This is a genomic window from Serratia sp. Nf2, assembly GCF_003028435.1.
Lineage (GTDB): Bacteria > Pseudomonadota > Gammaproteobacteria > Enterobacterales > Enterobacteriaceae > Serratia > Serratia marcescens_L.
The window spans coordinates 567,337-682,679 of the sequence record NZ_PYTW01000001.1; the positions used below are offsets into that span (position 1 = coordinate 567,337).

Sequence of the window (115,343 nt, forward strand, 5' to 3'; positions counted from 1 at the left end):
GCGCCAGCGCATTGGCCAAACCGCTGGCGACCCGTTCAGTGCCGCCCTTGCCCGCCATATTTTCGATAACGATGATTACCTTGCGTGGTTGCATATCATCTCCTGAATCCCTGGCGCACATTGCGCAGCAGCCGGCCGCCAACCGAGAACAACCCCAGTCGCGCCAGACAATCGCCATACCATTTGATCACCTTGAACTTGCCGCTCAGGCTGTGCCGCACGATGCGCGACGAGTAATAATTGAACGCCTGGGCATTTTCCGAATACAGCGAGGCCAGCAGGTGCTTGCAGGCGAATCCGCTGATATGGCGATCGCTGGGGCTGAGGAAGGTATTGATAAAGCGGTCGCTGGCCTCCAGATTAAGCTTCGCCGTCATGCGTCCGTAGCGCCCCACGTCGAGAAACACCCCGCCGCCGGCGTCATGCGCCACTTGCGCGCCCAAATTGGTGGCGTTGACCAGAAAGCCCCAATCCTGATGCTTGTTGAGAAACTCGGGAAATAAAAAGCGTCGATCGCTTTTTTTACGCATGCTGATGGTGGATGACCGAATATCGCCCATTTCCAGAAAAAGAAAATCCTCGCCGGAAGAACCGGATTTGTAGTGGAAGTTGAAGTCGCGTACCGAATCGCCGCTCACCTCTGCATAGTTGCCGAAGATAATATCAATATGGCGATCTTCATGCTTCTTCATGCGGCGAATAATATAGTTGGTCGTGAAATAATCATCCGAATCGAGAAAAAACACGATCTCCGATTGCGCTAACTTGGTACCTAAGTTGCGCGATACCGCCGCATTGCTCTTCTGTTTTTTCTCATGCAGCATCACGTTGCTATTAGTTGCCGCTATCTGGCGAATATATTTGATGTCATCCTCGTCAGAGCAATCATCAACCAAAATCACCTGATAGTCGAACCCTTGGCAAGCGTTGAAAATCCGCTTCAGCGTTTTCGGCAGGTAGCGCGCACTATTATAAATAGGGATCACGATCGAGAAATCCATTTCTTAACCCTCCAAATTAGAATTTATCATTTCTTTTCCACGGCAAAGCAACAATAATGACACGTTAAATACCGGGACCAAAAAATAGGTTTCCGTAAAGGTTGTCAGCAGGAAAACAACCACCACCCAGCGCATGAATCGACTCAGCCTGCGCATATTGCCCAACAAGTGAAAATAACAAAAAAGCATGACGACAGAAGCGATGCCACCGGCCGAATAAAACATGGCGATGAAGAAGAAATCGACTGGCTTATAAGGCTCTATATTCATGCCGAACAGCGGATTGGGTAGCCCCACCGCCTGAAACATCTGCCAGGAGAACCAGATCCGCCCGGTCAACGCCTGGTTCAAGAGGACGTCCAGCGCCGGATTACTCCCCCAGCGTATAACGCTGGCGAATTGAAAGCCGACAATGACCAACGTCAGCACGATGCAGACTTTTCTGTTGGGCGCGACACGCAGCAGCGGCGCCAGCCAAAACAGCAGCAACATCAACAACGCCAGCATAAAACAGGTGCGTGAATAGGAATACATCAGCACCGGGAGAATGATCGCCGATACTGCCAACGAAGCGATATTTTTCATTCCACGCGTTAATTTCGCATGGTCGATCAGGCACAGCAGTGTGGCGAACAGGGCAAAAGAATAATACGCCAGGGTATTCGGATTATCGAACCCCAGCGTTAATCGGTTACCGTAACGTTCATCAAGGTAAACAAACCCCTCGGTATAAAAGATATAAGGAATAACCACCAGCAACCCTGCCACCACAAAGGCGATGGCAAACATTTCAGCACCACGCCCCATTTCGATGCGACGAAATAAAATTATCACCGCCGTGCTGAATACCGCACCAAACAGATAATCACCATGCCCGGTGGCAATATTAAGAAGAAACAGCAGAACCAAAAAACCCGCAACCGCTTTTTCCGCCAGCGTAGCGATAAAAAATGCATAGCCGACATAGAGCAACATCAGGCCATTAAGCCCCAGCACGGCTTTATTAATCAGCTCGCTGTTGAACGATCCCGAGGTCAGGAACGTTTTCACGAAAAACATCAGCAAGAAGGTCAATACGATTGATTGATTGACTAAATCTCGAGACTGATGATAACCCGCATTGGCATGCATTTGAAAATTGGAGGCGACTCTTAGCATAAGCGTTTACTCAGTAAAATAACTGCCCCATTCCTGCTCAATGTTTTTCGGCTTCAGCTTGCTTAACCCCGCGCCAGGCGTAAACGTCAGCTCACCGAAATACACCTTCTCGCCGACCTGGTAGAAATCCACACGGACATAAGAGAACTGCTGCGCGGTCTGGCGAGCCAAACGTATCATTTCATCCAGCCGCGTAGGGCGCGGCATCGGTTCGTCGGCATTCGGCAAGCTGATACGGATTTCAGTGCGGTTCCAGTCGATATCAAAAATATCGCGCCGATGGGTGCCGAAACGCTGGTAATCCACCTGGATGAACATACGAATTTCATGATTGTCGTTGAAACAATGAAACTTGATATCATTCGGCACCTGTTCGCCATCCAGCAACATGCGCTCCACCATGATGCAGGGTTCGATATCCAGATAATGCTTTTCGCGACTCTGCTCGTAAAAGTTGCTGCGCATCCACGCGTTGCTGAGATCGTACAACTCCGCGTAGCTAACCTGCCGCTTGTCGAATACCAACCGGTTATAACCGCTGCCGTGGTTGGCCTTCAGCACAAAGGCATTGGGCAATTGCCTGAACATCTCGTAACTGAGTTCAGTGCCATGCGCATACAGCTCCACCAGATACTCCTCGCCCCACAGACCGGCGATAAATTCACGGACTTTGAACTTGTCCGACAAGGTGGTGTAGATGCTGCGCGGATAAATTTTGCGGCGCATGATCTTTTCGCTGAAGCCGGTCGGTTTTGACAGGTGCGGCAGCTTCTTGAAATAGAGCGCGTATTTAACCTGATGGTGCCAGGCATCGGGCAGGCGCTTGGAAATGTTTTTAACCAGGATGTTTAACATGCTCTCTCCTTAATTTGCTGACAAGACGCGGCAAGCAGTAAAAACAGGTCAGCTGCAGTCGGGTAATTTTTCCGCCACGGAATAAACTGTTCAGCACGAAGAACGAAATGAATTCCGCCAGCAGCGTAGATACCGCCGCACCGATCAGGCCGTAGCGCGGGATCAGCAGCAGATTCATCACCACGTTCGCCACAGCCACCAACGGCATCTTGATGGCGATAAAGCGATAGCCGGCGAACAGCACGATGCTGCGGTACGAAACCGTCCCCATGACCGAGAACAGCGAGGTCAACGTACAAATAGCCAGGATGCTGGCGGCCGGTTGGAAAGCGGCACCGTACAGCAGCGCAATGGCCGGGTGGGCAAACCACCACAGGCCCAGCAACACCGGCAACGACAGGCCCAGAACCACCAGATAAAGCACCCGGATACGGTACTCCTGCTCCAACGGATCGCGACAGCTGGCAATGCCCGGCATCAACGAAGTGATCAGCGCCATCGGCACGAAAACCCAGCCTTGGCTGAGGGTGGTGGCGGCACTGAACCAGCCTACCGCCTGCTCGCCGATCAGATTGCCCAGCATGATTTGATCGATGCGGGTATAGATCACTATCGACAGGCTGGAGATGGCCAACGGCAGGCCCACCTTGAGCAAATAACGGCCGTAGCGCCCGGCCTGGCGCGGCGTAACCCGCGGCGAGGCCGCAGCTTCCCCACGGAATAACCAGAGGCGCGCCAGGTAAGGTACGGCGCTGCTGAGGATGTAGGGTACCGCGAACCACACCAGCGGCAGCGCGGCGCTCACCAGCGCCAGCCGTAGCCCGATCGACAGCAGCAGCGCCAGGTTGTTGATCAGCGTATTGCGTTTCGACTGCAGGCGGGCATCGTAATAAATTTTGTACACGTCCTGAATCGAGAAATAGGCGCTGATAAGCAGCAACAGCGTCATCAGTTGGCTGGCGGGCGATTGGCTGAAATAGCTCCATATCAGTATCGGCAGTGCCACCACCAGGAACAGCCGACGACGCAGGCGTATTGACGCCAGCATCAGGCGAATGCCGCTCGGCTGTCGGCGGGCGACGCGGTTGAAAATGATGCTGTCGGCGCCCAACTGCACCAGTGGCACCACGATGGCGATCGTCGCCAACAGATAGTTGAGCGTGCCAAACTGCGCGGGCCCCAGATAGCGCGCAACGTAAATGGAGACGAAGATGCCGGACAGGCTGAGCGAAACGCGTTCGAGCATCAGCCACAGGGCATTGGTGATAATGGCCTTCACCCGCTTATTCCCCTGCCTGCGGGCGATCTTCCCGGTGGCTTGGATAGGCGAAGTTGTAGTAGCTCATGTCGGTTGCCGCCTTCTTCACCATGCCGTTGAGGATCACGCCCTTGATCGTCACCCCATTCTGTTCGAAACGGCGCATGCTGGTTTCGATCTGCTTGACGGTATTGACCTCAAAACGCACCACCAGCAGCGAGGTGCCCGCGTGGTTGCCGACGATCGCCGCGTCCGTCACCGCCAGAATCGGCGGCGTATCGATCAGCACCAGATCGTAGTTTTGCCCGGCCCAGCGCAGAAAATCGGCGAAACGGCGGTGCATCAGCAGTTCGGACGGGTTCGGCGGCACCTGGCCGCGCGGCACGAAGTCCAGATTGGCGATGGCGGTTTTCCGCACCGCCTGTTCCGTCATCACGTTGCCCACCAGCAGATCGGACAGGCCCTGATGCCCATCATCCGCCAGCCAGCGGTGCAGGAAACCTTTGCGCATATCGGCGTCGATCAACAGCACCCGCTGCCCGGCCTGTGCCACCACCACCGCCAGGTTGGTGCTGGTAAAGCTCTTGCCGCTTTCCGGGCTGGCACCGGAGACCATCAGAATGTTGTTTTTGGCCTCCATCATGGCGAAATGCAGGCTGGTGCGCAGGCTGCGGATCGCTTCCACCGACAGATCCGTCGGTTCGGCCACCGCCAGGATCGGCAAACGCCGGCCGCCGGATTTGGGCAGCAAATGACGCTGCTCGCGGTTGCGCTTCACCTGCCACGGCGACAGCGGCACGGTGGCGTAAACGTTGATGCCCCGCTTCTCCAGGGTATCGATATCATTGATGCCGCGATGGAAAGCCGCGCGCAGCAGCACCACCGAGGCGGCGCCCGCCGCGCCCAGCAACAGCGCCAACAGCACGATCAACCCCTTTTGCGGCTTAATCGGCCTGATAGCGGTTTCCGCCTCGTCGATGATGCGCACATTGCCTACCGTGCCGGCCTTGCTGATGCTCAGCTCCTGCTGCTTATTCATCAGCTGCATGTAAACCTGCTGATCCACCTGCACGTCGCGGGTAAGGCGCAGGATCTCCTGCTGCATTTTCGGCAGCGTCTGCACCTGTTTACCCAGACGCGCCTTTTCCACCTCCAGCGTGGCGCGCTTTTCCAGCAGCGCCCGGTAGGCCGGGTGCGCGCGGGTGTAGAGTTTGGAGATTTCCGCTTCCTTGAAGGTCAGCTCGTTGAGCTGGGCTTCGAGCTGCACTTGGGTATCCAGCACCGATTTGGCTTCAAGCGACAGATCTACCGAGTCGTTTTGCTGGCGGAACTGATTGAGTTGGGTTTCGGCGTTATTCAACGCGGTTTGCGTTTGCGGCAACTGCTCTTGCAAGAACGCCAGCATGCGCTGCGCCTCTTCCGTTTTGCGATCCACATTCTGCTGCAGGTAGTTGTCGGTGATGCTTTTCAGCACCGCCTCGGCGCGCTGCGGATCTTCGCTCGGCAGCGTAAAGGTTATGATGCCGCTGTCCTTGCCACCCGGTGTCACATCCAGGTATTTACGCAGATCGTCCACCGCTTCTTGACGCGCGACTTTGACCACGGTAAAGCTGGCGCCAGGCGCCGCGTCCAGCGCCGAGACGGCCATGTTCCATCCGCCTTGTGCCACCGGCTGCCCGACCACGCCGCTGAACAGTTTGTCGCCGTCATGGCTCAATTCGTAATGCTGCCCCTCGTGCACCGTCAGCGTCAGCGCTTCGCCCTCCATTTCCGGCGGCGTCGTCAGCGTAGTGATGTCCAGCACTGGCGGCTTTTCGCCGCTCAGCCGGGCAAAGCCTTTGCCGAAGACCGGGAAATAGTCCGGGCTGACGCGCACCGTCAAGCCGAGGGCGTCCACCGTTTTGCCGAGCACGTAGCGTGACTTGGCCAGCGTCACCTCATCCTGCGTCGCCGAATTTTGCCCCATCGAGCTGTCCAGCGTTTCACGCAGCAGCGACTCGCCAGACAGCTGCTTCTCCACCTGCACCACCGCCGTGGCTTGATACACCGGGGTCGCCAACAGGGCATAGGCGACGCCCAGCACGCCGGCCAAACCGGTCACGACGGCGATCCGCCAACGGTTATCCCACAGCGGCCCGATCAGACGCTCCCACTCCAGCTTTTCATCTTGTTCGGCCACCATCACGGACAGCGCATTGTTTTTCATCTTCTGTTCCTTATTCACCCTGCGGAGTTACCAATTGCGCACGCGCAAGGTCGCCTCGCTGAGATCGTTAAAACTGCTGATGGTCGGCACCAGCTGACCGATCAAACGGTTCCAGCGCGCGACCGGCGCCGCAGTGACGTACACGACGTCGTACGGCTGCAGTTGAAATTCTGCGCCCATCGCCAGCGCGCTGGCGTCGGAGAGATCGAACTGATACAGCGTCGCCAGCCGCTGCGGCGTTTTACCGCCGCTCGGCCGGATCACGAACACCCCGGTCGCATCCGCCACCGTCTGGCTGATCCCTTCGGACGATCCGAGGGCTTCGGTCAGGGTCATGCCGCTGCGATCCATCTTCAGCGTCGCTTGCTTGCCCACCTCGCCCATCACGAACACTTTCAGTTCGTCATTGCGCGGGATGTAGAGGATGTCGCCCGGCTGCAGCAGCGCGTTCTGGCTGATGTCGCCGCGCTGCATCAGCGCCTGCAGCGAGATAGCCCGCTCTTTGCCCTGATGGGTCAGCACCACGTTGCGCCAGTCGGCATTGTCCGTCAGGCCGCCGGCGGCGTTGATCGCGTCCAGAATGGTCAACGGCACGTTGGTGATCGCCTGCTGGCCGGAGGTTTTCACTTCGCCGGTCACGTAAGCCTTCTGCGAACGGAAAGCGGCGATGCTGACGTCCACCTGCGGGCTTTCCACGTACTGCGCGAGACGGCCGGCGATCAGGCTGCGCACTTCGGTGACGGTCTTGCCCACCACCGCCACTCGCCCGATATAGGGATAGAAGATCGTGCCATCCGCATGCACCCAGTTACCGGTGTCGCTGGCGCTGCGGTACTGGCCGGCCGGCGTGGTCAACTCGGGGTGGTCCCAGACGGTGACATTCAACACGTCGCCGACGCCGATGCGGTATTGATAGCTCTGCAACCGCTGATCCAGCGCCGGATTCGGTCGGGCGACCGGTTCTACGCGCCGCATTTTCTGCAGCAGCATCGGCGACATACGGTAGACCTGTACCTGGTCATTCAAATCGAAGTCGTCGTCCTGCTGCACGACGATGGCTTTTCCGCTGGTCGGTAAATGTGAGCCGGGGACCACCGTACACCCGCTCAACAGCGCGGAGGTGAAGGCCAACGGCATCAAAAGAGGCAAATGAAAATTCATGGAAGTACCGTGATAAACGGGCTGCCGCCGCAGCCCGTGGGGGGATTAACGGCCGACGGTCGGATTATCGCTGAACACCGTCGCCTGACGCGGTTCGCGCAACATGACGAAATAACCGCAAAAACAGAACAAAAAGGCCACCAGCATCTGGCTTTCCCGCAGCTGCAACACTTCACTGCAAATGCCGATGCAGGCCAGCGTTACCGCCAGCATGGTGCTCATCGCCAGTGCCTGACGCGCATTGAGCCCGCGACGCATCAGAATATGGTGCAAATGATCGCGGCCCGCTTTGAAGGGGCTTTGGCGGCGCAACAGGCGGCGCACCATCACGGTCACCATGTCCATCAGCGGAATGGCGATCAGCCACAGCGCGGTGACCGGGCGCATTACCGCCTGCTGCCCCTGCGTCGCCAGCAACACCAGCCACAGCACGCTGAAGCCGATCACCATGCTGCCGGCGTCGCCCATAAAGATCTTGTTACGCGCGCCGAACAGGCTCAGGTTGAACAGCAGATAAGCCGCCAGCGCGACGATCATGCCCAGACACCACAGCGCCAGGTCTTCCCGGCCGCCCAACCCGAACACGATGGCCAACGCGACGAAGGTAACGCAGGACAAGGCGCCCAGTTGCCCGTCGATGCCATCCACCATGTTGTAGGCGTTGATCGCTCCCCATACCGCCAGCGGCGTGAGTAACAACGCGCCATAACCGAGCATCACTTCCTGATGCCCCCAAACATAGCCCAATGAGGAAAGCTGCATCCCTGCCGCCAGCATCATCGCCAGCGCGATCCCTCCCTGCACCATGACGCGCGGCGCCACGGGCAGATCAAAGCGGTCATCCAGCACGCCCAACACCACCAGCGCCGTGATGCACAGCAGATAGACGGTGCTGTCGGGCAGCCAGGCGGGTTGCCACAGCGTCATCAGCATCAGCGTCAGGTACACGGCGATGCCGCCGACCAGCGGAATATGTCCCAGATGTTGCTTGCGCGCATTGGGCTTATCCACTAATCCCACCGTCAAGGCGGCCCGGCGGGCAATAAGGACCCACGCGACCGCCAGTACAAATATCACGCTCAGTTGATATAACATCGTTCCTCCAGCGAATAAGCACGCTACCGCCCTTGAGTTACAGCTCCCAATGCGCTATTAACAAAAACAAAATTGATCCTGCCAGGATATAAGTCAGCATGAATTAATCCTGAAAAATACAGACTTATCCGCTTGTCGGCGGAAATAATTAAATAACGTCAGCGTGCGGTTAAGTTATCTATCAGAAAACTCATGTTTAATGGTTCTTTCGATTGCCGAATCAAGGTCAACCGGCGCCACGAAATTATTTTGCACATTACTTTTAAATTGCGTTCTGGCGCAGAATTTCTGCACCCTGACGCGACTGATTGGGAATTTCTTGCGACTTATTTTACTCACGACATCCAATGCGGTTGCACCGCATATGCCTACGGCATAGGGAATGCGAATCGTCTTATTTTCCCTCCCCAATGAAGAGGAAATAACGTCGACCAGTTGATTCATCGTAAAGTCCGGTTTATCGACGTAGTTGCTGACCTGATAACTTGACTGTTGATCCAACGCATGTTCCAGGCGCGCGGCAATATTTTCAACGTAAGCCATCGACTTCATATTATTTCCGCTGCCAATCATCACGAAACGTCCGCTGGCGATCTGGCGGAACAGGTTATACACGTTGCCACGGTTGCCTTCGCCGAACACCACCGTCGGGCGGATGATGGTCAATTTATTTTCGGCGTCGGCCTTGCGCCAGGCTTCATAGACGTATTCCGCCTCGAGCTTGGACTTGCCGTAATGGTTGAAAGGCTCGAAACGTCCTTCTTCGCCGGTTTCCTGCTTGACGAACCCATAAACGGCAACCGACGACGTGAAAATGACTTGGTGGATATTCAATGCGGAGGCGGTCATGCAGACATGGCGTGCGCCTTCGACATTGACCTGGTAATAGAGCGAAATGGGATCGACGTTGTCCTGATGCTCCGCCGCCAGATTAATGATGGCGTCGCAGCCCGCCAGCGGTTCTTGCAAGGTCTGGGGTTGCGTCACGTCGCCATACTGATAGAGCGCCGGAAAATGTGCGCTGGGTTGCTTATCCACGATGACCAACGTCAGATCATCGCGCGCACTGAGACGTTTCGCCAGGCGTGTTCCGATAAAACCGGAACCCCCGATAATAGCTACTTTACGCTTATCCATAATTTGTCACTCAGCAGGTTCTCATTATTCCTGTCACCGCGATGGAAACAGGACGCTAATATGCGTTAGGTAATGAGTTCCAGACTGGACAAATCGAACCTGGCTTTCAAATAACAAATAATGAAATAAAAGATTTCATCAAATGTAAAATTATCGCTAAAGATAAAACCTCATTCAGCACTAATTTTTAACATCGTAAGCAACTTGATATTGCAAGGTTTTATTCGGCAATATGAGATTAATCCGACCTTTGCCCGGCGTCGAAGAGGTCTCATATTTTACCGGCAATTTAAGCTGCCCTTGCTTAGGGTCGACACATTCGATGGTCGCCTGCTCCATGCTCTCGCCCTGGTACAGGCAGAACAGGGTTTGCGGGCTGTTGGTATGAGGATTATTCAGCGTCAGCGTCAACACCACGCGCGTGTTGTTCTGAATGTCATTGATCACTGGCGGACGAGTTTGGTTGCCGAGCACATATGAAAAATGTGAAATAACCAGCAATGAAGCGAATACCGTCAGGTATTTCACTACGCGACTGGCGGGCATGCTGAAAAAGCGACGCACCGTCGTCGGCTTTTTTTCACGAGTGGGTTCATGGGATGACTCTAGCGTAGCAACAGGCGCAGCAACCAGCGTCGATTTACGCGGCTTATCTATTTTTTCATCGTTTGTTTCAGAAGACTCACTTTCACTTTCAGAAAGTTCCGCTTGAATATCAACGCTAATATCTTCACCGCCATTTAATATATCATCATCAGCGTAGTCTTCATCCTCGGATATAAAGTGAAAAGCCGCTTGATTTTCCACCTTGTAACCCAAGCGAGGAATGGTTCTGATAAGCGTATGTTCCGTGTCGCTAATTTTTTGGCGAATAGATTTAATTGTTTGATTTATCGTTGAATCTGAGCAGTAAGTTCCTTTCCAGATATTTTCTATAATTTCCGTTCGGGTAACCAGTTCTGGTGATCTGGCGACAAGCAGCGAAAGAATTTGATACTCCTTCCAACGCAGACGAAATTTCTCCCCGGCAGGAGTCAGAACATCGAGATTCCTAATCTTTATTCTTTTATCAAGATTCACTTTTAATTTCCTTAGCGTGCCTGTCCTGCACACTTTGTATAGAAATATCAAAAAATGTTCAAGAAATTAAATGTAAACTCAACAGGTTGCATTCATCGGATATTGGCCTTTATAAAAATTTTCTGATTTCATTTTTTACATTAGGCCTTATTAAGGATGTTCCGTTTATCCAAATGACTCTTTTTCCCTGTTGGCAACATGGATTTCTTTCATGGCTACCGTAAAGCTCAAATGACCACCTCATTGATTTAAAAAGAAAAAATTAGCGGCATCGTTCAATTGTTAATCGAATGAAATTGTGAAATTTCATTCTTATCCGTGAATTCATTGTGTTTTTCCACCTAATCTGATTGTCAGATAGACTACAAAAAGCCGAAAAAAACAGAATGAGAGTTATCTGATTTAACCCCGTGACACATTCCACTCGGTGTGTGCAGCATCTAAGACAAAAGCCTATTACTGATTTTATAACAATCGCACTAATTATGCCTTCCCCTCCCGAAAATTTCATTTAATCTTCGGAAAGACATTAGCGCCTTAATGTAAGAATACTCTCAATAAAACGGAAAAAGCGTGCAAATAATATAATCCGTTTTGGCGAAAATATTCCCACATTGAGAGATAGTGCTATAAAAAAAGAAAAAAACGGCAAGCGGAGATGAGAATTTTACCTAAAGACAGAAAATTTCACTGAGGAAGCAAGGAGAGATGACTCGGAATGAGCGAAATATCCCTCCCCTGTCGGGAGGGATTGAGAAAGCAGTGTGATACTCAGGCCTTTTTCTTGCGGCCATACACCGCCCAGGTGATGACCACACACAGGATATAAAACACCAGGAATACTTTCATTGCCCCCGCCGGCGAACCGGTCAGCGCCAGCGAGGTACCGAATGCCTGGGGAATAAAGAAGCCGCCGGCAGCGCCGATCGCCGAGATAAAGCCCAATGCGGCGGCGGAGTCCGTCACCGCTTCACGCTGCGCGCTCTCATCACTGCCGCCGGCCGCTTTCACGCGATCGACCGTGATTTTACGGAAAATGACGGCGATCATTTGGAAAGTCGACCCGCTGCCCAGCCCCGCCGTGAGGAACAACACCATAAAGATGCCGTAGAAGGCGATGAAAGAACCGCCCTCACCCGCCGTCGGTAAGGTCAGGAACAACAACGCGGCGAACACGGCCATCACCACAAAGTTGATCAACGTCACCCGCACGCCGCCGAAACGGTCAGACAGCGCGCCGCCGACCGGCCGTGCCAGCGCACCGAGGAACGGCCCGAAGAATGCGTAATGCAGGATCACGATGTCCGGAAATTGCGTCTTCGACAGCATGGCGAAACCGGCGGAGAAACCGATGAAAGAACCGAAGGTCGCGAGATACAGCAAACTCAGCATCCACAAATGCCCACGCTTGAGCACCGGCAGCTGCTGGCGCAGCGATGCCTTGGCCGCCGCCAGATCGTTCATGCCGAACCAGGCCGCGAGGGTGGCAACCAGCAGGAACGGCACCCAGATCCAGGCGGCGTTTTCCAGCCACAGCTGCCCCCCCTCTGCCTGATTTTGCGCCGTGCCGCCAAACAGGCCGAACAGGCTGAAAGAAATCGCCAGCGGCGCGACCAGCTGCATAACGCTGACGCCCAGATTTCCCAACCCGCCGTTGAGCCCCAACGCACCGCCCTGGCGCGCTTTCGGGAAGAAGAAGCTGATGTTGGCCATGCTGGAGGCAAAGTTGGCGCCGGCGAAACCGCACAGCAGAGAAATGATGACGAACACGCTGTACGGCGTGCTGCTGTCCTGCACCGCAAACCCTAGCCACAGGCACGGCACCAGCAGGAAGCAGGTGCTGATGGCGGTCCAGCGGCGGCCACCAAACAGCGGGATCACGAATGAATACGGCACGCGTAAAATAGCGCCCGACACCGACGGCAACGCCGTCAGGAGGAACAGCTGGTCGGTGGTGAAGTTGAAGCCCACCTTGTTCAGGTTGACCGCGACGGCGCTGAACAGCATCCAGACGCAGAAGGCCAGCAGCAGGCAGGGAATGGAAATCCACAGGTTGCGGGTGGCGATGCGATGGCCACGCTGCTGCCAAAAGGCGCTGTCTTCAGGACGCCAGTCCTGAATCAGCGCACTGGTTTTCTTTGATGAAGGCGTTGCAAGTTGCGACATAAAAACCTCAGACACGGGGGATCATTCCGCACACCCTAGGGGGCGGCCCCGGCGGCAAAGTTGATGTATATCAACCCGAATGCAAGTAGTTGGCGGCGCAAATAGCGCCCTCATCCCCTTAGGGGTACACCACAATTAAAAATTAAATACATTTAAATCAACGGACTAAAAATAAAATCCGCATCACTTTTATCGTCCTGCCCCCCCGTCGGAAACTAATGGGTACTTCATTCGAGGTATGGGGTTATGCTCAGGGATAATCAAAAATACAGCTGAATCGTTACTTGTTTATCCCGTCGCCGCCTTCGCCCCTGAGCTTCAGCGGCGCCAAACACCAGGAATCCGTGCTTATGAAACGCCTGTTGGCCCCGCTTTCGATCGTGAATCAGGTCGCCCTGTTGATGTTGCTGTCGGGCATTCTGGGCGTGGCCGGCATGGGGATTTCCGCCTGGATGTCGCAAAGCATTCAGGGCAACGCGCACGCCATCAACAAGGCCGGCTCGCTGCGTATGCAAAGCTACCGTCTGCTGGCGCAGGTGCCGCTGGATGAACGGCATGAAGCGTTGATCCGCGAACTGGAACGCGACGAAAACAGCCCCGATCTGCAGCGTTCGGTGGAACAGGAAGGGTTGACGCAACCTTTCGTCGCCCTGCGCGACTATTGGCAACAGACTCTGCAACCGCGCCTGCGCAGCGCGCAACGCCCGGCCGACGCCGCGCCACAGGTGGCGCACTTCGTGCAACTGCTGGATAAGCTGGTCTCGGATATCGACAGGCAAACCGAGCGCCGCCTGCTGATGGTGACGCTGGTGCAGGCCGGCTTCATCGCGCTGACCCTGCTGCTGCTGATCGGCACCACCTGCTACCTGCGCCGCCGGTTGCTGCATCCGTGGCGACAGCTGGTGGAGATGGCGTTGGCGGTGGGCCGCGGCGACTTTAGCCGGCGCTTCGCGCAGCGCGGCCACCAGGATGAAATGGCGTCGCTCGGCGGCGCGTTGAACACCATGTCCGACGAACTGTCGGCCACCTACAGCGGGCTGGAGCAGCGCGTGGCCGAGAAAACCGCCGACCTGCAGCAGAAAAATCAGGTGCTGAGCTTCCTCTATCGCGCCAGCCGCCTGCTGCACGCCAGCGAGCCGCTGTGCAGCCGCCTGACGCCGCTGCTCAACCAACTGCAAACCCTGACGCCGCTGCGCGCCATTCAGGTGCGGCTGTATGAAAACGACAGCCGGGAACCGCTGCTGCAGCTGAGCGGCAACCAGCCGTTGCGGCCGGAGCATTGCCATAATCCGGTGTGCAGCGCCTGTCTGAACGACAGCGACCGACAGCATCCCGACAATCCGTCGCTGAGCTGGAGCCTGAGCGACAAGCTTGGCGACTACGGCGTGATCGTGGCGCAGCATGCGCCGCAACAGCCGCTGAACGATGAGCACCGCCAGCTGATCAACACCCTGGTGGAGCAGCTGACCAGCGTGCTGGCCATCGAGCGTCAGGTCGACCACCAGCAGCAGCTGATGCTGATGGAAGAACGGGCGGCGATAGCCCGCGAGCTGCACGACTCCATCGCCCAATCGCTTTCCTGCCTGAAAATGCAAATCGCCTGCCTGCAGATGCAGGGCGAAACGCTCTCCTCCGCTAGCCAGGCGCTGGTCCAGCAGATGCGCGAAGAGCTGAACGGCGCTTATCGCCAGCTGCGCGAGCTGCTGACCACCTTCCGCCTGCAGCTGACCGAACCGGGCCTGCTGGCGGCACTGCAATCGACGGTAGCGGAGTTCAATCCCAAACTGGGCCTGAACATCAGCCTCGATTACCAGTTGGGGCCACGCACGGTGCCGGCCTACCAGGCCATTCACCTGCTGCAGATCGCCCGCGAGGCGCTCAGCAATATCCTTAAGCACGCCGCCGCCAGCGAGGTGAGCATTCAGGTCATCAATAAACGGGGCGAAGTGACCCTGAGCGTATGCGACAACGGACGCGGCCTGCCGGCCGAGACGTCTCGCCCCGATCATTACGGCTTGATCATCATGCGCGATCGCGCCAAGAGCCTGCACGGCCGCTGCGACATTTTACCGCGCAGCGGCGGCGGCACCGAGGTGCGGGTCAGCTTCACGCCGGATAACCACGCCATCGACTAACGGAGACACCATGACGACAGAAACCGCCGCCACAATCTTACTGATCGACGACCACCCGATGCTGCGCAACGGCGTAAAACAGCTGATTGGCATGGACGCTCGCCTGCAGGTCATCGCCGAAGCCAGCAACGGTGAACAAGGGGTCACGCTCGCGGAGCAGCACGATCCGGATCTGATCCTGCTCGACCTGAACATGCCCGGCATCAACGGGCTGGAAACGCTGGATCGCCTGCGCCAAACCGACCTGTCGGGGCGCGTCGTGGTGTTCAGCGTGTCCAACCATGAAGACGACGTCGTCAGCGCACTCAAACGCGGCGCCGACGGCTATCTGTTGAAAGACATGGAGCCGGAGGATCTGCTGAAGGCGCTGCATCAGGCGGCGGCCGGGCAGATGGTGCTGAGCGAAACGCTGACGCCGATCCTCGCCGCCAGCCTGCGGGAAAACCGCCCCAGCGCCGATCGCGATATTCAGCAACTGACGCCGCGCGAACGGGATATCCTGAAGCTGATCGCCCAAGGGCTGCCGAACAAGTTGATCGCCCGCCGCCTGACCATCACCGAAAGCACCGTCAAGGTACACGTCAAACACCTGCTGAAAAAGATGAAGCTAAAATCCCGCGTCGAGGCCGCCGTATGGGTACTGCAGGGTAAAAACGGTTAATCGCCGTCGTACAGCGGCCCGGTTTGCGCCGGGATCGGCGGCGGCGTCAGGGTTTTGATCGGCGGCAGGCCCGCATCATCACCGGCGGTCGCCGTCAGCGGCGGCGCCACTTTCAGCTCTATCCAGTTGGACGTCACGCGCTGCTGTTTATCGTCTTCCAGCGTGACCGATAGCCGGTAGCTGTTGGCGGCACCTGGCGCGTCGTCCCACGGCGGCACGATCGCCGTCCAGCCCTGCGGATCGTTGGCGTTATGCGGCGGCGTCAGGCTCAGCGCCTGCGTATCCCCCTGCCAACTGACGTGAGCGATACCGTTCAACGCCTTGATTTCCAGCACCAGCGGCACGGTTTCCCCTGCCTGCAGGCTCCACGGCGGCGTGGCCAGGAACACCTGCAGCGTCTTGCGCTGACGGAACTCCAGCACCGGTACGTTCTTGCGTTCGATAGGATCGTAGCGGCTGCCGCGCAGCGACTTGGCTTGCGCTACATACTCCGGCGAAATCTGCTTCACCAGCGGCACCCCGAGCCGATAGCTCAGCGCCAGTTCGACCTGATCCTGACTCTGCCCGCCCGCGCCAATCTTATGCAGCGCCTTCATCGTCACCAGCGGCACCGGCGTGTAATTGAGCCCCAGCTGCATCGCGCGCGGATCGTTTTGTTTTTTGCCGCTGCCGAACAGATCGACATTATCGCCCAGATACTGCTCATAGCTGAGCGAACCGCCGATCTGGCGATAAAACGGCAGGTAGCCTTGCGTCGTGATGTCGTAACCGCGCGCCGGACGGCTGAAAAATACCCCATCGCCGGGCTGTTGCGACAGCGCCGACAGCGGGTAGTAATAGTTGGTGGAGAAACGCAGGTAATCACCCCAGGCTTCCGCACCGACGCTGCCTCGATTGCGCTGCCGAGCGAAATCGCTGTCGAGCGCCGTGTTGTACCCCAGCAGCCAGTCGCCGGCGATCCAGCGTTGCCCCAGCGCAAAATTGCCGAGCGCCCCGGCGCTTTGCTGCAGCCAGCCGATCTGGCTGTAGGTCAGCAATCCGTCGACGTCGTACAACGGACTGAATAACTGCCCGTTACTGCCGGTAAAGTCACCCTCCCCGGTCATTTTCAGCGATAGCCGCGCGGTGCCCAGCGGCGACAACAGTTCCTGCGCCTGCTGTTGCAGCGTGTCGGTCGCCTGGCCCAACAAATAATCCTCGGCGCGGCTGCGCATCTGCTGACGTGAAACGTTGTTCAACTCTTTTTCACCCAGCTGTTTGGCCATCTCGGCCCACTGCTTCTCGCGCGCGGCATCGTCGGGCGCACCGCCCAGCTCCGGCAAGTTCTCGGCCGGATCTGCGGCTTGCTGCTGAGAAACGATAACGGCGTCCGGCGCCGGCGGGGATTCGGCGCGCACGGGCGCTGCACCGGCCAGCCACATCAGCGGCCCGGCCAGCCACACCGTTTGGCGACGGCGCCAAAATCGTTTTTGAGTCTTGATAAATTCAGCCTGAATCACGCCTTTCATGACACCGTTGGCTTTTCTCCCTCCTGGATCTCGCCAACCCACTGCTTTGCTATCGCCTTTCCCGCGACAGTTCTGAAAAACCTTACGTCCCGCCCTGGCGGGGACGCCTCTTTCTTAAAGCCTAACGGCTTGACGAGCAGAAACAATAGGATAAACCCCAATCAGCCTGAGTGACGTCGTCACTTACGCCATTTACCGATCCCTTCCGGCCGCCAGGTGAATTCACATCTTTTTAGCACCGATTTTGCCGATAAAAAGCACGGCAACCTGCTGCTGCGCGCCACCGCGCATGGCAGTGTATCACTCTGCAACACGTAAAGTGGCGATGCGTACGACTGCGCATTCCTCACAACCCACCGCATTTCACCCCGATGAAATACGCATTTTGCCGTTATTTTAACCCTCTGTTTCACAACTGACGGAGCCTTGATGTTTCTTTCCTCACTCTGGCACGCGCTGTTTTTCACCGCGCTGATTTCGGCAGGTGTGGTCGCCTTCGCGCTCATCACCCGGTTGGAGCGAACGGCGGCCGTGCGCGCCAGCCCGCCGAGATTGCGCCGTCGCAGCCTGCTGCTGACGGCCCTGGGTTTGGCGTTGGCGGCGCTGCCCTTTGACCTGCCGACAGCACATCGGCTGTGGTTACCGCCGGCCGCGGCGCTGCTGATCGCCCTGGCCTGGCTAGACTGGCGCCACCGGTGGCTGCCGGACCGGCTAACCCAGCCGCTGCTGTGGGGCGGGCTGCTGTGCAATCTTGACGCTCGCTGGGCGCCGCTGGACGACGCAGTTATCGGCGCTGCGGCCGGTTACGGGGCGCTGTGGCTACTCAACGCGCTTTATCGTCAGGTGCGGCGGCGTGACGGCATCGGCCAGGGCGATTTCAAACTGCTGGCGGCGCTGGGCGCCTGGCTCGGTTGGACGCTGTTGCCGCTGTTGGTCTGTCTGGCGGCAGCGTTCGGGTTAGGCATGGCATTGGCGCGCGGCCTGCGCCAGCGCCGCGGCTGGCGAGCGCCGCAACCTTTCGGTATCGCCCTGGCGGCGGCCGGCTGGCTGCTGCTGTTGACAGACGCCGGCCAGAATGCGCAGACGTTGTTCGGTTAGGTCTTCAGCGTCTCGATCAGCCGATTGAGCAACCCGGCTACTTCTGCCGTGCTGGCCGTTGCCGGATTGGCCAGTGGCTGGATCACCGCGAGTCTGGTCGTGGATAACACCTCATCGCTGCGAATTTCCAACGCATCGGAGGGGGGCGCGCTCAACGAAGCGCCGTCCGGCCGCCAGTAGCTGCCGCGCGTAGTCTGCACCTGATAACTGCCAAAACCGAAATCTTTCTCGACGCGGTAATATATTTCGCAGCTCAACGGCCCGGTGCGCCGCAACATAAAGGCGCTTTTCGCGCTATAGCTGCCTTTATTGACGACAAAGGCGGTCGCCTGCGAAGACAGATCGAACGTGATATATAAATCGCACGCCAGCACCTTGGTGCTTACGCCCTGTTGAAGCGTAATGTGCGTTGTGGGTTGCCGATCCGGCGCGGTCAGGGTGCCTAAAAAAGTCCACGATGGCTGCTTCGAGATGTTGCGCGGCAAATGATTGCTGGTGGAATAAGGGGCAATTCCTCGCTCGCCCAGGCTGTACATCGCTTCGACACCGCTTAAAAACGACGTAACGTCGACGGTGCTTTTGCCGGCCACCGGGACGCCGCCGTTATAGACGTTACTGAAGGTTACCTCGGTATTGTTGTTGCAGGTGGCAATCGCCACCGGGAAAGGCGTCTTGGAACCGCTGTAAAGATTCAACTGACCGATATCCCAACGGGATTCGTTGATAAATCGGCACAGCGCACCTCCGCTTTCCACATTCTGCGCGTCCTGGATATTGATATTGCCTATCGTGCCCTGGGCAAAGTTGGTGGACAACACGCTGACATTGGCGGCGCGCTGCGTGTTGCGGTTCTCGCAGCCCAACGAATTGATCGTGCCGTTAAAATCTTTGAAATAGTAGATATCGCCGATGCAGTCATCCGCGGCCAATGAGCCGACCGTAGAGTAGAACCCTGAAATTCTGAACGCAGTGCCTTTGGCGCGAGCGGCGTAGAGCCCGTCGATAAAATTGGTGGTGCCGGACTTGTTCATCCACAGCACCCCATCGCCCGGGCGATTGGCGTTAGCTTCCATCTGCACGTTCACCAGCCAGTTAATGAACATGTCGCCCGAGACAAACAGCGAATAACCGCCAACCTTGGTGTAGATGTCACGGATATCAAACTTCGTCATATTGAGATCGCTGAACCACACGCCGTGGGTATCGTCTGCGCCGGTATCATCCCGCAACGTCAAGCCATGCAGCGTCAGATTGGCGAAGCCTTTCACCACGATCACCGCTTTCTTGGTTTCGCCTTGTTCATTGGTATAGCTGCTGTCCGCGGTCTTGACGATTTTGGTCGCCCGCCCCAATCCGACCACCCGCAAACCGATGCCGCCGTAGATGTCCGTTGTCGTCTGAATCAGTACGTGCCCGGCGACCGTATACACCCGTTTGCCCAGGGACAACGTACCGCCGGCTTGCAGCGCCGCCGCCGCCGCTTTGTTGATCGCCGGCCCCCAGTTGCTTCCGTCGCTGTCCTGATAAAACTGTTCCGGCGTCACAACCTCACCGGTGGCGAGCAAAGTTGCGGCGCGCTCCACTGAAGCGTTTCCGTGATTGTCCATAATATCTCCTGACGTGATGTGTCCGCATCATTGCGAACGACCGCGCTGAAAGGCGTAAACAACACCGCCTTTCAGCGCCAATCTATCACCGTCACATGAGCACGTTATGAAATTTCATTTTATTTCACCTTGATACAACATCTCGCGCTTCGTGGTTGCAACAGCATGCGATTTCACACGCTGTCGGCCTTTGGCGCGCCAGAAACCCCGGCCAGGCGCGGGGCGCTGCCGCTACTTACTCACCCGGTCCAGATACAGCATGCTGTTGGCGATATCCAGCCGGGCGCCTTCAACGTTGTCGCGCAATGCCACCAGCGTTTGCCCCTGCAGCGCGACCACATAGGGCGAACTGGCCTGCAGTTCCCGTTGCAACGTGACGTAACGAGCGCTGCGCGCGGCGCTGTTGCCCTCTGCGGCCGCGGCACGCGTTTCCGCGCTGATGGCGGGAATGCCCCACTGGGTGCGCCAGGCCAGGGTTTTCGGCCCACCAGGCACGTTGTAGGCAAAGGCGCTGGCGTTGGTGTTCGGATCCAGGTAGTCGGCGCCCCAGTAGGTGAAGATCGCCTGAAAATCGCGGCCGCGCATCTTGCCCCACAGATCGCTTTCCACCACCGGATGGATATCCAACCGCAGCCCGGCCTGCGCAAAGCTGGCCTGCAACGCCTGCGCGATATCGGTGTACGGCGGCTGGTTGATGACGATAAGATCGATGCGCGTACCTTCAGCAATGCCGGCCTCGCGCAGGATCTGTTTGGCTTTGTCCACGTCGAGCTTAAACGGCCGATCGTCGAGCGCACCGTCCAATCCCTCCGGCAAGAAGGCCTGATGCACGCGATATTGCCCTTTCAGCAACTGCTCGGCGATGCTCTGATAATCCACCAGCCAACGCGCCGCCTGCCACAGCGCCGGATTGCCCAACGCCGGGTTGTCTTTGCTGCCGGTGTTGAAACCGAGGTAATAGATTCGGGGCGCATCGGCCTGCTCGATGCGCACACCAGACGCGTTGCGCAGCGAGTCGAACTGATCGGCGCCCAGATCGTAGGCCACGTCGGCATCCCCTTTCAGCAACAGCAAGCGGCGGGTACCGGCGTCGCTGACGTTCTTGAACAACACCGTTTTCAGCCGGGCCGGCGACGGCGCATAGTCGTTGCGGCCAAACAGCAGCGCCTCGTGCGGCACATAGTTGTTTACCCGATACGGACCGCCGCCGGCGGAATGGCTGCGCAGCCAGGCATTGCCGTAGTCCCCCTGCTGTGCGTGCTCGTTCAGCAGCTTCTCATCCACGATCGAGGCCACGTTCGCCGTCAGCAGCCGCAGCGCCAGCTCGCTGCCGATGTTGGCGGGCCAACGAAGTTGCACCTGGTTATCCCCCACCTTCTTCAACTGCTTCTCAACGTTATCCGGCGTCCAGCCAAACTCACCGAGAATAAACGACGGCGCCTTGTTCAGCTTCACCGCGCGAACCAGCGAGAAAATGACGTCTTCGGGCCGTAGCGGATTGCCGGAAGCGAAGCGTTGCTGCGCTTTCAGGGTAAAGGTCAGGCTGCGGCCATCGGCGCCCGCTTGCCAACTGCCTGCGGCGTCCGGCGCCAGCTTTTGCGGCGCGGCGCGATCCGGCGCCACCAGGCGCTGATAGAGGTTGACCAGGTTGGCCGAGCTGACGGTTTCAAAGCTCTCCGCCGGATCGAGGCTGATAATGCCCTCCAGCGAACTGACCACCACCAAGGTATCCTGCGGGGTAGCGGCCTGCGCACCGGAAGCGGCCGCCAGCGCGCCATATAATAAGGTTGGGATTAACCGTTTCATCGCTACACTCTCCACAATCACGCGGTTGCGCTGTTTGTCGAGTGTAGGGGGTAAGAATTAACGGAAGAACGACGATAAATTGCTTTATTTATTACCAAGATGGATATGCCCGCCGCGTTGGCGGGCATAGGGTCAAACGATGATGCGGCCGTGCGCCATCGCCACCGAACGATCGCACATGTGGTCAATCACGTCCGCATCGTGGCTGACCAGCACCATAGTCAGATCGCCCGCCTGTTTCAGCTCGTTGAGCAGGTTGAGGATCTCCGCCTGCACCGACATGTCCAACGCCGAAGTCGGTTCATCCAGCAACAGCAGCTTCGGCCGCAGCAACAATGCGCGCACGATCGCCACGCGCTGCCGCTGGCCGCCCGACAGCTGATGCGGGTAGCGATCCAGCAGGCGCGGATCCAACCCCACCTGGCGAAAGCCCGCGCTGATTTTACGTTCGATGTCGCTTTCCTTCAGCAGTTTGAGCGGCTCCGACAGCGTACGCAACAGCCGGTGTTTCGGGTGTAGCGAAGCATAGGGATCTTGAAACACCATTTGCACCTCGCGCCGCAGTTCGCCGGTAAACGCCAGCCCCGGCTGCAGCCGCCGCCCCAGCAACTCAAAGCCACCCTGCCAGCTGCCATTCAGCCCGGCCAGCACCCACAGCAACGAGGACTTGCCGCAGCCGGAAGGCCCCACCAGCCCGAAACACTCGCCCGGTTCGATGCGCAGGTTAACCTCATGCACCACGGTGCGCAGTTCATAACCCTGGCGGTGACTGACGCTCAGGTTTTTCAGTGCAATCACGCTCATTTCAAGGTCTCCAACAGCGCGCGATCCAGCACCGGCAACGGTTTGCCGCGCGTCTCGCGGCTCGGCCGGCACGCCCACAGCGTGCGGGTATAAGGGTGCGTGGCCTGCGCCAGCGCTGCCGCCGGCAGTTGATCCAACAGCTCGCCTTTGTACATCACCAGTACCCGCTCGCAGTGACGCGCCACCTGCTGCAAATCGTGGCTGATCAGGATCAGGCCCATATTGCGTTGCGCCACCAGGTTGTCTATCAGCTGCAGCACCTGATCGCGCATCTGGTGATCCAGTGCCGAAGTCGGTTCGTCGGCAATCAGCAACTGCGGATCGTTGATCAATGCAATGGCCAGCATCACCCGTTGCCCCATGCCGCCGGAGAGCTGATGCGGATAGCGGCGGCACAGCGCCGCCGGCTCGGGCAAGCCCACCGCCGCCAACATTTCCAGCACTTTTTCACGCCGCTCGGCGCGACTCAGCTTGGCATGCAGCACCAGCGGCTCCTCCACCTGACGGCCGATAGGCTGATTGGGATTCAGCGCATGCTTGGGATCTTGCATCACCATCGCCACCCGGTCGCCGCGCAGCCGGCTCCACTGGCGCTCGCTCAGGCGCGTTAAGTCTTCATCGCCCAGCGTCAGGCGCTGCGCCTGCAGCTGCAACGGCGGCGGCAATAGCCCCATCAGCGCACGCGCGGTCAACGATTTGCCGGAGCCGGACTCACCGACCAGCGCCAGCCGCTCCCGCCCCATGCTGAACGAAATATTCTTCACCAGCGCCACCGGCTGTGGCCCTGGCACGCCGATCGCCAGCCGTTCGATGGTCAATAAGGTGTTATCAGTGCCCATGACGAGGATCCATTTTGTCGCGCAGGCCATCGCCCAGCAGGTTAAACGCCAGGCTGGCGAACAGGATCGCCCCGCCCGGCGCGGCGGCGACCCACCATTGGTCGAAAATGACTTTACTGCCTTCGGCCACCATCGAGCCCCATTCGGCGGTCGGCGGCGCGACGCCCATGCCGAGGAACCCCAGACCAGCGGCGGACAGGATGATGCCGCCCAGACTCAGCGCCGCGCGCACCACCGCGCTCGGCAGGCATAAAGGCAAAATGTGGCCGACCATCAGCCGCAGCCCGTTGATGCCCTGCATACGCGCCGCCGCCAGGTAGTCGCTGCGGCGCAGCGCCAGGGTTTCGGCCCGCGCCTGGCGGGCAAAGGCCGGCCAACTGGTCAATGCCAGCGCCAGCGCGCCGTTCATCAGCCCTGGCCCCATGACCGCCACGAACGCCAGCGCGATCACCAGGCTCGGCAGCGACAGGAAAATGTCGGTCAGGCGCATCAAAATGCGCTCTACCCAGCCGCCGAGATAACCGGCGCCAATGCCGACCAGCAGACCGATGGGAATGGTCAACACCAGAATCAGCGACACCAGAATCAGCGTCGGCCGCGCGCCGTAAATCACGCGGGAGAGCAAATCGCGGCCAAAGCCATCGGTGCCCAGCCAATGTACGGCGGAAGGCGGCAATAACCGCAGCTCGATATGCTGCAGATTGGGATCGAAAGGCGCCAGCCACGGGGCCAGCAGCGCGGTGACGATCAGAATCGCCACCAGCGCCGCGCCCAGCGTCAGCGTGGTCAGGCGCCGACCGCGGCGGTAACCGACGGCCGGTTCGCTTTGCGGTTCGTGTTCAGAGAGATATTGGCTCATCGGGTTCGCGGATCCACTAAATAGGTCAAGGCATCGGCCAGCGCATTCAACAGCACGAAACAGCTGCCGATCAGCAGCGTGGCGCCGAGGATCGCCGGCGTGTCGGCGGCAAACAGCGCCGAGGTCAGGTAACGCCCGACGCCGGGCCAGGCGAACACCGTTTCGGTCAATACCGCCCCCTCCAGCAGGCTGGCGTAGGAGAGAGACAGCACGGTGATCAGCGTGCCCAGCACGTTGGGAAACACATGGCGCAGCAGAATGCGCAGGCGTCCGGCGCCCTTGGAACGCGCCAGCGTCACGTATTCCTTGTTGCACTCTTCCAGCATCGCCGCCCGCAGCAGCCGGGTGATGCCCGCCATCGACAGCAACGCCAACGCCACCACCGGTAGCCACAGGTGGCTGATGGCGTTGTAGAACATCTCGCGATCGCCGGACAGCCAGCTGTCGATCAACACGAAACCGCTGCGCGGCTCCATGCTGTACAAGTAGATGTCGTCAAGCCGCCCCGGCCCCGACGACCAGTGCAGCGTGGCGTAGAACAGCAGCAGCCCGAGCAGGCTCAGCCAGAAAATCGGCACCGAATAACCGATCAGCGACAGCAGACGCGCCGCGTTATCCAGCCAACTGCCCGGTTTGAGCACCGCCAGAAACGCCAGCGTAATGCCGCCGAGGGCGCCGAGGATAATGGCGCAGGTGGCCAGCTCCACCGTCGCCGGGAAGGTACGCAGCAGATCGCTCAACACCGGCTGGGCGGTGATGCGCGAAATGCCCAAATCGCCATGCGCCAGGTGCACCAGGTAACGCCAAAACTGCACCGGCAACGGTTGATCCAACCCCAGCTCGTGCCGCACCTGCGCATAGGTGGCTTCACTGGCGTGATCGCCCGCCACCTGCAGCGCCGGATCGATCGGCGCCAGGTGCGACAGCATGAAGGTGAACAGCAGCAGGCCAAGCAACGTCAGCGCCAGCGACAGCGCGCCACCGAGCAGCCGCCCGCCCCAGCGCCAATACCGCCGGGCAGCCCCGGCGCTGGCGGACACTTCAGCGGCCATTACTTGCTGACCTTGCTGTAGAACACCATGTCAGGGTTGATGCCCTGCACATAGCCCTTGAGGTTGTCACGCACCGCAATCAGGCTGCGCGCCTGCAGGCCGATGACGAACGGCGAGCTTTGCTGCACCTGTTTTTGCAGCTGCTGGTAGTCGGCCACCCGTTTGGCGGTGTCGTTTTCCGCAGTGGCGGCCAGCGTCAGCTTGCTCAGCGCCGGGATCTGCCAGTTGGCGCGCCAGGCCAGCGTCTTGCTGCCGTCTTCCGGGTTGTAGGCGAAGGCTGCTGCGTTGGTGTTAGGGTCAAAGTAATCCGGCCCCCAGGAAGTCAGCGTCGCATCGTAGTTAAGCGCTTTCACCTTGGTAGAGACCTGCGAACTGATGCCCGGCACCAGTTCGACCTTCACGCCGCCCTGGGCAAAGCTGGCCTGCAGCGCCTGGGCGATATCCAGGTACGGCGGCTGGTTGTTGACGTCCAGACGGAAACTGACGTTGCTGAGCCCCGCTTTGGCCAGTATTTCTTTGGCTTTCTGTGGATTGAAGCTGTACGGCTGATCCTTGAGCGCGCCCAGATAACCGTCCGGCAGGAATGCCTGATGGCTCTGGAACTGCCCTTTCAGCAGATCGTCGGCGATGCCTTTGTAATCGAACAGCCAGCGCGCCGCCTCCCAGAACGCCGGATTGCCGAGCGCCGGCGACGCCTTGGCGTTGAACTGCAGGAAATAAAGTGAGGCGTAAGGAATGGCCAACGGTTTGACGCCCGGCTTGCCCTTCAGGGCCGCCATCTGGTCTGCCCCCAGATTGCGCGCGATATCGGCATCGCCCTGTTCGATCAGCAAGCGGCGCGCGGCCGGATCGGGCACGTTTTTGATCAGGATGGTTTTCAGCGTCGGCGCCCCTTCCGGCGAACCGGGGTTGGCGTCCAGCACCACCACTTCGTGCGGCACATAGGTGCGGATTTTATAAGGGCCGCTGCCGGCGGAGTGGCTGTTCAACCATTGGTGCCCCAGATCGTCGCCCTGCTGGTGCGCCAGCGCCTCTTTGGCGTCGACGATCGACGATACCGGCGCCGACAGCAGGCTGAGCACGAAGGCCGGGCTGACGTTTTCACTCCAGCTGATTTTCACCTGGTGGTCATCCACCTTGCTCAGGTGTTGCTCCACATTCTTCGCGTTCCAGCCCAGCTGCGTCAGGATAAACGACGGTTCCAGATTCAGTTTCACCACCCGCGAAAGCGAGAAGATCACGTCTTCCGGCCGCAGTGGATTGCCACTGGCGAATTTGGCATCCGGGCGCAGGCTGAAAGTCAGGCTGCGATTGTCGGCGCCGGCCTGCCAGCTGCTGGCCAGGGTCGGCTTGAGATCGATAGGGTTGTGCGGATCGGACTGGATCAGACGTTGATACAGGCTGTTGAACGACTGCACCGTGGTTAACTCAAATCCCTGGGCCGGGTCAAAGCTGACCACGTCATCGATAGACTGCGCGATCACCAGCGTGTTGGCCGGCGTCGCCGCCTGCGCGTTAACGCCGGCCGCCACGGCCAAAAACAGTAAAGAAGGAACGAGCGCTTTCATCTGAAACTCTCCAAGCGGATGGAATTTATAATAATTTCGCGAGTGTATGCGAGCACGATCGGCAGCTGAAGGTACTTAAATCACTATAGATATTCTTTTTATGTATATAGATGGGATTTTGATTATTAGGGGGGACGATGCAGAATGCGCGGCAGGCGTTGCCTGCCGCTTATCGATTAAATCTGGTAGTCAATCACCGCATCCAGCTGCGACGAGAAGACCTTGTCCTTGATTTCGGTCAGCGACAGCGTCGGGTTGCACAGCTGGATAAAGCGCCAGGCATAGTTGCGCTGCAGCTGGCTGCGTTTCAGCCCCAACCATACCGTATTGGGTTCAAACAGGTGCTCGGCGTTGAGGCTCACCAACCCGCGATCGCGCTCTTTTTCATACGACATGTCCGCCAGCACGCCCACGCCCAATCCCAGTTCGACGTAGGTTTTAATTACGTCGGAATCCTGCGCGCTGAGCGCGATGTCCGGCGTCAGGCCCGCCGCTTTGAACGCCGCATCCAGCTTCGCGCGCCCGGTAATGCCCTGGCGATAAGTGATCAGCGGCAAGGTGCTGAGCATCTCCAGCGTCACCTGCGGCTGGCGCGTCAACTCGTGCCCTTCCGGCACCAAAATGGTGTGATGCCAGCGATAGTAAGGGAACGCCGCCAGCGATTCGTCGCTCATCAGCCGTTCGCTGGCGATACCGATATCGGCTTCGCCGGCGGCCAGCATCGAGACGATCTCCTCCGGGCTGCCCTGATTGAGCACCACCCGCACCCGCGGGTAAAGCGCGCGAAACTCTTTGATGACCCCCGGCAGGCTGTAGCGCGCCTGGGTGTGCGTCGTCGCGATATGCAGCTGCCCCGAATCGTTGCTGCTGAAGACGTCCGCCAGGCGACGGATGTTGTTGGCGTCGTTGAGAATGCGTTCCGCCACCACCAGCAGCTCTTTGCCGGGTTCGGTCATGCCCAGCAGCCGCTTACCGCGGCGAATGAATATTTCAATGCCCAGCTCTTCTTCCAGCTCGCGAATATGCCGACTGACGCCGGACTGCGAAGTAAATAAGGTATTGGCGACCTCGGTCAGGTTGTAGTTGCAGCGCGCCGATTCGCGAATAATTTTTAATTGTTGAAAGTTCATCCCCGTCTCCCTGTTTCTTGCGGTAGCGTCGCCCTATTGATACGGAGTCCCACGGGGCTGAACAAATAAGAAATAACCTTTAGTTATGCAATTTAATACTAAGTGAATTATTTATCGTGACTCTCGGGGTGGGAAGACGGAGGAAAATGATGAATGGCTTTAAAAATAACGAGATAAATAACCATACAAAAAAGAAGCCTTAAATAATCATGCAGTATAAAGTTATTAAATAGAGGTATTAGATATATGAAAAAGGGCTCAACATGCTGAGCCCTTTACTGCCTGCCACATTACCAACGCCTCAGGCCGTGGCCTCGGCTCCGAAAGCGCCGGGGCGGTTCTGCTGCAACCATTGCTGTACATAGCGCACCAGATCGCCAATGCAATCATCCTGCATGCCGTGGTGCTTCAGCTCGTTATCCAGCGCAAACAGGTATTGCGCGTTGGTGCCCAGCGGGCCGCTGGCGCTGGCGATCAAGGGCGCGATCACCTGGTGGCTGGTGTCTGCTTCAAACAGCGGATGCTGCGCGTTCATCACGAACACCAGCGCCGTAACGGTCTCTCCGCCATCCAACTGCAGTTCACACCAGGTCGGTACATAGCAATCGGTGATCATCTCGCGCTTCCACAGCAGCTCCAGCTCTTCGCGCAGCTTGCCTTCCGGCAGACGAAACGCCAATCCGGTGGTCTGGCCGCCCTCTTTCAGCGCCAGCATGCGCCCCGGCTGATGCAGCGTGCCACGCCCGGCGGTCAAACGCATGCAGAACGCCCGATGCCAGCCCTGCAGCATGGCAGGCCGCACTTCTTCCGATTCGAAAACCGGATTCCACATCAGCGAACCGTAACCAAACACCCATACCGGGCTGTGATTCGGCCTACGCGATAACGTGCACTCCAACGAGGCTGCGCGCTGCTCAGGCGTCAGCAACAGCGATTCCTCAATAGCGCCAAAGGCGGTTTTGCAATCCGCTTTTTGCAGAAAATCTCGCGTTAACACTGTTACAACCTCCCGGGAATACGATTTCTCGTCCTCCCTCGCCACTACTGAACCTTTGCAATTTTATTTTTTGGTGCGGAATTTTATTAATTCAATAACCGCGCCGATTAATAATGACCATATTCTTTTCCCACCGCGCAATCAAGTTGCAAAGCGGCGTTAACGTGGAAAAGTATTTGTACTGAGCAGCAATAATATTAATTGCCGAGGTCAGCATAACGTCTGTGCGATTTTAGCAGGCCATAAAGGCGTTACTTTTTGTGCCAACGCTCATCGTCGCCCTTGCGATAGCTTTGCTTGACCGCCGCCCAGGCCACCTTGTGCGCCGTCTCCTCCCGGCTGTCGTCACCGCGTCGGTCTTCAGGATCCCGGTATTGTTGCCAGGCGCTGTTGAACGCCTCTTTATAGATCGCCTGCGCATGGGCCGGCAGCACATGCTTCACATTGTCCGGCAAGTCGTTCGTGTCTTGATAGGGCATCACGTCCTCCCGTGCGTATTCCGTGAACCTTAAGCCTAGCTCACACGCAGTTGCGCCTCAATGAGCAAACAATTCTCATTATCAAACGGCATGATATACTCACCGCCAAACGAACTATAAGGAGATCCCCGTGACTACCGAAGCCCCTCGCTCACGCGCCCCCTACCTGATCGCCGTCAGCGCCGTACAGGACATTACGCCGCACCTGCGCCGCATCACCTTTACCGCGCCCGATCTGCGCTACTACCCGGCCAACGCCGCCGCTGCGCACATCAAGGTCTTTTTGCCGCTCGCCGGCCAAACCCAGCCGGATCTGCCGACGCTGACCGAAAACGGTCCGCGCTGGGCCGCGGACGCCGTGCGCCCGATCGTACGCACCTATTCCATTCGCGCGGTGCGCCCGGAACAGGCGGAAGTGGACATCGAATTCGCGATTCACGATCACCAGGGACCGGCGGTCGATTTTGCGCGCCAGGCGAAAGCCGGCGATAAAATCGGCATCAGCAACCCGGGCGGCCCCAAACCGATGCTGCCGGCGGCCGATTTCTACTGCCTGGCGGGCGATCCTTCCTCGCTACCTGCGTTGGCCGCGCTGCTGGAAAACCTGCCGCCGCACAGCGCCGGACGCGCTTTCGTCCGCGTCGACAGCACCGCTGACGTGATTGACTTGAAAAAACCCGCCGATGTTGAAGTCAATTGGATCGTCGGCAGCACGGAGAAAACCGAGGAACTGATCGCTCAGTTCCGCGCGCAGTCCCTGCCGCAGGGCGAAGCGCACTTCTGGCTCGCCGGTGAAGATCGCCTGGTGGTGGGGTTGCGTCGATACCTGCGCCGTGAACGCCAATGCGATCGCAATCGCCTTTATGCCGTACCTTACTGGCGTGAAGGGCTAAATGAAGAGGGTTACCACAATAAACGGCATGAAATCATGGATAACATTGATGACTGACGGTCTCATTTTCCTTGATTAACCAAGTGGTAAATGAGTAAACACGACTTTTCTCAAATCTAACGTTAAAAATTGGCGTTACTGCGTAAAAGTAAGTAAATAAAACCGCACCCCGTGCGGTTTTTTTGTTACCCTGATCACATAAAGCAAGCAATTGCTTTCTCAGATAAAAACAACATCACACCGGCGCCGTGGGTGTATCCTAATATAAAATACCTACTGGAAACGCAGAGTTGCCGCATCACGGCGACCGGCGCTGACGGGCTACGCTGTTTGAGAAGGAGTGCCACCCTCATGAAGTCGCAACACGATCCTGGCCGATCCACCAAGTCTCGCCATACCGAATACTCGCTGATCTTCCCCATCGCCGCGCTGGTGGTGTTGAATCTGTGGAGCAGCACCACTCACTTTCCGCTGATCGTCGGCATCAACATTCTCGCGCTGGTGGGGATCCTCAGCAGCGCCTTCAGCGTGGTGCGCCACGCCGACGTGCTCGCCCACCGGTTGGGCGAACCCTACGGCTCGCTGATCCTCAGCCTGTCGGTGGTGATCCTCGAGGTCAGCCTGATCTCGGCGCTGATGGCCACCGGCGACGCCGCACCGGCGCTGATGCGCGACACGCTGTACTCCATCATCATGATCGTTTCCGCCGGCCTGGTCGGGTTCGCGCTGCTGCTCGGCGGGCGCAAGTTCGCCACCCAGTACGTCAACCTGGGCGGCATCAAACAGTATCTGATGGCGATTTTCCCGCTGGCGGTGATCGTGCTGGTGTTCCCGAGCGCGCTGCCGGGCGGCAACTTCAGCACCGGGCAAGCGCTGTTGGTCGCGCTGATCTCCGCCGCCATGTATGGCGTGTTCCTGGTGATCCAGACCAAAACTCACCAGAGTCTGTTCGTGTACGAGCATGAAGACGACGATGGCGACCCGCATCACGGCAAGCCCTCTTCCCACAGCAGTGCCTGGCATGCCGCCTGGCTCGTCGTACACCTGATCGCGGTTATCGCCGTCACCAAGTTCAACGCCAATCCGCTGGAAGGCCTGCTGACCAAGATGAACGCGCCGGCGCAGTTCACCGGTTTCCTGGTGGCGCTGCTGATCCTGTCGCCTGAAGGCCTGGGGGCGCTGCGCGCCGTGTTGAACAACCAGGTGCAACGCGCCATGAACCTGTTCTTCGGCTCGGTGCTGGCGACCATCTCCCTGACGGTACCGGCGGTCACCATCATCGCCACCCTGACCGGGCAAACGCTGATCTTCGGCCTGCAGACGCCGCATATCGTGGTGATGCTGACGGTGCTGCTGCTGTGCCAGCTGTCGTTCTCGACCGGCCGTACCAACGTGCTGAACGGCACCGCCCACCTGGCGCTGTTCGCCGCCTACATGATGACTATCTTCGCCTGATCAAAAAGGGGCGCACACCGTGCGCCCCTGTCTTCGTTTATACCGAGAAGAATATCGCCGCGGCGATCCCCCCGAACAAAATCCACTTGATGATGTAATAGCCGGTGCGGTTCCAGGCCTTCAGGCGTTTCCCCACCCGGCGTATCGCATAGATGTATTTGAACATCTTGTTGACGCCGCCGGTGCGATCGCCCTCTTCGTTCGGCGCGGTGGCGGCGCTCATCAGATTACGCCCCAGCCAGTGGTTAACCGCCTGCGCCCAGCGATAACGCATCGGCCGTTCGATGTCGCAGAACAGGATCAGACGGTTCTGCCCACTCTGGTTTTCCGCGTAGTGCAGATAGGTTTCATCGAACATCACGCCTTCCCCATCGCGCCAGCTGTAGCGCTCGCCGTCCACTTCAATAAAGCAGCGGTCATCGTTGGGGGTCATCAGCCCCAGGTGATAACGCAGCGAACCGGCGTAAGGATCGCGGTGGCGCGGCAAACGGCTGCCGTCCGGCAGTTCGGCGAACATCGCCGCCTTGACCGAAGGCAGGCGGCGCAGCAGTTCCGTGGTCTGCGGGCACAGGGTCATGGCCGAAGGATGACTGTCCTCATACCATTTCAGGTAAAAGCGCTTCCAACCGGTCTTGAAAAACGAGTTGAAACCGGCGTCGTTGAATTGATCGGACGCCTTGATCTGCTGGATCTCCATCAGCTTCTGTCCTTCGTCGCGGATGGTCTCCCAGTTATCTCTCAACACCGCCAGCTCAGGAAACTGCTCCGGCCTCAGATACGGCGTGGTCGGCACACGGGAAAACAGATACATGAAAACGTTCAACGGTGCGGTAAAGGTGGAATGGTCAGACAGCTGCCGCCACACGTTGTAGCGCACCCGTCCGCGGTAATGCACATAGACGACGCATAAAATAAGCAAAATCAGAATGATGTATTTCATGTTTGAATCGCATCAAAGAACCTACACGCTATGCGCCGCGCGGCGCACACCCCAGATAATGTCCTTTTGGCGCCGCAGGCAAATTGCGCGCCAATCTGGAACCCATTAATCATTAACGCTAACTCAACGAAAATCTATACAAAAAACCACAATAATTTACACAAAGGTTAAACGAGAGGGGAAATTGCGGAGATAAAAAAGGCCGCAGAAGCGGCCTTTCCATTAGCGGATAGGTTAACTGTAAGCGTTGAGCGTGCGCTGGCACAAAGCGGAACGCACGCAGTCCTGTTTTTCAAAGCGGATAACGCCGATCATCTCGTCCTCTTCGAAGCGCTCCAGCGCGTCGCTGAGACCGGATTTCACGCCGCGTGGCAAGTCGCACTGGGTCACGTCGCCGTTAACGATAACCGTCACGTTTTCGCCCAGGCGGGTCAGGAACATTTTCATTTGGCTGGCGGTCACGTTCTGGGCTTCATCCAGGATAACGACCGCATTTTCGAAGGTGCGTCCGCGCATATAAGCGAACGGCGCAATTTCTACCTTACCGATTTCCGGGCGCAGGCAGTACTGCATAAAGGAAGAGCCTAAACGACGTACCAGAATGTCATACACCGGGCGGAAATAAGGGGCGAACTTCTCGGAGATATCCCCCGGCAAGAAACCGAGGTCTTCGTCCGCCTGCAAAACAGGACGGGTAACGATAATCCGATCCACCTCTTTATGGATCAGCGCCTCCGCCGCCTTGGCGGCGCTGATGAATGTTTTGCCACAGCCGGCTTCGCCGGTGGCGAAGATCAGCTGCTTATTCTCTATGGCTGATAAGTAATGACCCTGAGCTTCGGTTCTAGCCTCGATGGGTGAGCTATCGCGCTTGTCTCGCGCCATGCCGATAGACTCGACTCCCCCCATTTGCACCAGCGAGGTCACAGACTCTTCTTCCAGCTGGCGATGACTACGAGCGTCACGACGAATAACGCGTTTCGCTTCACGACGTGCTTTGATCACTGCTTTCTGTCTACCCATAGTGGCACCTTACAGTTTGTTTCACCTACCGCAACGGCCAGGCCGCGCGATTATGTTTCACACACGTATTAGGTTTTGGCCTCCTCCGAGCCAATAAGAGCCAAGGGACAACGTGAATCGACGGCAACGCTTAAGCGCCGTTTTTTCACGGGACAACGCGGACTGCATCAATAAACGTGGAGTAAAAAGTGATGAGATTCGGTAGCGATAAGGGTGCGGAGTTGCCGGTAAAAGAGAGTCGGAGAGAGAACCCTCGTTACAACGAGAAATCAGGGGAGATGTGTTATTTTTTCTTTCCAGCCCAGCCAAGGACTTTACCATTAGCGATCCCCGCAGTGATATTTACAGCTTCAAGCTGTGCACCGTGTGAAAACTACCGCCAGATGATTACAGTATAATGACATTCAATCCTGTCGCGTTACTAAAATGTAAAAAAATTTTATATCTTTTGTTTTCAGTTAGCGCAAAAACACTATATCACGCTCGTCACGTCATTCCATAAAAATTTTATTCCTATAAATATCAATAAATTAAAATTAAAAACCGTGAATGACACTTTGGTTTCCCGATTAAAATTTGCACAACCCAAAGTCGGCGGGCCGTTCAGATTTTTTAATCTGCAGGCGAAGGATTGAATTGAACTCCGTCGCTTAATGCCCCGCGCAATAGGCAAGCCAAAGTAAAACGAGGCGGAAGATCCCGCCTCGTCATTGCGCACTCAGGCCTTGAGCAGGCCGCTGGCCAGATAGTCGCCGCCCTCTTTCACGCCCGGCAATACGAAGAAATATCCGCCGCCGATCGGCTTGATGTATTCTTCCAGCGCTTCGCCGTTGAGCCTTTTTTGCACCGTCAGGAAGCCTTTTTCCAGATCGGCCTGATAGCAGACGAACAACAGCCCCATTTCCAGCTGCCCGGCATTGGAAACGCCAAGGGAATAGCTATAGCCCCGCCGCAGCATCAGGTTGCTTTGGCTTTCCGGCGTGCGGGGGTTAGCCAACCGGATGTGCGCGTCCATCGGTATCACCTTGCCGTCGGGATCGTTCGCGTAGTTCGGCTCGTCATGTTCATGCTTCATGCCTAACGGCGCGCCGCTGTGCTTTTCGCGACCGAAAATAGTTTCCTGCTCCTGCAGCGGCGTGCGATCCCAAAACTCCACGCGGAAGCGAATAATGCGCGCCGCCTGGTAGCTGCCGCCGGCCGTCCACGCAGGTTCACCCACGTTGTCACCGACCCACACCACTTTATCCATCAGCGGTTTGTCGTCGGTTTTCGGGTTGGCGGTGCCGTCTTTGAAGCCCAGCAGATTAATCGGCGTCTCTTTGCCTTTGCTGCGTGCCGCATGCGCGGAGATAAACCCTTCCCGCTTCCAGCGCACGCTGAGCAGATCCGGCGAGTGCTTGATGATATCGCGCAGCGCATGGAGAGCGGTTTCATTGGTGTTGGCGCAAATCTGCAGCAACAGGTCGCCGTGGCACAGCGCGGCGTCCAACGCATCGTTGGGGAAGCGGGTCATTTTCTGCAACCGCAGCGGCTTTTGCGCCTGCAGGCCAAAGCGTTCGTCGAACAGCGATGCGCCGACTGAGACGGTGATGGTCAGGTTGTCCGGGTAAATCTCCGGCCCCATGATGCCGGAATCGAGCGGCGGTAGCTTGGCATCCACCTCCGGCGCCTTGCCGCCGTGGGTCAGGAAGGCGATGCGATCGGTCAACAGCCGGAACAGCCGCTCCAGCTCCGCTTTATTGGTCGCCAGCACGTCGAACGCCACCAGCATCATCGCCGCCTGTTGCGGCGTCAGCACCCCGGCCTGATGGCGGCCATAAAACGGCTGTTTCTGCCAGCGCTCATCCTGCGGCGTCGCCAACGGCTCCGCTGTGTTGCCCGCCGCCTGCGCCAGGCGGCTGCCGCCCAGCGCCAGTGCGCCCAGCCCCAGCCCCTGCAGCAAACGGCGCCGCGAAGGCGATGCCGCCCCCTGCGATTGCGGATGCGGCCCGCTGTGCGGGCCTGCCTTGTTGCTCATAACCGTATGCCTCAGTCCAGGCCCAACACGCCGCGCAGTTGGGAAAGGTCTTCCGCCAGCGTGGTGATCGGCCCTTTCAACGCGTTGCGGTCGGCATCGCTCAGCTTCTCATAGGACTCATAGCCCTCTTTGGTTTGGTACTTCGCCAAAATGGTGTCCACGGTTTTGAAGTTAGCGTCAATCTTGTCCAGCAGCGGCTTGTTGGCTTTGACCAGCAGCGGGCGCAGCAGATTGACGATCTTCTGCGCGCCGTCGACGTTAGCCTGGAAATCCCACAGGTCAGTGCGGCTGTAACGGTCTTCTTCACCGCTGATCTTGCTGGCCGCCACTTCTTCGATTAACCCGGCGGCGCCGCCCACCACTTTGCTCGGCGGGAAGGTCAGTTCACCCACGCGTTTTTGCAGTTCAACGGTGTCGTGATACAGACGATCGGCATATTTGCCCATGTCCTTGGTCGAGTTGTCGGCAAACAGCGCCTTCTCCAGACGGTGGAAACCGGTGAAGTTCGGATCCGCCGATTTCTTCTCGTAGTCGTCTTCACGGGCGTCGATGCTGCCGTCCAGATCGGAGAACAGCTCGGCGATCGGCTCGATGCGCTCATAGTGCTGGCGGGTCGGCGCGTACAGCTTGCGCGCTTGCTCCACGTTGCCGGCCTTCACCGCGTCGGTGAACAGCTTGGTCTGTTTCACCAGCCCATCGACTTCTTTAGTGACGTAGACTTTGTACTCGGCAATCGGGCCAACCAGATCCAGCGCGCTCGGTTTGCCGTCGGTAGCGCCGTTGGCCGCCGCGGTGACGGTCAGTTTGCCTTTCGGATTGCTCAGCAGCCCGCAGGTCATGTCATATTCGCCCGCTTCCAGCGTGGCGGTCATTTTCTGGGTAAAGCCCGGCGCGATGTTCTCGCGCTCTTCCACCACCATCACCCCTTTCAGGATTTCCCATTCGACGTTTTTCTGGCTGGTGTTGTGCACCACAAACTGCGTCTTGCCGGCCGGCACCGTCAGCTGCATCGGTTCACACTGCTTGTCGTTGACCGTGACCTTGACCTGCGGCACGTCCGCCGCCAACGCGTCGATGCTCAGCGCAAACGCCGGGATAGCCAGTAATGCTGCGTGCAACGCCTTGCGGCGAAATAACGGAGTAGACATACGAGATTCCCTATTAAACATTAATGATTGATTTTACGTTGCGCCGGGGCCGCTGCCGGCTCCGCGCGCTGCGGCAGGAAAAAGAAAATCAGCGCCGGGATCAGATACAGGAAGTAGACCGCCACTTCGCTGACCGTCGGGGCTTCCTGATAACCGAGAATACCTTCCAGCAGGGTGCCGAACAGCGAATGGGTCGACAGGGTGCTGCTGAAATCGAAGGCGATAGCCTGGAAGTGGTTCCACAGACCGGCTTCGTGGAAGGCGCGGATCGCCCCGGCGGCCAGGCCGGCGGCGACGAACAGAATGAACAGGCTGGTCCATTTGAAGAACTTGGCCAGGTGCAGCTTCACCCCGCCCCAGTAAATCATCATGCCCAGCACGATGGCGGCCACCAGGCCGAGCACCGCGCCGATCGGCGCCGCGGCGCCCACGTCTTGCTGAAACGCCGCCAGCAGGAAGAACACCGACTCCAGCCCTTCGCGCGCTACGGCGAAGAACACCATCGCCACCAGCGCCCAACCCTGCCCTTTACCGGCGTTGAGCGCGTGATCGATCGCGCCTTCCAAATGCACCTTGACCGATTTGGACACCTTACGCATCCAAAACACCATATAGGTGAGGATCAGTACCGCCACCACCGCGACGATGCCTTCGAACAGCTCCTGCTGTTTCTGCGGGAACTCGCCGGTGGTCTCATTGATGAAGATGCCGAGCGCCAGACACAGCGCCGCGGCGACAATCACGCCGATCCACACCGCACCGAGCCATTGGCTGCGCTGCGTGCGTTTCAGGTAGCTGGCGATCAGGCTGACGATCAGCGCAGCCTCCAGCCCCTCGCGGAACATGATAAGAAAGGGAACGAACATAAATAATCACCCCTGAAAAGACCGCGGCGGCAGAGAAAACTGACTCGAAATGAGCGGCGGCAACTCTGTAAAGAAACGTAAAATACAACGAGAGTGATTATCATTCTGCCAAGAAGAAATACAAGAGGCGCAAGCGTGATTTTTTCTAATCAAATGTCGCCAGGTGTTACAGCCGGATGACGGTGGTAAACAGGCAAAAAGAAGGGGCGCTCTGCGCGCCCCTTGCTGACTGACATCGAACGGCGTTATACCGTTTTGTACTCGGCTTCCGCCTGATCGAAACGCTCGGTCATGGTGGAGGAAGGCTGGCGGCCCATCAGGCTCACTACCACGATCGCGAGGCAGCCCAGGATGAAGCCTGGGATGATTTCATACAGGCCCAGCCATTCGTACTGTTTCCAGACGATCACCGTCACCGCACCGACCAGCATGCCGGCCAGCGCGCCGTTGCGGGTCATGCGCGACCACAGCACCGAGATCAGCACAACCGGGCCGAAGGCGGCGCCGAAACCGGCCCAGGCATAGCTCACCAGGCCCAGCACGCGGTTTTCCGGGTTGGCCGCCAGCGCAATGGCGATCAGCGCCACCACCAGCACCATCACGCGGCCGACCCACACCAGCTCACGCTGGCTGGCGCCTTTGCGCAGGAACGCCTTGTACAGGTCTTCGGTGATCGCGCTGGAGCACACCAGCAGCTGGCAGCTCAGGGTACTCATGACCGCCGCCAGAATCGCCGACAGCAGCACGCCCGCCACCCATGGGTTGAACAGCAACATCGCCAGTTCGATGAACACGCGTTCGCCGTTCTGCGACACGTTACCGGCTTGATCCGGGTTATTGGCGAAGTAAGCGATGCCGAAGAAACCGACGGCGATGGTGCCGGCCAGGCACAGGATCATCCAGGTCATGCTGATGCGACGCGCGCTGCGGATGGTGCGGTGGGAATCCGCCGCCATGAAACGCGCCAGGATGTGCGGCTGGCCGAAGTAGCCCAGGCCCCAACCCAGCAGCGACAGGATGGCGACGAAGTTCAGCCCCTTAAGCATGTCGAGGTTGGCCGGGTTCTGCGCCTGGATCACCAGCATCGAGGTATCGATGCCGCCGACGGCGAAAATCACGATCACCGGCGTCAGGATCAGCGCGAAAATCATCAGGCTGGCCTGCACGGTGTCGGTCCAGCTCACCGCCAGGAAACCACCGATAAAGGTATAGAGGATGGTCGCCGCGGCACCGGCCCACAGGGCGGTTTCGTAGCTCATGCCGAAGGTGCTTTCGAACAGGCGTGCGCCGGCTACGATACCCGAGGCGCAGTAAATGGTGAAGAACACCAGGATGACGATGGCCGAGATCACCCGCAGCAGCTTGCTGTTGTCTTCAAAGCGGCTGGTGAAATAGTCCGGCAGCGTCAGGGCGTTGTTGTTGGCTTCGGTATGAACGCGCAGCCTTCCTGCCACCAGTTTCCAGTTCAGGTAAGCGCCGATGGTCAGGCCGATGGCGATCCAGCTTTCGGAAATGCCGGAGAGGAAGATGGCGCCCGGCAGGCCCATCAGCAACCAGCCGCTCATGTCGGAAGCGCCGGCGGACAGCGCGGTCACCACGCTGCCCAAACTGCGGCCGCCGAGAATATAGTCATCAAAGTTGTTGGTTGCCCGGTAGGCAAGCAGGCCGATCAGCACCATCCCGAAAATGTACACCAGGAAGGTCACCAGCATAGGTGTGCTCATTGTCATTTAATTCTCCACTTTCATTATTATTCGCGTTTCGCTCCGGCCAAGCCGGCGCCGGTAAACCCACGCGCAATGCATTTTACTGGCCGCCGCGCCGGAACGTGGCGCAGCCTGCGAGCAAGTGCAGGTAAAATAGTTTCTGCCCGTAATTGTTGACCGTCGGTTATCCTAGATGAGCCTTTCATCAACCAACAAGATATTTAACAACAAAGTTACACAAAGTTTACCCTGCGTCACATTTACCGGGCCCGAAGGTTGCACTCACGACAAGTAAAATGAGTTGCACCCTCTTATTACCCTTATATACCGCAAGGTATAACGCCTGCGGCATCATAACCCCCGCCGCATTCGCTCAATAACGCAACATTCGTGCCAACTGCCGATGTTAAAAAATCGATGAAACTCACACTTCGCTCATCAGCCTGATTTAACAAGGTTGCACAAAGTTGCAACATGCAGGATATTGTCTGCATTCTTGACACCACACATCTCACGAACCTATCCCAACAGGCTTTCCGGCCTGCTGTTTGTCTAGCCTGATGGGATAGGTTCTAAACACAGGAGTTGGATTGGCATGGGCACTACCACAATGGGCGTGAAACTCGACGAGGCAACACGCGACCGGATCAAGAGCGCCGCACAGCGTATCGATCGCACGCCGCACTGGCTCATCAAGCAGGCCATCTTTAATTACCTCGAGCGTCTCGAGAGCGGTTCCGATATTCCTGAAATTCCCGCGCTGGCCGCTGCGGGCCAGCCTGAAGCGGACGACATTATGCCGCAAGCGCAGGAAGAGTCACACCAGCCATTCCTCGATTTCGCCGAACAAATTCTGCCGCAGTCGGTCACCCGCGCCGCCATCACCGCCGCCTATCGTCGCCCGGAGACCGAAGCGGTGCCGATGTTGCTCGAACAGGCGCGATTACCCGCCGATCTTGCTCAGGCCACTCACAAAATGGCCTATGGCATCGCCGAGAAGTTGCGTAACCAAAAAAGTGCAAACGGCCGCGCCGGCATGGTGCAAGGCCTGCTGCAAGAGTTCTCCCTCTCTTCGCAAGAAGGCGTGGCGCTGATGTGCCTGGCGGAAGCGCTACTGCGCATTCCGGACAAACCGACCCGCGATGCCCTGATCCGCGACAAGATCAGCAACGGCAACTGGCACTCGCACCTCGGGCGCAGCCCGTCGCTGTTCGTCAACGCCGCGACCTGGGGCCTGCTGTTCACCGGCAAACTGGTGTCCACGCATAACGAAGCCAATCTGTCCCGTTCGCTGAACCGCATTATCGGCAAGAGCGGCGAACCGCTGATCCGCAAAGGCGTGGACATGGCGATGCGCCTGATGGGCGAACAGTTCGTAACCGGTGAAACCATCGCCGAAGCGCTGGCCAACGCGCGCAAGCTCGAAGAAAAAGGCTTCCGCTACTCCTACGACATGCTGGGCGAAGCCGCCCTGACCGAAGCCGACGCGCAGGCCTACCTGGTTTCCTACCAGCAGGCGATCCACGCCATCGGCAAAGCTTCCAACGGCCGCGGCATCTATGAAGGCCCCGGCATTTCCATCAAGCTGTCCGCCCTGCACCCGCGCTACAGCCGCGCGCAGTACGAACGCGTCATGGAAGAACTCTACCCGCGCCTGCTGTCGCTGACCCTGCAGGCACGCCAGTACGATATCGGCATCAACATCGACGCCGAAGAGGCCGACCGCCTGGAGATCTCGCTCGATCTGCTGGAGAAACTGTGCTTCGAGCCGCAGTTGGCCGGCTGGAACGGCATCGGCTTCGTGATCCAGGCCTACCAAAAACGCTGTCCGTTCGCCATCGACGCCGTGATCGACATGGCGCAACGCAGCCGCCGTCGCCTGATGATCCGTCTGGTGAAGGGCGCCTACTGGGACAGCGAAATCAAACGCGCCCAGATGGACGGCCTGGAAGGCTACCCGGTCTACACCCGCAAGGTCTATACCGACGTTTCCTACCTGGCCTGCGCCCGCAAGCTGCTGTCGGTGCCGAACCTGATTTATCCGCAGTTCGCGACCCACAACGCCCATACCCTGAGCGCCATCTATCACCTGGCCGGCAACAACTACTACCCTGGCCAGTATGAGTTCCAGTGCCTGCACGGCATGGGTGAGCCGCTGTATGAGCAGGTGGTGGGTAAAGTGGCCGACGGCAAACTGAACCGCCCTTGCCGCATCTATGCGCCGGTCGGCACCCATGAAACGCTGCTGGCTTACCTGGTGCGCCGCCTGCTGGAAAACGGCGCCAACACCTCGTTCGTCAACCGCATCGCCGACGCCACCCTGCCGCTCGACGAGCTGGTGGCCGATCCGGTCAGCGCCGTGGAAGCGCTGGCGGCCAGCGAAGGTCAGATTGGCCTGCCGCACCCGCGCATTCCGCTGCCGCGCGAGCTGTACGGCGAGAAGCGCACCAACTCCAGCGGTCTGGATCTGTCCAACGAACAGCGTCTGGCCTCGCTCTCCAGCGCCCTGCTCACCAGCGCCAGCCATCCGTGGCGCGCGGACCCTATCATCGACGCCGAATTGGATCAGGGCGTAGAGCAACCGGTGATCAACCCGGCCGAGCCGGGCGATGTGGTCGGCTACGTGCGTGAAGCCACCGAAGACGAAGTCAGCCGTGCGCTCGACGCCGCCGCGGCCGCCGGCCCAATCTGGTTCGCGACACCGCCGACGGAGCGCGCCGCGATCCTCGAACGCGCCGCCGAGCTGATGGAAAGCCAGCTGCAAAGCCTGCTGGGCATTCTGGTGCGCGAAGCGGGTAAAACCTTCAACAACGCCATCGCCGAAGTGCGTGAAGCGGTCGATTTCCTGCACTACTACGCCGGCCAGGTACGCGACGATTTCGCCAACGACAGCCACCGCCCGCTGGGCCCAGTGGTCTGTATCAGCCCGTGGAACTTCCCGCTGGCGATCTTCACCGGCCAAATCGCCGCCGCGCTGGCGGCGGGCAACAGCGTGCTGGCCAAACCGGCCGAGCAAACGCCGCTGGTGGCCGCGCAGGCGGTGCGTATCCTGCTGGAAGCCGGCATTCCGCAAGGCGTGCTGCAGCTGCTGCCGGGCCAGGGTGAAACCGTCGGCTCAACGCTGGTCAACGACGCCCGCGTACGCGGCGTGATGTTTACCGGCTCCACCGACGTCGCCGGTATTCTGCAGCGCAGCATCGCCGGTCGTCTGGATCCGCAGGGCCGCCCGACGCCGCTGATCGCCGAAACCGGCGGCCTGAACGCCATGATCGTCGACTCTTCCGCCCTGACCGAACAGGTCGTGACCGACGTGGTGGCCTCCGCCTTCGACAGCGCCGGCCAGCGCTGCTCCGCGCTGCGTATCCTGTGCATTCAGGAAGACGTGGCCGAACACACGCTGCAAATGCTGCGCGGCGCGATGGCCGAATGCCGCATGGGCAATCCGGAGCGCCTGTCTACCGACGTGGGCCCGGTGATCGACGCCGAAGCCAAAACCGGCATCGAACGCCACATCCAGGCGATGCGCGCCAAAGGCCGCAAGGTGTACCAGGCCGCCAAAGGCAGCGCGCAGGATGAGAAGGAGTGGGCGCGTGGCACCTTCATCAAGCCGACGCTGATCGAACTCGACAGCTTCGACGAGCTGCAAAAAGAGATCTTCGGCCCGGTGCTGCACGTGGTGCGCTTCCAGCGCAACAATCTGGACGCGCTGGTCGATCAGATCAACGCCGCCGGTTATGGCCTGACGCTGGGTATTCATACCCGTATCGATGAAACCATCGCCCGGGTGACCGAACGCGCCAAGGTCGGCAACCTGTACGTCAACCGCAATATGGTCGGCGCGGTGGTCGGCGTGCAGCCGTTCGGCGGCGAAGGCCTGTCGGGCACCGGCCCGAAAGCCGGTGGCCCGCTGTACCTGTACCGTCTGCTGGCCAACCGTCCGGACGACGCACTGCAGCGTACGCTGCACCGTCAGGACGAAGAGCGCCCGATGGAAGCCACCGCGCGGCCGCAACTGCTGGGCGCACTGCAATCGCTGGAGAAATGGGCGGTCACCAGCCAACAAGGCGAACTGGCGGCATTGGCGCAGCGCTATGCGGAACTGGGCCAGGGCGGCACCGTACGTCCGCTGCCGGGCCCGACCGGCGAGCGCAATACCTATGCCCTGCTGCCGCGTGAACGCGTGCTGTGCCTGGCGGATAACGAAGCCGACGCGCTGATCCAACTGGCCGCCGTGCTGGCGGTTGGCAGCTGCGTGCTGTGGCCGGAAGCGGAACTGCAGCGCAATCTGTTCCGCCGCTTGCCGAACGATGTGCAGGCGCGCATTGCCTTCAGCAAAGACTGGCAGCAGGACAAGGTCGAGTTCGACGCCGCCATCTATCACGGCGATGCCGACCAGCTGCGTACCCTGTGCGAACAGATCGCGCAGCGCGGCGGCGCCATCGTCTCGGTGCAGGGCTTCGCTCACGGTGAAACCAACATCCTGTTGGAACGCCTGCTGATCGAGCGTTCGCTGAGCGTCAACACCGCCGCCGCTGGCGGTAACGCCAGCCTGATGACCATCGGTTAACGCATCGTCAAGGCGGCCATGCATTGCCGCCTGATTGGCTCACCGCGACGCAAACCCTGCACTTGTGCAGGGTTTTTTATTGCCCGCAGCCCGGTCAGCCGTTAGCGTCTTGTTATCCTGGCATGAGGATGTGGCGCCTCTATGGGCGATAACAACAGGGTGAGCTCAGAACGGATTAATCTGCTTGCAAGCCGCGGCAGAACGCTACGAGTCGCATTGACTCTCGGGTTCGGCAATATCAGGGATACGGTAGCCGCAGCGGGTTTCTCGCCGCCGCCGCGCGAAACGCATTGTTGAAAACGGAGTGGATGCGGACGGGGGAAGCTCCCCCGTCGCCTTATTGATTCAGGAATTTGTCGAGGAATTGCTGGGTACGCTGGTGCTGCGGGTTGGCGAACAGCGCTTTGGCCGGGCCTTGTTCAACGATGCGGCCGTGGTCCATAAAGATAACCCGGTCGGCCACGTCGCGGGCAAAGCTCATCTCATGGGTGACGATCACCATGGTGCGTTTCTCTTCCGCCAGTGAGCGCATGGTATTGAGCACTTCCCCCACCAGCTCGGGATCGAGCGCCGACGTCGGCTCATCGAACAGAATCACCTCCGGCTGCATCGCCAGCGCGCGCGCAATAGCCACCCGCTGCTGTTGGCCGCCGGACAGCCGGCGTGGATAAGCCTGCTCTTTGCCGCTCAGGCCCACCTTGGCCAGCAACGCGCGGGCGCGCTGTTCCGCGCTGGCCTTCGCCTCGCCCTTGACGACCACCGGCCCTTCGATGATGTTTTCCAACACCGAACGGTGCGGGAACAGGTTAAAGTTCTGGAATACGAAACCGACCTGCTGACGCAGCGCCCGCACCTGATTTTTCTGTTTGCTCAGTGGCTTGCTGCCGTCGATCAGGATATCGCCGACGCGAATGGTGCCGGAATCCGGCTCCTCCAGCAGGTTAATGCAGCGCAATAAGGTGGTTTTCCCCGAGCCGCTCGGCCCGATGATCGCCACCACTTCGCCGGCGTCCACCGCCAGATCGATCCCATGCAGCACCGTCTGACCCTTGAACTGCTTGGTCAATTGCTTAACTTCGATGGCACTCATGCGTTACTCCTGATCCTGGCGATTAACGTGGGCTTCCAGACGGTTTTGCAGTGCGGAAAGCAGGGTCGCCATCACCCAGTAAATCAGCGATGCCGCCAGGTACATGGTAAACACTTCCAGCGTGCGCGAGGTGATCAGCTGCGCCTGGCGGAACAGTTCCGGCACCTGAATGGTGGCGGCCAGCGAGGTGTCTTTCACCAGGCCGATGAAGCTGTTGCCCAGCGGCGGCAAGGCGGTGCGCGCCGCCTGCGGCAGGATCACCCGGCGCAGGGTTTGCCAGCGGGTCATCCCGATGCTGGCGGCGGCTTCCCACTGGCCTTTGTCGATCGACGAAATCGCCGCGCGCAGCGTTTCCGAGGTGTAGGCGGCGGTATTGAGCGACAGGCCAATCAGCGCCGCCGGGAAAGGATCGAACTCGATGCCGAACTGCGGCAGACCGTAATAGATCATAAACAGCTGGGCGATCAACGGCGTGCCGCGGAACAGCGACACGTAAATGCGCGACAGCCACGCCAGCGGCCACAGCGGCGAAAGGCGCATCAGCGCCAGCAGAAAACCGAGCAGCAACCCCAGCGCCATGCCGCCCAAGCTAAGCTGAAGCGTCAGTATTGCGCCCTTCAATAAAAATGGCGCTGAATCCAGCGCCAGTTGAATACTTTCGTGCATTATTTAGTTACGTCCGCGCCAAACCATTTCTCGGAGATCTTCGCCATCGTGCCGTCTTTTTGCATCTCGGCGATCGCCTGGTCAATCGCGGCCAGCAGCTCTGGGTTGTTCTTGCGCAGCGCCACGCCGGACTCCTGACGAGAGAATGCCGGGCCGGCTACCGCCAGCGTATCGCCGGTTTTCTTCACCAGATCCAGCGCCGCCAGGCGATCCACCAGAATGGCGTTGATACGGCCAACGCGCAGATCCTGATACTTGGTCGGGTCGTCGTCGTAGGTACGCACGTCCACGCCCTGCACATTCTCACGCAGCCATTGCTCATAGTTGGTGCCCAGGCCAACGCCGACCTTCTTGCCCTTCAGATCTTCCGGCTTGGTGATGGTGCCTTCGTTGCCTTTTTTCACCAGCGCCTGAATCCCGGAAACGGTGTAAGGGGTGGAGAAATCATATTTCTTCTTGCGCTCATCGGAGAGCGTCACCTGATTGATGACCACGTCGATACGCTTCGAATCCAGCGAAGCCAGCATGCCGTCCCATTTGGTCGGGTTCAGCTTGGCTTTCACGCCCAGATGTTCCGCCAGTGCGTTGGCGAAATCCACTTCGAAACCGGTCAGCTTGCCGTCTTCCCCCTGGAAGCTGAACGGCGGATAGGTGCCTTCCAGCCCGACGATCAGCGTGCCGCGTTGTTTCACCTGCTGCAGCAGATTGTCGGCGGCGTAGGTTTGAGTCGTCACACCGGCGGCCAACGCAATACCCACCACGCCCAACAGCCATTGACGACGAACTTTCGCAAACATCATAAACACCCCTGTGTGTTATTTATCTTTTTTGATATCAGCACTTTAACAGTGCGACCGCCCGCATAAAGGAATATAACCTTATAAATATAGTTCAAAATGGAATAACAAGCGGTATTTACACCTGCGGATGATAGGCGAACAGCGCCGGCGCACCGCCGGTGTGAACGAACAGAATAGGCCCTTCATCGCGGAAGCGCCGCTGGGCGATGCCGTCGATCAAACCGGCCATCGCTTTGCCGGTGTATACCGGATCCAGCAACACGCCTTCTTGCTGCGCCAGCAGTTGCACCGCCGCCATGCCCTCTTCGTTCGGCATGCCGTACTGCGGCGCGAAATAATCATCCCATAGCGCGATCGGCGCCAGTTCGTCGATATTCAGCGAACAGGCCAGGGCTTTTTGGATCTGCTCCACCTTCGGCAGCTGATCGATCACGGTGCGCGAGACCGTCACGCCGATCAGTTCAGTCTCCGGCAACAGCTGCTGCAGCCCCACCGCCAGCCCCGCGTGGGTGCCGGCGCTGCCGGACGCCACCACCACCGAACTGAACGCCACGTTGCTGCGTTGGCTTTGCTCGGCGATTTCCAATGCGCACTGCACATATCCCAGCGCGCCCAGGGCATTGGAGCCACCCACCGGCACCACGTAAGGCCGGAAGCCCTGAGCCTCGAGGCGCGTCGCCAGTTCCGCCAGCTGCTGCTGCGGATCGTGCAGCGCTTCGCACATCACCACCTCGGCGTTGAACAGGCCGAGCAACAGGCGGTTGCCGTTGGTCAGGTAGTTTTCCGCACGGGTGTCGATAGGGTTTTCCAGCAGCGCGACGCAGTGCAGGCCCAGTTTCGCCGCCACCGCCGCCGTCTGGCGCACGTGGTTGGATTGAATGGCGCCGGCGGTGACCAGCGTATCGGCGCCTTGGCGCAGCGCATCGGCGGCCAGAAACTCAAGCTTTCTCAGCTTGTTGCCGCCCATAGCCATAGGGGTGACATCGTCACGTTTAAGGTAAATATCGCGGCCGAGGTAATCGGAGAGACGGGACAGCTTTTCCAGCGGTGTGGCGGTGCCAACCAGGTCCAGACGCGGAAATTGCGCCAGTTGTTGTTGCAGGTTCACTTCTTCCCCCCAGGGAATCGAATATCGACATCAGATAAGCGATAGATTTATCAGATGTGAACTGAATAATCATCCTTTATCACGGGGGAAACAGCGGGCCCCGGCCCAACGGCCGGGGAAAGTCTCAGTAGCTGCGCTGCCAGGCGAGGTACTGATCGTATTTGCGCAGCGCTATGCGGTAGTTGTTGTGCGCCGCGCTAGGCAGATCGTCGATGATACGCTGGTGACTGGCGCAGTTGGCGAACTTGTCCGCTGGGTAGTTGCGCGCCACCAACATTTCGTCCAGCCGGCGCAGCCGCACCACATACTCGCGGATGGTGCTGTGGCTCATCTCGGTCTGTTCGAACAGATACTGTTTGAACGCCATAATATCGAAATAGCTCGGGTGGCTGTTGCAGGAAATCTCGCTGCAAAAGCGGCACAGCGCGGTCAGCTCATGCTGCACGTTTTGCCAGACCGCATCGTCGATCGGCTGATCCATGCGCGCGATGGCTTCTTTATTGATAATTTTGCCGCGAAACACCAGCGCCATGCGGTCCAATAACTTACCGCACTGGGAGCAATGGGTCTGGCTGTGCTTGTAGTCTTTCAGGTAACGGCTAAGCGGCCGTTTCTTCAACAGTATTCCTGGCATAAGGGGCAGTCCCGTTGTCGCATGAGTCATCGAGTTGAGGGGGCGGCGGGCCGCCGTCAGGTATCGTTCGCCAGCCGCGCGCGCAGCCGTTTGATCGCCTGACTGTGCAGTTGGCTGACGCGGGATTCCCCGACGTCCAGCACGGCGCCGATCTCTTTGAGATTCAACTCTTCCTGGTAATACAGCGTCAGCACCATTTTTTCGCGCTCCGGCAACGCCTCGATGGCGTCGATCACCCGCTGGCGCAGGCTGCCTTCCAACAGGTGATGCAGCGGGTTGGCCTCTTCATGCCCTTCCAGCATCGGTTCCGCGTTCTCGCCATGCTCCTCGCGCCATTCGTCGTAGGAGAAAAGCTGGCTGTTATTGGTGTCCAACAGAATTTGACGGTACTCATCCAGCGAGATATTCAGCGTCTGCGCCACTTCCGTCTCGCTCGCCGGGCGGCCGTAACGCTGTTCCAGTTGCCGCATCACCTGCGCGACCTCGCGCGCGTGGCGCCGCACGCTGCGCGGCACCCAGTCGCGGCTGCGCAGCTCGTCGAGCATCGCGCCGCGAATGCGCTGCACCGCATAGGTGGTAAAGGCGGTTCCCTGTAGGGCGTCATAACGCTCAACGGCGTTCAATAGCCCGATTCCCCCGGCCTGCAGCAAGTCGTCAAGCTCCACGCTGGCGGGCAGCCTGACCTGCAGGCGCAGCGCCTCGTGGCGCACTAACGGGACGTAGCGCAGCCAGAGAGAATTTTTGTCCATCACGCCTTCGGCGGTATACAGATCGCTCACTATGTCTTAAACCTGCGGATAAGAGAGTCAGCGCTATTATGCGTAGGGGGCGGAATGCCAATCGGCTGAACAGTCGCACAAAACGGGCTTTATTTGCGCCATGTAATAACCGCGCGGTGCGCGAGCATAAAAAAACCCCGCCGAGGCGGGGTTTCTTTGCGACAGTTAATCGGGAGAGACGATTAACGCAGCAGGGACAGAACGTTCTGAGTAGACTGGTTAGCCTGTGCCAGAACAGAGGTGCCAGCCTGTTGCAGGATGTTGGCACGGCTCATGTTGGACACTTCGGTCGCGTAGTCAGCATCCTGGATACGGGACTGAGAAGCGGACAGGTTGTTAACGGTGCTGTTCAGGTTGTTGATAACAGAATCGAAACGGTTCTGTACCGCACCCAGGGAAGAACGCAGGCCGTCAACCTGAGACAGCGCTTTGTCCAGGGTAGCCAGAGGATCTGCCATCTTAACGTCAGTAGTGCCTTCGGTGATTTTTGCTTTACCTGTTGTACCATCTTCAGCAATGGTTGCTTCTTTGTAAGTTTTAACACCTTTATCGGTAGTTTCTACGTAGAAGGTATCTTTGCCAGTAGCATCTTTACCAGAGAACAGTTTCTTACCTGTAGCCATTGCGTCAACAGTCAGATCTTTACCGCCTACGTTCACAGTACCGGTAACTTCTGCACCCAGTTTAGGACCTTTATTGGTCACGTCGAAGCCATCCAGACCCAGTTTAGTGGAGTCGATTTTCTGCAGGTCGATATCGATGGTTTCACCATCGTTAGCGCCAACCTGAATGGTCAGTTTCTGATCGCTGCTCAGCACTTTCACGCCGTTGAAGTCAGTCTGCTCGGAGATACGGTTGATTTCCGACATGCGCTGAGTGATTTCGTCCTGGATGGATTTCAGGTCGCTGGAGGAGTTGGAACCGTTCTGCGCCTGTACGGTCAGACGACGGATGTTCTGCAGGTTGTCGTTAACTTCGTTCAGTGCGCCTTCAGTGGTCTGCGCCAGGGAGATACCGTCGTTGGCGTTGCGGGAAGCCTGAGTCAGGCCTTTGATGTTCGCGGTGAAACGGTTGGAGATCGCCTGACCCGCAGCATCGTCTTTCGCGCTGTTGATACGCAGACCGGAAGACAGACGCTCAATCGCAGTGCCCAGAGAAGACTGAGATTTGTTCAGGTTGTTCTGCGCCATCAGCGACAGGCTGTTAGTGTTGATTACTTGTGCCATTGTTTGCTTTCCTTACGAGTCAGTTGCGTTCTTCGCAACACAGTTAAAAAGGTTCGGGCTTATTTGCCCACGGCGTCAACCACCGTCCCCTCAGGTATCGGCCCTCCCCTACCAACCTTTAGCAATTTTTTAAAATTTTTTGCGCTTTCGGCAATGGCGGAAATAACGCGTTTTTTCCCTCTTCTATTGCGCCATCGGTTTTTTGTTTTTTTCGGTAAACTTTTTCATCACTGGGCCGATAACGCGTAAAGCGAATAAAGTCATAATCAAGGAGAATTACTCATGGCAACGATCAGTTCATTAGGTCTCGGCTCAGGACTCGACCTCAACGGCTTGCTGGATAAGCTGACCAAAGCGGAACAGCAGCGCCTGACCCCTTACACCACCAAACAGTCGAGCTATAACGCGCAGCTGACCGGTTACGGCACCCTGAAAGGCGCACTGGAAAAGTTCGACAACCTCAGCAAAGAGATGGCGAAAGAAGACTTTTTCAAGGCGACGACCGCCACCGAACACGACGCTTTCAAGATCACCACCAACGCCAAAGCGGTGCCGGGTAACTACGTGGTGGAAGTGAAGCAGCTGGCGCAGGCGCAAACCCTGACCACTCAGGCGAAAGTCAGCGACCAGGGCGCCAAGTTAGGCACCGAAAGCGCCACCGACCGCGCTCTGACCATCACCGCCGGCAACCCGCCGAAAGCCACCAAAATCCCGCTCAGCGACGATCAAACCTCGCTGCTGGAGCTGCGCGACGCCATTAACGGCGCCAAGGCCGGCGTTACCGCCAGCATCATGCGCGTCGGCGACAACGACTATCAGCTGGCGATCAGCTCCTCCACCACCGGCGAGAACAACAAGATTTCCCTCCAGGTCGACAATGACGACAAACTGGGCGATATCCTGAACTACAACGCCACCCGCGGCACCACCACCGCCATGAAGCAGACGGTTGAGCCGCAAGATGCGCTGTTGAAAGTGAACGGCACGGATATCAAGCGCAGCACCAACTCGATCAGCGATGCCCTGCAGGGCGTTACCATCGATCTGAAAACCAAAACCAAAGACACCGAGCCACAAAACCTGGTGATCAGTACCAACACCGCCGGCACCACCGACAAGATCAAAGAATGGGTCGACAGCTATAACTCACTGCTGGACACCTTCAACGCATTGTCCAAGTACACCCCGGTGAAAACCGGCGAAGCGCCAAACCCGAGCAACGGTCCGCTGCTCGGCGACAACACCCTGCGCGGCGTTCAGTCGTCGATCAAAAGCGCCCTCAGTGCCGCGCAAGACAACCCGGATTTGAAAGGCTTGGGCAACCTCGGTATCTCCACCAACACCAAGACCGGCAAACTGGAAATCGACAGCACCAAGCTGAAGAAAGCGATGGATGAAAAACCGGATCAGGTCAGTAACTTCTTCGTCGGCAACGGCAAAGACACCGGCATGGCCACCGAGATCCACAACGAGATCCAAAGCTACATCAAATCCGGCGGCATCATCGAGAACTCGACCAAAAGCATCAACACCAACCTCGATCGCCTGAACAGCCAGATCACCACGGTCACCGCCAGCATTCAGAACACCATCGATCGTTATAAACAACAGTTCGTTCAGCTGGATACCATGATGTCGAAAATGAACGGCACCAGTAACTATTTGGCTCAACAGTTCAAGTAACCCTTTAACAAGGTAAAGAAAACAGCATGTATAACCGTAGCGGCACTCAGGCCTATGCGCAGGTCAGTCTGGAAAGCGGCGCCATGAGCGCCAGCCCGCACCAGTTAATCGTGATGTTGTTCGACGGGGCGCTCAGCGCCCTGCTTCGCGCACGCATCCTGATGAACCAGGGCGATATCGCCGGCAAAGGTATGGCGCTGTCCAAAGCCATCAATATCATCGATAACGGCCTGAAAAGCGGCCTCGACCCTCAGCAGGGCGGCGAGATCGCCGAAAACCTGGCGGCGCTGTACGACTATATGAAGCGGCGTCTGATGCAGGCCAACCTGCACAACGACGAAGCGGCGATCGCCGAAGTGGTCAAACTGCTGGAAAACATCGCCGACGCCTGGCGCCAGATCGGCCCCAACTACCAACCTTCGCAGGACGCCGTGTAATGGAACGTCAACAGCAGCTGTTAGCCGCTTATCAACAAATTTACAGCCTGAGCAGCCAGATGATCGCGCTGGCGCAAACCGGGCGCTGGGAAGAGCTCGTCGAGCTCGAGTTCGCTTACGTGACGGCGGTGGAAAAAACCGCAGCCTTTACCGGGCAAGCCGGCCCTTCCATGGCGTTGCAGGAGATGTTGCGCAATAAGCTGCAACAGATCCTCGACAACGAAACCGAGCTCAAACGCCTGTTACAGCAGCGCATGGATGAGCTGAAAATGCTGATCGAACAGTCCACGCGCCAGAACGTGGTCAACAATACCTACGGTCAGTTTCATGACCGTGCGCTGTTACTGGGGGAACCGCAGGTCCGATAAGATCGACAATACTGACGAAAATGGATTAAATAGCACTATGCGCTATTACTCTCGGGTTACGTTAGGATATTAATCTATGGCATTTGAATTATTCAGTTTATGGGTAATTGGTAAAATGCGCGCTTCGAGCCTGGCTCTCACTTTAATGGATAAACATTATCCCGACACGGACGTTTTCTGTTCAGCAGGAAATTGATTTTTGATAGATACAACACGCCGCTGTGTTTCACGGCCCATGGAAAAATGTTGCTCCAACGCGGATCAAAGCGTAAAGATATTCTCAGATAATGGCTGCGAAATGAATATCGATGGAACGTACAATTAATCTCTGTCCAGGAATTGGCGCCTCAGCGCACATCATTCAGCATACTGAATTATTATTCCCTTCAGTCTATTTTGAGCAACCACACCTGTATCTGATACAACAAGGCCATAAGCGCGTACGCTGGCAACAACACGAGGTGGTGGCTCATGCCGGCGAACTGTTGATTATCGATGGGGGGCAAACGGTGGATATTATTAACGGCCCCTCCGAAGAGGGGGTGTTCAGCTGCCAGTTGCTGACCTGCGACCCATTGCTGCTCACTATTCAGCCTCCAGTCGAGGAAGCGCCGGCGCCGATGCCGTTTGATGCCGTTCTGGCGCTGCGCAGCCTGCCCTGCGCTTTGAAACACAGTTTTGAGACCACCAGCCTGGCGCTGGCGCTCCGGCAGCGTTTTCCCACCATCATCGTGCGGCACAAAATGCTGGAAATTCTGCTGTGGCTGGCCCAATTCGGCATTCGCTTCATCCACAACGAAGCCAAGGACCTGACGCAGCGCGTGCGTCGCTGCCTGGCAACCGATCCACACAGCATTTGGACGGCCGCCAAAGTGGCGGAAAGCCTGTCGATGAGCGAAGTGATGCTGCGCCGCAAACTCTCGATGGAAAATACCGCGTTGCGCAACCTGATGATCGACGTGCGCATGAGCAGTGCGTTGGCCCTGCTGCAGTCGACCGACTGGCCGATCTCCGCCATCGCGCAACATGTCGGCTATGAAAGCGCATCACGTTTCGCCGAACGTTTTCGCAAACGCTTCGGTTTCGCCCCTACCGCTATTCGCGGTCATCAAAGGATTATGGAACCTGGCCCCGTGGGAACCGAAACGATAGCCGCCGGAGAAACATAACTGGACGCGCAACAAAATGGCTTTATTTGGCACAGGTCCCTAACCGTTGTCACAACGCTGAGATAGGCTACGCAACGTCAAATCGTCGAAGAGCAAATTAAACGATGCGTAATGAAAAGCGATTATTTTCTCTGGCAACAATGTTGTTGGGGCTGTGGCTGTTAGCATTGCCGTATGAAGAAGACATGATGCGCTTACTTGCCGCACAATAAAATGGCCAGGCTTTTATCGCCTGGTCAGACTTCAATCCAGTTTAACCAGAATGCCAATTAATACGACGAGTACCGTCAGCATTAAAATACTGATCAGGCGCCATCTGGATTCGCTTTTCGTGCTCATTGACCTGCCTCGAATAATAACCCTACTAATCAGGCCATAATAAACGGCCACCTGCGCAGTCAATGAGCCTGACAGCGCCGTTTTCGTCCCTCTATTCGGAACATTAGCGCCCATTTCCTGTTGATTGTGGCACCAGCCATTACCGGTGCGATACCGCCGGCGCCACAAGCGCCAATTTCCCCGGCAGCTCCGCCACCAATTTGTCCACCGCCAGCCGTACCTTAAGCGGCTGGTAAGGCATATACGGCCATACCACATTCACCGGAAAACTGGGGCTGGACTCACCACGCATGAGCTCCACCAACGCCCCCGCCACCAGCCGATCGCGTACCAGCCACTCCGGCAGCCAGGCAATACCGGCGCCGGCGGAAACGGCATCGACGATCCCCTGCATATCGTCCATCATCATCTTGGCCGGTGGCCTGAACGGCCGAAGCTCGCCGTTTTCGCCGCGAAGTTGCCAGGGCAACACGGCGCCGGCGTGCAGATACCCCACCGCCTGATGTCGGCTTAAGGCGTCTACCGTGCGCGGTTCGCCGCAGCGCTGCAGATAATCGGGCGAAGCGCACAGGAGCATGCCGTGTTCACCCAGACGCCGGGCAACCAGACTGCCGCTGTCCGCCAGCTCGCCGATGCGTACCGCCAGATCGAACCCCTCGTCGACCAGATCGATCCTGCGGTCGCTGAACGAGATTTCCAACGCCAGCAACGGATGCTCATTCGCCAGCGCCGTCAGCAAGGGGGCGATGCACAGGTGGCCGAACAACACCGGCACTGAGACCCTGAGCCGGCCGCTGACCTGCATCTTGCCGCTGTCCAGCTGATTTTCCGCCGCCTGAATGTTCGCCAACGCCTGCCGACAGTGCTCGTAGTACAGCACCCCTTCATCCGTCAGGCTCAGGCTGCGCGTAGTGCGCATAAACAACATCACGCCGAGCCGCGCCTCGAGCCGCGACACGATTTTGCTGACCGCAGAGCGCGTCAGATGCAGTTTTTCTGCGGCGGCGGCAAAACTGCCGCCTTCCGCCACGGCGACAAAAGCCGGCAGCGCGCTGAGATCGCTTTTCATTTTACCGTTTCCAAATTGGAATCAATTAAGTGAAAACCTATCACCACTGGTGAACATCAAGCAATGATAACCTGCAGTCATTCCGGAATTCCCGGTGAAAACTACAGATGACCGTCAGAGGACAACCGTATGAAAAAAATACTGGTGCTCAAATCCAGCATTATGGGAAACGACTCGCAGACCAATAACCTGATTGATCGCTATCTGGTGGAACGTCGGGCCAACGGGCACGAAGACCAGATCATCGAGCACGATCTGACGGCGTTGGACCTGCCGGTATTGGAAGGCGAGCTGTTCAGTGCGCTGCGCGGCGCGGAAAACACCAGCCCACGCGCCAAAGCGGCGCTGGCGCTTTCCGATCGGCTGATTGCCGAACTGAAAGGGAGCGATCTGCTGCTGATCGGGGCGCCGATGTACAACCTCAACGTCCCGACCCAGCTGAAAAACTGGTTCGATCTGGTGGCCCGCGCCCGGGTAACGTTCAACTATACCGCCACCTACCCGGTCGGATTGGTCGACGGCGTCAATGCGCTGGTATTCAGTTCACGCGGCGGCGTACACGCCGGCCAGCCGACCGACGCCGTGACGCCCTATCTGCGGTCGGTGCTGGGGCTGATGGGGATCGGCAACGTGCAATTTATCTATGCCGAAGGGCTGGATATGAAACCGCACGGCCTCGCGCAGGGGCTGGCGAACGCCCACCAGCGGATTGCGGAATTGGCGGACTGAGGCAAACGCACGGCAGCATTGATTTGTTATAACATAACAAATATGATAACCGCGTTGACGTCACCCAGAACGGGCGTCGACGCACCTACATCACATAAAGTTTTATCGCACTTTGAGCCAGCTATTTCGATAGCTGGTTTTTTTTGTTCATCGGCTGGGGTCTCGGCGTCAGTATTGCCGGGCGACGCGTTTCATTTCTCGCTCACCGGGTGACTGCGTTTTCACGGACAGCGGCGCGACAAACGCTTTCCATTCCTTGCCGGCTTCCTGATGAGCCGCGTTTTTTTGGGCCGATGAATCATCATCGTTTTGCCCGGCGCATCCTGACAGCGCCATGATGCCCAGAGCAAGACACAGCGATTTGCACATCATCCTATCCTGATAAATAACCGTCGCTATAGGGTAACAGCGCCGGCCCAAATGTCACTGCAAAATGAGCGGCATGCTCATCACACCGGCATATTCATGATGTCCTGGTAGGCCGCCACCAGCTTGTTGCGCACCTGCACGCCCAGCTGCAGCGAGACCGACGATTTCTGCAGATCGACCATCACATCGTTCAGGCTGATGCCCGGCGCGCCCAGTTCAAAATCCTGCGCCTGTTTGCGCGCCGTTTGCTGGGTCTCGCTGATCTTGCCGAGCGCCGCGGTCAGTTCGCTGGCGAAGCTGACGCCCTGCGGCGCCGCATTTTGCCCCATCTTGCCGGCCTGAACCGCCATGGTCTGCATCTGCTGCAGTACCCCTTCAATGCCCTGAATCGCCATCTGATCCTCAATCATCTCGTCTCGCCGGGTGACGTTTCACCCTGCACTTCTCCAATGATGCACACCCTAGCACAGCGTTTTCAGACCTAAAGCGGCTAATTAACTGCAAAAAACCCGGCTTATCGGGCAATCGGAATCGTCTGATAAGGCGAATAATGGCCTGCCCAGAAATGGGAGCGCCGCTATTTAGAAGATATGTGTATCAGGGAGTCTGTTTTGTCACACAACGCTAACCATACCGTTCATCAGCCTGGCAGGGAGCTGCTCAGCGGCCCATACGGGATCGTGAGCGCCATTGAAGGACGAGACCTAAAATGAGTGCTTCGATAACCGCCGGCGAAAGCCGCGACAACGGCCTGCAGGCCATCTGGAATCGTCTGCGCGCCAACCCGAAAATTCCGTTGCTGGTCGCCGCTTCCGCCGCGATCGCGATCGTCGTCGCGCTGCTGTTGTGGGTGAAAAGCCCCGACTACCGCGTGCTGTACAGCAATCTGAACGACCGCGACGGTGGCGCCATCGTCACTCAACTGACGCAGATGAACATCCCTTACCGCTTTGCCGAAAATGGCGCGGCGCTGCTGATCCCGGCGGAAAAAGTGCATGAAACCCGTCTGCGTCTGGCGCAGCAAGGGCTGCCGAAGGGTGGCGCCGTCGGCTTCGAACTGCTGGATCAGGAAAAATTCGGCATCAGCCAGTTCAGCGAGCAGATCAACTACCAGCGCGCCCTTGAAGGCGAGCTGTCGCGCACTATCGAATCGCTGGGGCCGGTGCAAAACGCCCGCGTTCACCTGGCGCTGCCTAAACCTTCGCTGTTCGTGCGCGAACAGAAATCCCCTTCCGCGTCGGTGACGCTGACCCTGCAACCCGGCCGTGCGCTGGACGATGGCCAGATCAACGCCATCGTTTATATGGTGTCGAGCAGCGTCGCCGGCCTGCCGCCGGGCAACGTGACCGTGGTCGATCAGGCCGGTCGCCTGCTGACGCAGTCCGACGGCACCGGGCGCGATCTCAACGCCTCGCAGCTGAAATACGCCAACGAAGTGGAAAACGGCTTCCAGCGCCGCATCGAAGCGATCCTCGCCCCGGTGGTCGGCAGCGCCAACGTGCGTGCGCAGGTCACGGCGCAGATTGACTTCGCCACTCGCGAACAAACCGATGAACAGTACCAACCGAACCAACAGCCGGACAAAGCCGCTATCCGCTCTCAGCAAACCAGCCTGAGCGAGCAGATCGGCGGGCCACCGGTAGGCGGCGTGCCGGGCGCACTGTCCAACCAACCAAGCGCGCCTGCCACGGCGCCGATTGAGACCGCCAAGCCGGCCACCGCGGCAGGCAACAATGCCAACGCCACCGCGCAAAACGCCGCGACCACCCGCAGCGCGGCGGCCAACGGCGTACCGCAAAATACCCGTCGCGACGCGACCACCAACTACGAGCTCGACCGCACCATTCGCCATACCCAGCAAAAAGCCGGCACCGTGCAGCGTTTGTCGGTCGCCGTGGTGGTCAACTATCTGGGCACCGATAAAGACGGCAAACCGCAGCCGATGAGCAAAGAGCAGCTGGCGCAGATCGAAGCGCTGGTGCGTGAAGCGATGGGCTACTCCAGCAGCCGTGGCGATACCCTGAACGTGGTCAACACGCCGTTTACCGACAGTCAGGTGACCGGTGGCGAACTGCCGTTCTGGCAAAGCCAGTCGTTTATCGATCGCCTGATCGACGCGGGCCGCTATCTGCTGGTGCTGCTGGTGGCCTGGTTGCTGTGGCGCAAACTGGTGCGGCCGCAGCTGCAACAGCGCCAGGCGGCGCAACAGGCCGCCGTCGCCGCCGCCAACGCCCCTGCCGCCAAAGCGGTCGACAGCAGCAAACCGAGCAACGAGGAGCTGGCGCAGCGTCGTAAATCGCAGCAGCGCGTCAGCGCAGAAGTCCAGAGCCAGCGGATCCGCGATCTGGCTGACAAAGACCCACGCGTGGTCGCTCTGGTAATCCGCCAATGGATGAGTAACGAGATATGAGCCTGACCGGAACCGACAAAAGCGCCATCCTGCTGATGACGCTGGGTGAAGATCGTGCGGCGGAGGTGTTCAAGCACCTCTCCTCGCGCGAAGTACAGCTGCTGAGCGGCACCATGGCCGGCATGAGCCAGGTTTCGCACAAACAGCTCGGCGAAGTACTGACCGAGTTTGAAGACGACGCCGAGCAATACGCGGCGCTGAGCGTCAACGCCAGCGACTATCTGCGCTCGGTGCTGGTCAAGGCGCTGGGCGAAGAGCGCGCCGCCAGCCTGCTGGAAGACATTCTCGAATCGCGCGAGACCACCACCGGCATGGAAACGCTCAACTTTATGGAGCCGCAGAGCGCCGCCGATCTGATCCGCGACGAACACCCGCAGATCATCGCCACCATCCTGGTGCACCTCAAACGCGGCCAGGCGGCGGATATCCTGGCCCTGTTCGACGAACGCCTGCGCAACGACGTGATGCTGCGTATCGCCACCTTCGGCGGCGTGCAGCCGGCGGCGTTGGCGGAGCTGACCGAAGTGCTGAACAACCTGCTCGACGGCCAGAACCTCAAACGCAGCAAAATGGGCGGGGTGCGTACTGCCGCCGAGATCATCAACCTGATGAAAACCCAGCAGGAAGAGGCGGTCATCGACGCGATGCGCGAATACGACGGCGAGCTGGCGCAGAAGATCATCGACGAGATGTTCCTGTTCGAAAACCTGGTGGAAGTCGACGATCGCAGTATCCAACGCCTGCTGCAGGAAGTGGAAGGCGAGTCGCTGCTGATCGCGTTGAAAGGCGCCGAGCAGCCGCTGCGCGAGAAGTTCCTCAAGAACATGTCGCAACGCGCCGCCGACATCCTGCGCGACGATCTGGCCAACCGTGGGCCGGTGCGCATGTCGCAGGTGGAGAACGAGCAGAAAGCCATCCTGCTGGTGGTGAGACGCCTGGCGGAAAGCGGCGAAATGATCATCGGCGGCGGCGAGGACACCTATGTCTGATCGCATTAACACCCTGCCCTGGCAGCCCTGGTCGCTCAACGATTTGGGCGAACAGAAACCGGCGTTCGAACTGCCGCAGTTGCCGGATCTCGAACTTGACGATCCGTCGCCGGACGCACAGGCCGAATTGCAGCAGCAGTTGGCGACGCTGCGCCTGCAGGCGGAGCAACAGGGCCAGCAACTGGGCTATGCCGACGGCCAGCAAAAAGGCTATGAGGCCGGTTTCCAGTCCGGACTGGAGGAAGGCCGCCAGCAAGGGCTGCTGGAAGCACAGCAGCAGCAGCAGCCGCTGACTGCCCACTGGCAGCAGCTGGTCACCGAATTCCAGCACACGCTGGATGCGCTCGACAGCGTGATCGCCTCCCGACTGATGCAGCTGGCGCTGACCGCCGCCAAGCAGGTGCTGGGCCAACCGCCGGTGTGCGACGGCACCGCCCTGCTGGCGCAGATCCAACAGCTGATCCAGCAGGAGCCGATGTTCAACGGCAAGCCGCAGCTGCGGGTGCACCCGGACGACTACCCACGCGTCGAGCAACAGTTGGGGGTCACCCTCAGCCTGCACGGCTGGCGTCTGCTGGCGGACGGCGAACTGCATCCGGGCGGCTGCAAGGTCAGCGCCGAGGAAGGCGATCTCGACGCCAGCCTGGCAACGCGCTGGCATGAACTGTGCCGCCTGGCAGCACCGGGAGAAGTCTGATGACCGCGCGTCTCGGCCGCTGGCTGAGCTCTCTGGATACGCTGGAAAAGCGCATCGCCCGCGCGCCGACGGTGCGCCGCTACGGTCGCCTGACCCGCGCCACCGGACTGGTGCTGGAGGCCACCGGACTGCAGCTGCCGCTCGGCGCGACCTGCCTCATCGAACGGCACGACGCCGGTGAGGTGCAGGAAGTGGAAAGCGAAGTGGTCGGCTTCAACGGCCAGCGGCTGTTCCTGATGCCGCTGGAAGAAGTGGAAGGCATCGTGCCGGGCGCACGGGTTTACGCCCGCATCGCGCCGGAAGGCCAAAGCGCCGGCAAACAGCTGCCGCTCGGCCCGGCGCTGTTGGGACGGGTGCTGGACGGCAGCGCCAAACCGCTCGACGGTCTGCCTTCACCGGAAACCGGTTACCGGGCGCCGCTGATCACCGCGCCGTTCAACCCCTTGCAGCGCACGCCGATCGAGCAGGTGTTGGACGTGGGGGTGCGCACCATCAACGGCCTGCTGACCGTCGGTCGCGGCCAGCGCATGGGCCTGTTCGCCGGTTCCGGCGTCGGCAAGAGCGTGCTGCTCGGCATGATGGCCCGCTATACCCAGGCAGATGTGATCGTCGTTGGCCTGATCGGCGAGCGTGGCCGCGAGGTCAAAGACTTTATCGAGAACATTCTCGGCGCCGAAGGCCGGGCGCGATCGGTGGTGATCGCCGCGCCGGCCGACGTGTCGCCGCTGCTGCGCATGCAGGGAGCGGCCTACGCCACCCGCATCGCCGAAGATTTCCGCGATCGCGGGCAGCATGTGTTGCTGATCATGGACTCCCTCACCCGCTACGCCATGGCGCAGCGTGAGATCGCCCTGGCCATCGGCGAGCCGCCGGCGACCAAAGGCTATCCGCCGTCGGTCTTCGCCAAGCTGCCTGCGCTGGTGGAACGCGCAGGCAACGGCATCAGCGGCGGCGGTTCCATCACCGCCTTCTACACCGTGTTGACCGAAGGGGACGATCAGCAAGACCCGATCGCCGACTCGGCGCGCGCGATTCTCGATGGCCACGTGGTGCTGTCCCGGCGCCTGGCGGAGGCCGGCCACTACCCGGCGATCGACATCGAAGCGTCGATCAGCCGCGCCATGACGTCGCTGATCGACGAAGAGCATTACCGCCGGGTGCGCACCTTCAAACAGATGCTGGCCAGCTATCAGCGCAACCGCGATCTGATCAGCGTCGGCGCCTACGCGGCAGGCAGCGATCCGTTGCTGGACAAAGCGATGACGCTGTATCCGCAGATGGAAGCCTACCTGCAGCAGGGCATCTTTGAACGCAGCGGCTATGACGAAGCCTGTCAACAGCTGCAGCAGTTGATTGTTTAACGTCACCAGAGGCGCAGAGCGATGAAATCACAATCCCCCCTGATTACCCTGCGCGATCTGGCGCAGGATGCGGTGGAACAGGCCGCGCAACAGCTGGGCCAGGTACGGCAGGCGCAGCAGGCGGCAGAACAGCAGCTGTCGATGCTGCTCAACTATCAGGACGAATACCGCCAGAAGCTGAATCATACGCTCTGCGACGGCATGGACAGCTCACGCTGGCAAAACTACCAGCAGTTTATCGGCACGCTGGAACAGGCCATCGACCAGCACCGCCAGCAGCTGCTGCAGTGGGGGCAGAAAGTGGATCATGCGGTGAAGCAATGGCAAGACAAACAACAGCGGCTGAACGCTTTCGAGACCCTGCATACCCGCGCCATGACGGCGGAGCAGCAGCAGGAGAACAAACGGGATCAAAAACTGATGGATGAGTTCGCTCAACGCAGTGCACAAAGGAATATCAACCCATGAATCTGAACGCCCTGCCCGGTCTGGTCTTACCCGGCGACGCCGGCGGCCTGGCCGAACTGACGTCGGCGCTGGATGAGAGCCAGCTGTCGTCCGCTTTCGCCCAGCTGCTCGGCGCCCGTTTCGCGCCCGCGATCGACGGCAAACAGCCACCGGTCGCGCTGAACACAGACGATGAACACGCCCCGGCCCTGAGCCGCAACCAGCTCAATCAACTGCTGGCCACCTTCGGCGAGCGCGGCGGTCTGCTGCAGAACCCGACAACCTCAGCCGACGCGCTTTCACCTGAAGATACCGAGGGCGACGCGCCCGTCGCCGGCGATAAACCGGCGCAGACGCCGATCGCCGCCGCCAAAGAGCTGGATGCCGCAACGCTGCAGGCGCTTTACGCCATGCTGCCGGCCGCGATCGTCGCCCAGGCGCAACCGGCGGACGGGCAACGGCCGCTGCCGGAGGAAAGCGCTGACGAGGCGACTGCGCTGCAGCCCGGCAACGGCCTGCTGAACATCGCGGCGGCCGGTGATAAAACCGCTGCGCGCGCGTCGGCCTCTCCTGCTCCGTCGTTGACGGGCGCGAAATCGCCGGCTACCGACGGCGATAATGCCAAGGCGGCGCTACCGCAACCAACCAACGGCGAACGCGCAAGCACCGCACAACCGCTGCCGGCAAGCGATACGCAGCAGCCACCGACGTTCAACCACGCCGTCGCCCTGGCCGCCGCCAGCCCGACGCAAACGGCCGCCCCGGCCAGCGCACTGGTGACCGCACCGCCTGCGCCGCAGCTCAACGCGCAGCTGGGCAGCCCGGAGTGGCAGCAGGCGTTGAACCAACAGGTGCTGATGTTCCACCGCAACGGCCAGCAGAGCGCCGAGCTGCGCCTGCACCCGCAGGAGTTGGGCGCCCTGCAGATCACGCTAAAACTGGACGATCAGCAGGCGCAACTGCACATCGCCTCCGCTCACGGCCAGGTGCGTGCGGCGGTGGAAGCGGCGATGCCGCAGCTGCGTCACGCGTTGGCGGAGAGCGGTATCAACCTGGGGCAAAGCAGCGTGGGCGGCGAGTCCACCCCGCAATGGCAGCAGCAGGCTTCCAACGGCCAGGGTCGTTCCAACTATGCTGAACATCATGGCGGTGATGGCGCAGCCGCCGAGGGCGTCAGCGCACCGGTGACGCTGCAGCGTATGGCCAGTGCGGTCAACGGCGTCGATATTTTCGCCTGAGCCGCCGCAAACGCCCAAGCTGGCACCCATTTGCGCGTCTATTCAGGCTATTGCACGCCGCGATAGACGCGATAATACCTTTACCCGTCATACTTGAAGCTGCATCTTTGTTGGCTGCATTTGCGCGCCCCAGTCACATAGTTACCTATGCTCCTGGGGACTTACAAATTTGCCGCCGCGATGCAGCCCCAATTATTTTGGGTAAATTATGTCGTGCGTGCGGCTTTATACGCGCTATGTACCCGATATCCGCGAGATACTCGGTTGCAGCTTGAAATATCAAGTATATATGCCCTATGGATTTCAAGTTGCAGCTAGGCGGCCAGCGCATGAGTCCCCAGGAGCTTACTCAAGTAAGTGACTGGGGTAAGTGCGTGCAGCCAACAACGCTGCGGCTTGAAAGACGACGGGTATAACAACAGGAATTAGATTTCGCTATGTCTCAGAACTCCCTTCCGGCAGCACCGAAACGCCCCCTTCTGGTCATCCTGCTGGTCTTGATCAGCGTCGTCGCCTGTGGCGCCGCGGGCTACAGCTGGTGGCTGCTGCAACAGCATAAAAACGGCGCCGAACCGGCCGCCGCCAAACAGCAACCGCCGGCCGCGCCGGTGTTCATGCCGCTCGACACCTTTACCGTCAACCTGGTGACGCCGGACAACAACCCGGATCGCGTGCTGTACATCGGCCTCACGCTGCGTCTGCCGGACGAAAGTACCCGCCGCCAGCTGAACGATTTTCTGCCGGAAGTGCGTAGCCGTCTGCTGATGCTGCTCTCCCGCCAGGAAGCGAGCCAGCTGGCCAATGAGCAAGGGAAGCAACAGTTGGTGGCGCAGATTAAGGACGTGCTCAGCCCACCACTGGTTAAGGGACAACCGAAGCAGGTGGTCAGCGACGTGCTGTTCACCGCCTTCATACTGCGGTAATCACTATGGGCGATAGCATTCTTTCACAGGCAGAGATCGACGCCTTGCTCAACGGCGACAGCGCGGGTGATGAACCCGAAGCGATAGTCGGCAAAGAGAGCGAGGTCAAGCCTTACGATCCGAACACCCAGCGCCGCGTGGTGCGCGAGCGTCTGCACGCGCTGGAAATCATCAACGAACGTTTTGCCCGGCAGTTCCGCATGGGATTGTTCAACCTGCTGCGCCGCAGCCCGGACATTACCGTCGGCCCGATCAAAATCCAGCCGTATCACGAGTTCGCCCGCAACCTGCCGGTGCCGACCAACCTGAACCTGGTGCATCTGAACCCGCTGCGCGGCACCGCCCTGTTCGTGTTCGCGCCGAGCCTGGTGTTCATTGCCGTCGATAACCTGTTCGGCGGCGACGGCCGCTTCCCGACCAAGGTCGAAGGCCGCGAGTTCACCCCGACCGAACAGCGGGTGATCAAGCGCATGCTGCGCCTGGCGCTGGACGCCTACGGCGACGCCTGGAGCGCCATCTACAAGATCGACGTAGAGTACGTGCGCGCCGAAATGCAGGTGAAGTTTACCAACATCACCACTTCGCCGAACGACATCGTGGTCACCACGCCGTTCCAGGTGGAGATCGGCGCGCTGACCGGCGAGTTCAACATCTGCATTCCGTTCGCGATGATTGAGCCGCTGCGCGAGCTGCTGACCAACCCGCCGCTGGAAAACTCGCGGCAGGAAGACAGCCATTGGCGCGAAACCCTGGTGAAGCAGGTGCAACACTCCGAACTGGAGCTGATCGCCAACTTCGTCGATATCCCGATGCGGCTGTCGAAAGTCCTGAAGCTGCAGCCGGGCGATGTATTACCGATAGACAAGCCGGAACGCCTGATCGCCCATGTGGACGGCGTACCGGTTCTGACCAGCCAATACGGCACGTTGAATGGGCAATATGCCCTGCGTGTTGAACATTTGATTAACCCTATTTTGAATGCTCTGAGTGAGGAACAGCCCAATGAGTGATCCTAAGCAACCGTCTGGCGAAGGAAAGGAATCCGTAGACGATCTGTGGGCTGATGCGTTTAACGAGCAGCAGTCGACAGAGAAATCCGGCGCGAGCACCGAAGGGGTGTTCAAGTCGCTGGAAGCTCAGGATGCGCTCGGCAGCCTGCAGGATATCGACCTGATCCTGGATATTCCGGTCAAGCTGACCGTGGAACTGGGGCGCACCAAGATGACCATCAAAGAGCTGTTGCGCCTGTCGCAAGGCTCGGTGGTGGCGCTGGACGGCCTGGCCGGCGAGCCGCTGGACATCCTGATCAACGGTTACCTGATCGCACAAGGTGAAGTGGTGGTGGTGGCCGACAAGTTCGGCGTGCGCATCACCGACATCATCACCCCGTCCGAACGCATGCGTCGACTGAGCCGCTGATGACCGTCGCGGCGCCCGTTACCGTCCAAAGCAGCCAACCACCCGCCGCGCCGGCCTTGCCGGCCGGTTCGGTGTTGATGCAGGTCAGCAGCGCGCTCGGCGGCATTCTGCTGCTGATCCTGCTGGCCGGTTGGTTGTTCCGCCGGCTGGGCTTCGCCCCGCAGGCGCGCAACCACAAGCTGCTCAACCTGCGCGCCAGTTGCCAGGTCGGGCAGCGCGAGCGCGTGGTGGTGGTGGAAGTCGACGACACCTTGCTGGTATTGGGTGTCACCGCCCAGCAGATCACCCCGCTGCACACCCTGCCCGCCCCGCCGAAAGACGAGGGCGCGACCGACGCGGCGACGCCGGCGGACTTCCGCCAACTGATGCAAAAAGTTCTGAAACGCCCGGAAAAATCGGCATGACCTCGACTCTTCATACCCTCGTCCGCCGTCCGGCGGTTTGGCTCCCTGCCGCCCTGCTGTTCATCAGCCCGGCGGCTTTGGCGCAACTGCCGGGGCTGATCAGTCAGCCGCTGGCCAACGGCGGCCAAAGCTGGTCGCTGCCGGTGCAGACGCTGGTGCTGTTAACCTCGCTGACCTTCCTGCCGGCCATGCTGCTGATGATGACCAGCTTCACCCGCATCATCATCGTGCTCGGCCTGCTGCGCAACGCGCTGGGCACGCCGTCGGCGCCGCCGAACCAAGTGATGCTGGGGCTGGCGCTGTTCCTGACCTTCTTTATCATGTCGCCGGTGTTCGACAAGGTTTATCAGGACGCCTATCTGCCGTTCAGCCAGGACAAGATCGGGCTGGAGGTCGCGCTGGATAAAGGCGCGCAGCCGCTGCGCGAATTCATGCTGCGCCAAACGCGCGAAACCGATTTGGCGCTGTACGCCAGGCTGGCCAATCAGCCGCCGCTGGCCGGCCCGGAGGCGGTGCCGATGCGCATCCTGCTGCCCGCCTACGTCACCAGCGAACTGAAAACCGCCTTCCAGATCGGTTTTACAGTGTTCATTCCGTTCCTGATTATCGACCTGGTGGTCGCCAGCGTGCTGATGGCGCTGGGGATGATGATGGTGCCGCCGGCCACCATCTCGCTGCCGTTCAAGCTGATGCTGTTTGTGCTGGTCGATGGCTGGCAGCTGCTGCTCGGCTCGCTGGCGCAGAGCTTCTATTCGTAACCCCCGACCGGAGAACGCGAGATGACACCTGAATCGGTTATGGCGCTCGGCACCGAGGCGATGAAAGTGGCGCTGGCGCTGGCCGCCCCGCTGCTGCTGGCGGCGCTGATCAGCGGCCTGGTGGTCAGCCTGCTGCAGGCCGCCACCCAGATCAACGAAATGACGCTGTCGTTCATCCCCAAAATTCTGGCGGTGGTGGCCACCATCATCATCGCCGGCCCCTGGATGTTGAACCTGCTGCTGGACTACATGCGCACCCTGTTCAGCAACCTGCCCACCCTGATCGGCTGACCGTGCTCACCTTCGACAGCGCCCAGCTCACCGTCTGGCTCAGCCACTATTTTTGGCCGCTGCTGCGCATTCTGGCGCTGATCAGCACCGCGCCGATATTCAGCGAAAAGCAAATCAGCAAAAAGGTCAAAATCGGCCTTGGCGGGCTGATCGTCATTCTGATCGCGCCAACGCTGCCCGCCAGCAATATCCCGATCTTCTCCGCCGCCGGCCTGTGGCTGGCGATTCAACAGATTCTGATCGGCGTGGCGCTGGGATTGACCATGCAGTTTGCCTTCGCGGCGGTGCGCCTGGCGGGCGAAGTGATCGGCATGCAGATGGGCCTGTCGTTCGCCACCTTCTTCGATCCCAGCGGCGGCCCGAACATGCCGGTGCTGGCGCGCCTGCTCAACCTGCTGGCGATGCTGCTGTTCCTCAGCTTCGACGGCCATCTGTGGCTGATTTCGCTGCTGGCGGACAGCTTCCACACCCTGCCTGTCCAAACGCAGCCGCTGAACGGCAATGGCTTCCTGGTGCTGACCCAGGTCGGCTCGCTGATCTTCATCAACGGCATGATGCTGGCGCTGCCGCTGATCTGCCTGCTGTTGACGCTGAACATGGCGCTCGGCTTGCTCAACCGCATGACGCCGCAGCTGTCGGTCTTTGTGATCGGCTTCCCGGTCACCATGACCTTCGGCATTATGACGCTGGGCATGATGATGCCGATGCTGGCGCCGTTCTGCGAGCATCTGTTCGGTGAAATCTTCGACCGGCTGGCGGCGGTGATCGGCGGCATGACCTTCTAAGCCCCCTCCTTTCCCCCTTTTCCCCTGAGACAAAATGGCAATAAAAACGCTTTCCTGGGACAAAAGCCTGAGAAACGTCTTTTATCCGGATTAAGGTTCAAATGTCTCCGGCGGCTTGAATAAATAAAACCCCGACATAGAATAGACCCGGTAACAAAAAATATCGCCTGCATCTCCTTATTTTCCTGCAGCGATAAAGTACGTTTATCTTGAGCAAAAAATAAAAATAACGCAGTCACGCAGGGTTAAATGCGCGACAGATAACTTATACCTTGAATAAATGCGTCCGGCGCCTGCCGGCTGCAGGGCGCAGCATCGACCTTTACTAACCACAGGAGCGAGAAAATGATTAAAGCGAAAAGCAACCGCAAGGCGCGCCGGTTATTCGGTTTGACCCACTGGAAAAGCAACAAATTTAGCGTTTCTTTTACCGAGACGGCCGACGGCGGAAAATGGAAAGTGGTGAAGAAAAAGAAATAATACCGCTATTGAACATCAGGGAAATAATATCCCCTCACGATTTTTCCGCCGCTGAGTTCAATCATGCCGTTGCGCATTAAGCAGGGGTGACAATCTTATTATTTCTTTCCTGATGAAAAAAAGGCGCGTCGCCCAGTCAGTAGTGGGAGAACGAGCGACGCGCCAAACGAGTGCGCCCGGTTTCAAGAAGCCTCCCTCCCCGCGGGGCGGAGAGGGTATTTTCTAAGCGCACTAAAGGGAAACCCGTCGCGGTCAGGCAACGGGGTATTGCTCTTAACGATTCATCTGGAACAGCGACATGCCCTGCATATCGCTGAAGGTTTTATACGACGCCTGCAGCGCCGCCTGCTGCATGAAATAAGACGAGATAGACTCGGCCAGGTCGGCATCCGTCAACGCGCTCATCTGGACCTGGTTGGTCATGTCTCGCTCTTTGCCGATGCTGTCCAGCTGATCCATTTCCTGCAGCTGGCTGCCCAGCTCGGCGCGCACGCTCAGCACGTTGTTGTAAGAGTTGTCCAGGCCGCGGTTGGCTTTCGCCAGCGCATCGTTCACCTGCTGCTTGGTGGCCTCATCGGCGCCCTGCAGCGGGATTTTCAGCGCGTTCAGCGCGATATCGATACTCTCGAACACGTTGCTGACCGGCGCGCTGCCGTCCGGCTCGGGCTTCGGGTTGCTGGTCAACGACATGAACACCGCGTTGCCGGTATGGCCGATGGTCATGGTGCGGTTGGCGTCCACTTTCTGCTGAACCGTCTTGTCCCCGCCCTGATAACTGACGGTGCCGCTGTTGTCGACGAATGGCGCCTTGTCGTTCACATATCCGCCGAACATATAGCGGCCGTTGCCGTCGGTGCTGTTGGCCTGGTTCAGCAGCTGATCTTTCAGCCCCTGCAGCTGGGTGGCCAACGACTGACGGTCGTTATCGCTTTCCGTGCCGCCGGCGTTGACGATCAACGCCTTCATGTCCGCGATAGTGGACGTCGCGCCGGCCAAGACCGTTTCTTCCATCGACACGTTTTGGCGAGCGAAGGTGCGCGCCAGCGTGTATTGGCTGTTTTCCGCCTGCGACTGCGACAACATCACCGCGCGCGACGCCGCCAGCGGATCGTCGGACGGGTTGATCACCCGCTTGCCGGAGGAAAGCTGCTCGGCCGCCTTCATGAACAGCGACTGGTTGCCCGTGATGCCGTTCATGTTCTGTTGGTACATCATGCTGGTGCTCATGCGCATGCTGTGGGTTCCTTACTCTGAGCGACCGGCGCCGTTATCGGTGCCGGTTAACAATAAAATCAACGAATATTCAGCAGCGCGTCGAACAGCGAGCTGGCGGTCTGAATCACCTGCGCGTTGGCCATGTAGTACTGTTGGAAACGCAACAGCTCACCGTACTCTTCGTCAAGGTTGACGCCGGACATCGACTGCTGTTGCGCGCCCAGTTGCGTCACGATCTTGGCCTGCGACGTGGCAATGGCCTTGGCGGCAGCGGTCTGGTTGCCGACGCCGCTGACGATGCCGGCGTAAGCGCCGCTCAGGGTCGCCTTGCCGTCCACCAGGTTTTTGGTTTGCAGATCCAGCAGCTTCTTGGCGTTTTCGTTATCGCCGCGGCCGCTGTCGTCTTTACCGGCGGCGGCGATCTTGGACGAATCGGTGATGGCCACTTTCAGGTTACCCGCCACGTCGCTGACCGGCTTCACGGTGAAGCTGTCTTTGGCCTGCGCATTGCCGTCGATGCTCACTTCCAACCCGTCGAAGTTCAGCGTCGGTTTGCCGTCCGCGCTGGTGCCCGGCGTGGCATTGACTTTCACGTTGTCCGGCAGGCGGCTGACCTGCCAGTTGCTGCCGTCGAACTCGACGCGGTAATCGTTGGCCTTCACCTTGCCGGTGTCGGTGTAAGCGACCGACAGCGACGCGTCGCCGGTGTTACGGGTGTTATCCACCACCCGGCCGCCGCTGAAGCTGAAGAAGTCGCCGCCCGCATCACCGTTCAGATCGAAACCGGCGCGATGCTGCTGATTGAAGCTGTCCGCCATCGCCAGCGCCAACTGGCCCAGCTGATTGCGCACGCCATCCAGCGTTTCGCTGCGGAATTTCAGCACGCCGCTCAGCGTGCCGCTGGTGATCTGGCCTTCCGGCACTTCGCTGGCGCCATTGCCGCGGTTATAACCGATGGTCAGACGGGAAGGATCGCTGCTGGAAGGCACGGCTTCCACCTGATAGGTGTTGCTGCCCTGCACCAGGGTCAAACCGTTGGCGAAGGAGACGGTATACGCATCGCCGTCCTGTTGCGTGACCTGTACGCCCACCAGTTGGTTCAGCTCGGTGACCAGCTGATCGCGCTGATCCAGCAACGCATTCGGCTCGCCGCCGGCGCTGCCGCGCAAACGGGTGATCTCGTCGTTCAGCTTGGCGATCTGTTGGCCGTAGCTGTTAATCTGCTGCGCCGTATCGCTGATCTGCTGGTTGACGCCGTTGTCCATGTCGCGCAGGAATTTGTCGGTGTTGTTGAACTGGTTCACCAGGCCGTTGGCCTTGCCCAGCACCGTCTGGCGCGCGGCGTCGTCACCGGCGTTGCTCACCAGGTTCTGCAGGTTGGTGAAGAAATCCTGCATGTTGGTCGACAGCGGGTTGGTTTTGCTCGCCAGCAGGTTATCGATCTGCGAAATCTTCTCGTAATAGGCGTTTTGCGCCCCGAACGCGCTTTGCGCGCCGCGCAGCTGGTTGGTGATGAACTGGTTGTACTCGCGGTTGACGCTGGTGACGGTCACGCCGTTGCCGATAAATCCGCTCATGGTGGCCATGCCGCCGTTCTGCGCCAGGATCGCGGTCTGGCGGTTGTAGCCCGCCACGTTGTAGTTGGAGATGTTGTTGCTGACGGTACTGAGCGCCACCTGAGCCGCATTCAGCCCGCTCATCGCGGTATTGATTAAGCTATTGGACATCGGAATTCCTTATGCTGCGGCGCCGGTGGCCCACAGGGTTCTAATTGAGCTGCTGAGCCTGTTCGCTCAGCCTGTTTCGGTTATCGGCCAAAATGGGAAGAACTTGAGAAAAAAAAGCGGCAATGCGGTCAGCATCCAGCCAGCCTTCATTACCGCCTATTCCCTAAATAATTGGCGCCGCTGCGGCGTCAAGAATGACGGGGATTTAGAACAAATCTTTCAGATCGTGGGTGTAAGCTTTCACCGCCTGTTCCCCCGCGTTCTTCATCTGCTGAATCACGCTGACCAGTTTGCTGGCGTACTGCGGATCGGTGGCGTAGCCGGCGCGTTGCAGCGCATGCGCCGCCTGCTCCGGGCTGCGCGCAGCGGCCACGTCGGCGTAGCGCGGGTTGTTGGTCAGCAGTTTGACGTAATCGGCGATCGCCTCGACGTACGAGCCGTAGACGCGGAACTTCGCCTTCACCTTCTTCGCCGCGCCCTGTTCGAACTCGGTGGTGGTGATCTCCGTCACCGGCCCGTTCCAGCTGCCGCCGGCCTTGATGCCGAACAGGTTGTAGCTCGGCGTGCCGTCTGAGGTCGGGATCTCGCGTTGCCCCCAGCCAGACTCCAGCGCCGCCTGCGCGACGATCAGCTGATGCGGAATGCCGCTCTGCTGGCTGGCGACCTTCGCCGGTATCGACAGGCGAGCGACGAAGTTGCCGTTGTTGAGCGACAGCGGCGCGGCGGCAGGCGGGGCTTTCGGCATCGCGCGGCGCACCATCTGCTCCAGCGCCTGGTTCGGCAACGTTTGCAGCACCTCGTTGTCCAGCGCCATCGGCGACAGGCCCGCCGTTTCGCTCGGCACCGTGTTGGCGTTGCTCATCTGCTTGACCATCATGTCGGCCAGCCCCAGCCCTTTTTGCGACATCTGCTGGGCGATTTGCTGGTCGTACATCGAGGTATAGAGCCGCGTTTGATCGCTGCTCAATACCCCGTCCTGCGGCAAGGCGGAACGCATGCTTTTCAGCATCATCTGCACGAACATGCCTTCTACCTGCTGGGCCACCTGCTTGAGGTTGCCCTGCGGGTCGGCCGCCGCATCGCGCTTGAGGCCATTCAGCGCCTGGGCGTCATAGGCCGCGCCCGACATCGCCATCAGATCGCCGGCCATCAGATGATTTCCAGCTTGGCGCGCAGACAGCCGGCGCTCTGCATCGCCTGCAGGATCGACATCAGATCGATAGGCGTGGCACCCAGCGCGTTCAGCGCGCGGATCACGTTGTTCAGGTTGGCGCTGGCGTTCACCTTCTGCAGCGATCCGCCCTGCTGTTGCACCGAAATCTGGGTGTTTGGCGTCACCACCGTCTGGCCGCCGCCGAACGGCGTCGTCGGCTGGCTGACGGTGTTCTGCCGATCGACCACCACCGACAGATTACCTTGGGCGACGGCGCAAGAGTCGAGGATCACATCGCGGTTCATCACCACCGAACCGGTGCGCGAGTTGATGATCACTTTGGCGTCCATCGCCCCGACGTTGACGGTGATGTTTTGAATCTCCGCCAGGAAGCGCACCTGAGAGCTGTTGCCCTGCGGCACCAGCACCTGGATCGTGCGGGCGTCGAGCGGCGTCGCGGTGCCGCCGCCGCGTTGGCGGTTGATGGCGTCGCTGATCTGCTGCGCCAGCGTGAAATCTTCGTCGTTTAGCTGCAGGTTGAGAACGCCACCGCTGCCGAAGGTGGTCGGCAGCTCACGCTCGATGGTAGCCCCGTTGCTGATGCGCCCGCCCGCCAGCTGGTTGACCTGCACGCTGCTGCCGCCGGCCGCCGCGCCTGCGCCGCCGACCAGCACGTTGCCCTGCGCCAGCGCATAAACCTGGTTATCCACGCCTTTGAGCGGCGTCATCAGCAGGGTGCCGCCACGCAGGCTCTTGGCGTTGCCCATCGAAGAAACCACCACGTCGATGTTCTGCCCAGCGCGTGAGAACGGCGGCAGTTTGGCGGTCACCATGACCGCCGCCACGTTTTTCAACTGCATGTTGGTGCCCGGCGGCACGGTGATGCCCAGCTGCGACAGCATGTTGCTCAGGCTTTGGGTGGTGAACGGCGTCTGCATGGTCTGGTCGCCGGAGCCGTCCAGCCCCACCACCAGGCCGTAGCCGATCAGGGCGTTGTCTCGCACGCCCTGCACCGTCACCAGATCGCGGATGCGCTCCGCCGCCGCCGGCAGACTCATCGTTCCGATCAGCAAAGCCATCAGGATTTTTTTTGTCATTAGAACCTCATTCGCCTTAGCCAAAAGGCGTTATTGTCGCAGGCAGTTTGAGGGCGGACAGCGCGCAGGAAACGGAGCGTACACGCAGTACGTGACGTTTCCGAGCACTGCCCAACCTCAAAATGGCAAGTAAAATAGCCTGTACTCAAAACGGTGAAACATTTAAGAAGAAGCGCTGCAGCCAGCCCATGGTCTGCGCTTCGTTAATATAGCCATTGCCGACGTATTCGATACGTGCGTCCGCCACCTGCGTCGAAGTGACCGAGTTGTTGCCGCTGATGGTGCGCGGGTTGACGACGCCGGAGAAGCGGATGAATTCGGTGCCCTGGTTGATGGCGATCTGCTTTTCCCCCACCACGTGCAGGTTGCCGTTGGCCAGCACCTGGTTGACCGTCACCGTAATGGTGCCGTTAAAGGTGTTGTTGGCGTTGGCGCCGCCCTTGCCGCCGAAGGTACTGTCACCGGAAATGTCCATATCGGCGCGCGCATTGCCCAACAGGCCGTCGAGGTAACGCGGCGAGGTGGCGACGCCGAACTTGCTGGCGCCGTTGCGGCTGGCGTTGGCGGAGGAGCTTTTGCTGGCGCTGACGTTTTCCTGCAGCACGATGGTCAGGGTGTCGCCGACGTTGCGCGGACGGCGGTCTTCGAACAGCGGCTGGTAGCCGTAGTTCATCGGCTGCACCGTCTGGAAGATCGAGCCGTTCGGCATCGGCGCGCTGGCCGGCGCGGGCTGCGCCGTGGTCGCGCCGTCCACCAGCGATTTGTGCGGGATATAGGCGCAGCCGCTCAGCGTCAGCATCACCATTCCTGCCAGCCAGCGTTGTCCCTGCCGCGGCAGGATTGCCATCGAATATGTGGTTACCACGGGTATCGCCTTTGTTTCACGAAAGAGAATGACGGGCGCGGCAAGCCGGGCCCGTCAATGACAGATTACAGTTGCGTCAGCTTTTGCAGCATCTGATCGGAGGTCGATACCGCTTTGCTGTTGATCTCGTAAGCGCGCTGAGTCTGGATCATGTTGACCAGCTCTTCCGCCACGTTGACGTTGGAGGTTTCCACGTAACCCTGATACAGCAAGCCGGCGCCGTTCAGCCCCGGGGTGCTCTCGTTCGGCGCGCCCGAGCTTTCGGTTTCCTGATACAGGTTCTCGCCCACGCTCTCCAGACCGCTGTCGTTGACGAACGTGGTCAGCGTCAGTTGGCCCACCTGCTGGGCGGCGGTTTGCCCCTGCTGGGTGACGCTGACGATGCCGTCGCGGCCGACGGTGATGGACAGCGCGTTCGCCGGAATGGTGATCGCCGGCTGCACCTGGAAACCGCTGGAGGTCACCAGTTGGCCGTTCTGATCGATCTGGAACGACCCGTCGCGGGTATAGGCCTGGGTGCCGTCCGGCAGCATCACCTGGAAGAATCCCTGCCCCTTGATGGCGACGTCTTTGCTGTTGTTGGTCTGCGACAGGTTGCCCTGGCTGTGCAGGCGCTCGGTCGCCACCGGACGCACGCCGGTACCGATCTGCAAACCGGAAGGCAGCGTGGTCTGCTCGGAGGACTGCGCCCCCGGCTGACGCATGGTCTGGTACAGCAGATCTTCAAATACCGCACGCTGGCGTTTGAAGCCATTGGTGCTGACGTTCGCCAGGTTGTTGGCGATCACGTCCATGTTGGTCTGCTGCGCATCCAGACCGGTTTTGGCAATCCATAAGGATGGAATCATCGGTTATTTCCTTGCTGCTTAACTCATTGAGAGCAGTGAGTTGGCACGCTGTTCGTTTTCATCCACGCTGTGGATGACCTTCATTTGCATTTCAAAACGGCGGGCGTTGGCGATCATGTCGACCATAGTCTCCATCGGCTTGACGTTGCTGCCCTCCAGCACGCCCGGCATCACCCGCACCTGCGGGTCGTTTTGCAACTGATTGCCGCGCTGCTGTTGAGTTTCCGGCGTCAGGCGGAACAGCCCGTCGTCACCGCGCATCACTTCGCGTGCATCGGCTTTCACCAGCTTCAGGCGGCCGATCTGCGCGATGGTGTTCGGCGGATCGCCGGCGTTCAGCGCCGAAATGGTGCCGTCGGCCGCGATGGTGATCTCCGCCGACGGCGGCACCTCGATCGGGCCACCGTCACCCATCACCGGCAATCCCTGCACCGTCAACTGCCCGGTGGAGGAAATCTGAATGTTGCCGTTGCGGGTATAGGCCTCACCGCCACCCGGCAGGCTCACCGCCAGGAAACCGTCCTGCTGCAGCGCCACGTCCAGCGGACGCGCGGTGTAGTTCAGCGCCCCCTGGCTCATGTCGGCGCCCGGCGTCGAGGCGGTCACCAACGTGCGCGTTGCCAGGCTCGGCCCGTCGACCGGCACCGCGCGCAATGCGGCGAGCTGGGCGCGAAAACCCGGCGTCGACGCGTTGGCCAGGTTGTTGGCGGTGATGGACTGCTGCTCCAGCGTTTGGCGCGCCGCGCCCATCGCGGTATAAATCGCGTGATCCATAACTTGGCCCTATTAGCGCAGGCTAACCAGCGTCTGCAGTATGGAGTCCTGCGTCTTGATGGTCTGGGCGTTGGACTGGTAGTTACGCTGCGCGACGATCATGTTCACCAGCTCCTGGCTCAGATCGACGTTGGAAGATTCCAGCGCGCCACTGGTCAGCTTTCCTAAGCCGCCGCCGCCCGCAAGACCGACACGCGGCTGGCCGGACGCGCCGGTTTCCTGCCAAACGTTATCGCCCTGCGACGCCAGCCCTTCCGGGTTGGAGAAGTTAGCCATGACGATCTGGCCCAACAGCTGGGTCTGCTGGTTGGAATAGACCCCCATGATGGTGCCGTCGTTGTTGATCTGATAGCCCGTGTATTCACCGGCGGCATAACCGTCCTGCGATACTTTGCTCACCGAGTCGCTGCTCACGTTCTGCTGCATGCTGCCAGCGAAGCTCAGGGTAAAGTTTTGCGCCGGCGCACCGTCTTTGGCGGTCATCGGGATCACCATGCTGAACTCGCCCGGCGCACCGTTGGTGCTGGTGGTTTTCACCAGGCTGCCGCTGGTGTTGAACTCCATGGTGCCGGCGTTCACTGGCGCGGCGCTACCATCCTGGGTATAGACCTGCCACTTGTTGTCTTCAGTCTTCACGAAGTAGGCGTTGATGTTGTGCGCGTTACCCAGAGAATCGTAGGCGGTGATGGTATTGGTATAGTTGTAGCTGTCCTGTTTGGTCGGATCGAAGGTCTTGTTTTTCGGCACTTCATGGGTCGACATCAGGTTGGCGACCATCTGGCCGGAGGTGGACGCCTTGGCGTTCATCATGCCTTCAGGAATGCTCAACGGCACCGGGTTGGCGCCCTGCTGAATGGTCGGTGGGGAGCCGGCCGCCGGGTAACCGGTCAGCTGCAGGCCCTGCATGTTGGTCAGATTGCGATTTTCGTCCAGCTTGAACTGGCCGTTGCGGGTATAGAAGATGCCGCCGTCTTTATCCTGCATGCGGAAAAAGCCGTTGCCGTTGATGGCCACATCCAATGAACGGCTGGTGCCGGTGGTGGTGCCGCCCTTGAAGTTCTGGGTGATGCCGGACACTTTAACGCCCAGCCCGACCTGCGAACCGGCGAACATGTCGGCGAAGGACACGCTGCCGGATTTGAAGCCCGCGGTCGCGGAGTTGGCGATGTTGTTACCGATCACATCAAGGTTGGTTGCTGCCGCGTTCAAGCCGCTGACTGCCTGAGAAAAAGCCATGTTATTCTCCGAATAGTGGTCAGGCTATCGTCCGATTGAGCCTGATGCTTGGGGTTATAAGATCTGTCGCACGTCTTCCAGGGTGGCGTTGCCCGCCAGGCCAAGATCCAGCTTGGCGCCGTTGCCGTCGCGGATCACGCCGTTGACCAGCCCGAAGTGCAGGCTACGCGCCACCAACTGCTCGCCGTTGCCTTTGGCGTTAATCGCCACTTTGTAGGCGCCGTCTGGCGCGGTAGAGCCGTCATCCAGCGAACCGTCCCAGGTGAAGGCATGCACGCCGGCGGTCAGGCCGCCGATTTCGATGGTGCGCACCACCTGCCCGCTGGCGTTGGTGATGGTGGCAGTCACCTGATCGGCGGCGCGCTCCAGTTCCACGCCGAACGGCGTGGTGCTGACCTTGCCGTCCTTGCTGCCGACCAGAATGTTGTTGCCCGGCACCATTACGCCGTGACCGATCAGCGCAGTCGCCTGCAGCGACTGGTTGCTGTTGATCTGACCGGAGATCGATCCCAGCGTGGTGTTGAGTTTTTCGATACCCTGAACGGTGTTGATCTGCGCCAGCTGCGAAGTCAGTTCGTTGTTCTGCATCGGATTGGTCGGATCCTGGTTTTTCAACTGCGCCACCAGCAGCGTCAGGAAGCTGTTGTGCAGATCCTGGCTGTTGGTATTTTTGCTGTTGTTACCGATGACGGTGTTGTCCAACGACTCGTTCGTGGTTGCGGCAATAGCCATGGGAACCTCCGGTTACTGACCCAGCGTCAGGGTTTTCATCATCATCGACTTGGTGGTGTTGAGCACCTCGACGTTGGCCTGGTAGCTGCGGGAAGCGGAGATGGTGTTGACCATTTCCCCCACTACGTCGACGTTCGGCATGCGCACGTAGCCCTTGGCGTCCGCCAGCGGGTTGCCCGGCTGGTACACCAGACGCTCGGGCGCCGGATCGTCCACCACCTGGGCGACGCGCACGCCGCCGGTCGGCTGCCCAGGCGCCGCCGCGACCTGGAACACCACCTGTTTGGCGCGGTAAGGCTCGCCGTCCGGGCCGGTCACGCTGTCGGCGTTGGCCATGTTGCTGGCGCTGACGTTCATGCGCTGGGATTGCGCCGATAGCGCCGAGCCGGAGATATCAAAAATGTTCAGTAAAGACATGCGCCTTATCCTTGTTGCAGCACGGACATCATCCCTTTGATCTGCCCGTTGAGCAGCGTCAGATCGGTCTGATATTTCAGGCTGTTATCGGCAAAGTTGGTGCGTTCGCGATCCATGTCCACCGTGTTGCCGTCCATCGACGGCTGGTCCGGTACCCGGTACAACAGATCGAGCTGCGGCGGCTGCAGGGTTTGCGCCGGGATGTGGCGCGCCGCCGTCAGGTTCAGCGACATGCCGTTGCCGTTGACGCGCCCTTGTTCCAGCACTTTGTTCAATTGGCTGGCGAAATCGATATCCCGCGCCTGATAACCCGGTGTGTCTGCGTTGGCGATGTTGGCGGCCAGAATTTCCTGCCGCTGGGCGCGCAAGTTCAGCGCCTCTTGGCCAAAGCGCAGAGCCGCGTCCAGTTTGTCGAGCATGCTCCCTCCGCGAGGTTAGAATTTGGAGTCGACAGGATAAACGCCCCCTGCGCCACCCTATCGCGGGAATAGACGCAAAATGGGGCGCTATTTATCTGCTTAGCCTGCGCGCGCTGCGGGTACACTTACGCGTATCCCGATGAAGCTTGAGAAGATGACGATGAAAGGTAAAATGCTGCTGCTTATCGGCCTGCTGTGCAGTCTGAACGCGCGCGCCGACGATCTGGCGACGCAAATCGAAAGCTTCATCCAAGGCAAGTTCACCGGTGAGCCGGTGCAGGTGAAAGTGCGGGTGCGCACGCCGCCGGCCCAGTGGCCCGCCTGCGAACTGCCCCAGCTGTCGCTGCCGCCCAACGCGCGGATCGGCGGCAACGTCAGTATTTCGGCGCGCTGTGGCCAGGAGCGGCGTTTTATCCAGACGCAGGTGCAGGTGTTCGGCCGCTATTTGGTTTCGGCGCGCGGCATCAGCGCCGGCAGCCGGTTGACCGCGGCGGATCTGACGTTGAAAGAAGGCCGGCTCGATACCCTGCCGCCGCGCGCGCTGACCGAAACGGGCAAAGCGTTGGGCGCCGTCAGCCTGCGCAACATCAGCCCTGGCCAACCGCTGACCCTCGCCATGCTGCGCCGCGCCTGGATTATCAAGGCGGGGCAATCGGTGCAGGTCAACGCGCAGGGCGAAGGATTCAACATCAGCGGGTCGGGCAAGGCGATGAACAACGCCGCCGCCGAAGACAGCGTGCGCGTGCGGATGGCGTCCGGACAGATCGTCAGCGGCGTGGTCGGAGACGACGGCGCGATTCGCATTACGTTATAAAAAAGTAAAGGTTCCGCAAACCTTGCCGATAAGACAAATCAAGCAGCATTTTATTGGCCACCAGGGCCGCAAAACTTTCATTGCAGCGTCGTCGCCCGCCAGCGGTCACGGCGTAAACGGAGATGGACCATGAGTATCGATCGCACCCAGCGGTTACAGCCGGTTTCCACTGTGCAACCACGTGAAACCCCGGCCGACAACCCGCTCCAACCGCGCAAGGCCGCCGTGGCAGAAACGGCCGTCAGCGGCACGCAGGTCAAACTGAGCGAGGCGCAGGCGCGTCTGATGCAACCGGGTTCCCAGGATATCGATATGGGCCGGGTCGAGGCCATCAAGCAGGCGATCCGCAGCGGCGAACTGAAGATGGACGCCGGCAAAATCGCCGACGCGCTGCTGCAAGACGCACAGAGCGATATTCAATGGATCGCCGGACGCGACTGACAGCGCGCGGCGAGTAGCGGTAAAGGATAAGTCATCACTATGGAAAACCTGGCACAACTGCTGGACAAACTGTTGGAAACGCTGCGGGCGCTCAATGGCGTGCTGGAGGAAGAGCACGACTTGCTGTGTTCCGGCCAGTTGCCCGGCGTGGCATTGCAGCGCGTCACCGATGCCAAAAGCCAACTGCTGGCGACGGTCGCCTACCTCGAGCAACAGCGTCTGGGGCAGGAAAAAGCCTGCGGGCAACGCGCGCCCTATTCCAGCCATGCGTCTCTGGCCGATCGCTGGCAGCGCATTCAATTGCTGAGCCAAACGCTGCGCGAAAAGAATCAGCACAATGGCTTGCTGCTCAATCAACAGATCGACCATAACGCGCAGGCGCTGGCCATCCTCAGCAAGAACAACAAATCGCTGTATGGCCCGGACGGCCAGTCGCACGCCGGCAGCCTGCTCGGCAGAAAAATCGGCGTCTAACCCCCTGATTTCGCCCGGTGTGCGCAGCGCCGGGCGCGGGTTTCCCCGGTTATGCGCGCCCTCTCGCATTTTCTTCTTTTTGCTTTCTGAATTCCCTTAACGTTATGCGCCAGGCTGCGCAGAACGGATATTTGCCTGTTCCCCATCACTCTCTATTTCGTCATCTTAGCTCGGTCGTTAAACATCTTGATCTGTACCCATTAAGGGTATATTTTCACACGGAGAGTGAATGACCGACATTTATCTCACAAAAGCCTTCCAGACATTTGCCGGCGACGAACGCATTAGTGACGCCACGATAGTGAAAGCGGCACGAGAGATGCAAAATCAGTTGTACGACGCCAATCTCGGTGGTTGCGTTTACAAAAAACGCATCGCCCGGATGGGGAGTGGAAAACGGCGCGGGTATCGGGTATTAATCGCAACGGCAGATGAAGGCAGGATCTTTTTCATGTATGGCTTTGCCAAAAACGAAAGAGACAACATCAATCAGGAAGAGTTAATTTCCTGGCGGCATTTGGCGGCGCTGTATCTGGATTATTCACCATTCAGACTGTATCAGCTGGTCAACTGCGGGGAATTAATAAGGTTACAACTATGAGCAAGATGCTGAAATCGATCCACCAGGAAGTTCAGGGCCTGCACCGCGCCGGTTTCGTCGACGACGTGACCATGCGCACCTTCGACATGCTGTGTCTGCGGCCGGTGAAACAGTTCGGGCCGGCCGAGATCCGCGCGCTGCGCGAACGGGAAAACGTCAGTCAGCCGGTATTTGCGCTGTATCTTAACGTCAGTAAAAAGGCGGTGCAGAAATGGGAGCGCGGCGAAGCGCAACCGAACTCCGCCGCGATGAAGCTGCTGACGCTGGTGGAACGCAACGGCCTGCAAATTCTGGCCTGATCCTACTGATAATTAACGATGACCTGATTGCCAATCACCCGCAGCGGCGGGTTCAGCCCGCCTTGCGACTGCACGTAATAGACAAAGCGCAATTCCGCATTGGCCGGTTCGCCCTGCAAACCGTTGCTGCTGCCGCTGCCGCCGCCGAGCGGAATGCAGCGGTTCACCGTACACAGCTGGGCCTGCAGCCCGGCCGGCTCCGGCCCCAGTAAACGATAGCGCCAGCTGACGCTGATGATGCGCGCATTGGCATCCGGCAACGCGTTCGGCGGCCGCAAACCGGCGGACTCATCGCGCATGCCGCCCTGTTCCAACGTCACGCCCGCCCCTTCGGCCACCCAGGAGCCGGACACCGCGCCGGCGGTTAACGGCACCAGCAAACACAACACGAACAGACAACGTTTCATCAGGCGGCTCCAATGGTCGACGTCATGCGAATCTGGCGATCGTCGTTGATTTCGAGGTTGGACAACACCACGATCTGCGGCAGGCTGCGGCGCAGGAAGCGCGCCAGCAAGGCCCGCAGCGCATGGTTGACCAGCAGCACCGGCGGCGCGCTGAGCATCTCTTGCCGCTGCAGCGCCTGGCGCGCCTGATCCAGCAGGCGATCGGCCAGCCCCGGCTCCAGACCGCCACCGCCCTGCAACGCCTGCAGCAACAAACGCTCCAGTTGGGTATCCAGACCGATGACCTGAATCTCGCCGTTGCCCGGGAACCACTGCTGCGTGATCGCCCGGCCCAGCGCCACCCGCACCACGGTGGTCAGCTCATAAGGATCGCTTTGCGCCGGGGCATGCTCCGCCAGCGTTTCGACGATGGTGCGCATATCGCGGATAGAAACACGCTCGGCCAGCAGGTTTTGCAGCACCTTGTGCAGCGTGGTCAGTGATACCACGCCCGGCACGAAGTCTTCGGTCAGTTTCGGCATCTCCTGCGACACGCGATCCAGCAACTGTTGGGTTTCCTGGCGGCCAAACAGCTCGCTGGCGAACTGGCCGATCAGGTGATTAAGATGCGTCGCCACTACGGTGCTGGCTTCCACCACGGTAAAGCCCTGGATCTGCGCCTGCTCGCGCAATGCGCTGTCGATCCACACCGCCTCGAGCCCAAAGGCCGGATCGACGGTTTTGTCTCCCGCCAGCTCCCCCACGGCATTGCCGGGGTTGATCGCCAGCCAGCGGCCCGGCTGCGCTTCACCGCTGCCGATCTCGACGCCTTTCATCAGGATGCGGTAGCTGGCAGGCGGCAGTTCCAGGTTGTCGCGAATGTGTACTACCGGCGGCAGATAGCCCATGTCCTGCGCAAATTTCTTGCGAATACCGCGGATACGCCCCAGCAGCTCACCGTTTTGTTGAAAATCGACCATCGGAATCAACCGATAGCCCACCTCCATCCCCAGCGGGTCTTCCAACTGCACGTCGGCCCAGCTGGCTTCGGCGGCCTGCGGGTTCTCCGGCATCACCGGCGCCTCCACCGTTTTCGGTGCCTGTTGTTCACGGCCTCGCAGCCACCAGGCCAGGCCCAGCAAAGCGGCGGTAAACAGCAGGAACACCAGGTTCGGCATGCCCGGTACCAGGCCCAACAGCCCCAGCACCCCGGCGCTCAGCAGCATCACGCGCGGATTGTTGAACAGCTGGCCCACCATCTGCTCGCCGACGTCCTGATCGGTCGCGACGCGGGTGACGATAACGCCGGCGGCGGTGGAGATCACCAACGCCGGGATCTGCGCCACCAGGCCGTCGCCGATGGTCAGCAGCGTATAGCTTTCCGCCGCCGCCCCCAGCTCCATGCCGTGTTGCACCACGCCGACCAACAGGCCGCCGACCACGTTCAGCACCATAATCATCAGGCCGGCGATGGCGTCGCCGCGCACGAATTTACTGGCGCCGTCCATTGAGCCGTAGAAATCGGCCTCTTGAGTGACTTCGGCGCGGCGTTTCTTCGCTTCGTCCTCGCCGATCAACCCGGCGTTCAGGTCGGCGTCGATCGCCATCTGCTTGCCCGGCATGCCGTCCAGGACGAAACGCGCGCCCACTTCGGCGATACGCCCGGCCCCCTTGGTGATGACCATGAAGTTGATCAACACCAGGATGATGAACACCACGATACCGATGGCGAAGTTGCCGCCCACCAGGAAATGGCCGAAGGCCTCCACCACGCGGCCGGCGGCGGCGGAACCGGTGTGCCCTTCCAGCAAGATGATGCGCGTCGACGCGACGTTGAGCGACAAACGCAGCAGCGTGGAGAACAGCAGGATGGTCGGGAAGGCGGCGAATTCGAGCGTGCGCTGGGTGAACATCGCCACCAGCAGCACCATGATCGACAGCGCGATGTTGAAGGTAAACAGCAGGTCGAGGATAAACGCCGGCAACGGCAACACCATCATCGACAGGATCAGCAGGATCAACACCGGGCCGGCCAATACCTGCCACTGCGTATCTTTAAAATTGCCCGGCAAACGAAGCAGGGAGGCCAAATTAGCCATCAGAGTCACTCTCTTTTGCAAAATCCAGTGCTTCCGGCACCGGTAAACGTTCAGGTTTTTTCGGGATCAGGCCGCCCTCGCGCCGCCAGCGGCGCAGTTGGTACACCCAGGCCAGCACTTCGGCGACCGCGGCATACAGGGTGGCCGGGATATGTTGTCCAATCTCGCTGTGCCGATACAGCGCGCGCGCCAGCGGCGGCGCCTCCAGCATCGGGATGCGATGCTCAGCACCGAGCTCGCGAATGCGTAAGGCGATTTCGCCGGCCCCTTTGGCCAGCACCTTCGGCGCGCTCATTTTTTTGTCGTTGTACTGCAACGCGACGGCGTAGTGCGTCGGGTTGGTGACGATCACGTCCGCCTTGGGCACATCGGCCATCATGCGGCGCCGGGCGATCGCCCGCTGCTGCTGACGAATGCGCCCCTTGACGTGCGGGTCCCCTTCCTGGTCTTTGAATTCGTCGCGAATATCCTGCTTGGTCATCTTCAGCTTTTTGAAGTGGCTCCACAGCTGGTAGAACACGTCGAACGCCACCATCGGCGTCAATCCCAGCACCACCAGAAAACCGCAGAACAGAATCATCTGCAGCGCATTGCCCAACGCGTCGAGCGGCTGCTGGGTCATCAGATGCAGCATTGCCGCCCAGTTATGCCAGAGATAGAGGCCGGTCACCCAGCCGACCAGCGTCGCTTTCAGGATCCCTTTCAGCAGCTCGGCCAGCACCTGGCTGGAAAAGATACGCTTCAAGCCCGACAGCGGGTTCAGCCGCTTCAGGTCGAATTTGATCGACTTGCCGCTGAACAGAATGCCCCCCAACAGCATCGGCGCGGCGAGCGCCACCAGCACCAGCCCCGCCATGATTGGCAACAGCGCCAGCACCGCCTGGCGCAGCAACATACCCAGCTGCCGCAGCATCTGTTTATCGTTGCTGACCATGCCGTGGTCGAAGTTCAACCCCTGCGTGAGCATCGCCGCCAGCTGTTGCGCCATGTTGCTGCCGGACATCAGGATGATCGCCAGGCCTGAGAGCAGCATCAGTACCGAGGTCAGTTCGCGGGAACGCGGGATCTGGCCGTCTTCACGCGCCTTTTCCAGCCTGTGGGGCGTGGGGGCCTCGCTTTTTTCCAGATCGCTGTCTTCAGCCACGAAACGCCGTTCCTGTGTCGGGAGGGTAAAGAATGGCGGTCAGCATGCCAAAAAATTGGCGATGTCATTGACGGAACAACGGGGGAAAAGGCGGGTTATTTAGGGGATGAGACCATCAGGGAGACGTTACAACCAATTTTCCAGCCGCAAACCCTCAACGCGCTCAAATTCGCGTCGATTATTGGTCACCAGGATCAATCCTTCGCTGCGCGCATGCCCGGCGATATGTAGATCGTTTACGCCAATAGGCGTTCCCTGGCGTTCCAGCGCAGCCCGGATGTTGCCGTAGTGCGATGCCGCTTTGGCGCTGTAATCGAGAATGTCCAATCGGGAGACAAAATCCTCAACGACTCTGGCGTTCACCGCTGGCCGAGCGCTTTTCTCCACCCCGTGAACCAATTCGCCATAGGTGATCGACGAAATGACCATTTTACCTGCATAGCGATTGAATGCCTCCAGCACTTCCAGCGGCCGGCGCTTAATGACATAGATAACAATGTTGGTGTCCAGCATATGGCTGAACATCAAAAATCTTCCCGCTCGCGTTGGTGCTGTCCGGCACGTTCATTAAGGAAATCATCGCTCACCTCATTTTCCGCACAGAAGAAGCTGTCCCAGGTATTCTCCAGGGGGGCAAGAATGCGCTCTTTGCCCACTACGCGGACGGTCACTTTAGAAACGGTATCAGGGAAACGCACCTCTGCAGGCAAGCGTACAGCCTGTGTCCGATTATTGGTAAAGACAGAACCTAACGTCATGGCGACCTCCTTTAACTGGAGTACAAATTATAACCGCCATGATGTATATAGCAATGCTATATACATTAATCTTTGCGGGACACCGCGCAACTTTCGGGGCGCGCCGTCGCGCGCCCCGAAAAGCCTTAGAAACCGAGGCTGTCGAGCAGATCGTCGACCTGCGCCTGGTTGGCGATCACGCCGACGCCGTTCTGGTCGAGCTGCGGGCCGTTCAGCAGGCTGTCGTTCGGCCGTTTTTCCTTCACCGGTTGCTCCGGCATGTTTTCCATCAGCACCATCAGCAGCTGCTTTTCGATCTCCTGCACCACGTCCATCATGCGCTTGATCACCTGACCGGTCAGATCCTGGAAGTCCTGCGCCATCATGATTTCCAGCAGCTGGGCATTGGTGAAGGCCGTATGGCCCGGCACCTGATCCAGATACTGGCGCGTGTCGTTAACCAGAGAACGCGCGTCGTCCAGTTCGATAGGATTGGCGAACCACTCGTCCCAGCGCCCTTTCAACGCGTTCGCGCCGGATTCCAGCTCCGCCTGGCGCGGTTGCGCCGCCTCCACGCAGTTCAACGCCCGTTCCGCCGCCTGCGCCGTCATGGTTACGACATAGTCAAGACGGTCGCGCGCATCCGGGATCGCTTCTGCCGCCTGGGCGATCGCCTGATCGAGCCCCAGTTCACGCATGCTGTCGCGCAGCATTCGGGTCAGTTGGCCGATGCGGGAGATGATCTCTCCCGCGGTCGCTGCATCGCTGGCAGGCATTGGAATGTCTCTCATCGCCCTCTCCTTACATGCCCAATTTTTCAAAAATCTTGTTGAGCTTTTCTTCCAGCGTCGCCGCCGTAAATGGTTTCACTACATAACCGCTGGCGCCGGCCTGCGCCGCCGCGATGATATTCTCTTTCTTGGCTTCCGCCGTCACCATCAGTACCGGCATCGCGGCCAGCGCGCTGTCGGCGCGAATGGTCTGTAACAGTTCGAGCCCGTCCATGTTCGGCATGTTCCAGTCGGACACCACAAAGTCGAAACCGCCGGCGCGCAGCTTGTTCAGCGCATCCGCGCCGTCTTCAGCTTCTTCGACGTTGTTGAAGCCCAGCTCTTTGAGCAGATTTCTGACGATGCGGCGCATGGTGGAAAAGTCGTCCACAACCAGAAATCTGAGGTTCTTGTCTGCCATTGTTACTCCTGAAATAGTTAACCGTTTAATGATGCAAAACCGCAGGCCACCGCGCGGCGAACCTGGGTCATATCGCCGCCGGGTAAACCCTGCGGACTAAAATCAAATGCGCAATGCCTGGCCGCCGGAAATCTGCGCCAACATGCGCTGGCTCATCCTGTCCAACTCGACCACTTCGCTGACGCCGCCGCTGGCGATCGCCTCGCGCGGCATGCCGAACACCACACAGCTCGCCTCGTTCTGCGCCAGGGTATACGCCCCGGCGCGGTGCATCTCCAGCATCCCTGCCGCGCCGTCGTTGCCCATGCCGGTGAGGATCACCCCCACCGCATTGCGGCCGGCATATTGCGCCACCGAACGGAACAACACATCGACAGACGGACGATGGCGGTTGACCGCCGGGCCGTCATGCAGCTTCACCTGATAGTTGGCACCGCTGCGCGCCAGCTCCAGGTGGCGGTCCCCCGGCGCGATGTAGGCGTGGCCCGGCAGCACGCGCTCGCCGTCCTCCGCTTCTTTCACCGTGATCTGACACAGCTTGTTCAGCCGCTCGGCGAACGAACGGGTGAAACCGGGCGGCATGTGCTGGGTGATCAGCAGCGCCGGGCTGGTCGCCGGCAGCGGCTGCAGCACCTGGCGGATCGCTTCGGTGCCGCCGGTGGAAGCGCCGATGGCGATCAGTTTTTCACTGCTCAGCAGCGGCGCGTGGCTGAGGATCGCCGGCGCAGGGCTGTTGGAACGCTGCGGCAGGCGCGCCTTGGCAGCGGTGCGGATCTTCTCGGCAATCAGCTCGCTGTAGGCCAACATGCCTTCGCGAATGCCGAGCTGCGGTTTGGTCACAAAGTCCACCGCGCCCAGCTCCAGCGCACGCAGCGTGATCTCAGACCCTTTGCCGGTCAGCGAAGAGACCATCACCACCGGCATCGGCCGCAGGCGCATCAGCTTCTCGAGGAAATCCAGCCCGTCCATGCGTGGCATCTCGACGTCCAGCGTCAGCACCTGAGGATTAAATTTTTTGATCAGATCGCGCGCCACCAACGGATCCGGCGCGGTCGCCACCATCTCCATGTCGGCGTGGCCGTTCACGATTTCCGTCATCAGTTGGCGCATCAGTGCCGAATCGTCTACGCATAACACTCTGATTTTACTCATTACCTCTCCTTGGTCAGCCCATACACGGTCTGCCCACGCAAGTAGAAATCCCGGCTGATTTGGCTGAAATTCTCGGAGTGGCCGGCGAACATCAGCCCCCCCGGCTTAAGTAAGGGAACGAAGCGGCGCAGGATGCGCTCCTGCGTCGCCTTATCGAAATAGATCATGACGTTGCGGCAAAAAATGGCGTCGAATTGCCCCGGCAGCGCCCACTCCGGCGCCAGCAGGTTCAGCGGCTGGAAGTTCACCCGCGCCGCCAGTTCCGGCCGCACGCGCACCAGCCCCTGATGCGGCCCGGTGCCGCGCAGGAAATAGCGCTGCATTTGGGTCGGCGTCAGGGTGCGCAGATCTTCCTGGCGGTAAACGCCCGCCTCCGCTTTTTCCAGCACCTGCGTATCGATGTCGCTGGCCCAGACCTGGCAACTGCCGGCCCGCTGGCCCAATGCATCGCTCAACGTGATGGCGATCGAATACGGTTCTTCGCCGGTCGAGGCCGCGGTGCTCCAGACGCTGTAGCCGTTCGGCCGCGAGCGCGCGTGTTCCGCCAGGATCGGGAAGTGATGCGCCTCGCGGAAAAAGGCCGTCAGGTTGGTGGTTAGCGCGTTGATGAACGCCTGCCACTCCGCGCTGTTCGGGTCGCTTTCCAGCAGCGCCAGATAGTCGCCGAAATCGTGCAATCCCAACAGCCGCAAACGGCGCACCAGGCGGTTGTAAACCATCTCGCGCTTATGCTCCGCCAGCACGATACCGGCGCGTTGATAAATCAACTGGCTGATACGGCGAAAATGCACGTCCGACAGCGGCAGGCGCTGCACCATTTGCGTCAACATCGACGCAGTATCCCGGTTAGAAGTTGACGGCGCCTGTTTCATGCCACCTCACCGGGGAAAAACGTGCTGCTTATGCGGTTTAACAATCTTGGGCTTCCTTTACCACAGGTGAAACTGCGTTGCTGCTGTTACCTGGCGCGACGAAGTTATCGTCCGCCAGACGGAATACCGCGACCGCGTCGGCCAGGGTAATAGCCTGCTCTTCCAGCGCGGTGGCGGCAGAAGCGGACTCTTCCACCAGCGCGGCGTTCTGCTGGGTGACCTGATCCATCTGGGTCACCGCCTGCGTCACCTGCTCGATGCCGCGGCTCTGTTCATCCGAAGCCGACGCGATCTCGCCCATGATGTCGGTCACGCGGGTCACCGAACGCACGATGTCCTGCATGGTGGCGCCGGAGTTTTCCACCAGCACCGAGCCGTGTTTGACGCGGCTGACCGATTCATCGATCAGCCCCTTGATCTCTTTCGCCGCCTGCGCGCTGCGGCTCGCCAGGTTGCGCACTTCGCCGGCAACCACGGCGAAACCGCGCCCCTGTTCGCCGGCGCGCGCCGCTTCCACCGCCGCATTGAGCGCCAGAATGTTGGTCTGGAAGGCGATGCCGTCAATCACGCTGGTGATGGCGCCGATTTTCTGCGAACTGTTGGCGATGTCGTGCATGGTGGTCACCACGTCGCCGGCCAGTTCGCCGCCCTTGGCCGCGGTGGCCGAGGCGTCACGCGCCAGCTGAGAAGCCTGCCGCGCATTGTCGGCGTTCTGTTTCACCGTGGCGGTCAGCTGTTCCATGCTGGCGGCGGTTTCTTCCAGCGAAGCGGCCTGCTGCTCGGTGCGGGAAGAGAGATCGTTATTGCCTTCGGAGATCTCCTGCAGGCCGATCAGAATCGACTCCGCGCCGTCGCGCACGGCGCCGACGGTGCCGATCAGCGACTGCTGCGTGCGTTGCAGGCTGGCGAACAGCATGCTGATTTCATTGCGGCCATACACCTGAATCGGCGTCGCCAAATCGCCGGCGGCGATGCGTTCAAAGTGGCTGCGGATTTGGTTCAGCGGCTGTACCAGCATGGTGCGTAACCACCACATGGCGCTGCCGGTCACCACGATCAGCATCAAGACCGCCCCCGCCAGCATCAGGCCCGCCAGCGTGAAGGAGAACTGGTTGGCGTCTCTGGCTTCGCTGATGTCGCCGTTGACCAACTGCAGGTACTGCACGAAGTCGGCTTCGAACAGGTCCTGGGTTTTCTGCGTCGGCTGGTCCATAAATGCCTGCAGCTCCCCTTTCTCCAGGAAGTCGATCAGCTCACGCAGCGCGCCGCGCAGCCGCTCGTAGCTGGCCTTGGTGGTTGCCGTCTGCTGACGCTGTTGCTCACTGCTGCGCTCAACCGCCATGAACTGATTGAAATAGAGATCGGCCTTCTGCAGCGAACTGCGGGCGCTACTCATCAATTCGTTCACCTGCTCCTGTGGCAGTTTCAGCGCCGCACGGGTGCCGGCGCGGTTCAGCGTATTGCGCGCCTGCAACAGCGACACCCAGCTCAGGCTGAGCGAATCGCGCTGCTGGCTGCCAAGGGTGATGATGTCGAGGTTGTGGTTATCGGAACGAAACGCGGAATACGACAGGCCGCTGCTAGCCAACTGCAGAACGCAGAAGGTCATCAACAACAGGAACAAGCTGGTAGAGATACGGATTCGGTTAAACACTGTGAACCTCCTTGCAGCCGGCCGGCGACCGGCCTACGTAGGGAAAAGGGCCTCTGCGAGAGAGGCCCGATACCGGTCAGAACGTTTCCCAGTTATCCTGCAGATCGCTGGCGTTCATTTTCTTATGATTGATTACCGGTGTTACCGTCGCCTTGCTGGTGACAGGCGCTTTAAACTCTTCCTGGCCTTCCGGCCTCAGGCGGAATACCGCCACCGACTGGGTCAGCATGCTGGCCTGTTCTTCCAGCGCCGCCGCCGCCGAGGCGGATTCTTCCACCAACGAGGCGTTCTGCTGGGTCACGCGGTCCATTTCCGCTACCGCCTGGCCAACCTGATCGATACCGCGGCTCTGTTCGTCAGAAGCCGAGGCGATTTCGCCCATGATGTCGGTCACGCGGGTAACGGCATTGACGATGTCGCCCATGGTTTCGCCGGCGCTCTCGACCAATACGGAACCCATATCGACGCGGCTGACCGAGTCTTCGATCAAGCCTTTGATCTCTTTGGCCGCCTGTGCGCTGCGCTGCGCCAGGTTGCGCACTTCACCGGCCACCACCGCGAAGCCGCGGCCCTGCTCGCCGGCACGCGCCGCTTCCACCGCGGCGTTCAACGCCAGGATGTTGGTCTGGAAGGCGATGCCGTCGATCACGCCGGTGATATCGGCGATTTTCTGCGAGCTGCCGGCGATGTCGTGCATGGTCTGCACCACGTTGGCCACGACTTTGCCGCCTTTCTGCGCGGTTTCGGAGGCGCTCAGCGCCAGCTGTGAAGCCTGACGGGCGTTTTCGGCGTTCTGTTTTACCGTGGCGGTCAGTTGCTCCATGCTGGCGGCGGTCTCTTCCAGCGAAGCGGCCTGCTGCTCGGTGCGGGAGGAGAGATCGTTGTTGCCCGCGGCGATTTCCGACGCGCCGCTGTAGATGGCGTCCGCGCCCTGACGCACGCCGCTGACGGTTTCGATCAGTTCGCTTTGCATGTGTTTCAGGCTGGCCGCCAGCACGCCCATTTCGTTGCGGCTGGTGACGACGATCTGCTGAGTCAGGTCGCCGGCGGCGATCTGTTTGATGTGGTCAATCATGCGGTTCAGCGGACGCACCAGGATATGATGGATGCCGGTCCAAACGAGCACGATCACGGCCAACACGACCAGCAACACGATCACCAGCGTCCAAATGGCCGAGGAGAACGACTTGTTGCTGTCTTCTACCGCGCCTTGGTACAGCTTGTCGTTTTGTGCCAGGTAGGTGTTGTAGATCTGCTCGAAGCCGTCCTGATAGCTTTGTGTCGGTTGATCGAAGAAAGCATTGATTTTGCCTTCGCCCAACAGCTGAATCAGTTCGGTCAAAGCACCGTGCAAGATGTCATACTGTTGCTTGAGCTTTTCCGCGGACTGCGCGTCCTGACGCGGATCGAGAGGAATTTTTTCATAGGCGGCGTAATGCTGTTCCGCAACCGTCAGCATGCTCTTCGCCGAAGTCAACAGATCGGTGACGCTGGCACCGCTGCCGATTTTGTTGGTATCCATCATGTAACGAATACCCGCTCGGTTCAGGGTATTACGAGTCTGCAGCAGGTTGACCCAGCTTTCGTTCAGTTCAGACTGCTGCTGACGAATCGTCTGCAGTACGGCAAAGTTCTCTTTATCATTCTTGAGCGAGGAGAAAAAGAGTCCGCCCGAAATCAACTGCAAGGCGCCAAACAACACCAACACCAGCAACAGGCTGGTGACCACCTTCATACGATTTAACATGATTTCCCTTGTTGAAGCCCGCGCAGACAGGCTCTGATGACGTTGAATGTGAGAGTTATCGGCGCCGTGCGGCAAAACTTTATGCGGGAAAGTAACTATTTTTAGTGGGGGTTCCGGGCGCGGCCTGCGGCGTCGCAACAGGTCAGGAAGAGTGATGGATGAAGGGGGCAGCGCCCTGCCCCCTGGGGTCATGAATCAGACGCTTTTCGCCACGCTGTCGACCAGCGACATCTCTTCGCTGCTCAGCAGCTTTTCGATATCCACCAGGATCAGCATGCGCTCGCCCAGCGAACCGAGACCGGTGAGGTATTCGGTCGCCAGCGTCACCGCGAACTCCGGCGCCGGGCGGATCTGCTCGGCAGTCAGCGACAACACGTCCGAAACGCCATCGACCACGATGCCCACCACGCGCTGGCCAAAGTTCAGCACGATCACCACGGTGTTTTCATCGTAAGACACGCTTTGCTGCGAGAATTTCACCCGCAGATCGATGATCGGGACAATCACGCCGCGCAGGTTGGTAACACCCTTGATGAACGCCGGCGTGTTGGCGATGCGGGTCACCTGATCGTAGCCGCGAATTTCCTGCACCTTGAGGATATCGATGCCGTACTCCTCGTTGCCCAGGGTAAAAATCAGAAACTCTTGCCCTACCGTTTCGCCAGCCAATTTGCTGACGGCTGCCAATCCTGCCATATCATTCACCTTTTAAATCAATAAACTCATTATTATGCGGCGGCGTCCGTCAGACGCTTTTCACGGTTCAAGGTTTGCAACGCCGAGACATCGACGATCAAGGCCACGCTGCCGTCGCCCAAAATGGTCGCGGCGGAGATGCCCGGCACTTTGCGGTAGTTGCTTTCCAGATTCTTCACCACCACCTGATGCTGGCCAATCAGCTGATCCACCAGCAACGCATAGCGGCGGCCGGCGCTTTGCAGGATAACGACGATGCCCTGCGTGGCGTCGGTTTTGGCGCCGTCCACTTCAAATACCCGATACAGCTCCACCAGCGGCAGGTATTCGCCGCGTACCTGCAGCACGCGTTCGCCCCCGGCCAACGGATGCAGATCTTCCGCCTGCGGCTGCAGCGATTCCATCACCGCGTTCAGCGGCAGGATAAAGACTTCGTCGTTCACCTTGACCGACATGCCGTCGAGGATCGCCAGCGTCAGCGGCAGCAGGATGCGGATGGTGGTGCCTTTACCGGCCTGCGAACGGATCTCGACGTGGCCGCCCATCTCCTGAATATTCCGTTTCACCACGTCCATGCCGACGCCGCGGCCGGAAACGTCGGTCACCTGCTCGGCGGTGGAGAAGCCCGGCGCGAAGATCAGCATGCCGACCTCTTCGTCGCTCATGCTCTCGCTCACCGCCAGCCCTTGCGATGCGGCCTTGGCGAGAATTTTTTCGCGGTTCAGACCGGCGCCGTCGTCGATGACTTCAATACAGATGTTGCCGCCCTGGTGTTCGGCCGACAGCACCAGATTGCCCACCGCCGACTTGCCGGCGGCGATGCGGGTGGCCGGCTCTTCGATACCGTGATCGAGGCTGTTGCGCACCAGGTGCGTCAACGGATCGATAATGCGTTCGATCAGGCTCTTGTCCAGTTCGGTCGAGCTGCCTTGCAGCGTCAGCTCCACCTGTTTGTTCAGCTTGCCGGCCAGATCGCGCACCAGACGCGGATAGCGGCTGAAGACGTATTCCATCGGCATCATGCGGATCGACATCACCGATTCCTGCAGATCGCGCGCGTTACGCTCCAGCTGGCTCATGCTGTTCAGCAGATCGCCGTGGTTCACCGGATCGAGCGTGCCGGAGCGCTGCGCCAGCATCGACTGGGTGATCACCAGCTCGCCCACCAGGTTGATCAGCTGATCCACTTTTTCCACCGCCACACGAATGCTGGTGGACTCGCTCGCCTTGGCGCGCGCTTTTGGCGCTTCCCCCGCTGCGGCGGCCGGTTTGGCGGCAGGCGGCGCGGCGTTCGTGGCCGACGCTGGCTCCGGCGCGGCGACCGCTGCCGGTAAGCTCGCTTCTGCAATGGCCGGTTCGCTTTGCGTCGGCGTCGAGAAGCTGATTTGTTCCGGTTCCAGCACGAAGCACAAAACGGCGCTGATGTCGTCTTCGCTGGCGGAGGTGAGCAACGTCACGTCCAGACTGTGTTCCGTCTGATGAGGATCTTTAACCTCGCCCAGGTTGCCCAGCTCTTCCAACATCAAGGGGATTTCACTGGCTTTCAGCCCGTTCAGGCTGATGCGCATGCCGCCTTCGATCGCCGCCGGCGCAGCAGCCGGCTTCTCGACAGGCAGCTGAACGGCCGGTTGAGCCGCAGGCGCCTCCTGCTGCTGTTGCGCCTCCAACGCCAGCTGGCGCAGCGCCTGGCAAATGTATTCAAAGCTTTCGGCGTCAGGCTGTTGCGAGGTTTTATAGGCGTCCAGTTGCTCCTGCATAATGTCTTTGGTTTCCAGAAACAGGTTGATAATCTCGGTGCTCAGGCTCATTTCCTGGCGTCTTGCACCGTCCAGCAGGTTCTCCAGCAGGTGGGTGGTTTCCTGCAGCACCGAAAAGCCAAAGGTCGCCGCACCGCCCTTGATCGAGTGCGCCGCACGGAAGATGGCGTTCAACGGCTCGATATCGGGGGCCAGCGGATCCAGCTCCAGCAGGTGTTGCTCCATGTCGGCCAGCAACTCGTCCGCCTCATCAAAGAAGGTCTGATAAAAATCGCTAATGTCCATGCTCACGGGGTCACCTCTGGCTGTGAGTCGCGGTTAGTCGGTGCGGGTGCGGCCGCCGGTTGCTCCGGCGCTTGGCCGGTCGGGGCTATCGCCGGGGATGCCTGCGATTGGGAGACGGGATCCGTCGCCGGCGGCATAGCTTGTTCGGTCGGCGTTACCGCCTGGGGTTCCGGCGTTTGGCTGGCCGGCGCAGTCGCCGACGGCGCCAGCTGTTTCAGGCTGTCCGGCTGGGCGATATCCATCGCGTTGCTTTCGGCATTTTCATGTTCGATGCCTTCTTGCGTTTGCTTATTCAGCACCAGCACGGTGATGCGACGGTTAATCGCGTCATCGGCGCCGTGCTGTTTCAGGCTCATGGTGGCCGCCATGCCCACCACCCGCAACACCTTGCCTTCCGCCAGGCCGCCGGCGATCAGCTCGCGTCGGGAGGCGTTGGCGCGATCGGCCGACAGTTCCCAGTTGCTGTAGCCGCGCTCGCCGGTGGCGTAAGGGATATCATCGGTGTGGCCGGACAGGCTGATCTTGTTCGGCAAATCGTTGAGGATCGGCGCTATCGCCCGCAGAATATCGCGCATATAGCTCTCGACTTGCGCGCTGCCGGTTTTGAACATCGGCCGGTTTTGGCTATCGATAATCTGAATGCGCAACCCCTCGTCCATCATGTTGATCAGCAGATGCGGGCGCAGCGCCTTCAGGCGCGGATCGGACTCAATCAACTCATCCAGCTTTTCGCGCAGCTTGTTCAGGCGCAGCTCTTCGGCGCGCTTGTCCGGCGAATCGACCTGCTTTCTCACCAGGCCGTGCTGCTGAGTAGGATCGTCGCCGCCGCCCGGGATCGGGCTGCTTTCGGAACTGCTCTTGTCGCCGCTGGTCAGAGCGACCTTGAGCGGCGTGCGGAAATATTCGGCGATTTGCGTCAGCTCCTGCGGGCTGGCGATCGCCAGCAGCCACATCACCAGGAAGAACGCCATCATCGCCGTCATAAAGTCGGCATAAGCGATCTTCCAGGAGCCGCCGTGATGGGCGGCATGATGCGACTTGCGCTTTCTGACCAGAACGACCGGATGATTCTGTTTCATGCTTCTTCTTCTTCCGTCGCCTGCTGCGCCGGCGCTTTCACGCGGCGCACGTGTTCTTCCAGCTCAACGAAAGAAGGACGTTCGGTGGTATACAGCGTTTTACGGCCAAACTCGACCGCGATCTGCGGCGCGTAACCGTTCAGGCTCGACAGCAGCGTGACCTTGATGCACTGCATCATCTTGACGTTTTCGGCGCTCTTCTGGCGCAGCAACGTGGCCAGCGGCGAGATGAAGCCGTAGGCCAGGAGAATACCGAGGAAAGTACCGACCATGGCGTTAGCGATCAGCGCGCCCAGTTCCGCAGCCGGCCGATCGGCCGAAGCCAGGGCGTGCACCACCCCCATCACCGCCGCGACGATACCGAACGCAGGCAAGGAGTCGCCTACCATCGCCAGGCTGCCGGCGGGCACTTCACTTTCCTGCTCGTAGGTTTCGATCTCTTCGTCCATCAGCGCTTCGATCTCGAACGCATTCATATTGCCGCTCACCATCAGCCGTAAATAGTCGGTAATGAACTCCACCAGGGTGTTATCGGCAAGGATGCGCGGATAATTAGAGAAAATTTCACTTTCTTGCGGATTATCAATATCGAATTCGAGCGACAGCATGCCCTGCTGGCGCGATTTGGCCAGCAGGCGGAACAACAGCGCCATCAGATCCATATACAGATCTTTGTTGTATTTGGAACGGCGCATCAGCCGCGGCAGCGCGCGCAGCGTGGCTTTGATCGCCTTGCCGTTGTTGCCGACGATGAAGGCCCCGACCCCCGCCCCGCCGATAATCAGAAATTCCGCCGGCTGATACAACGCACCGAGATGACCGCCCACGATCAGGTAGCCGCCAAACACCGCACCCAATACCACGAGATAACCCAAAATAACTAGCACACGCATTCCTTAAATTAACAATGTGGATGGAAGGTGGGGCAAACGCGCCCTGGCGCGACAGACCAGGCTGCATGTCTGGGGGCGGCATGCCGCCCCTGCGTATCACACGTCGGTATTCATTGCCGAGAGCCGGCAATGTGGCGGCTCAAATGGCGCGTTTGACCTGCTCGTCCAGCAGTTGAGGAATAATATCGGCCAGTTGCGGCGAAAGTTTACGTCTTTTTACGGCGCGGGATGGGGGTTGGCATAAACTGCAGATGAAACCATTCAGCGGCTGATGCGCATGAGTGATAAATGCGCCGCCACAGCAGCTGCAGGCAGAGAGCTGCAACATGCCGCTATCGACGAAGCGCACCAGCGTCCAGGCACGGGTCAGCGCCAGCAACGGCGCCTCGCCGGCCTGCTGCGGACACTGCTCGAGATAGAGGCGATAGGCTTTGATCACGGCCTCCACCCCGCTGCACTGCCCGCTTTTCATCAGAAACAGGTAGGCGTTGTAAAACATCGACGAGTGAATATTTTGTTCCCAGGTCATAAACCAGTCGGTTGAGAACGGTAACATTCCTTTTGGCGGCGGGCTGCCGCGTAACTCCTTGTAAAGTTTAATCAAGCGCCCACGGCTGAGCTGAGTTTCGCTCTCCAGCATCTGCAATCGGGCTCCCAGCGAAATCAGCTCCATGGCGAGCTGAATGTCCTTGGCTTCTTGAACGATACTTTTCTCAACCATCATCAGGCTCTTTTCTTCGTCGGGCTAGCGTCTTTACTCGATAGCTCTTGCAGTAAATGGCTTGATAGCAAAATGCCGGTATGGATTTGTTGCAGATCGTCGACGCGCGACTCTTTGGTCAGGCGTTCGATGGTCTGGCTTTCGTTAAAGCGGAAGTGGCAAACCAGCTGGTTGGTCTCGGCCAGCTTAACCATTTGCGGCAAAGTCAGCTGTGCCAGCGCATCGGCCATGGTTTCATCAATACCAAGGCGGAACATCGCGGACGCTTTTTCATCGTTAATCAAACGCTGTGCTAAAAGTAAATATGACAGATTGATGTCATAAATATGCTTAAGTAATTCAGACGTACCCATATTCCCCATCCCGACAGACTATGTTTAAAAACATACGCTGGGTGATAAATTTTATCGCCCGTGACTTGGGTTGTTTCCCAAAGTTGGCAAATTAATCGCTCAAAAACGACTGCTATAATTTTCGACAATCGCTAAATTCGACCACTGTTCAGTATTTGCTACGAGCGTAAACCAACGTGTATGGATGTACAGCATTCTGCTTCGATAGTGTTTAGTCACCATGAAACTATTTTTACAAATTTAATAAGATTATTCCTAAAGCAGCGCAACTCTACCCCCGAACCATTAGCACACACAATGTAAGTGAGAGGCAATTTTAAATACAATGTGACATAGATCACAAAAATAAAAAATAATTAAGCCAAATACACCCAAATACGCTCACTTATTGACCGTCATTTTGCTCATAAAATAACCATAGGTAAAAAAACGTCTTAAAAACAATGTTTATGCGCCAAAAAATTATCTTTTTTAGATCAATTCGAACAAAAGCATCACCAAACCAAAATAACAGAACAAAAATCTGCATATAGGCAACAAACTCAGTATAAATAACCATTTGAGTTACTGAAAAATATCCAAGCTGAAAAATAACCAATGTAAACTATGAGGTTATTAGCTATCGGATTTGACTTAAGCCCTCAGCCTGAGGCTGTTCTAATTTTCAACATCAGGTGATTAAGGCTTATCAATGATTCGTAGGCGTAGTGAACAAGCTAACAGACGTAACGATATGTTTCCGTATTAGCACGATGCAAGAATATTTTTTCTGAGTTAAATTCCCCCAAAACGCCATATCGGCAGAAATTCATAAAACTTTAATGCTTTTTATTTCTTTTTCTGTTGCCGTTATAATTATTCCCCAGGTGAATAAATTATTAACCAGCCCCCCATTCCCCTCCCTTCATCGCGATAAAATAAAACGCAGTTTTGTTTTACTCTTCATATTTCTCCATCGAGAAAAACGGCTTTTCAACGCAAGCGGCGGCAACAAACACCGCGTAATGCCGTTGCGCCTCTTAGGGCAGGTGAAGAAAACGCCGCAAAACGACGGCGCGAACTTGCGCGCAGCAGGAACCGCGGTGCTTCTGCCGCCATCCCGTGCAGCCTCGCTCTGAGACTTTCCCTATTTCTTCATTTATCAGCAGGATGAGATTGCTGACGGCGCACGGGCATATTATGATTTATCAAAGCGCCGCCACGGGCGGCGCGACATCATTACCCAGTGCAATTTATCTACTTGAAATGATTTTTGTCAGGTCGTACATCGCTGCCTCGACGGCGCCGCCGTGAGCCGCCGATGTGTTATTCACCCGGCTTTAACTATTAACAGGCTATATTTTAATCATGACTGATACGCTCGAATATCTGCTGACATTCCGTAAATGCTCCTCTTTGGACAGCCTGGAGAAGGTGTACGACAAACTGAACTACTCCATTGAAAACGATACGGAAATGAGCAATATGTACCGTGCCGCCGACCACCGTCGCGCCGAGTTGGTGGCCGGTAAACTGTTCGATCTGGGCAAGGTGCCGAAAACGCTGTGGGCGCAGGTGCTTTAATTCAGTGAAATTACGTGCGGCAACGGTTTTATCTTTTATTGCTATATAACCGGGGCAAATTCGGCTTTTATTGCCGCGCGTGATGCGAAACACATTTATTACCCTCGCCAGGTTCTACCCTTTATCCGACGCAGTACTTCCACCAAGGCCGCCGATGCGGCAGCCTGAAACACGATGGATACAACAAGGAGTAGGATATGGGGTATCAAAACGTTCTGGTCACCGTCGCCGTTGCCCCTGACAGCCACCGCCTGGTGGAAAAGGCCGTCTCCATCGTTCGCCCTTACGGCGGCAGCATCACCTTGTTAAGCACCCTCGCCAACCCGGAAATGTACAATAATTTCGCCGGGCCGATGCTGGGCGATTTACGCTCGTTGATGGAGGAGGAAACCCGGTTGTTTATGGAAGAACTGCGTCAACGCGCCGGTTACCCGATCGCCAATACGTTGATCGTGCACGGCGAGCTGGGTGACAGCCTGGAATACGCCAGCCGCCGTCAGCCGTTCGACCTCCTGCTGTGCGGCAATCATCGTGACGGCATGATGAATAAGGTCTCCTGTTCCGCCGCCCGCTTTATCAATATCAGCCATATCGACGTGCTGATCGTTCCGCTCTAAGGCTAAGCACATTCGGTAACGTTGCCTTGCCGCCCCTGAACTAGGCTTAACGAATCTTGTTTGTCGCAACGCAAAGGAGCTTTCGATGTCCCCTTCTCAACAGAACCGCCGCTTCCTGCTGGCTTCGCGTCCGCACGGTGAACCGACGGCGGCGAACTTCCGTCTCGACACTGTCCCCGTGCCACAGCCCGGCGCCGGGCAGCTGGTGCTGCGTACCGTTTATCTGTCGCTGGATCCTTATATGCGCGGGCGCATGAGCGATGCCCCTTCCTACGCGCCGCCGGTCGAGATCGGTCAGGTGATGGTGGGCGGCACGGTATCGCGCGTCGCGGTCTCACAGCATCCCGACTTCAACGTCGGCGATTGGGTGTTGGGTTATGACGGCTGGCAAGATTATGCCCTGTCCGACGGTAGCGGCCTGCGCAACCTCGGCCCGCACCTGCCGCATCCTTCCCGCCTGCTGGGCGTGCTGGGCATGCCGGGGTTTACCGCTTACATGGGGCTGCTCGATATCGGTCAACCGCAGGCGGGTGAAACGCTGGTGGTGGCTGCCGCCAGCGGTGCAGTCGGTTCAGTGGTCGGCCAAATCGGGAAGCTGAAAGGCTGCCGCGTCGTCGGCGTTGCCGGCGGGGCGGAAAAATGCCGCTATGTGGTGGAAGAGTTGGGTTTCGACGCCTGTATCGATCACCGCGCCCCTGACTTTGCCGAACAGCTGGCGTCCGCCTGCCCTAAAGGCATCGACATCTATTACGAAAACGTCGGTGGGGCGGTGTTCGACGCCGTACTGCCGCTGTTGAACGCCAAAGCCCGCATTCCGGTATGCGGCATCATCGCCCATTACAATGCCACCGGGTTACCTGCGGGGCCGGACCGCTTGCCGCTGCTGGAAGGGCTGATCCTGCGCAAACGCATCCGTATGCAGGGCTTTATCATCTTCGACGACTACGGCTCACGCTTTGATGAGTTCCTGCAACAAATGAGCATCTGGGTCGAACAGGGGAAAATCAAGTTCCGCGAGGACATCGTCGACGGACTGGAGCAGGCGCCGCAGGCGTTTATCGGCCTGCTGCAGGGCAAAAACTTCGGCAAACTGGTGATCCGCGTCGCCGATGAATAACCCGTAGCAGGGCGTGGCGTACCACGCCCTGCTGTTAATGTACGGCACCGTCGCCGAATCGCACATCTTCCTCGACCGTCAGCGTCACCTGCACAATAGTGCGCACCGCTTCCACCATCGTCGCCAGCGCCATACTCGGCTTGCCCGGATGCGCTGCCGCCAGTGCATGGCTGTACGGAATATGCACGAATCCGCCCCTGACCCTCGCGTGCTGCGTCTCGAGATAGTGCCGCAGACCGTAAAAAATATGGTTGCAGTTATAGGTACCTGCCGTATAAGAGACCGCCGCCGGGATCCCCTGTCGGCGCAGCTGCTGCACTGCGGCCTTGACCGGCAACGTGCTGAAATACCCCACCGGCCCGCCGGCCACCACCGGTATGTCGACCGGCTGTTTACCGGCATTGTCGGGAATGCGGGCATCGATCAAATTGATGGCCACCCGTTCCAACGATATCTCGGCCCGGCCGCCGGCCAGGCCCAGACAAATCACCGCCAGCGGCTGCAGCGCCTCAATCGCCGCGATCAATTGCTGATTGGCCTCGCCCAACACGCAAGGTAGCTCGAGCACCGCGATCTCCGCGCTGGCGATACGCTCACCGGCCAACGCCTGCGCAATCTGCCAGGAAGGATTCACCGCATCGCCATCGAACGGCTCAATGCCGGTGATCAAGACTTTGTTCATCATTTCCCCTGATTGAAGGCTAAATTCGTATGCTACCAGCCTAAAGAACGCAGTATGATTCCGGAAATGGATTATCTGTATATAGAGTATTCATAAAATGAATTTAGCCAACGTCGATCTCAACTTGCTGGTGGTGTTCGAGGCGCTATATCAGACGCGCAACGTCACCGCCGCAGGCCGGCGTCTTAACCGCGCCCAGCCCTCCGTCAGCAATGCCTTGGCACGGCTGCGCACGCTGCTGAACGATCCGCTGTTTGTTCGCAGCGGCGGCGGCATGGCGCCTACGCCGCGCGCCCATCAGCTTATGCCGCAAATACAGCAGGTGCTTGAACAGATCCATCTGGCGTTGGCGCCCCCTGCCCGTTTCGACCCGGCCACCGCCGGGCAGCGGCGTTTTACGCTGGCAGCCGGCGACTATGCCGATATCCTGCTGCTGCCCGCTATCATCCGTCGGTTACGTCAGGCAGCACCCGGCATCGATATTCGCGTTTCGCGCCTGGATCGCCACAATATTTACCGGCAACTGGATCGCGGCGAGGTGGATATCGCGCTGGGAGGACACCTTTCCGGAGCGGAAAGCCACTATGTGCGCACGTTGTTTGAAGAACATCTGGTGTGTATCGCCAGCCGTTCACACCCACAGTTGGCGGATGGCCGCTGGGATCTGGCACGCTACCTCAGCCTGCCGCATGGGCTGTACGCACCGGCAGACGACGGCTCTGCCCGAGGGTTGGTCGACCGACGCCTGGCGGAAATCGGCGGTCAACGGCGCGTCGCCGTGACCTTTTCACATATTGCCGCTCTGCCGGCCGTGGTCGCCGACAGCGATCTGATCGCCACCCTGGCCGCCAGCGCGGCCCGGCATTTTTCCGATCCGCAACGCGTACGCATTCTCCCGCTGCCTGACGAGTTGGCCATCGCGCCTTTCCCCATTGAGCTGATCGCCGGCCGGCAGGCGCAACGCGACCCGGCGTTAATCTGGCTCTGTGAGCTGATAGGCCAACTCCCCTTCGCCGCCTCCTCACGTTAACGACGGCATACGCTGCATTTTCAACCGTTCAAACGCCTGTTCCCGGGCCCGTCGGTGGGCGCTGGGACGCCCACCAAATAGGAATCATCCGAATTAACATTCGCCAAATTTATATATTTGATCATCTTTAACTGGCAAATGGTAAGGATAAAAAACAGTCAGTGACTTTTTTTACGTAAAAAAAGAGTTGTTTTATAAACACGTTGACTTAAGTGTTACATATTTATTTTTTGGTATTACCAATTTTCCAATAATTTGAGATAAAAAACGATCTACCCGTATCTATATGTTTTAGGTGATAAAAAACAAGATCGTGAGCAAGTTAACGAATTGAGCATTGATCCACAAGGCTATTTTGCAAATGCAGAGCTCTATTGTAGACTGCACAAATCGTGCCTTTGTGTAAACTTTGTTAAATCTTTCGTCAGTTCCTGTCTCCATTCGTGACAGATACGCCATCGGGATCGCGCGTCAATTCTCGTGCGGTAGCTATGCCTAAAGCGGGGAATAGTATGGATCGTCTTATCATTGCGCACACACCTTTGCCCTCCCATCAGCTGTTGTTCAGAAGCCTTTCCGGCGAGGAAAAACTGGCCGGATTGTTCGAATTCGACGTCGAACTGCTCAGTCCTGACAATCGGCTCGATCTGAAAGCGCTGCTGGGACAAAAAATCACGCTGGAGCTGCGGGGCAATCCGCTGGCACCGCGTTATCTCAACGGCAATATCACGCGCATGACCCTCTCAGGACGAGAAGCCGGCGGCAACCGTTACTATATCTACCGCGCCGTGCTGCGCCCCACGCTGTGGTATCTAACGCAAAACCGCGATTTTCGCATCTACCAGGAAAAGACCGTTCCCGACATCCTGACTCAGGTGCTGGGGCAGTATCAGGTGAAAATCGATAACCGCCTGAGTTACGACTACCGTATCTGGGGGTACTGCGTGCAGTACCAGGAGAGCGATTTCGATTTCATTAGTCGCCTGATGGAACACGAAGGCATCTATTACTATTTCACGCACCAACAAGACGGCCATACGCTGGTGCTGGCTGACGCGCCGTCGGCACATCAGGAACTCGCCGGCTACGCCAGCATTCCCTATCAGCTCGCGGAAGGCGGCCTGGTGGAAAACAAAGACAGCATCAACAGCTGGAGCGTTTCTGACGCCATCACGCCCAGCCTCTATAGCCTGGATGACTACGATTTTCGCAAGCCGCGCGCGCGGTTGTTGGAGGCCCGGCAAAATCCCGCCTCGTTCGCGCAGGACAAAGCCGAGGTGTTCGACTGGCCCGGCCGTTATACCGATCACGCCCACGGCCAGTTTTACGTCAAGGTTCGCCAGCAGGAGTTCGAAGCGCAGCACGAGCAGATGAGCGGCGAAGGCAATTCGCAGGGCATTGCACCCGGCTACCGTTTTCAACTGACCCAGGCGCCGCGTATGGAAGACAACCGCACCTACCTGGTGGTCAGCGCGCATTACTTCATGCAGGAAAACAGCTACGCCAGCAACGATAACGATGTTGGCGAGCAGCGAACCGAATTTCAGGTCGTTCCGGCGGACATCAATTGGCGCCCGGCGCGCACCACGCCCTGGCCGAAAACCCATGGCCCGCAAACTGCCGAAGTGGTAGGACCGGAAGGGGAAAGCATCTGGACCGATAAATATGGCCGGGTGAAACTCAAATTCCGTTGGGATCGCCACGGCAGCGGCAATGAAACCAGCTCCTGCTGGGTGCGCGTCTCCAGCGCCTGGGCCGGCTGGAAATACGGCGGGATCCAGATCCCGCGCGTGGGTGAGGAAGTGGTGGTCGACTTTATCAACGGCGATCCGGATCGCCCTATCATCACCGGCCGCGTTTACAACGAAGACAGCATGCCGCCGTGGGATCTGCCCGGCGACGCCACTAAAATGGGCTTTATGAGCCGCAGTAAAGGCGGCGGTGCCGACAACGCCAGCTTTCTGTTCCTGGAAGACTCGCCCGGCAACGAATCGTTCGACATGCATGCCGAACGCAACATGAACATGACGGTGGAGAACGACAAGAACGTCAATATTGACGGCAGTCGCACCACCACCATCGGGCGCCAGCAGGACGACACCGTCACCGGCGACGCCACGTTCCTGTACAAAGCGAAACGCACGACTACCGTCAATGGGCTTGAAACCGCCAACCTGAACGCTCACCAGACGGTGAACATCAAAGGCGGCCGCGACCTGACGATTATCGACGGCGGCGATAAAATCGACATCACCGGCAATCAGACCTTCAAGCTTGACGGCGCGCAGACGCAAAACATTACGCAAACCCAGCATGTCACGGTGAAAGGCAACCAGACCCTCGACATTACCGAAGGGCAACAGACCAGCACCATCAAGCAGGGGCAGACGGTCAACATCACCTCCGGAGGCCAGCACACCACCATCACCGCCGGCGGGCAAATTCTGACGATTGAAGCGGGCGGTCAGACGGCCACCGTGACCGGGGATGTCACCGAAACCTACAACAACAACCAGAACACGACAATAACCGGCACGCTGACCATCAAGGCGAAAACCATCGATATCACCAGCGCGGACGGCGTCTCGGTGCAAACACCGAGCTGGAAAGATAACTGCCACGGTTGGAAATGGGTCGCGACCGGGGCCAACTTTGCCTTCTACGGATCCAATCTTTCGTTGACGGCAACCAGCCTGAAACACACGATGCTGGATATCTCGCACAACCCGCTGTCGATCAGCAAAACCAATTTCAAGCTCAGTAATGATCCCATGACGTTCACTCAGCTTGGCGCGCTGGTCACCAACGGCGCCTTACGGTTGAGCACCAAGGCGCTGGCGATCTTCTTGTAAAGGGACTCCCATGTCGAAGGCCAAAAATGTTTTCACCGTTATCGGTTTGATTTTATTGGCTCCCATCCTCAGCCTGGTGGGCTTTTTCAAATTTATCACGGTCGATATCTGGGGCTATTTCAAACATATCGGTTCGTCCCTCAGCGTGATGGAGAACGGTATTTCCGCCTCAGGGCAAATCGTCAGCATTCGCCAGACCAACCTGTGGGATGGGAATCGGCCGGTCTGCGAAGTCGAAGTCAAGTACATCGCCCAAGACGGAAAAAACCATACGGCGGTGGCGAAAGGCCCGATCAGCGTCGTGGATTTGCCGCGTTATCAGCCGGGCCATTTCATCGCGATAAAGTACGACCCGAAGAACCCAAAAAAAGCGGTGATCGAAGAGCTTTCGCGACTTTGAGCGAAAACGATCCCTTCAACCACGCGATCCGATTTCAACGTTCCGCAAACGGCTTACCGTTCATCAGTTCGCTAAATCACCTTGCATAAGGAAGTGTCACGATGGGCGCGTTCATTGCCTTTTCGACGCAGGACAGCCTCTGGGGGCAAATCCTGTTTACCTTCTTTGGCATCCTGGTTGGCTGCGTATTGCTCGCCGCGATCGGCAAAACCTTTTTGTCGGCAAGCCGAGCGGCCGCGTTGCCTGTACGGTTGCTGATCTTTGTCGCGCTGATGCTGGCGCTGCTGAAATACAACCAGCAGGTGATGTCTGCGGTGAATGCCCCCGCAGAACTGATCGGTTTCCTGATTTTGCCCGGTTTTTTGATGGGTTACCTGGGTGCGGCGCCCACCGGCAGACTGGCGCTGGCGATAGAGCTGCCCTGTTTTGCAGCGCTCGCCGCGCTGTTGATTCTGGCCACCGCCGGCGTCGGTTTTTTTGCGCCCTATCATCTGGAGAGCGTCGGCCAATTTACCGCCAAGGCGATCGCCGCGGCGTTGTCCGTGGCCGCCGTGCTGTTGGTTCGCGGAATAAACGGGAAGGACAGCGCACTGTCCTCTTGATCATCCATTTCGAAGCGGGGCTCTCCCCGCATTAGCGATCGGCGCTTAACGCCGCATCGTTTTCTTCATCTGTTGTGACATAGCCTGATATCTATTAAACCGAAAAACGGATTGTTTTTGAGCAAGCAGCCTGGCTGCCAGCTGATATCCACAGGAAGCTTTACACACACAATGAAAGTCGTAAAACCTCTGCGCCTCAGCGCGCTTCATCGCCCCTTCTCTTGGCAAGGGCAAAACTATCTGGGCGTTTCCGTTTTGGCCTTGGCCGACATGGGGGCCTCCCCGCGCCTGCGTCCCGAACCGGAGCTGTGGCAGTTAGCCGCCGACGAACTCGCGTTGAGCGGCGGCGTGCTCGATCTGGCTATCCCGAAAGCCTGCGCGGAGTTTCTCGCTACCGGCAACGCCTACACCCACCATCAACAAGACAAAACCGCTTGCGCCGTGAAGATCCAGCTGGATTCTCTGGAAAAAACGCTGGTGGTTTTCGGCGATCGCCACTGGATCAACGATCGTCCCTCCACTCCCCTCCCTTTTGCAGAAATGCGTCTGGACTGGCGCCGGGCTTACGGCGGCACCCAGTTCGCCGATAATCCGCACGGCATCGGCGCCACTCCAGAAACATTTCCGCAAGGCCGTATCCATCGCCTACCCAATGTTGAACCGCTGCAGGGGCGCCTCGCGTCTCCTCGGCAAAGCGCGCAACCGGCAAGCTTTGACGCGTTGGATATCACCTGGCCACGCCGCTTCTCCCGCATCGGTAAAAACTACGACGCCGACTGGTTGAAAAACGGCTTTCCCGGCTTCGCCAACGATATCGACTGGCGCCTGTTCAACATGGCGGACAGCGATCAGCAGTTTCCTCAACGCGACAGCTTGCCGCCCCGGGCTGCCTATCGGATTTGGAACATGCACCCTTCAGAACCGGTACAGCAAGGGCATTTGCCGCCGTGGCGCGCGCGCTGCTTCATCAACCGACTGCGCGGCGGCGAAACGCATTTCGAAGAGATTGCGATGCGCCATACCACCGTCTGGTTCTTCCCGCATCGGGAACAAATGCTGTTGATCTATCAGGGTAGCGCGCGCATCAATGAGGACGATGCCGCCGACGTGATGCAGCTGATGCCGGCCCTGGAAACCGATGGCGAGCCCCGCTCCATCGCGCATTATCGGCAGGTGTTGGCCCAGCGGCTGGATAAAGAACGGGGGGCTTTACACGCTTTTCGTGAACAAGAGTTACTGCCGGAAGCGTGCATCGGCGCCTGGCTGGATACGGAAACGCCGACGCAGCAAAGCCCGATGGCGGAAAATATCGCAACCTACGAACACCAGCAACGCGAAGAGCATCGCCTGCGTCTGCTGCGTGAAGGTCAAGACATCGATGAACTGTTCCCGCTGCCGTCGCAAGAAGCGCCGCCGAAGCTGGACGAGCTCGCCGAATTCGTCGAGCGTCTGGAAAACCAGGCCGAGGCGCAGTATCAGGACATGCTCAAGCTGACGCAAGCCGAGGGTATCGATCCGCTCAACCCTGGTGGGGATCACGTGCCGCCATCCGGTGCGGAAAGCTACCAGCAGCAGCGCGATCTGCTGTTCCAGGAGGCGCGCCAGCATCCCGACGCGTTTAGCGACAAACAGCTGGGGGAAAGCGAGCGCGCGCTGCACCAAATGTATTTAATGTCGGCACAGACGCAAAGCCCTGCACTGCGTTTAAGCGGCGATCTGGCGCAAATCATTCGCCAACGCGTCGCCGCCGCCATGCTGCGCGATAAGGATCTCAGCGGTCTTGATCTCACCGGCGCCGATCTGTCCGGCATGGATCTCTGCCAGGCTAACTTGCGCGGCGCTTTGCTGGAAAACGCCAATCTGCGCCAAACCCAACTGGTGGGTTGCGATCTTCGCGAGGCGATGTTGGCGCGCGCCGATCTCAGCGGCGCCGTCTTGCAGCAGGCCGATCTGAGCCACGCCTCTTTGGCCCTGGCGAAATGCGTAGCGACGAATTTCGGCGGCGCGCAGCTGCACGAAACCAACATTCAGCAAACGTTGTTTCAACGCTGCGATTTCACGATGGCGTCATTACGCGATTTGCTGGGATACGAAACCTTGCTCGGGCTGTGTGATTTCAGCCGCGCCACGCTGGCCAACATTACGCTGATGGAGCTGCAGTTGGAGCAACTGACATTCAGCCACGCCCGGCTCGACAAAGTCAGCTTCGTCAAATGCCGGCTGCAGGCGGTGAACTTCGATCGGGCGCGGCTGGAAAGCTGCGCCTGGGTTGATACCGAGACGCAAGGCCTCAGCTTCCGCGCCGCACGCCTCACGGCCTGCGCCTTTGCGGCAAAGACGCTGTTGCCGCAGGCGGATTTCAGCGACGCGACGCTAAACCAGTGCAATTTGCGCCAGATGCCGTTGCAGCGGGCTAATTTCAGCCGTGCGCGCCTCGACAACTGCGACCTGTCTGAAACCCGGCTGAACGAGGCCGATTTCCGTCAGGCCAACGGCAGCGGCAGCCTGTTCATCCGCAGCGATCTGTCTCGCGCCAACCTGCGCGACACCAGTTTCATTGCGGCTATCCTGCAAAAATGCGTGCTGTCAGGCGCCGACCTGCAGGGCGCCAATCTGTTCCGGGCAGACCTGTCGCAATCCCAAGTGGATCAGGCGACCCGGCTCGACGGTGCCTATACCGCCAGGGTGAAAACATTGCCTCGCCACAACGGGAAGGAAGTATGACCTCAAAACCTGAGCAGATACGCCAGCGCGTGAAACGCGGCGAGCTGATTGCCGGTGAGGATTTGCACGGCCTGTCATTCGCCGGTATGGATTTGGCCGGTGGCATGTTCAACGAACTGAACCTGAACGGCGTGAACTTCTCCGATTGCGATCTGCGCGACAGCGTCTTCAGCGATTGCCGGCTCGAGCATGCGCAATTTGCACGGGCGAACCTGAAGCAAACGGCCTTCAATCAATGCGCCATGTCGGGCGGCCACTTCAACGAGAGCCATATCGAACTGACGATGTTCAACGACTGCCGGCTTGAACAGAGCGACTTCAGCCGGCTGTCGCTCAACCAAAGCCACTGGATGTCATGCCAATTGGCCGGCGCGAACTTTTCCGCCACTCAGCACGATCGCACCACCTTCTACGAAAGCCCGCTCAGCGGCGCTGCGTTGAATCAGGCGCGGTTATCCCTTGTCACGTTCTTTCGCTTAAACCTCTGTGAGACAGGGCTTGATGGGGTAGATTTCGACCGTGTCACGTTTTTCGAATGTGACCATCGAGGCAAAAGTTACGCCGGGCAGCGCCTGATCGCCTGCCAGTTTACCGATAACCAATTGGACGACGTCGATTTTAGCCAGGCGACGCTGCGCCAGAGCAATTTCAAGGGCGCTTCGCTGCGGCGCGCCAACCTGGCGGGCGTGCAGGCGCAACAGTCGCTGTGGTTGGAGGCCAACCTGACTCAGGCGCAGTGCCGTGGCGGGCAGTTCGATCAGGCGATCTTCAGCGAAGCGACGTTGGACGCCGCCAACTTCAGCCAGGCGCGCCTGTATCAATGCGTGTTCCAGCGCAGCCGTGCAGCACGCTGTGATTTCAGCGACAGCGACCTGACCTACGCCGATTTCTGTTATGCCGACATCGGTGCCGCCGATTTCCGGCGCGCGCGCTTTATGCGCACCCGCATGCATCGTGCCCACCAGCAGCAAACGCGCTGGGGCGATCGCAACGGGATCCTCGAGCGCGACGAAGAGCTGTACGCCGCCGAAACCTGGAGCGCACAGCGCCAGAGCCGAATCTGAATGCATTGACCACTTCACGAGGGGATCACCATGAGCGTTGCCAACACAACTCGCGCCGTCAACATCGCACCGCCCCAACAGGCCGCCGGCCAGGTCGTCAACCTGTTGCCGGACGGCAGCCTGGTAGTGGAATGTGAAGGCCGCGGCTGGCATTGCCGCCGGGCGGCGAGCTGCCTGCTGACGCCGGCCCTCGGCGATAGCGTGCTGGTCGCCGGCTGCGGCCACCAGCTGTGGGCGATCGCCGTCCTCGAGCGCGCAGAACCGCAAAGCGCGGCGCGGCTCTGCGTCGCAGGCGATCTGCAAATTGAAACGCCAAACGGTTCGCTGTCGCTGCACAGCGCGCAGGCGCTGAAACTGAGCGGCGACGCCATGACGCTGCAGGCCAACAGCGGCGACTGCCACGTCGACAAAATGAAATACAGCGGCGAGGAGCTGTCGGCCTTCGTCAGCATCAGCCGCCTGGTCGGTAAACGCTGCGAGTCGCTGTGGCATTCGGTCAGCCAGATCAGCCATTCGCTGTTCCGCAAAGTGCGCCAAACCGAGCACGTGCGCGCCGGGCAGCTGGATTATCAAGCGGAAGATTACGCCCGCATTCATGCCCGCAACACGCTCATTACCTCAAAAGACATCACCAAACTGGATTCGGAACAAATCCACGTCGGATAACCTGCGGAGGCCTTTTATGTTTGCCAACAGCCAAATGATCGGCGTGGACCTGGCGTTTCCCGACGTCTGTCTGACGCCAAGCCCGGCGCCGGTGCCCGTGCCCTACCCGGATATCGCCCTGGCGCCGACCGCCATCCCGAACGCGTTCAACATTCTGTTCGTCGGCACCCCGGCGCACAACATGGCGACGGTGACGCCGCTGACCAACGGTGACAACCCCGGCGTGGCCACCGGCGTCGCTTCCGGGACGGTAATGGGGCCGTCCCGCCACCTGACCGGCGCCTTTACCGTGCTGCTCAAAGGCACCCCGGCCACCCGGCTGACCAGCCTCAGCCTGCAGAATTCCACCAACGCGCTCGGCATGCGCATCGTGCCGAGCCAATTAAAAGTGTTGCTGCTTGCGCCCTGATGACGGCGCCTTATTACACAGCCATTCAAACAAGAAAAGAGGATATTGTGAAAACACGGATTACCCTGACGCTACTGACCGCCCTGACGCTTGCCGGTTGTTCCACCCCGCCGCCGCCGCCGCCGGCACTCAATAACGACGCCCTCGTCAGCAGTGAAGTCAACGGCGTCACGCTGCAGCACCGCGCCGCGGTAAGCGCGCCGAAACAGTTCAAGCCGATCGGTGAGGAGTACCGCAGTCTGTATGCCGCCAGCATCATGAGCAGCCCGAATTATACCGGCACCGCCGTCGGCAGCCTGGACAACGCCGCCGCGTTCTACGCGCTGGGCGAAGTGGAAAACAACTGGCTGGCGATCTCCGCCATCCGCGGGGGCGACCTGATGGGTTATATCCAGGCCAACGCCGGCGTGCCGGAAGCGCGCTACAAATCGACGCTGCGCAAAGATCTGCCGCGCCGCGCGCGCGCCGCCAAACAGGACTGCGTCAAAGTCGGCGGCGACAGCAAGGCGTGTAAAAACGCCGGCTCAGCCACCTGGATCCTCCAGTAGTCAGCACGCCTGCGGGCGACGAGATTCCCATGATGACGACCCCTATCGCTTCCCGCTGGTGCGGGATGTTGTTTCTGCTGCTGGGCGCGCTGGCGCTCGGCGGTTGCATGTCTTCCGCCAAAAGCGTGCCGTCGCGTTATAGCCTGGTGTTCGATGCCGATCGCCAGGTCAACGCCGCCGCCGGCGCACAACCGGCGCCGATAAAAATTCGCGTGCTGCTGCTGCGTTCGGATGCGGAATTCATGGATGCCGACTTCTTCAGTCTGCAAAACGACGCCAAAAGCGTGCTCGGCAACAGCCTGCTGGACAGCGATCAGTTCTTCCTGACGCCGGGCCAGACCGGCAAGAAGCTCGGTGGGCAAAGCGCGTTGGACGCGCGTTACATCGGCGTGATCGCCGAGTATCAAAATCTGGACGGCAAGACCTGGCGCATTTCACTGCCGCTGCCGGAACCTACCGAAACCAATTTCTACAAGGTATGGCAATTCTCGCCGGATGAGCTGGAAGCGCATATCGTCGCGGGCGTGAGTGGCCTGCGCCCCGTAAAAAAGGTCGATTGACCTACCGCTGCGCTGAAGCGAAGTAACTATAGGTGTGATGATGAAAGATGCTCATAAGGTTGTCTGGACTGAGGGGATGTTTTTGCGCCCTCACCATTTCCAGCAGGCGGAAAACTATCTCGAAGGCTATATGCGCAACTGGGGCCAGGCCCACAGCGGCTGTTTCTGGGGGTTCCTCACCCTGGATCTTGACCAAACGCTGCTGCGCCAGGGCAAGATTGCGCTCAACGCCGCCAGCGGCATCATGCCGGACGGCACGCCGTTTCGCTTCTCCGGCGCCCAGCAGGCGCCCGCGCCGCTGACCATCGCCGAAAACAAGACCGGTGAAAACGTGGTGCTGGCCCTGCCGACCTACCGCGCGGGGCGTGAAGACGTGATCTTTCAGGAAAGCCCGGAGGCGCTGGCGCGCTATCTGGCTTACGAGAACGAAGTCGACGATCTCAACGCCGTCTCGGTGGGCAGCGCGGCGCTGCAGTTCGGCCGCCTGCGCCTGCGGCTGATGCTGGAGAGCGAACTCAACGCCGAATGGACGGCGCTCGGCGTGACCCGCGTGCTGGAAAAACGCGGCGACAACAGCCTGCGTCTCGATACCGCGCAGATCCCGCCGATGCTGAACTGCCAGGGCAACCCGGTACTGAAAACCTTCATCAACGATCTGCAGGGCCTGCTGCAACAGCGCAGCCAGCAGATGAGCCAGCGTCTGCTGCAGCCGGGCCGCGGCGGCAGTTCCGAAATGGTCGATTTCATGCTGCTGCAGCTGATCAACCGCCATCTCGGCCAGGTGAGCCACGCCTACCATCTCGACCATCTGCACCCGGAGCGCCTGTTCGCCGATTGGCTGCAGTTCGCGACAGAGCTCGCCAGCTTCTCGGCGCAGCGCACCCCGGAAGGCCGCCTGCCGGTGTATGACCACGACAACCTGGCGCTGTGCTTCGGCAAGCTGATGCTGTTGCTGCGTCAGGGGCTGTCGGTGGTGCTGGAAGACAACGCCATTCAGCTGACGCTGGTCGAACGTTCCCACGGGCTGAACGTCGCCACCGTGCAGGACGCCAAAATGATGCGCGATTTCGGCTTCGTGCTGGCGGTGCGCGCCGACGTGGCCGCCGAGGTGTTGCTGACCCATTTCCCGGCGCAGATGAAGATCGCCCCAGTCACGCGCATCCGCGATTTGGTGCAGCTGCAGCTGCCGGGCATCGGTTTGCGCACCATGCCCGCCGCGCCGCGCCAGATCCCTTATCACGCCGGCTACACCTACTTCGAGCTGGAAAAAGGCGGCGACCTGTGGAAACAGATGGAAAAATCCAGCGCCTTCGCCCTGCACCTGGCCGGCGAATTCCCGGGCCTGGACATGGAATTTTGGGCGATTCGCAGCCATACGGACCGGTAACCTATGATTCAGGAAAATAGCACGGCGCCCGCGGCCAACCCGCTGGTAGATGCCGCCAACCCGCTGCTGAACGCCATTTCGCAGATCCGCCAGTCGGCCACGCACGCCAACCCGGCGCAGCTGCGCCAACAGCTGATCGACGAAATGCGCCGCTTCGAGATCCGCGGCCAACGCGCCAACCTGCCGTACGAAGTGATCATCGGCGCGCGTTATTGCCTGTGCACCGCGCTGGATGAAGCGGCGGCGCTGACCCCGTGGGGCAGCAACAGCGTGTGGTCCGGCAGCGGGCTGCTGGTGACCTT

General features: G+C 59.2%; 113 protein-coding genes (2 of these 113 only partly in view). 46 read left to right on the top strand and 67 right to left on the bottom strand.

Annotation, left to right across the window (positions count from 1 at the left end; translation table 11 throughout):
• The 11 genes from C9411_RS02700 to C9411_RS02750 all read right to left on the bottom strand — a co-directional run.
• Window positions 1–94, bottom strand: partial view of a glycosyltransferase family 4 protein gene (locus C9411_RS02700; RefSeq protein ID WP_063990216.1) — the start only. 962 nt of this gene lie to the left of the window's left edge; the window shows 94 of its 1,056 coding nt (coding positions 1–94); the start codon lies at window positions 92–94; the stop codon falls past the left edge of the window.
• Between the two features lies 1 nt (window position 95).
• Window positions 96–1,001, bottom strand: a complete 906-nt coding sequence (locus C9411_RS02705) for a glycosyltransferase family A protein (RefSeq protein WP_063990217.1) — start codon at window positions 999–1,001, stop codon at window positions 96–98.
• 3 nt (window positions 1,002–1,004) lie between these two features.
• Complete coding sequence (locus tag C9411_RS02710; protein WP_107226358.1) at window positions 1,005–2,159, bottom strand: hypothetical protein; 1,155 nt, start codon at window positions 2,157–2,159, stop codon at window positions 1,005–1,007.
• Between the two features lie 6 nt (window positions 2,160–2,165).
• Window positions 2,166–3,014, bottom strand: coding sequence for an ATP-grasp fold amidoligase family protein (locus C9411_RS02715; RefSeq protein ID WP_063990219.1), 849 nt, complete (start codon window positions 3,012–3,014; stop codon window positions 2,166–2,168).
• Window positions 2,995–4,293: a flippase gene (locus tag C9411_RS02720; RefSeq protein ID WP_107226359.1), complete on the bottom strand. Its 1,299-nt coding sequence runs from the start codon at window positions 4,291–4,293 to the stop codon at window positions 2,995–2,997. Before C9411_RS02720 ends, C9411_RS02715 begins: the two co-directional genes overlap by 20 nt.
• 4 nt (window positions 4,294–4,297) lie before the next feature.
• Window positions 4,298–6,478, bottom strand: a complete 2,181-nt coding sequence (locus tag C9411_RS02725) for a polysaccharide biosynthesis tyrosine autokinase (RefSeq protein ID WP_063990221.1) — start codon at window positions 6,476–6,478, stop codon at window positions 4,298–4,300.
• 27 nt (window positions 6,479–6,505) lie between these two features.
• Window positions 6,506–7,639 (bottom strand): polysaccharide export protein, encoded by a 1,134-nt coding sequence (locus C9411_RS02730; protein WP_107226360.1) that lies wholly within the window; start codon window positions 7,637–7,639, stop codon window positions 6,506–6,508.
• A 45-nt stretch (window positions 7,640–7,684) separates the two neighbouring features.
• Entirely contained in the window at window positions 7,685–8,734 is a 1,050-nt protein-coding gene (gene wecA / locus C9411_RS02735) for a UDP-N-acetylglucosamine--undecaprenyl-phosphate N-acetylglucosaminephosphotransferase (RefSeq protein ID WP_063990223.1), read from the bottom strand.
• A 174-nt stretch (window positions 8,735–8,908) separates the two neighbouring features.
• The gene (locus tag C9411_RS02740; protein WP_063990224.1) at window positions 8,909–9,871 is read right to left on the bottom strand and encodes an NAD(P)-dependent oxidoreductase; all 963 of its coding nucleotides are present in this window, start codon (window positions 9,869–9,871) and stop codon (window positions 8,909–8,911) included.
• A 180-nt stretch (window positions 9,872–10,051) separates the two neighbouring features.
• Entirely contained in the window at window positions 10,052–10,951 is a 900-nt protein-coding gene (locus C9411_RS02745) for a helix-turn-helix domain-containing protein (RefSeq protein WP_063990225.1), read from the bottom strand.
• 771 nt (window positions 10,952–11,722) lie between these two features.
• Window positions 11,723–13,117 (bottom strand): NarK family nitrate/nitrite MFS transporter, encoded by a 1,395-nt coding sequence (locus tag C9411_RS02750; RefSeq protein WP_107226361.1) that lies wholly within the window; start codon window positions 13,115–13,117, stop codon window positions 11,723–11,725.
• 350 nt (window positions 13,118–13,467) lie between these two features.
• On the opposite strand from C9411_RS02750, the gene narX reads away from it, so the two are divergent.
• Both narX and narL read left to right on the top strand, forming a co-directional pair.
• Entirely contained in the window at window positions 13,468–15,252 is a 1,785-nt protein-coding gene (gene narX / locus C9411_RS02755; protein WP_107226591.1) for a nitrate/nitrite two-component system sensor histidine kinase NarX, read from the top strand.
• 10 nt (window positions 15,253–15,262) lie between these two features.
• Window positions 15,263–15,913 carry a two-component system response regulator NarL gene (narL, locus tag C9411_RS02760; RefSeq protein WP_016927346.1) on the top strand — a complete coding sequence of 217 codons (651 nt, stop codon included), beginning with the start codon at window positions 15,263–15,265 and terminating at the stop codon, window positions 15,911–15,913.
• Here the strand turns inward: narL and C9411_RS02765 are convergent.
• Window positions 15,910–17,421: a YchO/YchP family invasin gene (locus C9411_RS02765; protein WP_107226362.1), complete on the bottom strand. Its 1,512-nt coding sequence runs from the start codon at window positions 17,419–17,421 to the stop codon at window positions 15,910–15,912. The genes narL and C9411_RS02765 overlap by 4 nt on opposite strands.
• 429 nt (window positions 17,422–17,850) lie before the next feature.
• Here C9411_RS02765 and C9411_RS02770 point away from each other — a divergent pair, with 429 nt between their 5' ends.
• Window positions 17,851–18,519, top strand: coding sequence for an A24 family peptidase (locus C9411_RS02770; RefSeq protein ID WP_107226363.1), 669 nt, complete (start codon window positions 17,851–17,853; stop codon window positions 18,517–18,519).
• Here C9411_RS02770 and C9411_RS02775 read toward each other — a convergent pair.
• From C9411_RS02775 to chaB, 10 genes are all read right to left on the bottom strand, one after another.
• Window positions 18,516–20,126, bottom strand: coding sequence for a hypothetical protein (locus C9411_RS02775; RefSeq protein ID WP_107226364.1), 1,611 nt, complete (start codon window positions 20,124–20,126; stop codon window positions 18,516–18,518). The genes C9411_RS02770 and C9411_RS02775 overlap by 4 nt on opposite strands.
• Before the next feature lie 231 nt (window positions 20,127–20,357).
• Complete coding sequence (locus C9411_RS02780; protein WP_107226365.1) at window positions 20,358–21,932, bottom strand: ABC transporter substrate-binding protein; 1,575 nt, start codon at window positions 21,930–21,932, stop codon at window positions 20,358–20,360.
• A gap of 132 nt (window positions 21,933–22,064) precedes the next feature.
• The gene (locus tag C9411_RS02785; RefSeq protein WP_107226366.1) at window positions 22,065–22,736 is read right to left on the bottom strand and encodes an ABC transporter ATP-binding protein; all 672 of its coding nucleotides are present in this window, start codon (window positions 22,734–22,736) and stop codon (window positions 22,065–22,067) included.
• Window positions 22,733–23,575 carry an ABC transporter ATP-binding protein gene (locus C9411_RS02790; RefSeq protein ID WP_107226367.1) on the bottom strand — a complete coding sequence of 281 codons (843 nt, stop codon included), beginning with the start codon at window positions 23,573–23,575 and terminating at the stop codon, window positions 22,733–22,735. Before C9411_RS02790 ends, C9411_RS02785 begins: the two co-directional genes overlap by 4 nt.
• Window positions 23,565–24,434: an ABC transporter permease gene (locus tag C9411_RS02795; RefSeq protein WP_049202024.1), complete on the bottom strand. Its 870-nt coding sequence runs from the start codon at window positions 24,432–24,434 to the stop codon at window positions 23,565–23,567. The genes C9411_RS02790 and C9411_RS02795 overlap by 11 nt, the downstream gene beginning before the upstream one ends.
• The gene (locus C9411_RS02800) at window positions 24,431–25,486 is read right to left on the bottom strand and encodes an ABC transporter permease (protein ID WP_107226368.1); all 1,056 of its coding nucleotides are present in this window, start codon (window positions 25,484–25,486) and stop codon (window positions 24,431–24,433) included. The genes C9411_RS02795 and C9411_RS02800 overlap by 4 nt, the downstream gene beginning before the upstream one ends.
• The gene (locus C9411_RS02805) at window positions 25,486–27,054 is read right to left on the bottom strand and encodes an ABC transporter substrate-binding protein (RefSeq protein WP_107226369.1); all 1,569 of its coding nucleotides are present in this window, start codon (window positions 27,052–27,054) and stop codon (window positions 25,486–25,488) included. Before C9411_RS02805 ends, C9411_RS02800 begins: the two co-directional genes overlap by 1 nt.
• A 176-nt stretch (window positions 27,055–27,230) precedes the next feature.
• A complete protein-coding gene (gene cbl, locus C9411_RS02810; protein ID WP_033634950.1) occupies window positions 27,231–28,184 on the bottom strand; it encodes an HTH-type transcriptional regulator Cbl in 954 nt (317 codons plus the stop codon).
• Window positions 28,185–28,485: 301 nt separating this feature from the next.
• Window positions 28,486–29,181: a gamma-glutamylcyclotransferase gene (locus C9411_RS02815; RefSeq protein ID WP_063990234.1), complete on the bottom strand. Its 696-nt coding sequence runs from the start codon at window positions 29,179–29,181 to the stop codon at window positions 28,486–28,488.
• 251 nt (window positions 29,182–29,432) lie between these two features.
• Window positions 29,433–29,660, bottom strand: coding sequence for a putative cation transport regulator ChaB (gene chaB / locus C9411_RS02820; RefSeq protein WP_049202016.1), 228 nt, complete (start codon window positions 29,658–29,660; stop codon window positions 29,433–29,435).
• A gap of 130 nt (window positions 29,661–29,790) precedes the next feature.
• On the opposite strand from chaB, the gene C9411_RS02825 reads away from it, so the two are divergent.
• Together C9411_RS02825 and chaA are read left to right on the top strand one after the other, a co-directional pair.
• Complete coding sequence (locus C9411_RS02825) at window positions 29,791–30,609, top strand: siderophore-interacting protein (protein ID WP_063990236.1); 819 nt, start codon at window positions 29,791–29,793, stop codon at window positions 30,607–30,609.
• A gap of 294 nt (window positions 30,610–30,903) precedes the next feature.
• Window positions 30,904–32,007 carry a sodium-potassium/proton antiporter ChaA gene (gene chaA, locus C9411_RS02830; protein WP_063990237.1) on the top strand — a complete coding sequence of 368 codons (1,104 nt, stop codon included), beginning with the start codon at window positions 30,904–30,906 and terminating at the stop codon, window positions 32,005–32,007.
• Between the two features lie 37 nt (window positions 32,008–32,044).
• On the opposite strand, the gene lpxO is transcribed toward chaA, so the two are convergent.
• From lpxO to putP, 6 genes are all read right to left on the bottom strand, one after another.
• On the bottom strand, window positions 32,045–32,947 hold the full coding sequence (gene lpxO / locus C9411_RS02835; RefSeq protein ID WP_063990238.1) for a lipid A hydroxylase LpxO: 903 nt from the start codon (window positions 32,945–32,947) through the stop codon (window positions 32,045–32,047).
• 234 nt (window positions 32,948–33,181) lie between these two features.
• Window positions 33,182–33,970: a phosphate starvation-inducible protein PhoH gene (gene phoH, locus C9411_RS02840; RefSeq protein WP_015378226.1), complete on the bottom strand. Its 789-nt coding sequence runs from the start codon at window positions 33,968–33,970 to the stop codon at window positions 33,182–33,184.
• A gap of 718 nt (window positions 33,971–34,688) precedes the next feature.
• The gene (gene efeB, locus C9411_RS02845) at window positions 34,689–35,987 is read right to left on the bottom strand and encodes an iron uptake transporter deferrochelatase/peroxidase subunit (RefSeq protein ID WP_063990240.1); all 1,299 of its coding nucleotides are present in this window, start codon (window positions 35,985–35,987) and stop codon (window positions 34,689–34,691) included.
• A gap of 11 nt (window positions 35,988–35,998) precedes the next feature.
• The gene (gene efeO / locus C9411_RS02850; protein ID WP_107226370.1) at window positions 35,999–37,135 is read right to left on the bottom strand and encodes an iron uptake system protein EfeO; all 1,137 of its coding nucleotides are present in this window, start codon (window positions 37,133–37,135) and stop codon (window positions 35,999–36,001) included.
• A gap of 20 nt (window positions 37,136–37,155) precedes the next feature.
• The gene (gene efeU, locus C9411_RS02855; protein WP_063990242.1) at window positions 37,156–38,001 is read right to left on the bottom strand and encodes an iron uptake transporter permease EfeU; all 846 of its coding nucleotides are present in this window, start codon (window positions 37,999–38,001) and stop codon (window positions 37,156–37,158) included.
• Between the two features lie 245 nt (window positions 38,002–38,246).
• Window positions 38,247–39,731 carry a sodium/proline symporter PutP gene (gene putP, locus C9411_RS02860; RefSeq protein WP_063990243.1) on the bottom strand — a complete coding sequence of 495 codons (1,485 nt, stop codon included), beginning with the start codon at window positions 39,729–39,731 and terminating at the stop codon, window positions 38,247–38,249.
• Window positions 39,732–40,302: 571 nt separating this feature from the next.
• On the opposite strand from putP, the gene putA reads away from it, so the two are divergent.
• Window positions 40,303–44,274, top strand: coding sequence for a trifunctional transcriptional regulator/proline dehydrogenase/L-glutamate gamma-semialdehyde dehydrogenase (putA, locus tag C9411_RS02865; RefSeq protein ID WP_107226371.1), 3,972 nt, complete (start codon window positions 40,303–40,305; stop codon window positions 44,272–44,274).
• A 337-nt stretch (window positions 44,275–44,611) separates the two neighbouring features.
• Here putA and tcyN read toward each other — a convergent pair whose 3' ends face one another.
• The 7 genes from tcyN to C9411_RS02900 form a co-directional block, all read right to left on the bottom strand.
• On the bottom strand, window positions 44,612–45,364 hold the full coding sequence (tcyN, locus tag C9411_RS02870; RefSeq protein WP_060424097.1) for an L-cystine ABC transporter ATP-binding protein TcyN: 753 nt from the start codon (window positions 45,362–45,364) through the stop codon (window positions 44,612–44,614).
• A 3-nt stretch (window positions 45,365–45,367) separates the two neighbouring features.
• Window positions 45,368–46,030: a cystine ABC transporter permease gene (gene tcyL / locus C9411_RS02875; RefSeq protein ID WP_041035592.1), complete on the bottom strand. Its 663-nt coding sequence runs from the start codon at window positions 46,028–46,030 to the stop codon at window positions 45,368–45,370.
• Window positions 46,030–46,830 (bottom strand): cystine ABC transporter substrate-binding protein, encoded by an 801-nt coding sequence (gene tcyJ, locus C9411_RS02880; RefSeq protein ID WP_063990245.1) that lies wholly within the window; start codon window positions 46,828–46,830, stop codon window positions 46,030–46,032. Before tcyJ ends, tcyL begins: the two co-directional genes overlap by 1 nt.
• A gap of 115 nt (window positions 46,831–46,945) precedes the next feature.
• Window positions 46,946–47,938, bottom strand: a complete 993-nt coding sequence (locus tag C9411_RS02885) for a D-cysteine desulfhydrase (protein WP_107226372.1) — start codon at window positions 47,936–47,938, stop codon at window positions 46,946–46,948.
• A gap of 124 nt (window positions 47,939–48,062) precedes the next feature.
• Complete coding sequence (fliZ, locus tag C9411_RS02890) at window positions 48,063–48,572, bottom strand: flagella biosynthesis regulatory protein FliZ (RefSeq protein WP_033647756.1); 510 nt, start codon at window positions 48,570–48,572, stop codon at window positions 48,063–48,065.
• Between the two features lie 56 nt (window positions 48,573–48,628).
• Window positions 48,629–49,351, bottom strand: a complete 723-nt coding sequence (locus C9411_RS02895) for an RNA polymerase sigma factor FliA (RefSeq protein WP_004934752.1) — start codon at window positions 49,349–49,351, stop codon at window positions 48,629–48,631.
• 182 nt (window positions 49,352–49,533) lie between these two features.
• A complete protein-coding gene (locus C9411_RS02900; RefSeq protein WP_107226373.1) occupies window positions 49,534–50,577 on the bottom strand; it encodes a flagellin in 1,044 nt (347 codons plus the stop codon).
• Window positions 50,578–50,859: 282 nt separating this feature from the next.
• On the opposite strand from C9411_RS02900, the gene fliD reads away from it, so the two are divergent.
• From fliD to C9411_RS02925, 4 genes are all read left to right on the top strand, one after another.
• Window positions 50,860–52,260, top strand: a complete 1,401-nt coding sequence (fliD, locus tag C9411_RS02910) for a flagellar filament capping protein FliD (protein ID WP_063990248.1) — start codon at window positions 50,860–50,862, stop codon at window positions 52,258–52,260.
• Window positions 52,261–52,286: 26 nt separating this feature from the next.
• Window positions 52,287–52,697, top strand: a complete 411-nt coding sequence (gene fliS / locus C9411_RS02915; RefSeq protein ID WP_004934758.1) for a flagellar export chaperone FliS — start codon at window positions 52,287–52,289, stop codon at window positions 52,695–52,697.
• Window positions 52,697–53,065, top strand: coding sequence for a flagella biosynthesis regulatory protein FliT (gene fliT / locus C9411_RS02920; RefSeq protein ID WP_004934765.1), 369 nt, complete (start codon window positions 52,697–52,699; stop codon window positions 53,063–53,065). The genes fliS and fliT overlap by 1 nt, the downstream gene beginning before the upstream one ends.
• A 308-nt stretch (window positions 53,066–53,373) precedes the next feature.
• On the top strand, window positions 53,374–54,234 hold the full coding sequence (locus C9411_RS02925) for a helix-turn-helix transcriptional regulator (RefSeq protein WP_063990249.1): 861 nt from the start codon (window positions 53,374–53,376) through the stop codon (window positions 54,232–54,234).
• A gap of 478 nt (window positions 54,235–54,712) precedes the next feature.
• Here the strand turns inward: C9411_RS02925 and C9411_RS02930 are convergent, their stop codons facing one another.
• A complete protein-coding gene (locus C9411_RS02930; RefSeq protein WP_107226374.1) occupies window positions 54,713–55,642 on the bottom strand; it encodes a LysR family transcriptional regulator in 930 nt (309 codons plus the stop codon).
• 129 nt (window positions 55,643–55,771) lie between these two features.
• On the opposite strand from C9411_RS02930, the gene C9411_RS02935 reads away from it, so the two are divergent.
• Window positions 55,772–56,371, top strand: a complete 600-nt coding sequence (locus C9411_RS02935) for an FMN-dependent NADH-azoreductase (protein ID WP_107226375.1) — start codon at window positions 55,772–55,774, stop codon at window positions 56,369–56,371.
• 168 nt (window positions 56,372–56,539) lie between these two features.
• Here C9411_RS02935 and C9411_RS02940 read toward each other — a convergent pair whose 3' ends face one another.
• Entirely contained in the window at window positions 56,540–56,740 is a 201-nt protein-coding gene (locus tag C9411_RS02940) for a hypothetical protein (RefSeq protein ID WP_063990253.1), read from the bottom strand.
• An 80-nt stretch (window positions 56,741–56,820) separates the two neighbouring features.
• Window positions 56,821–57,135 (bottom strand): flagellar hook-basal body complex protein FliE, encoded by a 315-nt coding sequence (gene fliE, locus C9411_RS02945; RefSeq protein ID WP_004934773.1) that lies wholly within the window; start codon window positions 57,133–57,135, stop codon window positions 56,821–56,823.
• A 314-nt stretch (window positions 57,136–57,449) separates the two neighbouring features.
• On the opposite strand from fliE, the gene fliF reads away from it, so the two are divergent.
• The 14 genes from fliF (at window position 57,450) to sra (ending at window position 68,942) form a co-directional block, all read left to right on the top strand.
• On the top strand, window positions 57,450–59,150 hold the full coding sequence (fliF, locus tag C9411_RS02950) for a flagellar basal-body MS-ring/collar protein FliF (RefSeq protein WP_107226376.1): 1,701 nt from the start codon (window positions 57,450–57,452) through the stop codon (window positions 59,148–59,150).
• Window positions 59,147–60,139 carry a flagellar motor switch protein FliG gene (fliG, locus tag C9411_RS02955; RefSeq protein WP_060420814.1) on the top strand — a complete coding sequence of 331 codons (993 nt, stop codon included), beginning with the start codon at window positions 59,147–59,149 and terminating at the stop codon, window positions 60,137–60,139. The genes fliF and fliG overlap by 4 nt, the downstream gene beginning before the upstream one ends.
• Complete coding sequence (fliH, locus tag C9411_RS02960) at window positions 60,132–60,836, top strand: flagellar assembly protein FliH (RefSeq protein ID WP_107226377.1); 705 nt, start codon at window positions 60,132–60,134, stop codon at window positions 60,834–60,836. Before fliG ends, fliH begins: the two co-directional genes overlap by 8 nt.
• Window positions 60,836–62,197 carry a flagellar protein export ATPase FliI gene (gene fliI, locus C9411_RS02965; protein ID WP_004934781.1) on the top strand — a complete coding sequence of 454 codons (1,362 nt, stop codon included), beginning with the start codon at window positions 60,836–60,838 and terminating at the stop codon, window positions 62,195–62,197. The genes fliH and fliI overlap by 1 nt, the downstream gene beginning before the upstream one ends.
• Before the next feature lie 21 nt (window positions 62,198–62,218).
• Window positions 62,219–62,665, top strand: coding sequence for a flagellar export protein FliJ (gene fliJ, locus C9411_RS02970; protein ID WP_033634978.1), 447 nt, complete (start codon window positions 62,219–62,221; stop codon window positions 62,663–62,665).
• Entirely contained in the window at window positions 62,662–63,882 is a 1,221-nt protein-coding gene (locus tag C9411_RS02975; RefSeq protein WP_107226378.1) for a flagellar hook-length control protein FliK, read from the top strand. Before fliJ ends, C9411_RS02975 begins: the two co-directional genes overlap by 4 nt.
• Before the next feature lie 437 nt (window positions 63,883–64,319).
• Complete coding sequence (gene fliL, locus C9411_RS02980; protein WP_004934797.1) at window positions 64,320–64,805, top strand: flagellar basal body-associated protein FliL; 486 nt, start codon at window positions 64,320–64,322, stop codon at window positions 64,803–64,805.
• A 5-nt stretch (window positions 64,806–64,810) separates the two neighbouring features.
• Complete coding sequence (fliM, locus tag C9411_RS02985) at window positions 64,811–65,815, top strand: flagellar motor switch protein FliM (RefSeq protein ID WP_025303254.1); 1,005 nt, start codon at window positions 64,811–64,813, stop codon at window positions 65,813–65,815.
• On the top strand, window positions 65,808–66,224 hold the full coding sequence (gene fliN, locus C9411_RS02990; protein ID WP_038876868.1) for a flagellar motor switch protein FliN: 417 nt from the start codon (window positions 65,808–65,810) through the stop codon (window positions 66,222–66,224). The genes fliM and fliN overlap by 8 nt, the downstream gene beginning before the upstream one ends.
• Window positions 66,224–66,628: a flagellar biosynthetic protein FliO gene (gene fliO, locus C9411_RS02995; protein WP_063990257.1), complete on the top strand. Its 405-nt coding sequence runs from the start codon at window positions 66,224–66,226 to the stop codon at window positions 66,626–66,628. The genes fliN and fliO overlap by 1 nt, the downstream gene beginning before the upstream one ends.
• Window positions 66,625–67,386: a flagellar type III secretion system pore protein FliP gene (gene fliP / locus C9411_RS03000; protein WP_025303257.1), complete on the top strand. Its 762-nt coding sequence runs from the start codon at window positions 66,625–66,627 to the stop codon at window positions 67,384–67,386. Before fliO ends, fliP begins: the two co-directional genes overlap by 4 nt.
• A 21-nt stretch (window positions 67,387–67,407) precedes the next feature.
• Window positions 67,408–67,677 carry a flagellar biosynthesis protein FliQ gene (gene fliQ, locus C9411_RS03005; protein ID WP_004934803.1) on the top strand — a complete coding sequence of 90 codons (270 nt, stop codon included), beginning with the start codon at window positions 67,408–67,410 and terminating at the stop codon, window positions 67,675–67,677.
• Window positions 67,678–67,679: 2 nt separating this feature from the next.
• Window positions 67,680–68,462: a flagellar biosynthetic protein FliR gene (gene fliR / locus C9411_RS03010; protein ID WP_004934804.1), complete on the top strand. Its 783-nt coding sequence runs from the start codon at window positions 67,680–67,682 to the stop codon at window positions 68,460–68,462.
• Between the two features lie 345 nt (window positions 68,463–68,807).
• On the top strand, window positions 68,808–68,942 hold the full coding sequence (sra, locus tag C9411_RS25785) for a stationary-phase-induced ribosome-associated protein (RefSeq protein WP_175089935.1): 135 nt from the start codon (window positions 68,808–68,810) through the stop codon (window positions 68,940–68,942).
• Between the two features lie 273 nt (window positions 68,943–69,215).
• Here the strand turns inward: sra and flgL are convergent, their stop codons facing one another.
• The 11 genes from flgL to flgB form a co-directional block, all read right to left on the bottom strand.
• Window positions 69,216–70,175 carry a flagellar hook-associated protein FlgL gene (flgL, locus tag C9411_RS03015; RefSeq protein WP_107226379.1) on the bottom strand — a complete coding sequence of 320 codons (960 nt, stop codon included), beginning with the start codon at window positions 70,173–70,175 and terminating at the stop codon, window positions 69,216–69,218.
• Window positions 70,176–70,234: 59 nt separating this feature from the next.
• Window positions 70,235–71,884 (bottom strand): flagellar hook-associated protein FlgK, encoded by a 1,650-nt coding sequence (flgK, locus tag C9411_RS03020; protein ID WP_107226380.1) that lies wholly within the window; start codon window positions 71,882–71,884, stop codon window positions 70,235–70,237.
• A gap of 205 nt (window positions 71,885–72,089) precedes the next feature.
• Window positions 72,090–73,034, bottom strand: coding sequence for a flagellar assembly peptidoglycan hydrolase FlgJ (gene flgJ, locus C9411_RS03025; RefSeq protein WP_049200258.1), 945 nt, complete (start codon window positions 73,032–73,034; stop codon window positions 72,090–72,092).
• Window positions 73,034–74,134, bottom strand: a complete 1,101-nt coding sequence (locus tag C9411_RS03030) for a flagellar basal body P-ring protein FlgI (RefSeq protein ID WP_038876847.1) — start codon at window positions 74,132–74,134, stop codon at window positions 73,034–73,036. The genes flgJ and C9411_RS03030 overlap by 1 nt, the downstream gene beginning before the upstream one ends.
• 145 nt (window positions 74,135–74,279) lie before the next feature.
• On the bottom strand, window positions 74,280–74,981 hold the full coding sequence (flgH, locus tag C9411_RS03035; protein WP_107226381.1) for a flagellar basal body L-ring protein FlgH: 702 nt from the start codon (window positions 74,979–74,981) through the stop codon (window positions 74,280–74,282).
• 83 nt (window positions 74,982–75,064) lie between these two features.
• On the bottom strand, window positions 75,065–75,847 hold the full coding sequence (flgG, locus tag C9411_RS03040; RefSeq protein ID WP_004934819.1) for a flagellar basal-body rod protein FlgG: 783 nt from the start codon (window positions 75,845–75,847) through the stop codon (window positions 75,065–75,067).
• Between the two features lie 18 nt (window positions 75,848–75,865).
• A complete protein-coding gene (locus C9411_RS03045; RefSeq protein ID WP_025303261.1) occupies window positions 75,866–76,621 on the bottom strand; it encodes a flagellar basal body rod protein FlgF in 756 nt (251 codons plus the stop codon).
• Window positions 76,622–76,633: 12 nt separating this feature from the next.
• Window positions 76,634–77,857 (bottom strand): flagellar hook protein FlgE, encoded by a 1,224-nt coding sequence (gene flgE, locus C9411_RS03050; RefSeq protein WP_063990261.1) that lies wholly within the window; start codon window positions 77,855–77,857, stop codon window positions 76,634–76,636.
• Between the two features lie 54 nt (window positions 77,858–77,911).
• Window positions 77,912–78,589, bottom strand: coding sequence for a flagellar hook assembly protein FlgD (gene flgD, locus C9411_RS03055; RefSeq protein ID WP_016927297.1), 678 nt, complete (start codon window positions 78,587–78,589; stop codon window positions 77,912–77,914).
• Window positions 78,590–78,601: 12 nt separating this feature from the next.
• Complete coding sequence (gene flgC, locus C9411_RS03060; RefSeq protein ID WP_004934826.1) at window positions 78,602–79,006, bottom strand: flagellar basal body rod protein FlgC; 405 nt, start codon at window positions 79,004–79,006, stop codon at window positions 78,602–78,604.
• Window positions 79,007–79,011: 5 nt separating this feature from the next.
• Entirely contained in the window at window positions 79,012–79,425 is a 414-nt protein-coding gene (gene flgB, locus C9411_RS03065; RefSeq protein ID WP_033634995.1) for a flagellar basal body rod protein FlgB, read from the bottom strand.
• Between the two features lie 160 nt (window positions 79,426–79,585).
• Here flgB and flgA point away from each other — a divergent pair, with 160 nt between their 5' ends.
• The 5 genes from flgA (at window position 79,586) to C9411_RS03090 (ending at window position 82,054) form a co-directional block, all read left to right on the top strand.
• Window positions 79,586–80,239: a flagellar basal body P-ring formation chaperone FlgA gene (gene flgA, locus C9411_RS03070; RefSeq protein ID WP_063990262.1), complete on the top strand. Its 654-nt coding sequence runs from the start codon at window positions 79,586–79,588 to the stop codon at window positions 80,237–80,239.
• Window positions 80,240–80,368: 129 nt separating this feature from the next.
• A complete protein-coding gene (gene flgM / locus C9411_RS03075; protein WP_063990263.1) occupies window positions 80,369–80,680 on the top strand; it encodes a flagellar biosynthesis anti-sigma factor FlgM in 312 nt (103 codons plus the stop codon).
• A 39-nt stretch (window positions 80,681–80,719) separates the two neighbouring features.
• Entirely contained in the window at window positions 80,720–81,154 is a 435-nt protein-coding gene (locus C9411_RS03080) for a flagella synthesis protein FlgN (RefSeq protein WP_063990264.1), read from the top strand.
• A gap of 229 nt (window positions 81,155–81,383) precedes the next feature.
• On the top strand, window positions 81,384–81,755 hold the full coding sequence (locus C9411_RS03085; RefSeq protein ID WP_063990265.1) for a type II toxin-antitoxin system RelE/ParE family toxin: 372 nt from the start codon (window positions 81,384–81,386) through the stop codon (window positions 81,753–81,755).
• Window positions 81,752–82,054: a DNA-binding transcriptional regulator gene (locus C9411_RS03090; protein WP_033632742.1), complete on the top strand. Its 303-nt coding sequence runs from the start codon at window positions 81,752–81,754 to the stop codon at window positions 82,052–82,054. Before C9411_RS03085 ends, C9411_RS03090 begins: the two co-directional genes overlap by 4 nt.
• Window positions 82,055–82,056: 2 nt before the next feature.
• Here C9411_RS03090 and C9411_RS03095 read toward each other — a convergent pair whose 3' ends face one another.
• From C9411_RS03095 to flhD, 17 genes are all read right to left on the bottom strand, one after another.
• On the bottom strand, window positions 82,057–82,461 hold the full coding sequence (locus C9411_RS03095; RefSeq protein ID WP_063990266.1) for a flagellar protein FlhE: 405 nt from the start codon (window positions 82,459–82,461) through the stop codon (window positions 82,057–82,059).
• Window positions 82,461–84,539 carry a flagellar biosynthesis protein FlhA gene (gene flhA, locus C9411_RS03100; protein WP_063990267.1) on the bottom strand — a complete coding sequence of 693 codons (2,079 nt, stop codon included), beginning with the start codon at window positions 84,537–84,539 and terminating at the stop codon, window positions 82,461–82,463. Before flhA ends, C9411_RS03095 begins: the two co-directional genes overlap by 1 nt.
• Window positions 84,532–85,683, bottom strand: coding sequence for a flagellar biosynthesis protein FlhB (gene flhB, locus C9411_RS03105; protein WP_015378261.1), 1,152 nt, complete (start codon window positions 85,681–85,683; stop codon window positions 84,532–84,534). Before flhB ends, flhA begins: the two co-directional genes overlap by 8 nt.
• Window positions 85,684–85,809: 126 nt before the next feature.
• Complete coding sequence (locus tag C9411_RS03110) at window positions 85,810–86,208, bottom strand: type II toxin-antitoxin system VapC family toxin (RefSeq protein ID WP_033640020.1); 399 nt, start codon at window positions 86,206–86,208, stop codon at window positions 85,810–85,812.
• Entirely contained in the window at window positions 86,208–86,441 is a 234-nt protein-coding gene (gene vapB / locus C9411_RS03115) for a type II toxin-antitoxin system VapB family antitoxin (RefSeq protein WP_041035628.1), read from the bottom strand. The genes C9411_RS03110 and vapB overlap by 1 nt, the downstream gene beginning before the upstream one ends.
• A gap of 125 nt (window positions 86,442–86,566) precedes the next feature.
• Window positions 86,567–87,211, bottom strand: a complete 645-nt coding sequence (gene cheZ / locus C9411_RS03120) for a protein phosphatase CheZ (RefSeq protein ID WP_004934858.1) — start codon at window positions 87,209–87,211, stop codon at window positions 86,567–86,569.
• Window positions 87,212–87,221: 10 nt separating this feature from the next.
• Window positions 87,222–87,611 carry a chemotaxis response regulator CheY gene (gene cheY, locus C9411_RS03125; protein ID WP_004934862.1) on the bottom strand — a complete coding sequence of 130 codons (390 nt, stop codon included), beginning with the start codon at window positions 87,609–87,611 and terminating at the stop codon, window positions 87,222–87,224.
• A gap of 102 nt (window positions 87,612–87,713) precedes the next feature.
• A complete protein-coding gene (locus C9411_RS03130; protein ID WP_063990269.1) occupies window positions 87,714–88,763 on the bottom strand; it encodes a chemotaxis response regulator protein-glutamate methylesterase in 1,050 nt (349 codons plus the stop codon).
• Window positions 88,763–89,635, bottom strand: coding sequence for a protein-glutamate O-methyltransferase CheR (cheR, locus tag C9411_RS03135; protein ID WP_025159837.1), 873 nt, complete (start codon window positions 89,633–89,635; stop codon window positions 88,763–88,765). Before cheR ends, C9411_RS03130 begins: the two co-directional genes overlap by 1 nt.
• A gap of 37 nt (window positions 89,636–89,672) precedes the next feature.
• Complete coding sequence (locus tag C9411_RS03140; RefSeq protein WP_107226382.1) at window positions 89,673–91,289, bottom strand: methyl-accepting chemotaxis protein; 1,617 nt, start codon at window positions 91,287–91,289, stop codon at window positions 89,673–89,675.
• A 76-nt stretch (window positions 91,290–91,365) separates the two neighbouring features.
• A complete protein-coding gene (gene tsr / locus C9411_RS03145; protein WP_063990271.1) occupies window positions 91,366–93,036 on the bottom strand; it encodes a methyl-accepting chemotaxis protein in 1,671 nt (556 codons plus the stop codon).
• 195 nt (window positions 93,037–93,231) lie between these two features.
• Window positions 93,232–93,732 (bottom strand): chemotaxis protein CheW, encoded by a 501-nt coding sequence (gene cheW / locus C9411_RS03150; RefSeq protein ID WP_025303271.1) that lies wholly within the window; start codon window positions 93,730–93,732, stop codon window positions 93,232–93,234.
• Window positions 93,733–93,764: 32 nt separating this feature from the next.
• A complete protein-coding gene (gene cheA / locus C9411_RS03155) occupies window positions 93,765–95,780 on the bottom strand; it encodes a chemotaxis protein CheA (protein ID WP_063990272.1) in 2,016 nt (671 codons plus the stop codon).
• Window positions 95,777–96,853 (bottom strand): flagellar motor protein MotB, encoded by a 1,077-nt coding sequence (motB, locus tag C9411_RS03160; RefSeq protein WP_107226383.1) that lies wholly within the window; start codon window positions 96,851–96,853, stop codon window positions 95,777–95,779. The genes cheA and motB overlap by 4 nt, the downstream gene beginning before the upstream one ends.
• Complete coding sequence (gene motA, locus C9411_RS03165; RefSeq protein ID WP_015378266.1) at window positions 96,850–97,740, bottom strand: flagellar motor stator protein MotA; 891 nt, start codon at window positions 97,738–97,740, stop codon at window positions 96,850–96,852. Before motA ends, motB begins: the two co-directional genes overlap by 4 nt.
• A 145-nt stretch (window positions 97,741–97,885) precedes the next feature.
• Window positions 97,886–98,470: a flagellar transcriptional regulator FlhC gene (gene flhC, locus C9411_RS03170; protein ID WP_016927281.1), complete on the bottom strand. Its 585-nt coding sequence runs from the start codon at window positions 98,468–98,470 to the stop codon at window positions 97,886–97,888.
• Entirely contained in the window at window positions 98,470–98,820 is a 351-nt protein-coding gene (flhD, locus tag C9411_RS03175; RefSeq protein WP_004934891.1) for a flagellar transcriptional regulator FlhD, read from the bottom strand. The genes flhC and flhD overlap by 1 nt, the downstream gene beginning before the upstream one ends.
• A gap of 821 nt (window positions 98,821–99,641) precedes the next feature.
• Here flhD and C9411_RS25475 point away from each other — a divergent pair.
• The 4 genes from C9411_RS25475 (at window position 99,642) to C9411_RS03190 (ending at window position 102,117) form a co-directional block, all read left to right on the top strand.
• Complete coding sequence (locus tag C9411_RS25475) at window positions 99,642–99,938, top strand: hypothetical protein (protein WP_146158850.1); 297 nt, start codon at window positions 99,642–99,644, stop codon at window positions 99,936–99,938.
• A gap of 229 nt (window positions 99,939–100,167) precedes the next feature.
• On the top strand, window positions 100,168–100,383 hold the full coding sequence (gene ydgT / locus C9411_RS03180) for a transcription modulator YdgT (protein ID WP_004934895.1): 216 nt from the start codon (window positions 100,168–100,170) through the stop codon (window positions 100,381–100,383).
• Window positions 100,384–100,580: 197 nt separating this feature from the next.
• Entirely contained in the window at window positions 100,581–101,000 is a 420-nt protein-coding gene (gene uspC, locus C9411_RS03185) for a universal stress protein UspC (RefSeq protein ID WP_063990274.1), read from the top strand.
• 85 nt (window positions 101,001–101,085) lie between these two features.
• Entirely contained in the window at window positions 101,086–102,117 is a 1,032-nt protein-coding gene (locus C9411_RS03190) for an NADP-dependent oxidoreductase (RefSeq protein ID WP_107226384.1), read from the top strand.
• A gap of 34 nt (window positions 102,118–102,151) precedes the next feature.
• Here C9411_RS03190 and pcp read toward each other — a convergent pair whose 3' ends face one another.
• The gene (pcp, locus tag C9411_RS03195; RefSeq protein ID WP_063990366.1) at window positions 102,152–102,799 is read right to left on the bottom strand and encodes a pyroglutamyl-peptidase I; all 648 of its coding nucleotides are present in this window, start codon (window positions 102,797–102,799) and stop codon (window positions 102,152–102,154) included.
• Between the two features lie 97 nt (window positions 102,800–102,896).
• Here pcp and C9411_RS03200 point away from each other — a divergent pair, with 97 nt between their 5' ends.
• The 12 genes from C9411_RS03200 to C9411_RS03255 form a co-directional block, all read left to right on the top strand.
• Entirely contained in the window at window positions 102,897–103,829 is a 933-nt protein-coding gene (locus C9411_RS03200) for a LysR family transcriptional regulator (RefSeq protein ID WP_107226385.1), read from the top strand.
• A gap of 512 nt (window positions 103,830–104,341) precedes the next feature.
• Window positions 104,342–106,681 (top strand): type VI secretion system Vgr family protein, encoded by a 2,340-nt coding sequence (locus C9411_RS03205; RefSeq protein ID WP_107226386.1) that lies wholly within the window; start codon window positions 104,342–104,344, stop codon window positions 106,679–106,681.
• Window positions 106,682–106,691: 10 nt separating this feature from the next.
• Window positions 106,692–107,081 (top strand): DUF3592 domain-containing protein, encoded by a 390-nt coding sequence (locus C9411_RS03210; protein WP_004934914.1) that lies wholly within the window; start codon window positions 106,692–106,694, stop codon window positions 107,079–107,081.
• Between the two features lie 101 nt (window positions 107,082–107,182).
• Complete coding sequence (locus tag C9411_RS03215; protein ID WP_107226387.1) at window positions 107,183–107,683, top strand: hypothetical protein; 501 nt, start codon at window positions 107,183–107,185, stop codon at window positions 107,681–107,683.
• A 171-nt stretch (window positions 107,684–107,854) separates the two neighbouring features.
• Window positions 107,855–110,407 (top strand): DUF2169 domain-containing protein, encoded by a 2,553-nt coding sequence (locus tag C9411_RS03220; RefSeq protein ID WP_107226388.1) that lies wholly within the window; start codon window positions 107,855–107,857, stop codon window positions 110,405–110,407.
• The gene (locus C9411_RS03225) at window positions 110,404–111,471 is read left to right on the top strand and encodes a pentapeptide repeat-containing protein (RefSeq protein ID WP_107226389.1); all 1,068 of its coding nucleotides are present in this window, start codon (window positions 110,404–110,406) and stop codon (window positions 111,469–111,471) included. Before C9411_RS03220 ends, C9411_RS03225 begins: the two co-directional genes overlap by 4 nt.
• A 30-nt stretch (window positions 111,472–111,501) precedes the next feature.
• Entirely contained in the window at window positions 111,502–112,137 is a 636-nt protein-coding gene (locus tag C9411_RS03230) for a DUF3540 domain-containing protein (protein ID WP_063990281.1), read from the top strand.
• Between the two features lie 16 nt (window positions 112,138–112,153).
• A complete protein-coding gene (locus tag C9411_RS03235) occupies window positions 112,154–112,546 on the top strand; it encodes a DUF4150 domain-containing protein (protein ID WP_004934933.1) in 393 nt (130 codons plus the stop codon).
• A 47-nt stretch (window positions 112,547–112,593) separates the two neighbouring features.
• Window positions 112,594–113,094 (top strand): type VI secretion system accessory protein TagV, encoded by a 501-nt coding sequence (tagV, locus tag C9411_RS03240; protein WP_063990282.1) that lies wholly within the window; start codon window positions 112,594–112,596, stop codon window positions 113,092–113,094.
• 29 nt (window positions 113,095–113,123) lie between these two features.
• The gene (gene tssJ, locus C9411_RS03245) at window positions 113,124–113,654 is read left to right on the top strand and encodes a type VI secretion system lipoprotein TssJ (protein WP_049206024.1); all 531 of its coding nucleotides are present in this window, start codon (window positions 113,124–113,126) and stop codon (window positions 113,652–113,654) included.
• 40 nt (window positions 113,655–113,694) lie between these two features.
• Window positions 113,695–115,041, top strand: coding sequence for a type VI secretion system baseplate subunit TssK (gene tssK, locus C9411_RS03250; RefSeq protein ID WP_048322102.1), 1,347 nt, complete (start codon window positions 113,695–113,697; stop codon window positions 115,039–115,041).
• Between the two features lie 3 nt (window positions 115,042–115,044).
• A protein-coding gene (locus tag C9411_RS03255) for a DotU family type VI secretion system protein (protein WP_063990283.1) crosses the window boundary here: on the top strand, window positions 115,045–115,343 show its 5' portion. The gene runs 922 nt beyond the window's last position; 299 of the gene's 1,221 nt are visible here — the first part of the coding sequence; the start codon lies at window positions 115,045–115,047; the stop codon falls past the right edge of the window.

Coding starts and splice junctions, on each gene's coding strand:
- C9411_RS02705 (WP_063990217.1), bottom strand. CDS start 1,001: ATGGATTTCTCGATCGTGATCCCTATTTATAATAGTGCGCGCTACCTG.
- C9411_RS02710 (WP_107226358.1), bottom strand. CDS start 2,159: ATGCTAAGAGTCGCCTCCAATTTTCAAATGCATGCCAATGCGGGTTAT.
- C9411_RS02715 (WP_063990219.1), bottom strand. CDS start 3,014: ATGTTAAACATCCTGGTTAAAAACATTTCCAAGCGCCTGCCCGATGCC.
- C9411_RS02725 (WP_063990221.1), bottom strand. CDS start 6,478: ATGAAAAACAATGCGCTGTCCGTGATGGTGGCCGAACAAGATGAAAAG.
- C9411_RS02730 (WP_107226360.1), bottom strand. CDS start 7,639: ATGAATTTTCATTTGCCTCTTTTGATGCCGTTGGCCTTCACCTCCGCG.
- wecA (WP_063990223.1), bottom strand. CDS start 8,734: ATGTTATATCAACTGAGCGTGATATTTGTACTGGCGGTCGCGTGGGTC.
- C9411_RS02740 (WP_063990224.1), bottom strand. CDS start 9,871: ATGGATAAGCGTAAAGTAGCTATTATCGGGGGTTCCGGTTTTATCGGA.
- C9411_RS02750 (WP_107226361.1), bottom strand. CDS start 13,117: ATGTCGCAACTTGCAACGCCTTCATCAAAGAAAACCAGTGCGCTGATT.
- narX (WP_107226591.1), top strand. CDS start 13,468: ATGAAACGCCTGTTGGCCCCGCTTTCGATCGTGAATCAGGTCGCCCTG.
- narL (WP_016927346.1), top strand. CDS start 15,263: ATGACGACAGAAACCGCCGCCACAATCTTACTGATCGACGACCACCCG.
- C9411_RS02765 (WP_107226362.1), bottom strand. CDS start 17,421: ATGAAAGGCGTGATTCAGGCTGAATTTATCAAGACTCAAAAACGATTT.
- C9411_RS02770 (WP_107226363.1), top strand. CDS start 17,851: ATGTTTCTTTCCTCACTCTGGCACGCGCTGTTTTTCACCGCGCTGATT.
- C9411_RS02775 (WP_107226364.1), bottom strand. CDS start 20,126: ATGGACAATCACGGAAACGCTTCAGTGGAGCGCGCCGCAACTTTGCTC.
- C9411_RS02780 (WP_107226365.1), bottom strand. CDS start 21,932: ATGAAACGGTTAATCCCAACCTTATTATATGGCGCGCTGGCGGCCGCT.
- C9411_RS02785 (WP_107226366.1), bottom strand. CDS start 22,736: ATGAGCGTGATTGCACTGAAAAACCTGAGCGTCAGTCACCGCCAGGGT.
- C9411_RS02790 (WP_107226367.1), bottom strand. CDS start 23,575: ATGGGCACTGATAACACCTTATTGACCATCGAACGGCTGGCGATCGGC.
- C9411_RS02795 (WP_049202024.1), bottom strand. CDS start 24,434: ATGAGCCAATATCTCTCTGAACACGAACCGCAAAGCGAACCGGCCGTC.
- C9411_RS02800 (WP_107226368.1), bottom strand. CDS start 25,486: ATGGCCGCTGAAGTGTCCGCCAGCGCCGGGGCTGCCCGGCGGTATTGG.
- C9411_RS02805 (WP_107226369.1), bottom strand. CDS start 27,054: ATGAAAGCGCTCGTTCCTTCTTTACTGTTTTTGGCCGTGGCGGCCGGC.
- cbl (WP_033634950.1), bottom strand. CDS start 28,184: ATGAACTTTCAACAATTAAAAATTATTCGCGAATCGGCGCGCTGCAAC.
- chaB (WP_049202016.1), bottom strand. CDS start 29,660: ATGCCCTATCAAGACACGAACGACTTGCCGGACAATGTGAAGCATGTG.
- chaA (WP_063990237.1), top strand. CDS start 30,904: ATGAAGTCGCAACACGATCCTGGCCGATCCACCAAGTCTCGCCATACC.
- lpxO (WP_063990238.1), bottom strand. CDS start 32,947: ATGAAATACATCATTCTGATTTTGCTTATTTTATGCGTCGTCTATGTG.
- phoH (WP_015378226.1), bottom strand. CDS start 33,970: ATGGGTAGACAGAAAGCAGTGATCAAAGCACGTCGTGAAGCGAAACGC.
- efeB (WP_063990240.1), bottom strand. CDS start 35,987: ATGAGCAACAAGGCAGGCCCGCACAGCGGGCCGCATCCGCAATCGCAG.
- efeO (WP_107226370.1), bottom strand. CDS start 37,135: ATGTCTACTCCGTTATTTCGCCGCAAGGCGTTGCACGCAGCATTACTG.
- efeU (WP_063990242.1), bottom strand. CDS start 38,001: ATGTTCGTTCCCTTTCTTATCATGTTCCGCGAGGGGCTGGAGGCTGCG.
- putP (WP_063990243.1), bottom strand. CDS start 39,731: ATGACAATGAGCACACCTATGCTGGTGACCTTCCTGGTGTACATTTTC.
- putA (WP_107226371.1), top strand. CDS start 40,303: ATGGGCACTACCACAATGGGCGTGAAACTCGACGAGGCAACACGCGAC.
- tcyN (WP_060424097.1), bottom strand. CDS start 45,364: ATGAGTGCCATCGAAGTTAAGCAATTGACCAAGCAGTTCAAGGGTCAG.
- tcyL (WP_041035592.1), bottom strand. CDS start 46,030: ATGCACGAAAGTATTCAACTGGCGCTGGATTCAGCGCCATTTTTATTG.
- tcyJ (WP_063990245.1), bottom strand. CDS start 46,830: ATGATGTTTGCGAAAGTTCGTCGTCAATGGCTGTTGGGCGTGGTGGGT.
- fliZ (WP_033647756.1), bottom strand. CDS start 48,572: ATGCCAGGAATACTGTTGAAGAAACGGCCGCTTAGCCGTTACCTGAAA.
- C9411_RS02900 (WP_107226373.1), bottom strand. CDS start 50,577: ATGGCACAAGTAATCAACACTAACAGCCTGTCGCTGATGGCGCAGAAC.
- fliD (WP_063990248.1), top strand. CDS start 50,860: ATGGCAACGATCAGTTCATTAGGTCTCGGCTCAGGACTCGACCTCAAC.
- fliS (WP_004934758.1), top strand. CDS start 52,287: ATGTATAACCGTAGCGGCACTCAGGCCTATGCGCAGGTCAGTCTGGAA.
- fliT (WP_004934765.1), top strand. CDS start 52,697: ATGGAACGTCAACAGCAGCTGTTAGCCGCTTATCAACAAATTTACAGC.
- C9411_RS02925 (WP_063990249.1), top strand. CDS start 53,374: ATGGAACGTACAATTAATCTCTGTCCAGGAATTGGCGCCTCAGCGCAC.
- C9411_RS02930 (WP_107226374.1), bottom strand. CDS start 55,642: ATGAAAAGCGATCTCAGCGCGCTGCCGGCTTTTGTCGCCGTGGCGGAA.
- C9411_RS02935 (WP_107226375.1), top strand. CDS start 55,772: ATGAAAAAAATACTGGTGCTCAAATCCAGCATTATGGGAAACGACTCG.
- C9411_RS02940 (WP_063990253.1), bottom strand. CDS start 56,740: ATGTGCAAATCGCTGTGTCTTGCTCTGGGCATCATGGCGCTGTCAGGA.
- fliE (WP_004934773.1), bottom strand. CDS start 57,135: ATGGCGATTCAGGGCATTGAAGGGGTACTGCAGCAGATGCAGACCATG.
- fliF (WP_107226376.1), top strand. CDS start 57,450: ATGAGTGCTTCGATAACCGCCGGCGAAAGCCGCGACAACGGCCTGCAG.
- fliG (WP_060420814.1), top strand. CDS start 59,147: ATGAGCCTGACCGGAACCGACAAAAGCGCCATCCTGCTGATGACGCTG.
- fliH (WP_107226377.1), top strand. CDS start 60,132: ATGTCTGATCGCATTAACACCCTGCCCTGGCAGCCCTGGTCGCTCAAC.
- fliI (WP_004934781.1), top strand. CDS start 60,836: ATGACCGCGCGTCTCGGCCGCTGGCTGAGCTCTCTGGATACGCTGGAA.
- fliJ (WP_033634978.1), top strand. CDS start 62,219: ATGAAATCACAATCCCCCCTGATTACCCTGCGCGATCTGGCGCAGGAT.
- C9411_RS02975 (WP_107226378.1), top strand. CDS start 62,662: ATGAATCTGAACGCCCTGCCCGGTCTGGTCTTACCCGGCGACGCCGGC.
- fliL (WP_004934797.1), top strand. CDS start 64,320: ATGTCTCAGAACTCCCTTCCGGCAGCACCGAAACGCCCCCTTCTGGTC.
- fliM (WP_025303254.1), top strand. CDS start 64,811: ATGGGCGATAGCATTCTTTCACAGGCAGAGATCGACGCCTTGCTCAAC.
- fliN (WP_038876868.1), top strand. CDS start 65,808: ATGAGTGATCCTAAGCAACCGTCTGGCGAAGGAAAGGAATCCGTAGAC.
- fliO (WP_063990257.1), top strand. CDS start 66,224: ATGACCGTCGCGGCGCCCGTTACCGTCCAAAGCAGCCAACCACCCGCC.
- fliP (WP_025303257.1), top strand. CDS start 66,625: ATGACCTCGACTCTTCATACCCTCGTCCGCCGTCCGGCGGTTTGGCTC.
- fliQ (WP_004934803.1), top strand. CDS start 67,408: ATGACACCTGAATCGGTTATGGCGCTCGGCACCGAGGCGATGAAAGTG.
- sra (WP_175089935.1), top strand. CDS start 68,808: ATGATTAAAGCGAAAAGCAACCGCAAGGCGCGCCGGTTATTCGGTTTG.
- flgL (WP_107226379.1), bottom strand. CDS start 70,175: ATGCGCATGAGCACCAGCATGATGTACCAACAGAACATGAACGGCATC.
- flgK (WP_107226380.1), bottom strand. CDS start 71,884: ATGTCCAATAGCTTAATCAATACCGCGATGAGCGGGCTGAATGCGGCT.
- flgJ (WP_049200258.1), bottom strand. CDS start 73,034: ATGGCCGGCGATCTGATGGCGATGTCGGGCGCGGCCTATGACGCCCAG.
- C9411_RS03030 (WP_038876847.1), bottom strand. CDS start 74,134: ATGACAAAAAAAATCCTGATGGCTTTGCTGATCGGAACGATGAGTCTG.
- flgH (WP_107226381.1), bottom strand. CDS start 74,981: ATGGCAATCCTGCCGCGGCAGGGACAACGCTGGCTGGCAGGAATGGTG.
- flgG (WP_004934819.1), bottom strand. CDS start 75,847: ATGATTCCATCCTTATGGATTGCCAAAACCGGTCTGGATGCGCAGCAG.
- C9411_RS03045 (WP_025303261.1), bottom strand. CDS start 76,621: ATGGATCACGCGATTTATACCGCGATGGGCGCGGCGCGCCAAACGCTG.
- flgE (WP_063990261.1), bottom strand. CDS start 77,857: ATGGCTTTTTCTCAGGCAGTCAGCGGCTTGAACGCGGCAGCAACCAAC.
- flgD (WP_016927297.1), bottom strand. CDS start 78,589: ATGGCTATTGCCGCAACCACGAACGAGTCGTTGGACAACACCGTCATC.
- flgC (WP_004934826.1), bottom strand. CDS start 79,006: ATGTCTTTACTGAACATTTTTGATATCTCCGGCTCGGCGCTATCGGCG.
- flgB (WP_033634995.1), bottom strand. CDS start 79,425: ATGCTCGACAAACTGGACGCGGCTCTGCGCTTTGGCCAAGAGGCGCTG.
- flgA (WP_063990262.1), top strand. CDS start 79,586: ATGAAAGGTAAAATGCTGCTGCTTATCGGCCTGCTGTGCAGTCTGAAC.
- flgM (WP_063990263.1), top strand. CDS start 80,369: ATGAGTATCGATCGCACCCAGCGGTTACAGCCGGTTTCCACTGTGCAA.
- C9411_RS03080 (WP_063990264.1), top strand. CDS start 80,720: ATGGAAAACCTGGCACAACTGCTGGACAAACTGTTGGAAACGCTGCGG.
- C9411_RS03085 (WP_063990265.1), top strand. CDS start 81,384: ATGACCGACATTTATCTCACAAAAGCCTTCCAGACATTTGCCGGCGAC.
- C9411_RS03090 (WP_033632742.1), top strand. CDS start 81,752: ATGAGCAAGATGCTGAAATCGATCCACCAGGAAGTTCAGGGCCTGCAC.
- C9411_RS03095 (WP_063990266.1), bottom strand. CDS start 82,461: ATGAAACGTTGTCTGTTCGTGTTGTGTTTGCTGGTGCCGTTAACCGCC.
- flhA (WP_063990267.1), bottom strand. CDS start 84,539: ATGGCTAATTTGGCCTCCCTGCTTCGTTTGCCGGGCAATTTTAAAGAT.
- C9411_RS03110 (WP_033640020.1), bottom strand. CDS start 86,208: ATGTTCAGCCATATGCTGGACACCAACATTGTTATCTATGTCATTAAG.
- vapB (WP_041035628.1), bottom strand. CDS start 86,441: ATGACGTTAGGTTCTGTCTTTACCAATAATCGGACACAGGCTGTACGC.
- cheZ (WP_004934858.1), bottom strand. CDS start 87,211: ATGAGAGACATTCCAATGCCTGCCAGCGATGCAGCGACCGCGGGAGAG.
- cheY (WP_004934862.1), bottom strand. CDS start 87,611: ATGGCAGACAAGAACCTCAGATTTCTGGTTGTGGACGACTTTTCCACC.
- C9411_RS03130 (WP_063990269.1), bottom strand. CDS start 88,763: ATGAGTAAAATCAGAGTGTTATGCGTAGACGATTCGGCACTGATGCGC.
- cheR (WP_025159837.1), bottom strand. CDS start 89,635: ATGAAACAGGCGCCGTCAACTTCTAACCGGGATACTGCGTCGATGTTG.
- tsr (WP_063990271.1), bottom strand. CDS start 93,036: ATGTTAAATCGTATGAAGGTGGTCACCAGCCTGTTGCTGGTGTTGGTG.
- cheW (WP_025303271.1), bottom strand. CDS start 93,732: ATGGCAGGATTGGCAGCCGTCAGCAAATTGGCTGGCGAAACGGTAGGG.
- motB (WP_107226383.1), bottom strand. CDS start 96,853: ATGAAACAGAATCATCCGGTCGTTCTGGTCAGAAAGCGCAAGTCGCAT.
- flhC (WP_016927281.1), bottom strand. CDS start 98,470: ATGATGGTTGAGAAAAGTATCGTTCAAGAAGCCAAGGACATTCAGCTC.
- flhD (WP_004934891.1), bottom strand. CDS start 98,820: ATGGGTACGTCTGAATTACTTAAGCATATTTATGACATCAATCTGTCA.
- C9411_RS25475 (WP_146158850.1), top strand. CDS start 99,642: ATGCTTTTTATTTCTTTTTCTGTTGCCGTTATAATTATTCCCCAGGTG.
- ydgT (WP_004934895.1), top strand. CDS start 100,168: ATGACTGATACGCTCGAATATCTGCTGACATTCCGTAAATGCTCCTCT.
- uspC (WP_063990274.1), top strand. CDS start 100,581: ATGGGGTATCAAAACGTTCTGGTCACCGTCGCCGTTGCCCCTGACAGC.
- C9411_RS03190 (WP_107226384.1), top strand. CDS start 101,086: ATGTCCCCTTCTCAACAGAACCGCCGCTTCCTGCTGGCTTCGCGTCCG.
- pcp (WP_063990366.1), bottom strand. CDS start 102,799: ATGAACAAAGTCTTGATCACCGGCATTGAGCCGTTCGATGGCGATGCG.
- C9411_RS03200 (WP_107226385.1), top strand. CDS start 102,897: ATGAATTTAGCCAACGTCGATCTCAACTTGCTGGTGGTGTTCGAGGCG.
- C9411_RS03205 (WP_107226386.1), top strand. CDS start 104,342: ATGGATCGTCTTATCATTGCGCACACACCTTTGCCCTCCCATCAGCTG.
- C9411_RS03210 (WP_004934914.1), top strand. CDS start 106,692: ATGTCGAAGGCCAAAAATGTTTTCACCGTTATCGGTTTGATTTTATTG.
- C9411_RS03215 (WP_107226387.1), top strand. CDS start 107,183: ATGGGCGCGTTCATTGCCTTTTCGACGCAGGACAGCCTCTGGGGGCAA.
- C9411_RS03220 (WP_107226388.1), top strand. CDS start 107,855: ATGAAAGTCGTAAAACCTCTGCGCCTCAGCGCGCTTCATCGCCCCTTC.
- C9411_RS03225 (WP_107226389.1), top strand. CDS start 110,404: ATGACCTCAAAACCTGAGCAGATACGCCAGCGCGTGAAACGCGGCGAG.
- C9411_RS03230 (WP_063990281.1), top strand. CDS start 111,502: ATGAGCGTTGCCAACACAACTCGCGCCGTCAACATCGCACCGCCCCAA.
- C9411_RS03235 (WP_004934933.1), top strand. CDS start 112,154: ATGTTTGCCAACAGCCAAATGATCGGCGTGGACCTGGCGTTTCCCGAC.
- tssJ (WP_049206024.1), top strand. CDS start 113,124: ATGATGACGACCCCTATCGCTTCCCGCTGGTGCGGGATGTTGTTTCTG.
- tssK (WP_048322102.1), top strand. CDS start 113,695: ATGAAAGATGCTCATAAGGTTGTCTGGACTGAGGGGATGTTTTTGCGC.